Annotated in this window: 106 protein-coding genes and 2 pseudogenes (2 of these 108 running past the window's edge); 43 read left to right on the plus strand and 65 right to left on the minus strand. The window is 72.6% G+C overall.

The genetic code is table 11. From position 1 onward, the window contains the following. From ACWCO8_RS05055 to ACWCO8_RS05065, 3 genes and pseudogenes are all read left to right on the plus strand, one after another. On the plus strand, positions 1-393 hold the final stretch of the coding sequence (locus ACWCO8_RS05055; protein WP_451030976.1) for an AI-2E family transporter. The gene continues 744 nt to the left of window position 1, outside the view; the window shows 393 of its 1,137 coding nt (coding positions 745-1,137); its start codon lies beyond the left edge, outside the window; its stop codon occupies positions 391-393. 18 nt (positions 394-411) lie between these two features. Then, positions 412-998, plus strand: a pseudogene (locus ACWCO8_RS05060) (fibronectin type III domain-containing protein); the annotation flags it as partial. An 898-nt stretch (positions 999-1,896) separates the two neighbouring features. Beyond that, the gene (locus ACWCO8_RS05065; protein WP_451030977.1) at positions 1,897-2,382 is read left to right on the plus strand and encodes a hypothetical protein; all 486 of its coding nucleotides are present in this window, start codon (positions 1,897-1,899) and stop codon (positions 2,380-2,382) included. Here the strand turns inward: ACWCO8_RS05065 and ACWCO8_RS05070 are convergent. Together ACWCO8_RS05070 and ACWCO8_RS05075 are read right to left on the minus strand one after the other, a co-directional pair. Further along, a complete protein-coding gene (locus ACWCO8_RS05070; RefSeq protein ID WP_451030978.1) occupies positions 2,372-3,229 on the minus strand; it encodes an SMP-30/gluconolactonase/LRE family protein in 858 nt (285 codons plus the stop codon). The genes ACWCO8_RS05065 and ACWCO8_RS05070 overlap by 11 nt on opposite strands. Further along, a complete protein-coding gene (locus tag ACWCO8_RS05075; protein ID WP_451030979.1) occupies positions 3,226-3,996 on the minus strand; it encodes an IclR family transcriptional regulator in 771 nt (256 codons plus the stop codon). Before ACWCO8_RS05075 ends, ACWCO8_RS05070 begins: the two co-directional genes overlap by 4 nt. A gap of 266 nt (positions 3,997-4,262) precedes the next feature. On the opposite strand from ACWCO8_RS05075, the gene ACWCO8_RS05080 reads away from it, so the two are divergent. The 6 genes from ACWCO8_RS05080 to mmsB all read left to right on the plus strand — a co-directional run bounded on the left by ACWCO8_RS05080 (position 4,263) and on the right by mmsB (position 11,443). Continuing rightward, entirely contained in the window at positions 4,263-5,429 is a 1,167-nt protein-coding gene (locus tag ACWCO8_RS05080) for a mandelate racemase/muconate lactonizing enzyme family protein (protein WP_451030980.1), read from the plus strand. Further along, on the plus strand, positions 5,426-6,451 hold the full coding sequence (locus tag ACWCO8_RS05085; protein ID WP_451030981.1) for a zinc-dependent alcohol dehydrogenase: 1,026 nt from the start codon (positions 5,426-5,428) through the stop codon (positions 6,449-6,451). The genes ACWCO8_RS05080 and ACWCO8_RS05085 overlap by 4 nt, the downstream gene beginning before the upstream one ends. A 76-nt stretch (positions 6,452-6,527) precedes the next feature. Beyond that, entirely contained in the window at positions 6,528-7,514 is a 987-nt protein-coding gene (locus ACWCO8_RS05090) for a hypothetical protein (protein WP_451030982.1), read from the plus strand. A gap of 5 nt (positions 7,515-7,519) precedes the next feature. After that, entirely contained in the window at positions 7,520-8,629 is a 1,110-nt protein-coding gene (gene chvE / locus ACWCO8_RS05095; protein ID WP_451031428.1) for a multiple monosaccharide ABC transporter substrate-binding protein, read from the plus strand. A gap of 28 nt (positions 8,630-8,657) precedes the next feature. Then, a complete protein-coding gene (gene mmsA / locus ACWCO8_RS05100) occupies positions 8,658-10,208 on the plus strand; it encodes a multiple monosaccharide ABC transporter ATP-binding protein (protein ID WP_451030983.1) in 1,551 nt (516 codons plus the stop codon). Further along, entirely contained in the window at positions 10,205-11,443 is a 1,239-nt protein-coding gene (mmsB, locus tag ACWCO8_RS05105; RefSeq protein WP_451030984.1) for a multiple monosaccharide ABC transporter permease, read from the plus strand. The genes mmsA and mmsB overlap by 4 nt, the downstream gene beginning before the upstream one ends. On the opposite strand, the gene ACWCO8_RS05110 is transcribed toward mmsB, so the two are convergent. Beyond that, positions 11,438-12,427, minus strand: a complete 990-nt coding sequence (locus tag ACWCO8_RS05110) for a hypothetical protein (RefSeq protein WP_451030985.1) — start codon at positions 12,425-12,427, stop codon at positions 11,438-11,440. The two genes, mmsB and ACWCO8_RS05110, sit on opposite strands and share 6 nt — an antisense overlap. 131 nt (positions 12,428-12,558) lie before the next feature. Between ACWCO8_RS05110 and ACWCO8_RS05115 the strand changes: the two genes are divergently transcribed. Beyond that, the gene (locus ACWCO8_RS05115; RefSeq protein WP_451030986.1) at positions 12,559-13,230 is read left to right on the plus strand and encodes an RNA polymerase sigma factor; all 672 of its coding nucleotides are present in this window, start codon (positions 12,559-12,561) and stop codon (positions 13,228-13,230) included. Continuing rightward, a complete protein-coding gene (locus ACWCO8_RS05120; RefSeq protein WP_451030987.1) occupies positions 13,227-14,228 on the plus strand; it encodes a CU044_5270 family protein in 1,002 nt (333 codons plus the stop codon). The genes ACWCO8_RS05115 and ACWCO8_RS05120 overlap by 4 nt, the downstream gene beginning before the upstream one ends. A 64-nt stretch (positions 14,229-14,292) precedes the next feature. Here ACWCO8_RS05120 and ACWCO8_RS05125 read toward each other — a convergent pair whose 3' ends face one another. The 3 genes from ACWCO8_RS05125 to ACWCO8_RS05135 all read right to left on the minus strand — a co-directional run bounded on the left by ACWCO8_RS05125 (position 14,293) and on the right by ACWCO8_RS05135 (position 18,297). Next, the gene (locus ACWCO8_RS05125; RefSeq protein WP_451030988.1) at positions 14,293-15,738 is read right to left on the minus strand and encodes a glyceraldehyde-3-phosphate dehydrogenase; all 1,446 of its coding nucleotides are present in this window, start codon (positions 15,736-15,738) and stop codon (positions 14,293-14,295) included. 103 nt (positions 15,739-15,841) lie between these two features. Continuing rightward, positions 15,842-17,434, minus strand: a complete 1,593-nt coding sequence (locus ACWCO8_RS05130; RefSeq protein ID WP_451030989.1) for a molybdopterin-dependent oxidoreductase — start codon at positions 17,432-17,434, stop codon at positions 15,842-15,844. Between the two features lie 41 nt (positions 17,435-17,475). Continuing rightward, complete coding sequence (locus ACWCO8_RS05135) at positions 17,476-18,297, minus strand: N-formylglutamate amidohydrolase (RefSeq protein WP_451030990.1); 822 nt, start codon at positions 18,295-18,297, stop codon at positions 17,476-17,478. 230 nt (positions 18,298-18,527) lie between these two features. Here ACWCO8_RS05135 and ACWCO8_RS05140 point away from each other — a divergent pair, with 230 nt between their 5' ends. Together ACWCO8_RS05140 and ACWCO8_RS05145 are read left to right on the plus strand one after the other, a co-directional pair. Continuing rightward, complete coding sequence (locus ACWCO8_RS05140; RefSeq protein ID WP_451030991.1) at positions 18,528-19,016, plus strand: effector-associated constant component EACC1; 489 nt, start codon at positions 18,528-18,530, stop codon at positions 19,014-19,016. Between the two features lie 2 nt (positions 19,017-19,018). Beyond that, positions 19,019-21,769: a caspase, EACC1-associated type gene (locus tag ACWCO8_RS05145; RefSeq protein WP_451030992.1), complete on the plus strand. Its 2,751-nt coding sequence runs from the start codon at positions 19,019-19,021 to the stop codon at positions 21,767-21,769. Positions 21,770-21,829: 60 nt separating this feature from the next. Here ACWCO8_RS05145 and ACWCO8_RS05150 read toward each other — a convergent pair whose 3' ends face one another. Next, positions 21,830-24,667: a hypothetical protein gene (locus ACWCO8_RS05150; RefSeq protein WP_451030993.1), complete on the minus strand. Its 2,838-nt coding sequence runs from the start codon at positions 24,665-24,667 to the stop codon at positions 21,830-21,832. A gap of 286 nt (positions 24,668-24,953) precedes the next feature. Here ACWCO8_RS05150 and ACWCO8_RS05155 point away from each other — a divergent pair, with 286 nt between their 5' ends. Next, complete coding sequence (locus tag ACWCO8_RS05155) at positions 24,954-25,868, plus strand: AurF N-oxygenase family protein (protein WP_362010648.1); 915 nt, start codon at positions 24,954-24,956, stop codon at positions 25,866-25,868. Between the two features lie 91 nt (positions 25,869-25,959). Beyond that, on the plus strand, positions 25,960-27,612 hold the full coding sequence (locus tag ACWCO8_RS05160) for an FAD-dependent oxidoreductase (RefSeq protein WP_451030994.1): 1,653 nt from the start codon (positions 25,960-25,962) through the stop codon (positions 27,610-27,612). A 20-nt stretch (positions 27,613-27,632) separates the two neighbouring features. Here ACWCO8_RS05160 and ACWCO8_RS05165 read toward each other — a convergent pair whose 3' ends face one another. From ACWCO8_RS05165 to ACWCO8_RS05175, 3 genes are all read right to left on the minus strand, one after another. Continuing rightward, positions 27,633-28,262: a DUF4232 domain-containing protein gene (locus ACWCO8_RS05165; protein WP_451030995.1), complete on the minus strand. Its 630-nt coding sequence runs from the start codon at positions 28,260-28,262 to the stop codon at positions 27,633-27,635. A gap of 41 nt (positions 28,263-28,303) precedes the next feature. Continuing rightward, the gene (locus ACWCO8_RS05170; RefSeq protein WP_362010641.1) at positions 28,304-28,924 is read right to left on the minus strand and encodes an L-threonylcarbamoyladenylate synthase; all 621 of its coding nucleotides are present in this window, start codon (positions 28,922-28,924) and stop codon (positions 28,304-28,306) included. 89 nt (positions 28,925-29,013) lie between these two features. Next, positions 29,014-29,592, minus strand: coding sequence for a Type-2Aa cytolytic delta-endotoxin (locus tag ACWCO8_RS05175; protein WP_451030996.1), 579 nt, complete (start codon positions 29,590-29,592; stop codon positions 29,014-29,016). A 100-nt stretch (positions 29,593-29,692) separates the two neighbouring features. Between ACWCO8_RS05175 and ACWCO8_RS05180 the strand changes: the two genes are divergently transcribed. Next, on the plus strand, positions 29,693-30,934 hold the full coding sequence (locus ACWCO8_RS05180; RefSeq protein ID WP_451030997.1) for a Tm-1-like ATP-binding domain-containing protein: 1,242 nt from the start codon (positions 29,693-29,695) through the stop codon (positions 30,932-30,934). On the opposite strand, the gene ACWCO8_RS05185 is transcribed toward ACWCO8_RS05180, so the two are convergent. Then, the gene (locus ACWCO8_RS05185) at positions 30,928-33,627 is read right to left on the minus strand and encodes an FAD/NAD(P)-binding protein (RefSeq protein WP_451030998.1); all 2,700 of its coding nucleotides are present in this window, start codon (positions 33,625-33,627) and stop codon (positions 30,928-30,930) included. The two genes, ACWCO8_RS05180 and ACWCO8_RS05185, sit on opposite strands and share 7 nt — an antisense overlap. A gap of 146 nt (positions 33,628-33,773) precedes the next feature. Here ACWCO8_RS05185 and ACWCO8_RS05190 point away from each other — a divergent pair, with 146 nt between their 5' ends. Continuing rightward, on the plus strand, positions 33,774-34,235 hold the full coding sequence (locus tag ACWCO8_RS05190; protein ID WP_451030999.1) for an RrF2 family transcriptional regulator: 462 nt from the start codon (positions 33,774-33,776) through the stop codon (positions 34,233-34,235). Between the two features lie 22 nt (positions 34,236-34,257). On the opposite strand, the gene ACWCO8_RS05195 is transcribed toward ACWCO8_RS05190, so the two are convergent. Next, positions 34,258-34,554: an antibiotic biosynthesis monooxygenase gene (locus ACWCO8_RS05195; RefSeq protein ID WP_362010628.1), complete on the minus strand. Its 297-nt coding sequence runs from the start codon at positions 34,552-34,554 to the stop codon at positions 34,258-34,260. Positions 34,555-34,621: 67 nt separating this feature from the next. Further along, complete coding sequence (locus tag ACWCO8_RS05200; RefSeq protein WP_451031000.1) at positions 34,622-35,665, minus strand: M28 family peptidase; 1,044 nt, start codon at positions 35,663-35,665, stop codon at positions 34,622-34,624. 107 nt (positions 35,666-35,772) lie between these two features. Between ACWCO8_RS05200 and ACWCO8_RS05205 the strand changes: the two genes are divergently transcribed. Both ACWCO8_RS05205 and ACWCO8_RS05210 read left to right on the plus strand, forming a co-directional pair. After that, positions 35,773-36,318, plus strand: coding sequence for an EF-hand domain-containing protein (locus ACWCO8_RS05205; RefSeq protein ID WP_451031001.1), 546 nt, complete (start codon positions 35,773-35,775; stop codon positions 36,316-36,318). Between the two features lie 72 nt (positions 36,319-36,390). After that, on the plus strand, positions 36,391-36,612 hold the full coding sequence (locus ACWCO8_RS05210) for a hypothetical protein (protein WP_362010619.1): 222 nt from the start codon (positions 36,391-36,393) through the stop codon (positions 36,610-36,612). Positions 36,613-36,618: 6 nt separating this feature from the next. Here ACWCO8_RS05210 and ACWCO8_RS05215 read toward each other — a convergent pair whose 3' ends face one another. Then, complete coding sequence (locus tag ACWCO8_RS05215; protein WP_451031429.1) at positions 36,619-38,445, minus strand: S8 family peptidase; 1,827 nt, start codon at positions 38,443-38,445, stop codon at positions 36,619-36,621. A 230-nt stretch (positions 38,446-38,675) separates the two neighbouring features. Here ACWCO8_RS05215 and ACWCO8_RS05220 point away from each other — a divergent pair, with 230 nt between their 5' ends. From ACWCO8_RS05220 to ACWCO8_RS05230, 3 genes are all read left to right on the plus strand, one after another. Then, a complete protein-coding gene (locus ACWCO8_RS05220; protein ID WP_451031430.1) occupies positions 38,676-39,341 on the plus strand; it encodes a response regulator transcription factor in 666 nt (221 codons plus the stop codon). Then, positions 39,338-40,666, plus strand: coding sequence for a sensor histidine kinase (locus ACWCO8_RS05225; RefSeq protein WP_451031002.1), 1,329 nt, complete (start codon positions 39,338-39,340; stop codon positions 40,664-40,666). Before ACWCO8_RS05220 ends, ACWCO8_RS05225 begins: the two co-directional genes overlap by 4 nt. Positions 40,667-40,744: 78 nt before the next feature. After that, complete coding sequence (locus ACWCO8_RS05230) at positions 40,745-42,388, plus strand: alpha/beta hydrolase (RefSeq protein ID WP_451031003.1); 1,644 nt, start codon at positions 40,745-40,747, stop codon at positions 42,386-42,388. Positions 42,389-42,465: 77 nt separating this feature from the next. On the opposite strand, the gene ACWCO8_RS05235 is transcribed toward ACWCO8_RS05230, so the two are convergent. Then, entirely contained in the window at positions 42,466-42,744 is a 279-nt protein-coding gene (locus tag ACWCO8_RS05235) for a hypothetical protein (protein ID WP_362010609.1), read from the minus strand. 169 nt (positions 42,745-42,913) lie between these two features. On the opposite strand from ACWCO8_RS05235, the gene ACWCO8_RS05240 reads away from it, so the two are divergent. Then, on the plus strand, positions 42,914-43,105 hold the full coding sequence (locus ACWCO8_RS05240; RefSeq protein WP_315890115.1) for a hypothetical protein: 192 nt from the start codon (positions 42,914-42,916) through the stop codon (positions 43,103-43,105). 48 nt (positions 43,106-43,153) lie between these two features. Here ACWCO8_RS05240 and ACWCO8_RS05245 read toward each other — a convergent pair whose 3' ends face one another. After that, positions 43,154-44,368 (minus strand): FUSC family protein, encoded by a 1,215-nt coding sequence (locus ACWCO8_RS05245; protein WP_451031004.1) that lies wholly within the window; start codon positions 44,366-44,368, stop codon positions 43,154-43,156. A 201-nt stretch (positions 44,369-44,569) separates the two neighbouring features. On the opposite strand from ACWCO8_RS05245, the gene ACWCO8_RS05250 reads away from it, so the two are divergent. After that, the gene (locus ACWCO8_RS05250; RefSeq protein WP_362010603.1) at positions 44,570-45,298 is read left to right on the plus strand and encodes a VOC family protein; all 729 of its coding nucleotides are present in this window, start codon (positions 44,570-44,572) and stop codon (positions 45,296-45,298) included. A gap of 28 nt (positions 45,299-45,326) precedes the next feature. Here the strand turns inward: ACWCO8_RS05250 and ACWCO8_RS05255 are convergent, their stop codons facing one another. Continuing rightward, positions 45,327-45,965, minus strand: a complete 639-nt coding sequence (locus tag ACWCO8_RS05255) for a DUF6197 family protein (RefSeq protein WP_451031005.1) — start codon at positions 45,963-45,965, stop codon at positions 45,327-45,329. Between the two features lie 160 nt (positions 45,966-46,125). Between ACWCO8_RS05255 and ACWCO8_RS05260 the strand changes: the two genes are divergently transcribed. Next, positions 46,126-47,703 carry a GMC oxidoreductase gene (locus ACWCO8_RS05260; RefSeq protein WP_451031006.1) on the plus strand — a complete coding sequence of 526 codons (1,578 nt, stop codon included), beginning with the start codon at positions 46,126-46,128 and terminating at the stop codon, positions 47,701-47,703. A 24-nt stretch (positions 47,704-47,727) separates the two neighbouring features. Here the strand turns inward: ACWCO8_RS05260 and ACWCO8_RS05265 are convergent, their stop codons facing one another. Together ACWCO8_RS05265 and ACWCO8_RS05270 are read right to left on the minus strand one after the other, a co-directional pair. Then, positions 47,728-48,213 (minus strand): carboxymuconolactone decarboxylase family protein, encoded by a 486-nt coding sequence (locus tag ACWCO8_RS05265; protein ID WP_451031007.1) that lies wholly within the window; start codon positions 48,211-48,213, stop codon positions 47,728-47,730. Then, entirely contained in the window at positions 48,210-49,289 is a 1,080-nt protein-coding gene (locus tag ACWCO8_RS05270) for an NAD(P)H-dependent amine dehydrogenase family protein (protein WP_451031008.1), read from the minus strand. The genes ACWCO8_RS05265 and ACWCO8_RS05270 overlap by 4 nt, the downstream gene beginning before the upstream one ends. 167 nt (positions 49,290-49,456) lie before the next feature. Between ACWCO8_RS05270 and ACWCO8_RS05275 the strand changes: the two genes are divergently transcribed. Beyond that, positions 49,457-50,674 carry a phosphodiester glycosidase family protein gene (locus tag ACWCO8_RS05275; RefSeq protein WP_451031009.1) on the plus strand — a complete coding sequence of 406 codons (1,218 nt, stop codon included), beginning with the start codon at positions 49,457-49,459 and terminating at the stop codon, positions 50,672-50,674. Positions 50,675-50,812: 138 nt separating this feature from the next. Continuing rightward, positions 50,813-51,613 carry a VOC family protein gene (locus tag ACWCO8_RS05280; RefSeq protein ID WP_451031010.1) on the plus strand — a complete coding sequence of 267 codons (801 nt, stop codon included), beginning with the start codon at positions 50,813-50,815 and terminating at the stop codon, positions 51,611-51,613. Between the two features lie 88 nt (positions 51,614-51,701). Here the strand turns inward: ACWCO8_RS05280 and ACWCO8_RS05285 are convergent, their stop codons facing one another. The 12 genes from ACWCO8_RS05285 to ACWCO8_RS05340 all read right to left on the minus strand — a co-directional run bounded on the left by ACWCO8_RS05285 (position 51,702) and on the right by ACWCO8_RS05340 (position 63,976). Next, a complete protein-coding gene (locus ACWCO8_RS05285) occupies positions 51,702-53,285 on the minus strand; it encodes a hypothetical protein (protein ID WP_451031011.1) in 1,584 nt (527 codons plus the stop codon). Positions 53,286-53,423: 138 nt separating this feature from the next. Next, entirely contained in the window at positions 53,424-53,618 is a 195-nt protein-coding gene (locus tag ACWCO8_RS05290) for a hypothetical protein (RefSeq protein WP_352190023.1), read from the minus strand. Positions 53,619-53,731: 113 nt separating this feature from the next. Beyond that, complete coding sequence (locus ACWCO8_RS05295; protein WP_451031012.1) at positions 53,732-54,583, minus strand: phosphatidylinositol-specific phospholipase C/glycerophosphodiester phosphodiesterase family protein; 852 nt, start codon at positions 54,581-54,583, stop codon at positions 53,732-53,734. Between the two features lie 164 nt (positions 54,584-54,747). Next, positions 54,748-55,416 (minus strand): ABC transporter ATP-binding protein, encoded by a 669-nt coding sequence (locus tag ACWCO8_RS05300; protein ID WP_451031013.1) that lies wholly within the window; start codon positions 55,414-55,416, stop codon positions 54,748-54,750. Then, positions 55,409-56,434, minus strand: a complete 1,026-nt coding sequence (locus tag ACWCO8_RS05305) for an ABC transporter ATP-binding protein (protein ID WP_451031014.1) — start codon at positions 56,432-56,434, stop codon at positions 55,409-55,411. Before ACWCO8_RS05305 ends, ACWCO8_RS05300 begins: the two co-directional genes overlap by 8 nt. Continuing rightward, positions 56,431-57,267: an ABC transporter permease gene (locus ACWCO8_RS05310; protein ID WP_451031015.1), complete on the minus strand. Its 837-nt coding sequence runs from the start codon at positions 57,265-57,267 to the stop codon at positions 56,431-56,433. Before ACWCO8_RS05310 ends, ACWCO8_RS05305 begins: the two co-directional genes overlap by 4 nt. Further along, on the minus strand, positions 57,260-58,225 hold the full coding sequence (locus ACWCO8_RS05315) for an ABC transporter permease (RefSeq protein WP_362010576.1): 966 nt from the start codon (positions 58,223-58,225) through the stop codon (positions 57,260-57,262). The genes ACWCO8_RS05310 and ACWCO8_RS05315 overlap by 8 nt, the downstream gene beginning before the upstream one ends. 23 nt (positions 58,226-58,248) lie before the next feature. Further along, positions 58,249-59,856 (minus strand): ABC transporter substrate-binding protein, encoded by a 1,608-nt coding sequence (locus ACWCO8_RS05320; protein ID WP_451031016.1) that lies wholly within the window; start codon positions 59,854-59,856, stop codon positions 58,249-58,251. 121 nt (positions 59,857-59,977) lie between these two features. Next, positions 59,978-61,054, minus strand: a complete 1,077-nt coding sequence (locus ACWCO8_RS05325) for an acyl-CoA dehydrogenase family protein (RefSeq protein WP_451031017.1) — start codon at positions 61,052-61,054, stop codon at positions 59,978-59,980. Next, positions 61,051-62,247: an acyl-CoA dehydrogenase family protein gene (locus tag ACWCO8_RS05330; RefSeq protein WP_451031018.1), complete on the minus strand. Its 1,197-nt coding sequence runs from the start codon at positions 62,245-62,247 to the stop codon at positions 61,051-61,053. The genes ACWCO8_RS05325 and ACWCO8_RS05330 overlap by 4 nt, the downstream gene beginning before the upstream one ends. After that, a complete protein-coding gene (locus tag ACWCO8_RS05335; RefSeq protein ID WP_451031019.1) occupies positions 62,247-63,212 on the minus strand; it encodes an NADPH:quinone oxidoreductase family protein in 966 nt (321 codons plus the stop codon). Before ACWCO8_RS05335 ends, ACWCO8_RS05330 begins: the two co-directional genes overlap by 1 nt. 137 nt (positions 63,213-63,349) lie before the next feature. After that, positions 63,350-63,976 carry a helix-turn-helix domain-containing protein gene (locus ACWCO8_RS05340; RefSeq protein ID WP_451031020.1) on the minus strand — a complete coding sequence of 209 codons (627 nt, stop codon included), beginning with the start codon at positions 63,974-63,976 and terminating at the stop codon, positions 63,350-63,352. Positions 63,977-64,051: 75 nt separating this feature from the next. Here ACWCO8_RS05340 and ACWCO8_RS05345 point away from each other — a divergent pair, with 75 nt between their 5' ends. From ACWCO8_RS05345 to ACWCO8_RS05355, 3 genes are all read left to right on the plus strand, one after another. Continuing rightward, positions 64,052-65,032: an NAD(P)/FAD-dependent oxidoreductase gene (locus ACWCO8_RS05345; protein WP_451031021.1), complete on the plus strand. Its 981-nt coding sequence runs from the start codon at positions 64,052-64,054 to the stop codon at positions 65,030-65,032. Positions 65,033-65,078: 46 nt separating this feature from the next. Continuing rightward, complete coding sequence (locus tag ACWCO8_RS05350) at positions 65,079-65,990, plus strand: SDR family oxidoreductase (RefSeq protein WP_451031022.1); 912 nt, start codon at positions 65,079-65,081, stop codon at positions 65,988-65,990. 125 nt (positions 65,991-66,115) lie between these two features. Continuing rightward, complete coding sequence (locus ACWCO8_RS05355) at positions 66,116-66,895, plus strand: VOC family protein (RefSeq protein ID WP_451031023.1); 780 nt, start codon at positions 66,116-66,118, stop codon at positions 66,893-66,895. Position 66,896: 1 nt separating this feature from the next. Here the strand turns inward: ACWCO8_RS05355 and ACWCO8_RS05360 are convergent, their stop codons facing one another. The 6 genes from ACWCO8_RS05360 to ACWCO8_RS05385 form a co-directional block, all read right to left on the minus strand. Further along, positions 66,897-67,730, minus strand: coding sequence for an enoyl-CoA hydratase/isomerase family protein (locus ACWCO8_RS05360; RefSeq protein ID WP_451031024.1), 834 nt, complete (start codon positions 67,728-67,730; stop codon positions 66,897-66,899). Between the two features lie 52 nt (positions 67,731-67,782). Further along, on the minus strand, positions 67,783-68,355 hold the full coding sequence (locus ACWCO8_RS05365) for a hypothetical protein (protein WP_451031025.1): 573 nt from the start codon (positions 68,353-68,355) through the stop codon (positions 67,783-67,785). Positions 68,356-68,426: 71 nt separating this feature from the next. Then, positions 68,427-69,182 (minus strand): PIG-L deacetylase family protein, encoded by a 756-nt coding sequence (locus ACWCO8_RS05370; RefSeq protein ID WP_451031026.1) that lies wholly within the window; start codon positions 69,180-69,182, stop codon positions 68,427-68,429. 19 nt (positions 69,183-69,201) lie between these two features. Then, positions 69,202-70,101 (minus strand): SIS domain-containing protein, encoded by a 900-nt coding sequence (locus ACWCO8_RS05375; protein WP_451031027.1) that lies wholly within the window; start codon positions 70,099-70,101, stop codon positions 69,202-69,204. A gap of 124 nt (positions 70,102-70,225) precedes the next feature. Then, the gene (locus tag ACWCO8_RS05380) at positions 70,226-71,524 is read right to left on the minus strand and encodes an alpha/beta fold hydrolase (protein WP_451031028.1); all 1,299 of its coding nucleotides are present in this window, start codon (positions 71,522-71,524) and stop codon (positions 70,226-70,228) included. A gap of 74 nt (positions 71,525-71,598) precedes the next feature. Then, positions 71,599-73,056 (minus strand): cellulase family glycosylhydrolase, encoded by a 1,458-nt coding sequence (locus ACWCO8_RS05385; protein WP_451031029.1) that lies wholly within the window; start codon positions 73,054-73,056, stop codon positions 71,599-71,601. Between the two features lie 176 nt (positions 73,057-73,232). On the opposite strand from ACWCO8_RS05385, the gene ACWCO8_RS05390 reads away from it, so the two are divergent. After that, positions 73,233-74,396 carry an ABC transporter ATP-binding protein gene (locus tag ACWCO8_RS05390; RefSeq protein ID WP_451031030.1) on the plus strand — a complete coding sequence of 388 codons (1,164 nt, stop codon included), beginning with the start codon at positions 73,233-73,235 and terminating at the stop codon, positions 74,394-74,396. A 56-nt stretch (positions 74,397-74,452) separates the two neighbouring features. Here ACWCO8_RS05390 and ACWCO8_RS05395 read toward each other — a convergent pair whose 3' ends face one another. From ACWCO8_RS05395 to ACWCO8_RS05410, 4 genes are all read right to left on the minus strand, one after another. Next, a complete protein-coding gene (locus ACWCO8_RS05395; RefSeq protein ID WP_451031031.1) occupies positions 74,453-75,406 on the minus strand; it encodes an ABC transporter substrate-binding protein in 954 nt (317 codons plus the stop codon). Then, positions 75,403-76,077 carry an ABC transporter permease gene (locus ACWCO8_RS05400; RefSeq protein WP_451031032.1) on the minus strand — a complete coding sequence of 225 codons (675 nt, stop codon included), beginning with the start codon at positions 76,075-76,077 and terminating at the stop codon, positions 75,403-75,405. The genes ACWCO8_RS05395 and ACWCO8_RS05400 overlap by 4 nt, the downstream gene beginning before the upstream one ends. Further along, positions 76,074-76,754: an ABC transporter permease gene (locus tag ACWCO8_RS05405; protein ID WP_451031033.1), complete on the minus strand. Its 681-nt coding sequence runs from the start codon at positions 76,752-76,754 to the stop codon at positions 76,074-76,076. The genes ACWCO8_RS05400 and ACWCO8_RS05405 overlap by 4 nt, the downstream gene beginning before the upstream one ends. Positions 76,755-76,859: 105 nt before the next feature. Then, positions 76,860-77,099 carry a DUF6381 family protein gene (locus tag ACWCO8_RS05410; RefSeq protein WP_362010522.1) on the minus strand — a complete coding sequence of 80 codons (240 nt, stop codon included), beginning with the start codon at positions 77,097-77,099 and terminating at the stop codon, positions 76,860-76,862. 169 nt (positions 77,100-77,268) lie between these two features. On the opposite strand from ACWCO8_RS05410, the pseudogene ACWCO8_RS05415 reads away from it, so the two are divergent. Beyond that, a pseudogene (locus ACWCO8_RS05415) lies at positions 77,269-77,706 on the plus strand (hypothetical protein); the annotation flags it as partial. A gap of 13 nt (positions 77,707-77,719) precedes the next feature. Here ACWCO8_RS05415 and ACWCO8_RS05420 read toward each other — a convergent pair. The 13 genes from ACWCO8_RS05420 to ACWCO8_RS05480 all read right to left on the minus strand — a co-directional run bounded on the left by ACWCO8_RS05420 (position 77,720) and on the right by ACWCO8_RS05480 (position 88,449). Then, the gene (locus tag ACWCO8_RS05420; RefSeq protein ID WP_451031034.1) at positions 77,720-78,103 is read right to left on the minus strand and encodes a VOC family protein; all 384 of its coding nucleotides are present in this window, start codon (positions 78,101-78,103) and stop codon (positions 77,720-77,722) included. Between the two features lie 154 nt (positions 78,104-78,257). Next, positions 78,258-79,088, minus strand: a complete 831-nt coding sequence (gene nadE, locus ACWCO8_RS05425; RefSeq protein WP_451031035.1) for an ammonia-dependent NAD(+) synthetase — start codon at positions 79,086-79,088, stop codon at positions 78,258-78,260. Between the two features lie 121 nt (positions 79,089-79,209). Further along, on the minus strand, positions 79,210-80,172 hold the full coding sequence (locus tag ACWCO8_RS05430; protein ID WP_451031036.1) for an amino acid ABC transporter permease: 963 nt from the start codon (positions 80,170-80,172) through the stop codon (positions 79,210-79,212). Positions 80,173-80,191: 19 nt separating this feature from the next. Continuing rightward, complete coding sequence (locus tag ACWCO8_RS05435; protein ID WP_451031037.1) at positions 80,192-80,857, minus strand: amino acid ABC transporter permease; 666 nt, start codon at positions 80,855-80,857, stop codon at positions 80,192-80,194. 10 nt (positions 80,858-80,867) lie between these two features. Then, a complete protein-coding gene (locus ACWCO8_RS05440) occupies positions 80,868-81,710 on the minus strand; it encodes a glutamate ABC transporter substrate-binding protein (protein ID WP_451031038.1) in 843 nt (280 codons plus the stop codon). Positions 81,711-81,830: 120 nt separating this feature from the next. After that, positions 81,831-82,571, minus strand: coding sequence for an amino acid ABC transporter ATP-binding protein (locus ACWCO8_RS05445; RefSeq protein ID WP_451031039.1), 741 nt, complete (start codon positions 82,569-82,571; stop codon positions 81,831-81,833). A gap of 103 nt (positions 82,572-82,674) precedes the next feature. Then, positions 82,675-83,136: a type II 3-dehydroquinate dehydratase gene (aroQ, locus tag ACWCO8_RS05450; protein WP_451031040.1), complete on the minus strand. Its 462-nt coding sequence runs from the start codon at positions 83,134-83,136 to the stop codon at positions 82,675-82,677. 32 nt (positions 83,137-83,168) lie between these two features. Next, a complete protein-coding gene (gene pcaDC, locus ACWCO8_RS05455) occupies positions 83,169-84,314 on the minus strand; it encodes a bifunctional 3-oxoadipate enol-lactonase/4-carboxymuconolactone decarboxylase PcaDC (protein ID WP_451031041.1) in 1,146 nt (381 codons plus the stop codon). Continuing rightward, positions 84,311-85,651, minus strand: a complete 1,341-nt coding sequence (pcaB, locus tag ACWCO8_RS05460; RefSeq protein WP_451031042.1) for a 3-carboxy-cis,cis-muconate cycloisomerase — start codon at positions 85,649-85,651, stop codon at positions 84,311-84,313. The genes pcaDC and pcaB overlap by 4 nt, the downstream gene beginning before the upstream one ends. Continuing rightward, entirely contained in the window at positions 85,648-86,217 is a 570-nt protein-coding gene (gene pcaG, locus ACWCO8_RS05465) for a protocatechuate 3,4-dioxygenase subunit alpha (RefSeq protein ID WP_451031043.1), read from the minus strand. The genes pcaB and pcaG overlap by 4 nt, the downstream gene beginning before the upstream one ends. A 5-nt stretch (positions 86,218-86,222) precedes the next feature. Beyond that, positions 86,223-86,993, minus strand: a complete 771-nt coding sequence (gene pcaH / locus ACWCO8_RS05470) for a protocatechuate 3,4-dioxygenase subunit beta (protein WP_451031044.1) — start codon at positions 86,991-86,993, stop codon at positions 86,223-86,225. Between the two features lie 14 nt (positions 86,994-87,007). Beyond that, complete coding sequence (locus ACWCO8_RS05475) at positions 87,008-87,700, minus strand: CoA transferase subunit B (protein WP_451031045.1); 693 nt, start codon at positions 87,698-87,700, stop codon at positions 87,008-87,010. Next, the gene (locus ACWCO8_RS05480) at positions 87,697-88,449 is read right to left on the minus strand and encodes a CoA transferase subunit A (protein ID WP_451031046.1); all 753 of its coding nucleotides are present in this window, start codon (positions 88,447-88,449) and stop codon (positions 87,697-87,699) included. Before ACWCO8_RS05480 ends, ACWCO8_RS05475 begins: the two co-directional genes overlap by 4 nt. Before the next feature lie 147 nt (positions 88,450-88,596). On the opposite strand from ACWCO8_RS05480, the gene ACWCO8_RS05485 reads away from it, so the two are divergent. Both ACWCO8_RS05485 and ACWCO8_RS05490 read left to right on the plus strand, forming a co-directional pair. Continuing rightward, positions 88,597-89,055 (plus strand): MarR family winged helix-turn-helix transcriptional regulator, encoded by a 459-nt coding sequence (locus ACWCO8_RS05485; RefSeq protein WP_362010484.1) that lies wholly within the window; start codon positions 88,597-88,599, stop codon positions 89,053-89,055. Positions 89,056-89,095: 40 nt separating this feature from the next. Next, positions 89,096-89,437, plus strand: a complete 342-nt coding sequence (locus ACWCO8_RS05490) for a hypothetical protein (protein ID WP_451031047.1) — start codon at positions 89,096-89,098, stop codon at positions 89,435-89,437. Positions 89,438-89,460: 23 nt separating this feature from the next. Here ACWCO8_RS05490 and ACWCO8_RS05495 read toward each other — a convergent pair whose 3' ends face one another. Further along, a complete protein-coding gene (locus ACWCO8_RS05495) occupies positions 89,461-91,110 on the minus strand; it encodes an IclR family transcriptional regulator domain-containing protein (protein WP_451031048.1) in 1,650 nt (549 codons plus the stop codon). A gap of 157 nt (positions 91,111-91,267) precedes the next feature. On the opposite strand from ACWCO8_RS05495, the gene ACWCO8_RS05500 reads away from it, so the two are divergent. Next, positions 91,268-92,455, plus strand: coding sequence for a 4-hydroxybenzoate 3-monooxygenase (locus tag ACWCO8_RS05500; protein WP_451031049.1), 1,188 nt, complete (start codon positions 91,268-91,270; stop codon positions 92,453-92,455). Here the strand turns inward: ACWCO8_RS05500 and opcA are convergent. Next, positions 92,452-93,363 carry a glucose-6-phosphate dehydrogenase assembly protein OpcA gene (gene opcA / locus ACWCO8_RS05505; RefSeq protein ID WP_451031050.1) on the minus strand — a complete coding sequence of 304 codons (912 nt, stop codon included), beginning with the start codon at positions 93,361-93,363 and terminating at the stop codon, positions 92,452-92,454. The genes ACWCO8_RS05500 and opcA overlap by 4 nt on opposite strands. Before the next feature lie 57 nt (positions 93,364-93,420). After that, entirely contained in the window at positions 93,421-94,620 is a 1,200-nt protein-coding gene (locus ACWCO8_RS05510; protein ID WP_451031051.1) for an MFS transporter, read from the minus strand. A 53-nt stretch (positions 94,621-94,673) separates the two neighbouring features. Here ACWCO8_RS05510 and ACWCO8_RS05515 point away from each other — a divergent pair, with 53 nt between their 5' ends. Together ACWCO8_RS05515 and ACWCO8_RS05520 are read left to right on the plus strand one after the other, a co-directional pair. Continuing rightward, positions 94,674-95,513, plus strand: a complete 840-nt coding sequence (locus tag ACWCO8_RS05515) for an AraC family transcriptional regulator (RefSeq protein ID WP_451031052.1) — start codon at positions 94,674-94,676, stop codon at positions 95,511-95,513. Further along, positions 95,510-96,418: an oxidoreductase gene (locus ACWCO8_RS05520; RefSeq protein WP_451031053.1), complete on the plus strand. Its 909-nt coding sequence runs from the start codon at positions 95,510-95,512 to the stop codon at positions 96,416-96,418. The genes ACWCO8_RS05515 and ACWCO8_RS05520 overlap by 4 nt, the downstream gene beginning before the upstream one ends. Before the next feature lie 22 nt (positions 96,419-96,440). Here ACWCO8_RS05520 and ACWCO8_RS05525 read toward each other — a convergent pair whose 3' ends face one another. The 4 genes from ACWCO8_RS05525 to ACWCO8_RS05540 form a co-directional block, all read right to left on the minus strand. Next, entirely contained in the window at positions 96,441-97,760 is a 1,320-nt protein-coding gene (locus ACWCO8_RS05525) for a sugar ABC transporter permease (protein ID WP_451031054.1), read from the minus strand. Then, complete coding sequence (locus ACWCO8_RS05530) at positions 97,757-98,539, minus strand: ATP-binding cassette domain-containing protein (RefSeq protein ID WP_451031055.1); 783 nt, start codon at positions 98,537-98,539, stop codon at positions 97,757-97,759. The genes ACWCO8_RS05525 and ACWCO8_RS05530 overlap by 4 nt, the downstream gene beginning before the upstream one ends. 47 nt (positions 98,540-98,586) lie before the next feature. Beyond that, positions 98,587-99,678 carry an ABC transporter substrate-binding protein gene (locus ACWCO8_RS05535; protein WP_451031056.1) on the minus strand — a complete coding sequence of 364 codons (1,092 nt, stop codon included), beginning with the start codon at positions 99,676-99,678 and terminating at the stop codon, positions 98,587-98,589. A 151-nt stretch (positions 99,679-99,829) separates the two neighbouring features. Next, positions 99,830-100,711, minus strand: coding sequence for an EamA family transporter (locus ACWCO8_RS05540; RefSeq protein WP_451031057.1), 882 nt, complete (start codon positions 100,709-100,711; stop codon positions 99,830-99,832). A gap of 79 nt (positions 100,712-100,790) precedes the next feature. Here ACWCO8_RS05540 and ACWCO8_RS05545 point away from each other — a divergent pair, with 79 nt between their 5' ends. The 3 genes from ACWCO8_RS05545 to ACWCO8_RS05555 all read left to right on the plus strand — a co-directional run bounded on the left by ACWCO8_RS05545 (position 100,791) and on the right by ACWCO8_RS05555 (position 104,709). Further along, positions 100,791-101,735, plus strand: coding sequence for a LysR family transcriptional regulator (locus ACWCO8_RS05545; RefSeq protein WP_451031058.1), 945 nt, complete (start codon positions 100,791-100,793; stop codon positions 101,733-101,735). Between the two features lie 81 nt (positions 101,736-101,816). Next, positions 101,817-102,173, plus strand: coding sequence for a VOC family protein (locus ACWCO8_RS05550; protein WP_451031059.1), 357 nt, complete (start codon positions 101,817-101,819; stop codon positions 102,171-102,173). Positions 102,174-102,312: 139 nt separating this feature from the next. After that, positions 102,313-104,709 carry an ATP-binding cassette domain-containing protein gene (locus ACWCO8_RS05555; RefSeq protein ID WP_451031431.1) on the plus strand — a complete coding sequence of 799 codons (2,397 nt, stop codon included), beginning with the start codon at positions 102,313-102,315 and terminating at the stop codon, positions 104,707-104,709. Positions 104,710-104,777: 68 nt separating this feature from the next. Here the strand turns inward: ACWCO8_RS05555 and ACWCO8_RS05560 are convergent, their stop codons facing one another. Genes ACWCO8_RS05560 through ACWCO8_RS05570 form a run of 3 tightly spaced genes read right to left on the minus strand, consistent with a single transcriptional unit; the run spans position 104,778 to position 108,687 of the window. Next, positions 104,778-106,844: an iron ABC transporter permease gene (locus ACWCO8_RS05560; RefSeq protein ID WP_451031060.1), complete on the minus strand. Its 2,067-nt coding sequence runs from the start codon at positions 106,842-106,844 to the stop codon at positions 104,778-104,780. A 5-nt stretch (positions 106,845-106,849) separates the two neighbouring features. Then, positions 106,850-107,830, minus strand: coding sequence for an iron-siderophore ABC transporter substrate-binding protein (locus tag ACWCO8_RS05565; protein ID WP_451031061.1), 981 nt, complete (start codon positions 107,828-107,830; stop codon positions 106,850-106,852). Beyond that, positions 107,827-108,687 (minus strand): ABC transporter ATP-binding protein, encoded by an 861-nt coding sequence (locus ACWCO8_RS05570; RefSeq protein WP_451031062.1) that lies wholly within the window; start codon positions 108,685-108,687, stop codon positions 107,827-107,829. The genes ACWCO8_RS05565 and ACWCO8_RS05570 overlap by 4 nt, the downstream gene beginning before the upstream one ends. A 208-nt stretch (positions 108,688-108,895) precedes the next feature. On the opposite strand from ACWCO8_RS05570, the gene ACWCO8_RS05575 reads away from it, so the two are divergent. From ACWCO8_RS05575 to ACWCO8_RS05585, 3 genes are read left to right on the plus strand one after another with little or no spacing between them, the layout of a single operon-like run. Beyond that, entirely contained in the window at positions 108,896-109,174 is a 279-nt protein-coding gene (locus tag ACWCO8_RS05575; RefSeq protein WP_451031063.1) for a hypothetical protein, read from the plus strand. Beyond that, positions 109,168-109,764 (plus strand): RNA polymerase sigma factor, encoded by a 597-nt coding sequence (locus ACWCO8_RS05580; RefSeq protein ID WP_362010437.1) that lies wholly within the window; start codon positions 109,168-109,170, stop codon positions 109,762-109,764. Before ACWCO8_RS05575 ends, ACWCO8_RS05580 begins: the two co-directional genes overlap by 7 nt. Continuing rightward, the gene (locus tag ACWCO8_RS05585; protein ID WP_451031064.1) at positions 109,761-111,413 is read left to right on the plus strand and encodes an IclR family transcriptional regulator domain-containing protein; all 1,653 of its coding nucleotides are present in this window, start codon (positions 109,761-109,763) and stop codon (positions 111,411-111,413) included. The genes ACWCO8_RS05580 and ACWCO8_RS05585 overlap by 4 nt, the downstream gene beginning before the upstream one ends. Positions 111,414-111,518: 105 nt before the next feature. On the opposite strand, the gene ACWCO8_RS05590 is transcribed toward ACWCO8_RS05585, so the two are convergent. Then, positions 111,519-111,842 carry the end of an alpha/beta hydrolase gene (locus ACWCO8_RS05590; RefSeq protein ID WP_451031065.1) on the minus strand. The gene runs 648 nt beyond the window's last position, so the window shows 324 of its 972 coding nt (coding positions 649-972); its start codon lies off the right edge, out of view — the gene reads right to left on this strand; the stop codon is at positions 111,519-111,521.

Raw genomic sequence — 111,842 nt, forward strand, 5'->3', positions numbered from 1 at the left:
GTCGCCGCGTTCGTGCCGCTGATCGGTTCGCCGATCGCGCTCGCGGTCGCGGCGGTCGTGGCCCTGGCCTCGCAGGGCCCGTGGATCGCGGCGATCGTGGTCGGCCTGATCGTGATCATCGGTCAGATCGAGGGCCATCTGCTGCACCCGCTCGTCATGAGCTGGGCGGTACGGCTGCACCCGCTGGTGGTGGCGATCTCGGTGATCGCGGGCGCGATCGCCGCCGGCGTGGTGGGCGCCGTGGTGGCGGTGCCGCTGGTGTCGGTGATCTGGTCGGTACGGGTGGCGCTGCGGGAGACGGGCGGGGCGAAGGGTGAGGGTGACGGCGAGGGTGAGGGGGAGGCGGCGGACTCGGAGGCAGGGAAGGACGCAGGCGAGGCGACGGAGGGGTGAGCGCCGCGGACGCGGCGCGTGCTGCTCGGCGCGACCGGTGTGGTCGCGCTGCCCCAGTCGGCCCAGGCCGCGAACCTGCTCACCAACGCCGCTTTCGAGGCCGGCACGCTCTCCGGCTGGTCGTGCACCGGTGGGCTCGGCTCCGTCGTCTCCACCCCCACCGCACTCCGGTACGAAGGCCCTCGCCGGGGCGGCGAGCCCGAGCGACAACGTCGGCGTCACCGGGTACGACGTCTACCGGGGCGGCACCGTCGTCTCCACGGTCACCGGTACCTCGGCCGCCGTCGGCGGGCTCGCGCCGTCCACCGCGTACACCTTCACCGTGAGGGCGCGCGACGCGGCCGGGAGCAGCTCCGGCGCCTCCAACAGCGTCTCGGTCACCACCGACCCGGGCGGTGGCGGTGGCGGCTTCAAGCAGGCTTGCACCGTACCTCTACCTCGGCTGGGACAATCCCCCGGCCGTCTCGACGGTGATGAACGCGACCGGCATCAAGTGGTTCACCATGGCGTTCATCCTCTCCTCCGGCGTCTGCAATCCGGCCTGGGACGGCAGCCGGCCGCTGACCGGCGGCACCGACCAGTCCACGATCTCGCGGGGCCGTTCCCGGCTCGCGGCGGCGCGGTCGTGCACAGTGAGGTCCATGGACGTCGAGCAGGTCATCGATGAGCTGTACGGGGTGGCGCCGGGCGAGTTCGTCGCGGCCCGGGACGCACGGGCGGCCGAGGCCCGGAGCGCGGAGGACCCGGCCGGCGCGAAGCGGATCGCGGCGCTGCGCCGGCCCACCCTCGCCGCCTGGGCCTCGAACCGGTTCGTACGGGAACGGCCGGAGGACGTCCGGCGGCTGCTCGCGCTCGGCGAGACCCTCCAGGAGGCCCACCGGCTCCTGGACCCGAAGACGTTCCGCGAGGCGTCCGGGCAGCGGAACAAGGTCATCGCGGCGGAGGTCCGCGCGACGGCGGCGCTCGCCGAGGAGGCGGGGCACCCGCTGAGCGCCTCGGTGAAGGAGGAGGTGGAGCAGCTCCTGCGTGCGGTGCTCGCCGACCCGGACATCGCGGCGGAATGGTCGGCCGGCCGCCTCACGAAGCCCCCGGAGGCCCCGGTGGGCTTCGGCGGCATCACCCCGGAGAGCCTCCCGCCGCGACCACCCACCGAGCCCTCGAGGTCCGCCCCGCCCGCCAAGTCCGCCAAGCCCTCCAAAGCCGATACCCGCGCCCGCGAGGCGGCGGAGAAGGCGGCCGCGGAAGCCGCCCTGCGGGACGAGGACCTCCGGGCGGCGGAAGCCCGCGCGACGGAGGCGAACGCCCAGGTGGCCCGCCTCGAAGAAGAGCTGCGCCGGGCGCAGTCCGCCCGCCGCGAAGCCCGCGCTGCGGCGACCAAGGCGGCCGAGGCCTCCCGCAAGGCACACGCCAGAGCGGACAAGGCGCGCGAGGCGCTCGACTGACCGGCCGGGTGAGGTCGTCGCGCTCCTGGGTCGGAAGGCACCGGATGCCAGGATGGGTGTCATGGATCATGAAAACGGGTGGAGTGCGGGGCCGGTGGGCGCTGGGGACACCGGACGTGACGAGCTGGTGCGGATGGTGCGCGGGGCAGCGCGTGAACTGCCGGGCGGGCAGGTCGTGACGGCGTCGGTCGTGTGCGAGGCGTGCAGTGCGGGGGAGTTCGAGTCGGCCGTGTACGAGGTGTGGGCCGGCGAGTGCCACTGCTGGGGCTGTCTCCTGCCGATCGGGGTGCAGGACGGGGAGGTGACCCGCGTCTTCGGGCAAGCGAGCGCCTACCCGTGGAAGCTCACGCCCACCGAGGGCACCCCTGACCCCGCCGCCGAGCCGACGGACTACTTCTGGTGCCCCGAGGGACACAAGGTGTTCCAGGTAGCCGTCGGGCTGGTCCTCGACGAGAGCGCGTCGGTGCGCGCGCTATCCGTCGGCCTGCGCTGTCCGGAGGACGGCGGGCTGCACCTGTTCATCGACAACGCGCGGGTCACGGCGTAGTCGCCCCGAAGGCAACGCTCGGGAGACCCCGTCCCGCGTCGCGCAGGACCAGCAGGGAGCCGGCGAGCGGGTGCGGTCGCGCCTGGCCGGTGCGGGCGGTGGTGATGTAGAGGTCGCGGAGGTCCGGGCCGCCGAAGGCGCATGCCGTGGGGCGCCGGACCGGGAGGGGGACGACGCGGTCCAGGGCGCCGTCGGGGGTGTAGCGGCGGAGTTGGGCGCCGTCCCAGAGAGCGACCCATACACAGCCGTCCGCGTCCACGGTGAGTCCGTCGGGGTAGCCCGCGCCGGGTTCGATCGTCGCGAACGGGCGCCGGTGTGTGGCGATTTCGGCGTCAGCCGGGCAGACGTCTACGCGGCGGGTGGGGCTGTCCACGTAGTAGAGGAGGGAGCCGTCCGGGCTCCAGCCGATGCCGTTGCTGACGGTCACCGAGGGGAGCATCTCGCGGGCGGTGCCGTCGGGGGCGAGGCGGACCAGGGTGCCGCCGCCGGGCGCCTCGTCGTAGCGCATGGTGCCCGCATACAGAGAACCGTCCGGGGCGACGGCCGCGTCGTTGGCGCGCCGACCCGGGACCGGGTCGCGCAGCAGCCAGGTGAAGGAGCCGTCCGGCGCGTAACTCCCGATCCCGTCCCTGAGGTTGACGACCAGGCCACCGTCGGCGCGCGGTTTGGCCGCGCCCACGTGCTGCTCGGTGGCCATGACGGTGCGCCGGCCCGTCTCCGGCGTGTAGGTGTGGACACGCGAGCCGAGGATGTCGACCCAGATCAGCCTCCGCGCCGCCGCGTCCCAGGTGGGGCCCTCCCCCAGGGCCGCCTGTTCCCGTACGGCGACGGCCAGTTCGGCCGTCAACGGGCGCCCCGGTGACCGAGGCGTTCGGAGAGGTCGGCGGCGCCCTTGGCGGCCAGTTCAGCGAGGTCGCGCTCGCGGTCCTCGCTCCATCGGATCACCGGGACGGAGACGGAGAGCGCCGCCACCACGCGCCCGGAGCTGTCGCGCACGGGTGCGGCGACGCAGCTCACGTCGGGGTTGGACTCCCGGTGCTCGACGGCGATCCCGCGCTCGCGGATCTCGGCGAGGGCCGTGCGGAGCGCGTCGTGGGCAGTGATGCTGTGCGGAGTCATCGCGACGAGTTCGCGCCCGTCGATCCGGCTGTCCAGTTCGGCCGGCGGCAGGGAGGCGAGCAGCATCTTGCCGACGGCGGTGCAGTGGGCGGGGAGACGGCGGCCGGCGGCAGAGACCATGCGGACGGCGTGGGTGGAGTCGACCTTGGCGACGTAGATGACGTCGGTGTCCTCCAGGAGGGCGACGTGGACCGTCTCGTCGCAGATCTCGGCGACCTCGCGGGCGACCTGTCGGCCTTCGGCGGCGAGGTCGAGCTGTTCGGCGTACCGGCTGCCCAGCTGGTACGTGCGCACGCCGAGCCGGTAGCGGCCGGGGTGTTCGGGGGCGGGCACGAGGTAGTGCCGCGCGGTCAGGGTCGTGAGCAGTTCGTGGACGGTGGTGCGCGGCAGGCACAGCCTGCGGACGACGTCCGGGGCGGCGAGGGTCTCGTCGCCCGTCAGGAACAGCTCCAGTATGTCCAGCGCTCTCGCCACCGCGGGAACTTGGCGTCCCATCGCCACTCACCCACCTCTCGTGTCGCCGTCGTTCGGTATGCCGGTCAGTTGTCGATATCGCGAACACAGGCTAACCACAGCTGCGTTGAAGCGGCAATGGTCGCGCCACCCGCCGCACGTTCGCCGCGCGTCCGGTGTGCGTCCGCCTGCGTCCGCCTCGCGGTCGGCGTGCGCGAGGCGTTGACATGCCCCGGACCAGCCCCTACGGTCACGCCTACATTTCGAACGTGTGACGAAATTTCGAACGAGATCGAGGGGCAACTGCCGTGCGCATCACGGGAATCAGCACTCATGTCGTCGGAACTCCCTGGCGGAACCTCACCTATGTCCTCGTCCACACCGACGAGGGGCTGACCGGTGTGGGCGAGACGCGCATGCTCGGCCACACCGACGCGCTGCTCGGCTACCTCCGCGAGGCGGAGGCCAATCACATCGCCGGATCGGACCCCTTCGCGATCGAGGACCTGGTCCGCCGGATGAAGTACGGGGACTACGGCCGGGCCGGCGAGATCGTGATGTCGGGCATCGCGGTGGTCGAGATGGCCTGCTGGGACATCAAGGGCAAAGCGCTCGGCGTGCCGGTCTGGCAGCTGCTGGGCGGGGTGGTGACCGACAAGGTCAAGGCGTACGCCAACGGCTGGTACACCACGGAGCGGACCCCGGAGGGCTACCACAAGGCGGCCCGCGCGGTCGTCGAGCGGGGCTACCAGGCGCTCAAGATCGACCCGTTCGGCACCGGGCACCTCGAACTCTCCCACCGGGACTCGCTGTACGCGGTCTCCCTGATCGAGGCCGTACGGGACGCGATCGGGCCGGACGCGGAGCTGATGCTGGAGATGCACGGCCGGTTCGCCCCGGCGACGGCGATCCGGCTGGCCCACGAGTTGGCGCCGTTCCGACCGGCCTGGCTGGAGGAACCGGTCCCGCCGGAGAACCTGAAGGCGCTGGAGAAGGTGGCGGCGAAGGTGGACATCCCGATCGCGACGGGGGAACGCGTCCACGACCGCATCGAGTTCCGTGAGCTGTTCGAGAGCCAGGCCGTCGACATCCTCCAGCCGGACGTCGGTCATCTCGGCGGCATCTGGGAGACCCGGAAGCTGGCCGCGACCGCCGAGACGCACTACATGATGGTCGCCCCGCACAACGTCGGCGGCCCGGTGCTCACCGCCGCCACTCTCCAAGTCGGCTTCACCACACCCAACTTCAAGATTCTGGAGAACTTCAACGACTTCGCGGACGCGGAGATCAAGAAGGTGGTGAAGGGCGCCCCACAGGTGGTGGACGGCTACTTCCAGCTCTCGCACGCGCCCGGTCTCGGTGTCGAGCTCGACACCGACGCGGCGGCCGAATTCCCGCAGCGCCAGGCCCGTTTCGACCTGTGGGCGGACGGCTGGGAGCGCCGCGTCCCCACACCCCGCGGCGGCACCGCGTGAGCCGGCCGCCGGGCGGTCCGGGGCTCGCCGTCGTGATCGACGCGCCGGGGGCCCACCGGCTCGTCCCGCACGAGCCGGTCCCGCCGGGCCCCGGTGAGGCGCTGGTCCGGGTGCACGCGAGCGGGGTCTGCGGCAGCGACCGCGAGGTGTACGGCGGCACGCGTCCCGAGGGGTACGTGCGCTACCCGGTCGTCCCGGGCCACGAGTGGTCGGGCACGGTGGCCGAGGTCGGCGAGGGCGTCCCCGAGGGGCTCCTCGGCAGGAAGGTCGTCGGTGAGGGCTTCCGCAACTGCCAGTCGTGCGAACGTTGTCATACGGGTGACACCACGCTCTGCACGGCCGGGTACGACGAGACCGGCTTCACCCGGCCGGGCGCGATGGCGCCCACGCTGACGCTGCCGGCCCGGCTGCTGCACGTACTCCCGGACGACGCCGATCTGACGGCCGCCGCTCTCCTGGAACCGGCCGCCTGCGTGGCGGCGGCGACGCTCGCGGCGGCCCCGCGGCCCGGCGAGCGGGTGGCCGTGGTGGGCGCCGGGACCCTCGGCCTGATTGCCGTACAGCTCCTCGCCGCCTCCTCGCCCGCCGAGCTGCACGTCCTCGAACCCCGTCGCAAACGTGCCGAGCTGGCACGGGAGTTCGGGGCGACAGGTGTCGTCGAGTCGGCGGCCGGGCTCGAAGGACGGTGCGATCTGGTCGTGGAGGCCGCAGGGGCCACCGGCTCCGCCCGCACCGCCGTGAGCCTCGCTCGCCGAGGCGGCCGGGTCGTCCTCACCGGCATCCCCGCGCCCGGGGCGGCCGGCCTCGACCCGACGGCGCTCGTCACCGGCCGGCTGACCCTCCACACCGTCTTCGGCGCTCCGCCCACGGCCTGGGCCCACGCGGTCCGTGCCTTCGGCGCGGGGCTGCTCGACCTCGGCGCGCTCGTCACCCACGAGCTCCCGCTCGGCGCGTTCCCGCAGGCGATCGAGCTGGTGGGCGGCGGCGACCCCAAGGTCGGGAAGGTACTGCTCCGGCCATGACCCCCTGCGCCCCGTGGGACTCCTCTGCCTCCTCGCCCGAACCATGTCCGACCTGCCGAACACGGAGGACCCGTTCGTGACCGAAGCCGCTCCCTCCCCGCCCCGCCGCCCCGGCGAACCCGCGCTCGCCGTCCTCGGGCTCGACGCCCCCGCCCTCTCCCCCGCCGACACCTCCCCGCACTCCTTCCCGGACGGCGGCACCTGGCGCACCGAAGTGCCGTCCGTGGAGGGCCCCGAGGCCTTGGAGGCGGTCCTGACCGAGTCGGCCCGGCTCGACGTGCCGGTCCACCGGGTCAGCCAGGGCAGCGGCGCCTGGATGCTCACCGACGCCGAGATCACCGAAATGGTGAGGGCCTGCTCCGAACGGGGCGTCGAACTCTGCCTGTTCACCGGTCCGCGCGGCACCTGGGACATCGGCGGTTCGGTCCGCAGCGACTCGCGCGGCGGAGGTCTGCGTGCCCGGGGCCACGACGCGGTCGCCGGCTGCGTGGAGGACGCCGTCCGCGCCACCGAACTGGGCGTCCGCTGCCTGCTGGTGGCGGACGAGGGCGTGCTGTGGACGCTGCACCAGGCCCGGCGCCACGGCGTGATCCCCGTGGACACCACGCTGAAGGTCTCGGCGCTCATCGGCCCGGTCAACCCCGCCGCGTACGCCGTCCACGAACGGCTCGGCGCCGACTCGGTGAACGTGCCGAGCGACCTGACGCTCGCGCACCTCACCGAGATCCGCCGGGTCAGCGCCGCGCCGATGGACATGTACATCGAGGCACCCGACGACCTGGGCGGCTACGTCCGGATGTACGAGGTCGCCGAGCTGATCCGGCGCGGCGCCCCGCTGTACCTCAAGTTCGGCCTGGCGAAGGCGCCTTCGCTCTATCCCTCCGGTCTGCACCTGCGCGAGACGGTCCTCGCCACCGCCCGCGAGCGGGTACGGCGGGGCAGGCTCGCCCTCGATCTGCTGGGGCGGCACGGCGCGGACGGCGGGATGTCCCCGCTCGGAGCCCGGCTGCCAGGCCCCCTCCACCGCTTCCCCGACCCCCTCCACCTCACGGACAAGGACTGATGACCATGCGCGCACTGCGCCGAGCCGCCACCGCCACCGCCCTCGCGAGCTGTCTCGCCCTCGCTCTCTCCGCCTGCGGCCAGAGCGGGGCGGGCGGGGCGAAGGAGGAGAAGGGGGCGAAGGACCTGACAGTGGGCATCGCGATGCCGACCAAGTCGTCCGAGCGCTGGATCGCCGACGGCAAGAACATGGTGAGCAGCCTGGAGAAGTACGGGTACAGGACCACGCTCCAGTACGGCGAGGACGACCCGGACCAGCAGGTATCGCAGATCGAGAACATGATCACGCAAGGCGTGGACGCGCTGGTCATCGCCGCCATCGACGGCCGGGCGCTCGCCAACGTCCTCCAGCAGGCGGCGGACGCGAAGATCCCGGTGATCTCCTACGACCGGCTGATCCTCGGCTCGCCGAACGTCGACTACTACGCGTCCTTCGACAACGAGAAGGTCGGCGAACTCCAGGGCGGCTACCTCGTCGAGAAGCTCGGCCTGAAGGACGGCAGCAAGAAGGGCCCGTTCAACATCGAGCTGTTCGCCGGCTCCAACGACGACAACAACACCCGCTACTTCTTCCAGGGCGCGATGAACGTCCTGAAGCCGTACATCGACAAGAAGCAGCTGGTCGTCCGGTCGGGACAGACCAAGCTCAACCAGGTGACAACGTTGCGCTGGGACGGCGGCCAGGCCCAGAAGCGGATGGACGACCTGCTCACCTCCTCGTACGCCAAGGAGCGGGTGGACGCGGTCCTCTCGCCGTACGACGGCATCTCCATCGGCATCCTGTCCGCCCTGAAGTCCGACGACTACGGCAGCGCGAGCAAGCCACTCCCGCTCGTCACGGGGCAGGACGCCGAGGTCGCGTCCGTGAAGTCGATCATCGCGGGCGAGCAGACCCAGACCGTGTACAAGGACACCCGCGAACTGGCCAAGGTGGCCGGGCAGATGGTCAACGCGCTGCTCGACGGCAAGAAGCCCGAGGTCAACGACACCACGACGTACGACAACGAGAAGAAGGTCGTCCCGGCCTTCCTGCTCGACCCGGTGAACGTCGACAAGTCCAACTACCAGAGCGTGCTGGTCGATTCGGGCTACATCAAGGCGAGCGATCTCAACTAGGCGTCGACCGGAGAGGGGTGGGTGTGCCATGGCGGAAGCCGTCCTGGACATGCGCTCGATCAGCAAGACCTTTCCCGGCGTGACGGCCCTGTCGGACGTCTCCCTGACTGTCCGCGCGGGCGAGGTGCACGCGGTCTGCGGGGAGAACGGAGCGGGCAAGTCGACGCTGATGAAGATCCTCAGCGGGGTTCATCCGTACGGGAGTTACGAAGGGGAGGTCGTCTTCCAGGGCGAGCCCTGCCGGTTCAAGGACATCGGGGCGAGCGAGAAGCGCGGCATCGTGATCATCCACCAGGAGCTCGCCCTGGTGCCGTACCTCTCGCTCGCGGAGAACATCTTCCTCGGCAACGAGCACGCCACCCGTGGCGTGATCAGCTGGGACCGCACCCTGCGGCACGCCGCCGAGCTGCTGCGCCGGGTGGGTCTGGACGAGCATCCGCAGACCCGGGTCGCCGACATCGGCGTCGGCAAGCAGCAGCTCGTGGAGATCGCGAAGGCGCTCGCCAAGGAGGTGAAGCTGCTGATCCTGGACGAGCCGACGGCCGCGCTCAACGACGAGGACAGCACCCAACTCCTCGTTCTGATCGAGGAGTTGAAGGCGCAGGGCATCACCTCCATCATCATCTCGCACAAGCTGAACGAGATCGCCCGGATCGCCGACTCGGTGACCGTCCTGCGGGACGGCCGGTCGATCGAGACCCTCGACGTGAAGGCCCCGGAGACCACCGAGGAGCGGATCATCCGGGGCATGGTGGGCCGCGACCTGGACCACCGCTTCCCCGAGCGCACCCCGCACACGCCGGAGCGGGGAGCGGCTGCGGCCCTGGAGATCCGGGACTGGACCGTGCACCACCCCATCGACCATCACCGCAAGGTCGTCGACGGCGTCTCGCTGACCGTGCGCCGCGGGGAGATCGTCGGCATCGCCGGGCTGATGGGGGCGGGCCGCACCGAGCTGGCGATGAGCGTGTTCGGCCGCAGCTACGGGAGGTACGGCGGCGGCACGGTCCTCAAGGACGGTGTGGAGATCCGTACGCGTACGGTCCCCGAGGCGGTCGGGCACGGCATCGCGTACGTCACCGAAGACCGCAAGCACTACGGTCTCAACCTCATCGACACGATCAACCGCAATGTCTCGCTGAGCGCCCTGCCGAAGGTCGCCCGGCGCGGCATCGTCGACGAGCACGCGGAGGCCAGGGTCTCCGAGGGGTTCCGCCGGTCGATGAACATCAAGGCGCCGACGGTCTTCGAGCCGGTCGGCCGGCTCTCGGGCGGCAACCAGCAGAAGGTCGTGCTCAGCAAGTGGATCTTCGCAGGTCCCGACGTGCTGATCCTGGACGAGCCGACCCGCGGGATCGACGTGGGCGCCAAGTACGAGATCTACACCGTCATCGACCGGCTGGCCGCCGAGGGCAAGGCGGTCCTCTTCATCTCCTCGGAACTCCCCGAGCTGCTCGGCATGTGCGACCGCGTCTACACGATGGCGGCGGGCCGGCTGACGGGTGAGGTGTCCCGCGCCGAGGCCACCCAGGAGCTGCTGATGCGGCACATGACGAAGGACAGGACGGAACGCGCATGAGCACCGATCTCACGGCCGGCGACCGGGCCGCCGACGACGACGGACCGACGAAGACCGGGCCCGGCGTCGGCCGGCTGATCCTCGACGGACTGCGCGGCAACATGCGGCAGTACGGCATGCTGATCGCCCTCGGTCTGATCGTGGCCCTGTTCGCGGTCTGGACGGGCGGCGATCTGCTGCTGCCGCGCAATGTCTCCAACCTCGTCCTGCAGAACAGCTACATCCTGATCCTGGCGATCGGCATGATGATCGTCATCATCTCGGGCCACATCGACCTGTCGGTGGGCTCGCTCACCGCCTTCGTCGGCGCGGTCTCGGCCGTGCTGATGGTCGAGCACCGGATGGCCTGGCCCCTGGCGGTGGTGCTCGTCCTGCTGCTCGGCGCGGCGGCCGGGGCGATGCAGGGCTTCTTCATCGCGTATCTCGGCATACCGTCGTTCATCGTCACGCTCGCCGGCATGCTCCTGTTCCGCGGGCTCACCGAGATCTTCCTCAAGGGCCAGACCCTGGGCCCCTTCCCGGACGGGCTGCAGACCGTCTCCAACGGCTTCCTGCCCGAGGTCGGCCCGCACACCGACTACCACAATCTGACGCTGCTGCTCGGCCTGGCCCTCATGGTCTTCGTCGTGTGGCAAGAGGTGCGGGACCGCCGCCGCCAGCGGGAGTACGCGCTCCAGGTCGCGCCCGTCGGTCTGTTCGCGGTGAAGCTGGGCGCGCTGGTGGCGACGGTCCTGGTGTTCACCCTTCTGCTGGCCAGCTACAAGGGAGCGCCGGTCGTGCTCCTGATCCTCGCGGCGCTCCTCGTCGGCTTCGGCTACGTCATGCGGAACGCGATCGTCGGCCGCCATGTGTACGCGATCGGCGGCAACCTGCCCGCCGCCAAGCTCTCCGGTGTGCGGGACCGGAAGGTCACCTTCCTGGTCTTCCTCAACATGGGAGTGCTTGCGGCGCTCGCCGGTCTGGTCTTCGCCGCCCGGTTCAACGCCGCCTCGCCGAAGGCGGGCATCAACTTCGAACTGGAGGCGATCGCCGCCTCGTTCATCGGCGGTGCGTCGATGAGCGGAGGGGTCGGCACGGTCCTGGGCGCCATCGTCGGCGGCCTGGTCCTGGGTGTGCTCAACAATGGCATGAACCTGGTGGGGATCGGTACGGACTGGCAGCAGGTGATCAAGGGCCTGGTGCTGTTGGCGGCGGTCGGCTTCGACGTGTGGAACAAGCGCCGGGTCGGTTCATAGCCGGGCCGCGCCGAGCCGGGCCGCGCCGTCGAAGCTCCGGGTGGTCGTCTCGCCCGCGCGGACGCGGATGCCCTCGGCACGGTAGGACGTCGGCTGTCCGTCCGGCGTGCTCGGGCGGACCGTGTACATGACGTCCCAGGTGCCGCGTTCGGGGGTCACGAGGTACGTGGCGGTGCCGGGCGTCGCCAGGGGCTGCGACAGCCCGACGGTGGGTCCCTTGCTCGGGAGGAGGTCGACGGTCGCGGTGCCGGGGGCGCTCGACCGTGCTCCCCCGTGGACCAGGAGGGTCGCCAGCTGCCGGGCCGAGGGGCGCAGGGTGAGCCCGGTGAGGGCGCGCGAGCCGGTGACGGTGTGGCCGAGGGCGTAACTCACGCTCCCGGTGCCCCAGTACGCGTCGTACCACTGCTCCACCGAACCGGGTTCGGCGGCGGGGCCCAGGTGGGCGACGCGCAGCGTGGGCGCGTCGACGACCTGGTTGAGGAACCGCTCGGTCCCGTCGTGGGTGATCCGCAGGAACATCCCGGCGTGCAGGAGCGACGCGGAGCGGGCGGGCGGCCGGACGTCGACCGGCCTCGCGGTGCGGGCGTCGACGACGACGGTGGTGTCGCGGTCCAGGTCGAGGCGCGGTCGCACGATCCAGTCCGTGCCGCCCCCGTCGCCCGACGCGGTCAGGACGCTGTCCAGCACGTAACGGCCCCTGGGCAGGCGCACGGTGACCGTCCCGGAGGCGTCGTGCGGCTGGACGCTCTCCTCGGCGCCCGGCCCGGAGAGACCGGTGACGGTGGTGGCGTACGCCCCGGTCGGCCGCCCGGCGCGGTCGAGGTGAGTGAGCGTCAGGCTGTACGTGTCCGGTGTCCGCGACGCCCCGACGGCGCTCCGGGCGGGGGCGAGGCCCACCGCGGCCACGGCGGTGGCGAGGCCGGCGGACCGCAGGAAGGAACGTCGGGAAGACGCGGAAGGCTGGGAAGCTGCGGAAGTGTTCATGATCCGTACTGGCTCGCCGGGCACCGGCGTTCCCGTGAGCTGGGTCACACGCACCCTCGACGCCAAGGGATGTGGCGCAGGTCACCGGAACCCGTGCTCCGCGGCGACCAGTGCAGGATGTGGAAACAGTGATGAGAGAGCGCTTCCGCAGCGGCGACCGGGAGGCCCTGGGTGAGCTGTACGACGCACACGCCCAGGTGCTGTACCGCTATGCCCTGCGGGTGACGGGCGACTGGGCGGAGGCCGAGGACGTCGTCTCGGCGACCTTCCTGGAAGCCTGGCGGAGCCGGGAGCGGCTACGGCCCGAGGATGACGAACGGCCGCCCGAGGGCGACGGGCTGCGGCCGTGGCTCCTCGGCATCGCCACCAATCTGATGCGCCAGGGCGCGCGGGCCCGTCGGCGCCGTGACGTCGCGCTCGCCCGGCTTCCGGAACGCGGCTCGGTCCCGGACTTCGCCGACGAGGTCGTCTCGCACCTCGCGGACGCCGAGCAGGTACGCGCGGCGCATGCCGCGCTCGGCCGGCTGCGCCGCCGCGACCGCGAGGTCTTCACGCTCGTCGTCTGGGCGGGCCTGGACTACGCGGCCGCCGCCGAGGCGCTCGGCGTACCGGTCGGAACCGTACGGTCGCGGCTTTCCCGGGCGCGTACCCGCTTGCGCGCGCTCGCCGAGGCGGAGACGGCGCGTACCGCGCGGGCCGCACAGCCCGCACCGCCCGTACGCGACCGGAGCACCACCCCCGACCAGCCGGTGGCGGGCCGCTCCCGCGCGGTCCGGCCGAAGCCCCAGGAGAACCACGGATGAACATCGGCCCGCACCGCACCGGGGACCCCGAGGACACCGACCTGGCCGGGCTGCTGCCCCCGCCGGCCGTCCCCGACCTGACACCGGAGCGCGCACAACACCTCAAGGCGGCCCTGTTGAGCCGAGCGTCCACCGTCGACGACCGCACGGCGGCGGCCGTCCGGCGGCCCGTGCCACGCCCGCGCCTGGTCCGGTTCCTCGCACCGGCCGTCGCCTGCGCCCTGGCGATCGGCGGCGTGGTGACCTTCGGGACGGCGGATACCCGGCCCACCGGGAACGTCCCGGCCGTCGCCTCGCCCGAGGCGGCCCGGCTGCTCGACCGCATCGCCCTCGCCGCCGGCGAGGAGACACGACCGCCGCTCCGGGGCGACCAGTTCGTCTACGTCGAGAGCAAGGTCGCGTACGGCTCCCAGAGCGCCGGGGGCGGCCCGGTCACCCTGGCCCCCGTGCACACGCGCCAGGTGTGGCTGTCGGCCGACGGCACGCGACCGGGGCTGCTGCGCGAGGAGGGCGGGCCCGACTCCCCGCTCGGCGCCGACGCCGCCGCCCGGACGACGCCCCAGGAGCTCGCGGAGCTGCCGACCGACCCCGACGCCCTGCTCGCGCACATCCGGGCGGAGACCGGAGGGTCGGGCACGCAGGCGCCGGGGGCGGATCCCGACCAGCGGGCGTTCGCCGCGATCGGCGACCTGCTCATGGAGACCTGGGCGCCGGCGCAGGTCAGCGCCGCGCTCTACCGGGCCGCCGGGAAGATCCCCGGCGTGGTCGTCGTCCCGGCGGCCACCGATGCCGTCGGCCGGCCCGGGGTCGCGGTCGCCCGGACGTCCGAGGGGCGGCAGACCCAGTGGGTCTTCGACCCGGCCACCCACGCCTTCCTCGGGGAACGCACGGTCCTGACGGAGTCCGGCGAGGCCGGCCCGAAGGGCACGGTCGTCGGCACGTCCGCGATCCTCACCAGGGCGGCGGTCGACCGGGCGGGCGAGACGCCGCGCCGCTGAGTGCGCACATGAGTGAGGCCCTCACCGCATCCGGTGAGGGCCTTTCTCAGTGGTGCGCCGGGGGTCAGACCGCCGGGGCCGGGTACGTCGGGTACTCGACGCCGGAGACGTGCTGGACGACCCGGATGACCTGGCACGAGTAGCCGAACTCGTTGTCGTACCAGAGGTAGAGGATCGCGTTGTCGCCGTCGACCTTGGTGGCGCCCGCGTCGACGATCGAGGCGTGGCGGGAGCCCACGAAGTCCATGGAGACCGCGTCGGGGGCCGTGGTGAAGTCGATCTGGCGCTTCAGCGGCGAGTGCAGCGAGACGTCACGGAGGTAGTCGAGGACCTCCTCGCGGGTGGTCTCGCGGCCCAGGCGCAGGCTCAGGATGGCGATCGAGACGTCCGGGACGGGGACGCGGATCGAGCTGCCGGTGATCGGCGCCTTCAGGTCCGGCAGGGCCTTGGCGACGGCCGAGGCGGCGCCGGTCTCCGTGATGACCATGTTGAGCGGCGCGGAGCGGCCGCGGCGGTCGGCCTTGTGGTAGTTGTCCAGCAGGTTCTGGTCGTTCGTGAACGAGTGAACCGTCTCGACGTGGCCGCGCAGGACGCCGTACTCGTCGTCCATCGCCTTCAGCGGCGGCACGATCGCGTTCGTCGTGCAGGACGCGCAGGACAGGATCTGCTCGTCCGGCTTGATCGTGTCGTGGTTGACGCCGTGCACGATGTTCGGGACGTCGCCCTTGCCCGGGGCGGTCAGGACGACCTTGTCGATGCCGGGGCGCAGGTGCTTCGACAGGCCCTCGCGGTCCCGCCACTTGCCCGTGTTGTCGATGAGGATGGCGTCCTTGATGCCGTACGCCGTGTAGTCGACCTCGGAGGGGTCGTTGGCGTAGATCACCTTGATGGTGTTGCCGTTGGCGACGATGGTGCTGTTCGCCTCGTCGACGGTGATCGTGCCCTGGAACTGGCCGTGGATCGAGTCGCGCCGCAGCAGCGAGGCGCGCTTCACCAGGTCCTGCTCGCCGCCGCCGCGCACGACGATGGCGCGCAGCCGCAGGCCGTTGCCGGAGCCGGCCTTCTCGATGAGGAGGCGGGCGACGAGGCGGCCGATGCGGCCGAAGCCGTAGAGGACGACGTCGCGGCCGTCGCGGCGCTCGATCTTGTTCTCGCCGGTGGCACCGGAGACCGCGGAGGCGGTGAACTCCTCCACCGAGAGACCCTGGTCGTCGTTCTTGTAGGCCTCGGCGAGCAGCGCGATGTCGATCTGCGACGGGCCGAGGTCGAGCGTGGTGAGCGCCTGCAGGAACGGCAGGGTCTCGGTGACCGAGAGCTCCTCGCCGGCGATCTGGCGGGCGAACCGGTGGGTCTTGAGGATGCTGACAACCGACTTGTTCACCAAGGATCGGCTGTGGACCAGGACCGTGACGTCCCGCTCCCGGTGCAACTTCCCGATGATCGGGATCATCGACTCCGCGATCTCCTCGCGGTTCTTCCAGCTGGTGAACGAGTCGTCATTGACAGTCACGAGTTCATCTTTCGAGCTAGGCGGTGCTCATATGCTAACCCGTCGATGTTTTGATCTTGTCAGGGGCCCGCCTTCCGCCCCTCCTCCCCTCCCGTCCCCTCCCTCATGACTCGACCCTCACCACGACCGAGTGCCATCCTGCGGCCCCGTCGGGCATGGTGTCGGTGCGCCGCTCGGGCTGGGTGGCGCCGGTGCCGTCGGTGGCGCGGACCGTGAGGGTGTGGCGACCGGGCGCGGCCTGCCAGGGGTGGACCCACTGGCGCCAGGTGTCCTGGCTGTCCTCGGCGCCGAGCCTGGCCTCCTGCCAGGGGCCGTCGTCGACCCTGACCTCCACCCGCGAGATGCCCCGGTGCTGGGCCCAGGCGACTCCGGCGATCATGACCGTGCCGGCCGCCGGGCGGGCGAGGTCCCGGGGGGTGTCGATCCGGGACTGGGTCTTGACCGGGGCCTGGGCGGCCCAGCCGCGCGGGACCCAGTAGGCGTCGTAGGCGTCGAAGGTGGTCAGTTCGAGGGACTCGATCCACTTGCAGGCGGAGACGTATCCGTAGAGACCGGGGACGAGCATGCGGACCGGGAAGCCGTGGTCGAAGGGGAGCGGTTCGCCGTTCATGCCGAAGGCGAGCAGGGAGTCGCGGCCGTCCATGACGGTCTCGACGGGGGTGCCGAGCGTCATGCCGTCGACGGAGCGGGCGACGAGCTGGTCGGCGGGACCGCCTTCGGAGGGCGGGCGCACCCCGGCCTGGCGGAGCAGGTCCGCGAGGCGCACGCCAAGCCAGCGGGCGTTGCCGACGTAGGGCCCGCCGACCTCGTTCGAGACGCAGGCGAGGGTGATGTCCCGCTCGATCACCTGGCGGGCCATCAACTCGCGCAAGCTCAGGGAGAGTCCGCTGGTGACGCCCATGCCGTGGACGCGCAGCCGCCAGCCGTCGGCGTCGACCTTGGGGACGACGAGGGCGGTGTCGACCCGGTAGAAGTCCTTGTTCGGGGTGACGAAGGGGCTGATGCCGGGCACGTCGAGCTGGGCGCCCGGCGGCACGGCCGGGGCGGCGGAGACCGGCCGGGGCAGCCGCAGGGCCCTGCGGGAGGCGGTGGCGCCCTCCCCCGAGGACGGCCCGGCCGCCCGGCCGAGCGCGGCGGCGACGGTCGCCACCACGCCCGCGCCCGCGGTGACGATCAGGAAGCCCCGCCGGTCGGCGCGGGCGGCCGCCTGGGCCGGTTCGTCGGCGTCCGAGGCGAGCAGCCGACCGATGAGGACGTAGAGGAGGAGGGCACCCGCCACCGCCCCGATGAGCGAGGGCAGGGCGTCGAGCGCGGAGTCGGAGTCGGGCCGGGTGACGGCGGCGAGCGCGCCGACGACACCGAAGCCGAGGACGCCGACGGCCCCGGCCGTGCGGTGGCGCAGGGCGAGCAGACCGAGGGCGGCGGCGATCAGACCGAGGACGAGCACGATGCCCAGCAGGAGGACGACCTTGTCGCTCTCCCCGAACGTACGGATCGCCCACTGCTCGACGGCGGCCGGGGTCCGGTCGACCACGGCGTCGCCGACGGCCGTGACCGGGCCCGCCTCGTGCCGGATCAGGCCGGCGAGCACGTCGGCGACGGCCAGGGCGACATAGCCGGAGAGGACGCCGGCGACGACGGCGAGCAGCCGGTCGGTGCGGGTGGGCCCCCTGCGGGCGGAGCGTGTGGCGTTCATGGCTCCCAGCATCGGCACACGGAGGCCGATGTGGCGGGATTTCACCCGAGCGCCGCCGCCGCTTCCTCGACCAGGTCGGCCAGGGCCGCGCCCAGGGCGTCGAGTCCGGGCCCGGCGGGGCCGCCGGGCTCCGCCATGTAGACGTCGCGCCGGATCTCGATCATCAGCGCGGCGACGCGCGGGTCGCGGCCGTAGTGCGCGAGCGGCACGTACGTCCCGGCGAAGGGGCTGTCCGTCCCGATGCCGCCGAACGGTGCGAACGCCTTCCGTGCCGCGTCCAGCAGGGCGGGCGGCGTGTGGAAGGGATCGGTCCCGAGGCAGATCGGCGGCCGGGGGCCGGTGCCGTGCAGCTCGTAGGGCAGCGTCTCGGTCGGGTACGAGTGCACGTCGATGATCACCACACGTCCTGCCGCCGCGAGGCGGGCGTCGACGGCGGCCGTCATGGCCTGCGCGTACGGCGTGAAGTACCGCTCCAGGAGCGGCCGTTCGTCGAACTCCTCCGGGCGCAGTGCGGCGCGGTGCGTCGTCCGGGTGTAGACGGCGCCCATGCCGACCGCGCGCATCTCCTCCCGCTCGTCCGGGAAGCGCTCGGGGTCGACGACAAGCCGGGAGAGCAGGTTGACGAACCGCCAGGGCGTGACGGCCGCGGCCCGCGCGGCGGTGTCCGCGAGGGCGGCGGTGTGGGCGTCGGTGATGTGGTCCAGTTCGCGCGCGAGCTCCTCGTCCCCGAGCACGATGCCGTCGCGCACGTCCGCGGGAATCTCCCGGGAGGAGTGCGGCACGTGCAGGAGGACCGGGGAGGCGGGGTCTCCGGGGAGGAGTTCGTAGGAGGGTACCGCGGCGGGGTGCGGTGCGTCGGTCATGGGCGGTCCCGGGGTACGGAGCGGTGGCGTCACTCACCGGTGTCATCGGTCGGCGATCTTCAACTTACGCTGTTCGCGGCTGAATTCGACCACTCGGCCACCTCGCGATCCGAAGATCGCCCCGGTGTGCCGAACTCCCCTCCCTCGCGGTGCCATGTGTGCCAGTCTCTGATCCAGGACGCCGCGGGGCCCGCCGGGTTCCCCGCGAGGCGACGGAGGGGGACGGGGAGATGGAGCTGACGGTGGGGGTCGCGGACCCCGACGAGACGGCCGCCCTGCGGGACTTCTTCCGCTGGCTGCGGAACGAGGAGGAGCCACCGGGCGAGGTGCGGCTCGGCGCGGTACCCGTACCGGGCGCCATGAGCGGCGGGCTCGACGTCATCGACCTGGTGCTCACGCACTCCACCGGCCTGGCGAGCCTGGCCCTCGCGTTCGCGGGATGGCGCAGGGCCCGCCGCAGCCCTGCCGCCTTCACCGTCACCAGGGCATCCGACGGACTCTCCGTGACCGTCGAGGAAGGCTCGGAGGAAGCGGTACGGAGGCTGCTCCAGGCCCTGGCCCAAGAGCCGTCCGCCGAACCGGCCACCGAGCCGGCCGCCGCACCGGCCACCGAGCCGGTCACCGAGCCGCCGTCCGACCACGGGGCGGACCCGGCCCCGAACCCCCACGCCCCTCGAACGCCCCGGCCCGAAGACGGGGCGACGCCGGAGGCCCGATAGCCGTGGAACTGGCAGACCCGCACCGCTCCTTCGCCGTTCTTGTCGGCTCGACCCGGTACGACCACGGCGACCTGGAGGACCTCCCGGCAGTGGCCGCGAACCTCCGGGACCTCGGCCGGCTGCTCGAGGACCCGAACATCTGGGGGCTACCGCCGGAGCGCTGCGTCCGCCTGGTCGACCCCGCCTCGCCGCAGGTCTTCCTGGACGCCATCCACGAGGCGGCCCAGCAGGCCACGGACACCCTGCTCTTCTACTTCGCCGGGCACGGACTGACTCCTCTGGACGAGGACGGGCTGCTGCTCGCGCTGCCCTCCACCGACCCCGACCGCGCCTATTCGGCGGTCGACTACGCGCGCGTGCGCCGCGAGGTCCTGGGAACGGGACCGAGGGTCAACCGCGTGGTGATCCTCGACTGCTGCTACAGCGGCAAGGCCTTCGAGGGCGCCATGGGCGGGCCGGCGAGCGGCTCGGTGACGATGGCGGAGCAGGCCAGGATCGCCGGCACGTACCTGCTCACCGCATGTGCGGCCAACACGACCGCGCTGGCCGCCCCCGGGGAGACGCACACCGCCTTCACCGGCGAGCTGATCCGTCTCCTCGACCGGGGGCTGCCCGGCGGTGGCCCCCTCATCGGGGCCACGGACGTCTACGACCATCTGGTCGGCGAGCTGCGCGCCCAGGGCCGCCCGACACCGCAACAGCGCCTCAGCAACACCGGCCGCCTGCTCTCCTTCGCCCGCAACCGCCACGGCCGTCACGGCGCGGGCGACCTCTCCGCCGGCCGTCCCCTGTCCGCCGGAGCGGGGTCCGCGGGGTCGGCCGCCGCGTCCGTCCCCGTCATACCGGCCGGCCTGCACGAGCTTCTGCGCCGACCGCCCCGGGACATCGCCGCGCATGCGGTGGGCCTCCACGGGACGGACCCGGCCGGCCGCCACCGACTCCTGGAACTCGCCGCCCTCACCCGTCCCGCGCAGGAGACGGCCGCGCTCTTCTGTGTCCTGCGCGAGGAGGGCAGTTCGGGGGCCGTCATTGTCCTGGCCACGGTCGCCGCCGAACGATCGCCGCTCGACCTCGCCGCGATCGTGCCCACGCTCCACGCGCTGAACGACGACGAGGCCGTCGCAGAGCTGTTGTCCGCCATCGCCGAGCTACGCGGCCCCGAGGACATCGCGAGCACCATCCGGACCCTCCACGAGGACGCCGCGGGACACGGCAGCCGCCCCGACGCCGACGTACTCCTGACCGCGGCGATGGCCAGGCTCGCCACCACCGAGGCGGTGCTCGACCTGGCCGGCGCCCTGTGGTCGGCCCAGCTCGACGACTACGCCACCGCCGTCCTGCGCGCTCCCTCGGTCTCGTCCCCGCGGGAGACGTCCCGACTGGCGGACGCCCTGCACTCCATCGGGCGCACCAAGGAAGCACTCGCCCTCTACCGTCAGATCTACGGGTACATCGCCGACGACCCCGCCGAAGTAGTCCGGCTTCTGCGCATCCTGGAGGAGGCCGACGCGACGCCCGACGCGCAGCGGCTCATGCAGGACGCCACGTGTGCCATCGCGCCTCTCTCGCGGCTCATGGCGCTCTGCGAGGCCCTGTGGGCAGCCGGCCTGGGGGAACACGCCCAGGACGCCCTGGCCGGGTACGCGCGGGCGCTCACCGCCCAGGACGTCATCGGCTTCGCCACGCTGCTGCGGGAGCAGGGTCACGACGACGCGGTGTTCCATCTCCTCGGGCACGCCGCGCAACACCATCCGGTCTCCCGCACACCGGAGTTCGTCGAGGCCCTCCGCGCGATGGGACGCCCTCTGGACGCACGCGCCCTCCTCAACGACGCCGCAAGGCGCACACCCGAGGAGATCGGCGAACTCCTGGTGCTCCTCGATTCCCGCGGCGCCACGCGGGACGGGGGCCACGTGCGGGACGTGCTCCCGCAGGAACCGCTGCTGCTCGCAGAGGTGATCCGCGGCATGCAGGCGCTCGGCGCGTCGGCGACGCAGTTGGTCGAGCGGGTGTGCCGGCTCGCCGAACCCGAGTTCGCCGAGACACTCGTGACGCTCTACCAGCACGGCCTCGGCGACGTGGTGGACCTCCTGCTGCACCACCTGGTGCGGACCGATCCGGAGCAGGCGGCACGCTGCCTGAGCACGGTGGCGCAGGTCGGTACGCCCCTCCAACGGACCGTCCTGCAGGCGAAGCTCAGGGCCGCCGGGGCGTCGGTACCCCCGGTGGGCCTCGGCACGATCGCGACTCTCGTGGGAGCGCACAACCCGGACGGCTGGGGACGCCCCTTGGTCGTGAACACCTCTCCCACCGCCTCCGGCGAGCAAGCCGCCATCGTCGCGCTGTGCGAGGTGGGCCTCGCCGGTCCCGTCGGGCAGGTCCTGGCCAAGTCGGCCCGCAGCATGAGGACCCCGGAGGCCGTACTGCTCCTCGGCAGCCTGGAGGAGGCAGGGCTCACCCCCGTGGCGCGGGCCGTCGTCGACGGCGCCAACTGGATGTTCCCCGACCTGTACGAGGAGTTCCTCAGGGCCGTCGTCGGCAGCGGCCTGCGCGACCTGGCCTCGTACGCCCTCGCCTCGGCACCGTCCCGGCTGACCACCGCTGAGCGCCACGCCCTGGCCGAGGCCCTCGGGCTCCCTGCTCCTCCCGGGCCGGCGCCCGCCGTCCCGGCGCCCGCCGTCCTTGACACTCCGCGCGCCGAGCCGCCCCCACCGCCCCGCCCCAGGGGATTCGACCGCTGGCGCCGTCGCTGACGCATGACCGGGCGGCACGCCAAGGAACACGTGCCGCCCGGTCCGCATCGTCACATCCGGTTACGCGGCGTCCCGCACCGAGCCCGTGAACTCGGGGCCGTGGTGCGGCTCCCAGTTCTCGTCGTAGGTGGTCAGGCGGGCCCGCAGGGTCTCCGTGGGCTCGGCGACCGCGTCCGCGACGGTCGGGATCGACACCTCGACGCTCGTCTGTCCGGCGGGCACGTCCGCCCAGAGGCTCGCGGGCTCCCCGCCCCAGCCGAGTGCGGAGAGCGGCTTGGGCGGGTTCGGGACGGCGCCGAAGAACTCCTCCAGCCAGGCCGGTGCGACGTCCGCGCTGGAGAGCTCGGGGCCGCCGGTGACCGGCAGGAGTTCGAGGACGCCGCCGACCTCGACGTCGGCGGGCGTGGACAGGTTCACCCGCCAGGTCAGGGGCTTGCCCTCGGTGACGTCGTCGGCGACCGGGGTCACCGTGACCGTGGGCTTCGCGTCGTCGTTCTTCGCGGTGACCCCGCCTCGGTGGGAGCCGACGGCCACGCCCTTGACGGCCTTGACGGAGATGTCCCGCGAGAGGTCGTAGCCGAAGCGGGTGTTGCCCTTGACCTCGACCGGCACGTCGATGGACTGGCTGCCCGGGCTCACCGTCACGATCCGGGACGAGACCTCGTCCGAGTCCGGCTTCGGGGTGAACACCCGGACCTGGCCGCTGCCCTGGCCGGTGACGTGGACCGGAACGCGGTAGGTGCGCACGCCGGAGTCGCCCTCGTCCACGGTCAGCCGGCCGATGTCGATACGGGGCATCGCGCCGGGCTTGACGGCCGGGGTGCCGGGGCGCCAGCCCCAGGCGTCCATCAGCCAGGCCTGGCCCGAGCCGCCCCTCGGGGTCAGTTCGAGGCTCGTGATCCGCGTCAGGTCCAGCTTGGACCGGGAGGCCAGGGCCACCGGTACGCGGACCTCACGGCCCCAGTGGGAGGCGGTCCGGTCGCTGCCCGGGAGCCCGTCGATCTGCGCCCGGCCGAGCGGTGCGCGGCGGCCGTCGGCGTCGACGAGCGCGATGTCCAGGCGCGTACCGGTGGTGTTGGGCGGCACGATGACGCGGAGCGCCAGCGAGCCGGAGCCCTTGAGGGAGACCGGGCGCTCTGAGCGCAGGGTCGCCTTGGTCCCCGTACCCGTACCCGACCAGCGCAGGGCGACGGCGTCGCGGCCCGGTTCGGGCGAGGCCTCCCAGAACGCGAAGTGCGGCGACCGGCCGCCCGTGCCGTCCTGGTTCTCCGGCAGGCACGCGCGGGCCGGATCAGGATCGATCTGCGCGCAGAGCCGGCCGCCGCCGGTCACGGTGAGGCCGGGGCCGGGCAGGAAGCCGGGGGCGCGGTGCCCGCCGACGGCGTGGCTGAGGACGCGCGCGGGACCGGCCGAGAGGACACGGCGGCCGGTGCCGTCGAGCAGCGGACGGACCCGGTCGTCACCGCCGACGAACAGCTGGGCCGCGGCGGCGATGTAGGTCGCGCCCACGGTCTGCTGCTGTGTCGCGGTAAGCCGGGTCTTGGTGCCGGGCGAGCACACCGGGTCCTGCGCGTCTTCCGAGGAGAAGTCGTCGAAGGCGGGCGCCTCCGCCTGGCCCGGAGTCCACTCGCTGTTGAAGTAGTTGTGGTTGGCGCCGACCATGTACACCGCGCTCTGCAGCGCGGCGCCACGGCTCACACCACGGGTGCCGTCGACGTAGATCTGGCCCTGGAGGTCGGAGACGTCACCGTCGCAGCCGGGCAGCATGGTCATCGAGGGAACGTCCGGGGCCGGGTTCTGGCCGAAGATCGTGGGGCCGATCAGGACGTTGCCGCGGATCGTCCAGCGCGCTCGGCCCGGGGCTCCGTCCTGGTCGGCCGGGGGCCGGTGCAGGCTGTCGAGCGCAGCGCGGTTCACGCCCTCGCCGCCCCGGGAGTGGCCGACGAGCAGGACGCGGGAGAGGTCGGCGGGCGCGGTGGCGCGGACGGCCGCCGGGGCGCCGGCGGGCTTGGCGGCCCAGTCCGCCCATCGGCCCAGGTGCTGGCGCACGAGCGACGAGCGGGCCTGCGCGCCCGCGTCGTCCGCCGCGTGGTCCTGGGCGTTGATGCCGTTGGCGGAGATGGAGACCGTCACATAGCCCTGGGAGGCGAGGAGTTTCTGGGCGGCCAGGTAGCCCTTGTGGCTGGGGATCGGCTTGGTGCCGGGGCCGCAGGGCCAGGCGCCGGTCACCTCCTCCCCGGCGCCGTAGCAGGTGCCGTGGCGGCCGTGCAGGAAGAGCGCGAGCGGTCGCTTCCCGGGTGCGCCGGTCGGTCCGACGACGACGGCGCGCATCTCGATCGGCTCGGCGTATCCGGGCAACCGGACGGCCGGCAGGTCGTATTCGCCGCTGACGGTGCGGTACGCGCCGGGCTTGCCGGGGTCGACCGGGTTGAGCGGCAGGGGCGGTTCCACCCGCGCCGAAGGGGCGTCGGGCCTGCTCCGGGGGGCCTTGCTCGCGGCGTCCGCGTCGCCCGGGGTGCCGGCGTCCAGGCGGCGCCCGGCGGCCATGACCCGCAGGTCCTTCGCGGCGCCCAGCCGTACGCCGTCGGCCTTCAGCCGGAACGCGCGTCCGTCGGCGGTCGGTGCGGGGCTGCCGAGGAGCCTCTTGCCCGAATAGAACTCGACGCGGGCGTCGCCCATGGGCACGGGTTCGGCGGCCGTCCAGACGAGCTCCCGGTCGGCGCCCTCGCCGGTGACCCGCCAGCCGTCCGGCAGCGTCCCGTCGACGCCACCGGCTCTCTCGCCGCCCGCTCGGGACAGGGGGCCCGGGGACGGTTCCGCGTACGCCGGGAGTGGCGCCGCCGCGGCCAGGGCGACTAAGGCCACGGCCGTGGTCACCACACGTGTGACACGTATCAAAGCGGTCTTCCTCACGATCGGTTCTGTCGGGACACCTCGTGGCACCTCAGGACACCTCGGGGTTCCCTCTCGTGACCGGAGGACGGCAACCGGTGGGCGTGGGTTGCCTCGTGAGGCGGGAGAAGACCGGGCGCGTGGAGAGATCGGCGGGAAATCGCTGCACGGGGGTAGGCCCGCCGGGCCCGCTTGTTATACGTTCCGTCTAACAGCTTGCTAGACGCCACATCTAATAAGTCGTGCGGCGTCTCGATCCGATCGATCCGAGCCGAGAGCCAAGGAGCCGCACATGCCGCGCAGCACCGCCCCACGGGAGAGCGAGGACCGGCACGTCGAACAGGAGGTCGCCCGGCGGCTGCTCGACTCGGCCGCACAGCTCTCCTACGACCCGGCCACCGAGGTGGACTGGGACACCCCGCTGGACAAGGACTTCCACGGCGCGAGCCCCGAGTGGAGCACCCTCTACGGCACCGCGTACTGGGGCGAGTTGACCGACGCGCAGCGCAAGGAGCTGACGCGCCAGGAGGCCGCGTCGGTGGCCTCCACCGGCATCTGGTTCGAGATGATCCTGCAGCAGATGGTGCTGCGCGACATGTACGCCAAGGACCCGACCGACCCCCGCTTCCAGTGGGCGCTCACCGAGGTCGCCGACGAGTGCCGGCACTCGATCATGTTCGCGCGCGGCGCCGCGAAGCTCGGCGCCCCGGCCTACCGTCCGCACCGGCTCGCGATCGAACTCGGCCGCGCCTTCAAGACGGTCGCCTTCGGCGAGGCGGCGTACGCGGCGATCCTGGTCGCCGAAGAGGTCCTCGACGTGATGCAGCGCGACTGGATGCGCGACGAGCGGGTCGTGCCGTTCGTCCGCACGATCAACAACATCCATGTCGTGGAGGAGTCGCGGCACATGAAGTTCGCCCGCGAGGAGACCCGCCGACGGCTGCGGGGCGCGAGCGGGGCACGCCGCCGGTTCCACGCGCTGGTGATCGCCATCGCCTCGTACGTCATCGTCACCAGCATGGTGGGCCGGAAGGTCTACGAGAGCGCGGGCCTCGACGTCGAACGTGCCGTCGCCGAGGCGAAGGCGAACGAGCACCACAAGTCCCTGATGCGGTCGAGCTGCGCGGGCCTGATGGAGTTCCTGGCCTCCGCCGGGCTGCTCACCCGGCCGGCGCTCGCCTTCTACCGGCGCGCCCACCTGATCTGACCGCGGGCGGACCCACGCGACCCGCCCCAGGCCCGCCCCCGCCCGAAGCCGTAGCAATCCGAGCCGTAGCGACCCGAGCTGAGCCGACGACATGACCTACGCCATCACCCAGACCTGCTGCAACGACGCGACCTGCGTCGCCGTGTGCCCCGTCAACTGCATCCGTCCGACGCCCCAGGAGCGGGAGTTCGGCTCCACCGAGATGCTCCACATCGACCCGGCGACCTGCATCGACTGCGGCGCGTGCGCCGACGCCTGCCCGGTCGACGCGATCTTCCCGGTGGACAGCCTCTCCCCCGCCCAGGCCGGGTACGCGGCCGTCAACGCCGCGTACTTCGCCGACAAGGAGCCGCTCGAAGCGGTCGCGCCGGGCCCGAACTTCCACTCCTGGGGCGCTCCTGCCTTCGAGCGGAGCCTGCCGTCCGACTTCGCGCCGATCCGGGTCGCGATCGTCGGGACAGGCCCGGCCGGGATGTACGCGGCGGAGGACCTGCTGCTCCACACCAACGCCGAGGTGACCCTCGTCGACCGGCTGCCCGTGGCGGGCGGTCTCGTCCGGTACGGCGTGGCGCCCGACCACCCCGCGACCAAGAAGGTCGGCGACACCTTCGCCCGCTTCCACACCCACCCCCGGGTACGGCTGCGCCTCGGCGTCGAGGTCGGCAAGGACGTCACGGCGAAGGAACTCGCCGCGCACCACGACGCGGTGGTGTACGCCGTCGGCGCCTCCGCCGACCGCAGGCTCTCCGTCCCCGGCGAGGAGCTGCCCGGCAGCGTCCCGGCGACGGAGTTCGTGTCCTGGTACAACGCCCACCCGGAGACCGCCCCCGACGCCATCGACCTGACCGGCGCCGAACGGGTCGTGGTGGTCGGCAACGGAAACGTGGCGCTCGACGTCGCCCGGCTCCTCGTCATGGACCCCGAGGCGTTGGCCGGCACCGACATCGCCGACCACGCGCTCGCGGCCCTGCGCGGATCCCGGGTGCGCGAGGTCGTGCTGCTCGGGCGCCGGGGCCCGGAGGCCGCCGCGTACACGGCCTCCGAACTCCGCGCCCTCACCCACTTGTCCGGGGTACGCCTCGTCGTCGACGACCACGACCCGCGCACCGGCGCGGCGATCGACGGCGCGGCGCCGGGAGCTAAGGCGGCGCTGCTGCGGGACGTGGCGCGGGAGACCGTCGACTGGACGCGGCCGGCGGGCCCGGACCGGCGGATCGTCCTCCGGTTCCACTCGACGCCCGTGGCCCTGGTCGGGGAGCACACGGTGCGGGGCGCGCGGGTGACGGAGGGGCCGGGCGAGCGCGAGATCCCGGCGGGGCTCGTCCTGCGGGCGGTCGGCTACCGGGGCGTGCCGGTGCCGGGGCTGCCCTTCGACGAGGCGACCGGCACGGTGCCGCACGAGCGCGGCCGGGTGGCCGGGATGCCCGGGACGTACGTCGTCGGCTGGATCAAGCGCGGCCCCTCGGGCGGGATCGGGGCCAACCGGACCTGCGCCGCCGAGACGGTCGGCACGCTCCTCGCCGACGCCGTGGCGGGGGCCCTGCCCGCTCCGTCCCGTACGGCCCGGGCGTTCCGGCGCCTGGTGCGCGGACGCGCCGAGGTCGTCGACGCCCGCGGCCTGGCCGCGATCGACCGCGCCGAACGGGCCAAGGGCCGCGAGACCGGCCGCCCACGCGTCAAACTCGCCACGGTGGCCGCCCTGGTGGCGACGGCCCGCCGTCCCCGTCTGCGCCTCCTCGACTGACCTGCCAGTGCGCGAACCTGTCAGTCCGCGACCTTCTCCCAGGCCGTCGTGCCGAGCAGGCCGGTCTCGCCGACGTCGAGACCGCCCTCCGGCACCACGGTCTGGCGGGCCACGCCAGGGGCCGGGGCGATCTCGACGTACACCCCGCTGCCCCGCTGGGTCGCCGGGTCGACGGCCGAGTACCGCCAGGCGAAGACGGAGCGCGCGGACTCGCCGGGCTTCAGCGTCACGGGGTGCGGTCCCGGGTCCTCCATCTGCGCGATGGGGCCCGTCCCCTTGAGGACGGTGACGTCCATCGGCCGCCGGTTCATGTCCCGTACGCGTACGTCCGGATACCCGTTGACGAGCTGCTCCCCCGTACCGCAGTTGGTGATGGTCACCGGCATCGCGCGCAGTCCCATGGCCGCGTTGACCATGCCGGTCGTCACGTTCACCCCGGTGGCCGGGCAGCCCTCCGGGGCGGTGGCGGTGGGCGGTTCCAGCGGCGGGGCGACCGGCGGCTCGGCGGCCACGTCCGCCCCGTCGGTCGCGTGGGCCCCGGTCCGCTCGGGGTCGGCCTCGCGGTCGAGTTCGGCCCCGAGGCCGCACCCGGCGGTCAGGAGGGCGGCGGCCAGCAGGACCATGCCGTGCCGCGGAGATATGACGGTCATCCCGCGATCATCACACGGCGGCCGGCACGGGCGGGGCGGGGCTACTCGAACCGCGAGGTGTCGCCGGCTCCTCGGCGTACGATCTCCGGCTCGCCCTCCGAGAAGTCGATGACGGTCGTGGGCTCCGTACCGCAGTCGCCGGAGTCGAGGACGGCGTCCACCGCGTGGTCGAGCCGCTCCTTGATCTCCCAGCCCTGGGTCATCGGCTCGTCCTCGCCGGGCAGGAGGAGCGTGCTGGAGAGCAGCGGTTCGCCGAGCTCGTCCAGGAGGGCCTGGGTGACGACGTGGTCGGGGATGCGGACACCGACGGTCTTCTTCTTCGGGTGCAGCAGCTGCCGCGGGACTTCCTTCGTCGCCGGCAGGATGAAGGTGTAACTGCCGGGCGTCGCCGCCTTCACAGCGCGGAACACGTCGTTGTCGATGTGCACGAACTGGCCGAGCTGCGCGAAGTTCTGGCACACCAGCGTGAAGTGGTGGCGGTCGTCGAGCTCGCGGATCGCGCGGATCCTGTTGATGCCGTCGCGGCTCCCGATGCGGCATCCCAGCGCGTAGCAGGAATCCGTCGGGTACGCGATGAGCGCGTCGGAGCGGATGCTGTCCGCCACACTGCTGATGGTGCGCCGCTGGGGGTTCTCGGGGTGCACGTCGAAGTACTTCGCCATGCGGGGCAGTCTAGGTTCTTCGGCGGTTCCGGCCCGGGACGGCGGGCCGGTGCGGTTCCCCGCACGTTCGGGCGACGGGGAGGCGACCGTCAGGCCGCGAGGCGCAACTCCTGGCGCAGGACTATGGCGTTGAGCCGGATCGCGTACGGCGCGATGTCCATCAGCTCCAGGGCGGCGGCCCGCTCCTTCGCCAGATCGACGGTCACGTCGATGCAGAAGGCGATCGCGTACATGTGGTCCCCGGTCTCCTCGTCCTGGAGGGCGAAGAACAGGTCGCGGTAGTAACGCGTCCGGTCCGGGCCCTCCTCGTAGTACGAGAGTCCCGGCTCGCCCTCCTGCGCGGCGAGGCCGGTGAAGGCGTCGGCGAGCTCCCTCTCGACCGTGTCCCAGAACGAGGCCTCGGCGAACTCGCCGGGCAGCGCCTGGCGCACCGCCTCCTTGAGGGAGAGCACCATGACCATGACGGGGGCCTGCTCCTGGAGTCCCCAGCCGCGCACCATCTTCACGACGGCGCTGTCCGGGATCGCGGCGGCGGCCCGATGGATGTTCTCGAAGTCGAAGTTGACGGTGGCGGGCGCGATCGCCTGCTGGAACAGCCGGTCGATGGCCCGGGCCTGGTCGAGATGGTCCGGGCCCACCTCTATGACGGTCTTGAAACTTGCGGCCATGACATTCCTCCTTGTGGGTGATCAAGAGGGGTCAGTATGCCGTCTGGCGTCCCGCTGCCACAGTCTTGTCGTCATGTCGACTTGGACGGACAGTACGGGGATGGCGATCGTAGTGCTGGTGGGCACGCTGGACACCAAAGGTCTGGAGTACGGGTGGCTGCGCGAGCGGCTGGAGAGCCGCGGGGTCGAGGTCATCATGGTCGACACGGGGGTGATCGGGGCTCCGCGGATACCCGCGGACGTCCCCCGCGCCGAGGTGGCGCGGGCGGCGGGCGTGGAGCTCAACCGGTTACGTAGCGAGGGGGACCGGGGCGCGGCGGTGACCGCGATGGCGCGCGGGGCGGCCGAGGTCGTGCGGCGGCTGCACGCGGAGGGCAGGCTGCACGGGGTGCTCGCGCTCGGCGGCAGCGGCGGCACGTCGATCGCGACGCGGGCGATGCGGGCGCTGCCGCTCGGGGTGCCGAAGGTGATGGTCTCGTCGATGGCCTCGGGCGATGTCGCGCCGTACGTCGGTTCGTCCGACATCACCCTCATGTACAGCGTGGTGGACATCGCCGGGGTCAACCGGGTCTCGGCGCCGATACTGGCGAACGCCGTCGACGCGGTGGCCGGCATGGCGCGCGGGTACGCCGAGACGACGGCGCCCGCGGCCCGGGACGACCGGCCGCTCGTCGCCGCGAGCATGGCGGGCGTGACGACCCCCGGGGTGGACGCGGCCCGGGCGCGGCTGACCGAACTCGGCTACGAGGTGCTGGTCTTCCACGCGAGCGGGGCGGGGGGCCGGACGCTGGAGTCGCTCGCCGAGCAGGGGCTCTTCGCGGGCGTCCTGGACCTGACGCTCTGCGAGCTGGCGGACGACTTCTGCGGGGGCATCCTGACGGCAGGACCCGACCGGCTGCTCGCCGCCGGACGCGCCGGGATCCCGCAGGTGGTGAGCCCCGGCGCACTCGACATGGTGAAGTTCGGGCCGCTGGACACGGTCCCTGAGCGGGTGTTGGACCGGGACGTGCGGGTGCACAACCCGTCGATATCGGTGGTGCGGACGACGGCCGAGGAGTGCGCGGAGCTCGGCGCACGCGTCGCCGTGAAACTCCTCTCGGCGACCGGGCCCACGGCGGTGTGCCTGCCGCTGCGCGGCCTGTCCACGCTGGGCGCGCCGGGCGGGCCGTACCACGATCCGGTCCTGGACGAGGTCGTGTTCGACGCGGTCAGGGACGGGTTGCGGGGCAGCCCGGTCGACGTGGTCGAGTACGACACCCACCTGAACGACCCGACGTTCGGCCGCGCGGCGGCCGAGCTGCTGCACCGCCTGATCGAGGGGCACGAGCCTCCCCGTCAGTGAGGGAGGTCGGCCAGGCGGCGGCGGTCGAGCGGGGAGGAGCGGCGGTCGAGGCGCTCCTCCAGGAGGTGGCGGGCCGCGTCGCACTGGCCCGCCTCCAGGAGGGCGTGGAGCAGGGTCTCCTCGACGACCTCGCGCTGCGCGGCGCTGCCGCCCACCCGGCGCAGGGTGGGCAGCAGCCCGCGCAGTCCGTCGACCGCCGCCGTCCACCGTTCCTCCAGGACGGCTTCGAGCGCGTGGCAGAGCGGGGCGATGACCTCGCGCTGGACGGCGTCGGCCCCGGCGGCGTGGGTGCGCAGGCGCCGGAGCGCGGCCAGGTCGCCCGCGGCGGTGAGGGCGACCGCGCTGTGCAGGGCGGTGAACGCGGTGGCGGGCCGTTCGAGGAGATCGCGGGCGACGGCGTCGAGCACGCCGTCCACGGGGACGTCGCCGGTCCAGTTCCGGGTCATCCGGGCCCGCCACAGCAGCGAGCCGGAGTCGACGAGGGCGCGTACGCCGTTGACCTGGCGCGGCGCGAGCTGGGCGAACCAACGGCGGCGTACCGCCGCGGAGTCGTCCAGGGCGAGTTCGTGCAGGGCCACGTGCCAGGAGAAGTGGGCCCGGTGCACGGCGCCCCTGCCCTGGCCGCCGATCCAGCCGTCGAGCCAGTCGCGGCCCGCGCGGTGGGCGCCGGACTCGTAGTGGACGTGGGCGAGGGCGTGGGCGGCGTGCCCGGAGGCGGGTTCGGCGGCCAGGGCGGCGGTGGCGAGGAAGCCGGCCTCGTCGACACGCCCCTGCTCCTGGCGGAGGAAGGCGAGCAGCGAGGTGGGGAACCAGTGGCCGTCGTAGGCGGGCGCGGTGTGCTCCACCAGGCGCTGGGCGAGGGTGCCGTCGAGGTCGCCGACGCCGGAGAAGGCGATCGTGGGGACGGCGATGGACAGGGCGAAGGCGTCGACCGGGTGCCGGTCGAGGTGGTCGACGAGCGCCCGGTCCCCGTCGTCACCCGATGGCTCGATCCTGCGGGTCACGACGTCCACGAACGAGCGCTCCCGCTCGTCCCCGCGCTCGGCGACTCCACGCTGGGCGTCGGCGAGTTCGCGGTGGACGTCGACGTCGGCGCCGCACTCGTGGCCGAGGAGGGCGAGCGCGGCGTGGCCGAGGGCGAAGCCGGGGTCGAGCGCGGTGGCCCGGGCGAACGCCTCGGCCGCCTTCGCCCGTACGGTGACCACCCGGCCGAGACCGCTGCGGTAGGCGGCGGCAGCGGCGGCGTGGGTGGAGAGCGGCAGCCCGAACTGGTCGGTGGGCCGGCGGCGGGTGGGCTGCGGGGCGCGGGTGAGCGGGGCGAGCACGGCCTCGGCGACCTCCCGGGCCTGGGCCCTGATCTCGGGGATCGCGGTCGTCTCCCACAGCTCGCCGCGCCGGGACGCGCCGAGGGTGAACAGCGGCCGGTGGGTGCCGCCTCGGGCGTCGCGCAGGCGGCCGGCGTCGGTGGCGACGCCGATGCCGAGGGGCCCCGGCACGGCGAGTCCGCCGTCGACCAGGCTGCCCCAGAGCGGATCGGCGGCGGAGTCGAGCCGCAGCCCGGGCCCGGTGCAATCCACGACCCAGGCGACGTCGATCTCCCGCCCGTCGGCGAGCCCGACGCGAATCGTCCCGTCGTCCAGCGGCTGGGCGGAGGTGATCCGGCCGGCGTGGACGCGGAGCCGGTGGGCGGCGCGCGCCCGGGCGATCGCCTCGGCAGTGGCCGGGGCCATCCGGTGGCGGTGGACGTTCCAACGGGTCGCGTCCCGTTCGAGGAACTCGGCCCGCTCCTCGTCGGTGAGGCCCTGCCAGAGCGCGCCGATCACGGGCCGCAGCCCGTCGAGGGCGGGCCGCCAGTCGCCGTGGTCACGCATCGAGGCGGCGAAGTGGCGCCGGAGCGCGGTGCGCAGCCGGTGCAACGGGAGGGCGGTGAGGCCGGCCGGCGGGGGTACGGGCGGCAGCGGGGCGACGGCGTGCGGCCGGGGCAGGAGCCCGCTGCGGGAGAGGGCGTGCACGGTGCGCCCGGGCCGGTCGAGGACCAGCGCGAGGTCGACGGCGGTCAGCCCGGCGCCCACGAGCAGCACGTCCTCGTCCGCACCGACGACGTCGAGCGCGCCGGGCGCCCACGGGGCGGCGATGAACCGCGCGGAGCCGAGCAGTTCGGCGGGCGCCCAGCGGGCGGCCCCGGCGGTGGGCCCGGTGGCGAGGACGACGCTGTCGGCGGTGACGCTCGGGCCGTCGTCGACCCTCACCTCGAACCGTCCGTCGCCGGTCTGGGCGCATCCGGTCGCCCGGGCCCGCACCCGCCGTACGGAGACGGTGCCGTGGGCGGTGATGACGGCGCGGCCGAGGGTGTCGGCTAGGTAGGAGCCGAAGCGGTACCGGGAGGCGAAGTCCGCGGCGGTGACGGTGGATTCGCCGTGCCGGCAGAGCCAGCGCCGGAAGTGCCCGACGTCGTCGGGATAACAGCTCATACCTCCCACCGGCACGTTGAGCCGGTGCTCGGCGACCTCGGTGGCGTAGGCCGTACCGCGTCCGGCCTCGGCCGCGGGGTCGATCAGGACGAGATCGACCGGGGTCCGCCGCCGGGCGGCCGTCTCGCACAGCTGAACGGCGACCAGAGCCCCGGCCGCGCCGGCGCCGACGACGGCCACGGTCGGTCGCGGACGGGGGGACGCGGTGGGGGACGTGGGCACGAGGAACCTCCGGCCGGACGAGCACGCACACGTCGTGCGCACTACGTACTGCACTATGTCGATGAACAATATGAATCGACAAGAGCGCACCGTCCCTTCACCCGCCGGCCTGATCGGTTTCGCGCCAGCCGTGAGACATTGAGGCGGTGAGGATCTCAGCACGAACGGACTACGCGGTCAGGGCCATGGCGGAGCTGGCCTCCTCCCCCGACCGGCCGCTGAAGGCCGAGGAAGTCGCCGGACGCCAGGACATCCCGGTCCGCTTCCTCTTCGTCGTCCTCAGCGAACTGCGCCAGGCCCGCCTGGTCCGCAGCGTGCGCGGCCCGGACGGCGGCTACACCCTCGCCCGCCCGGCCACGGAGATCACCCTCGCCGACGTCCTCCGCGCGATGGACGGCCCCCTGGTGAGCGTCCGCGACCTGAAACTGACGGGCCTGGAGTACCGAGGCGCGGCGGCCCCCATGCCGGACGTCTGGCGCGCGGTACGAGCAAGCCTCCGCCACGTCCTGGAAGGCACCACCCTCGCGGACCTGGCCTCCGGCACCCTCCCGGAACTGGTCCAGGACAGGGCCCGCGAGTACACGGACGACGTACGGACGTATCCGTAGCGGCGCCGCGTGCGACCGGCGGCTACCGCCCGGGAAGGCCGAGTTCGCCGCCCTGGTAGAAGGCTTCCGTCTCCTCCACGACGTACGGAGCCATCGTCTCGCGGCGGGAGCGTTCGGCTTCTGAGGAGCGCCAGGCGTCGCAGGCCTCCTGGGAGTCCCAGAGGGAGACGCCGGTGATTTCGTGGCCGTCCTCGGTCCAGTAGGCGTAGGCCCGGTGCAGGCCGTCGGGGGCGAAGCCGGGGCGCCAGGCTCGTTCGAACTCGTGCAGGGTGCCCGGCTTGATGCGGCGCGTGGTCACCCAGACAAAGCGCTGCTCCATCGCGGCCTCCTTGTCGTGCTCCTTCGACCACGGTAGGTCGGGGGCGCCGGTTCCGCCTCCGAGGCGGCTACCGGTCGTGACCGGGTGGGCGCCAGAGGGCGGCGGTGACCGCCGTGGCGACGGCTACGGCCGTGAGGCGCGTGGGGTCGACCGTGTCGGGGGTGTCCGTGGGGCGGTGGTAGTGGGGGTTGCGGAAGTTCGCGGTGCCCGAGAGCAGGGCGGCCGGGATGCCGGCGCTCCAGTACGCGGCGTGGTCGCTGCGGCCCAGGTGGTTCAGCGGGGGTACCGCGAGGCCGGCGAGGGTGCCCAGGGGGCCGTCCGGGCGGGGGTCGCGGAGGGTGACGACCGGGAGTCGCGGGTCGGCGGCGCCGGCCGCCCGCCGCCAGAGGTCGGCCGCCGCGTCCGAGGAGCGGCGGTGGACGATCAGGGTGAAGTCGCCGCGGCTGTCGCGGGCTTCGACAGCTCCCGCCGCGCCCCGGAAGAGGGTGCCGAAGCCCGTCGGGATCGCCTGCGTGCCGGGCGCGTCGGCGAAGCAGCCGACGGCCTCCAGGCAGAGCATGCCCGAGACGCGTCGGCCGTGGCGCGCCGCGCGGGCGGCGACGTGGGCGCCGACGAAGCCCAGCTCCTCCATGTCGAAGAAGGCGAGCCGCACCCGGGGCGGCCGGGGCAGCCCGCCGAGCAGCCGGGCGACCTCCAGGAGGGCGGCGACGCCGGAGGCGTTGTCGTCGGCGCCGGGGCTGCCCACGACGGTGTCCAGGTGGGCTCCGACGAGCACGGCGGGGCCGTCGTCCGCGTCCGGCAGCTCGGCCAGCAGGTTGGCCCCGGTGAGCCGTCGGTGCAGGCGGAACCGGAGCGGTGACAGGTTGCCGCCGCCGGGGCGGTCGCTGCAGCCCGGACGCCACCGGACGTCGAACGGCTGCCGTTCGGTCGTCCAGCCCGCCTCCGCGAGTCGCTCCGCCACATGGGCCTCGGCCCTGAGCATGGCCTCGGGCGCGTGGATCCGGCCGCGCGGGCGGTCGGCGAGGAACGCGACATCGTCCCGGAGGCGCGAGGGATCCGCCCGCCGGGTCAGCTCCCGGACGAGGCCGGGCACGTCGGGGCCTGCCTCCATGCCGTCGATGGTCGCGCACGTGGCGCGCGGGTGCGCGTCCGGGCAACCACACTGGGGGTTATGCCGTCCCTCTCCATACGATCCCCTCCACCGGAAGGACCCCCGGCATGGCGACGCTCGATCCCATCACTCGTAGGCTCAGGCGCCTCTTCGCGGTCCTGGACACCGACGAGGACGGATTCGTCACCTGGTCCGACCACCGGCGCGTCGTCGAGGCGTACGCCACCGCGTACGGGCTGCCGACGGACGAGCCCCGGATCCAGGCCCTGGAACGGGCGTACTGGGCGCAGTGGCTCGGCCTGCTCACCCAGTCGGTGCCGGGCATCGAGCGCCTCGACCAGGACGCGTTCGTGGCGGCGCACCGCGCCGTGGGCTACGACGACGACCGGCCCGAGCTCCTGGAGAACCTCGCGACGGCCATCTTCCGCATCATGGACACCAAGGCCGACAAGCGGGTCAGCGGGGACGAGTTCGCCGCCTACCTCGCCGTCTGGGGCGTCTCCGGTGACGAGGGGTCCGTTGCCTTCGAACGGCTGGACCTGGACCGGGACGCGTACCTCTCGCAGCGGGAGATCGCGCGGTCGCTGCGCGCCTTCCATCTCCACAACGACAACCTGAACACCCCGGGCGGCATCTTCCTCGGCGTGTACTGACACACGGCGGTTACGGCACGCCCCGCGCGTGCTGGCCGTGCGCGCCGCCCTCGGGTGTGGTCGGATCGGCGCATGGACGTCACAGAGGCGAGCGACGGTTCGCCGGGGCCCGAGGGTTCCGGGGACCGGCGCCGTGCCGCGCGGCGGGCCGTCGCCGGCCGGACGGCCGACGCGGCCGAGCTGGCGGAGTTCCTGGACATACTCGATCTGCGGCCCGAGGTCGACCACCTCTACTCCGGCAAGGAGTCCGGGCGCCCCCGCCGCGACGGCGGAGGGCGCCCGGGGAAGGCCTAGAAGGTTCTAGAAGGTCAGGTTCCAGGCGTCGATCTTTCCGGTGTCCTGGCTGGCGTTGTCGTTCACACGGAGCTTCCAGACGCCGTTCGCCACCTCGGAGGAGGCGTTGACGGTGAAGGTCTGGACGATGTTGTCCGTGCCGCTACCGGTCCGGTTGTGCACGGTGTACACGGTGCCGTCGGGGGCGACCAGGTCGACCTTCAGGTCACCGATGTACGTGTGCTTGATGTCCACGCCGACCTTCAGGGTGGCCGGGGCGTTGCCCGTCACCCCGCTGACCGTGATCGAGCTCTCGACGGTCGCGTTGTCCGCGATGGTGACGTCGGCGAGGTTCTCGAAGTACTTGCCGGGCGGCGGGGTGGTGCCGCCGACGGCCTTCAGGGCGTCGACCCGGCCCTCGCCGAAGAAGCTGTTGTTGGCCGTGGTGCCGGTGCACCGGCTGTCCGACGGGCAGGCCAGGTCGGTGGCCTGGACGCCCAGCTTCGTACGGATGTCGGCGGGGGTGTCGCTCGGGTTCGCGCTCGCGAGGAGCGCGGCCACGCCCGCGACGTGCGGGGCGGCCATGGAGGTGCCGCTCAGCGAGGAGTACTTGCCGCCGGGGACGGTGCTGTAGACCGACTCACCGGGCGCCGACACCTCGATGACGTTCCGTCCGAAGTTGGAGAAGGACGCCTTGGACGAGCCGCTGGTGCCGTTCGCCGCGACCGTGACGACACCCGGAAGCTCCGCCGGGATGTCCAGGCAGTCGTTGGTGATGGTCCGGCTCACCGGGGTGGAGTCGTTGGGCGAGGAGGTGTCCGTGGTCTTGTTCGCCAGGTCGACGTTGGAGTTGCCGGCCGCCGCGACCTGCAGCGAGCCCTTGCCCTCCGCGTACTTCTGGGCGCGGCCCACACCCTCCAGGATGGCCGCCTGGTCCAGGTTGTTCGGGCAGTTGAACTGCCACGGGTCCGTGTAGTAGCTGTTGTTGGTGACCTTGAAGCCGTGATCACCGGACCAGACGAGGCCGCAGATGGTGTTCTCCGCGAAGAACAGGGTGCTGCCCGGCTCCGCGATGCGCACCGAGGAGATCTTCACGCCCGGCGCGACGCCGATGGCGCCCTTGCCGTTCTTGGCGGCGGCGACCGTACCGGCCACGTGCGTGCCGTGCTGGTCCACGTCGCGCCAGGCCCCGGCCCGGGTGTCCGCCTTGCCGTAGGCGCAGGAGACCGAGTCGGCGGCGTTGAAGTTCGGCGCCAGGTCCTGGTGCTGGTCGTCCACGCCGGTGTCCAGGATGCCGACCTTGACGGTGGGCGAGCCGGTGGTGACGGCCCAGGCCTGGTCGGCCTTGATCTGCGTCATGTCCGAGCGGACCGGCTCGGTGGCCGGCGGAGCCGACTGCGACGGGTTGCTCGGCAGCGTCGGGTTGTAGGCGTCGGCCGGGACGTCGGAGGTGCGGGTGGCGCCGACCTGCTGGACGCCGGAGACCGTACGCATCGTCGAGGCGAAGGTGCTCGACGTGGAGTGCGCCACGACGACGCCGATGGCGTCGAAGTACGAGAAGACCGAGCCGCCGTTGCTCGCGACCGCCGTGCGGACGGCCGTGGTGTCACCGGGAGCGGTGATGACCAGGTACGCGCGGGTGCCGGCCGCCCAGGCCGCCGTGGCGGCGGGAGCGGCGGCCGCGCGGGTCGCCGCGGCTGCTGCCGACGCGGCGGACGCTGCGGTGGTCAGGGGCGTCGCCGAGGCGGACCTGGGCTCCGGGATGCCGGCCGGAGCGGCCTGGGCGGCTCCGACGGGCGCGGCGAGCGCGACGACCGCTCCGAGGGCGGTGACGGCCGTGGCCGGGAGTCTCAGCCTGCTGGATATGTGGGAAAACAATGCGTCCTCCGATGGCCCGGTGACGCTGGTGGCGCCGGCCGGGCCCTGTGATGTGTGGGGTGGACGCAAGATCCCAGAGGGCGTGAGCGGAAGGAAGCCTTCAGTCCGACAAGCCTGTTGGCGTTACACAGTGTTGACCTGATGGAACATCAGGTGAGGTGGATTTCGGTGCCGTTGGGCGGTTCGTTAGGGTGGGCGCCGTGCGGGTGCTGCTGGTCGAGGACGACGGGGATCTGCGTTTCGGGGTGGCCGCCGCGCTGCGCGCCGCCGGGTTCGCCGTCGACGAGGTGGCGGACCTTCCGCAGGCGGACGAAGCGCTCTTCGTCACGCCCTACGACTGCGCGGTCTTCGACCGGATGCTGCCCTCCGGGGACGCGGCCGAGTACGTCGCGCGGCTGCGCCGCCGGGGCGGCGCCGTGCCCGTGCTCTTCCTCACCGCCCGGGACACCGTCGCCGACCGGGTCGGGGGCTTCGCGAGCGGCGGTGACGACTATCTGGTCAAGCCGTTCGCCGTGCCCGAACTCGTCGCCCGGGTGGGCAGTCTGTGCCGCCGGGCGGCCGTCCTCCGGCCGCCGGTCCACCACGTCGCCGACCTGGAGATCGACACCGCGCGCCGCCAGGTCCGGCGCGCCGGGGTCCTGCTGACCCTGACCGGGAGGGAGTTCGCCGTCCTGGAGGTCCTCGCGGCCCGCGGCGACCAGGCGGTGTCACGGGCCGAGCTGATCGAGAGCTGCTGGGACGAGATGGCGGAGCCGCGCTCCAACGTCCTGGAGGTCCTGGTCTCCCAGCTCCGCCGCAAGCTCGGCGACCCGCCCCTCATCCGTACCGTACGAGGCCTCGGCTACCGCCTTGCCCCGCCGGGGCCCGAGTGAGCGGGCGCCGGGCGCTCACGCCGACCGGGCGGGTCCGGCGACTGCGCCTGCGCATCACCGCCCTGTTCGCGCTCACCAGCGCGGCCGGCCTCGTCACGATGGCCGTCCTCGCCGTGCGCAGCGACGACGCGCGCTGGCGCGACCAGCTCGACCAGGGGATGAACCTCGACACCACGCAGGCGATCGGCCTGCTCAGGTACGACGAGGACGACCGCCTCGACACCACCGACCTCGTCGGGACGATGGACACCGGCTGCCCGCAGCTGACCGTGCTCTCCGTGCCCCGGGACAGGTCCTCCGGCGCCGTCGTCGACCACTCCGGGCCGCGGCCCTGTCTGGAGGCGCGCCCGGCCGACGTCCGGGGCCTCGCCGAGACCGCCGTGCGCCGGGAGGAGGCCGTCGCCGTCGACGGGCGGTCGGTGGACGGGCGGCGGGTCCGGCTCTTCGCAGAGCCGTTCTTCGCGCCCGACGCCGAGGGCCCGGAGGGCAGGGACGGCGCGGTCGTCACCCTCTACGAGGCCACGGAGGCGCTCTCCGACCACCGGCGCACGACGTGGCTGCTCACGGCCGGCTGCGCGGTCCTCGTGGTGCTGTCGGCGGCGGTCGGCCATGTGCTGTCCGGTCGGGCGATCCGCCCGGCACTGACGGCCCTTGGGCAGCAGGAGGCTTTCCTCGCCGACGCGGCCCACGACCTGCGGACCCCGGTCGCCTCGCTGCGGATGCTCGCCGAGACCGCGCTGCGCGGCGACACGGACAGGACGGAGGTGCTGCGCCGGACGATGCGGCTCGCGGACGGCATGGGCGGCCTCGTGGACGGGCTGCTCACCCGGGCCCGCCTGATGACCGGGGTGCAGACCCTCGCGCGGGAGCCGCTGCGGCTCGACCAGTTGGTGGAGGCGGTGGTCGAAGACGCCCCGACGGAGGGGCATCGCGTGACCGTACGGACCGAGAAGACGGTCGTCGTGGCCGACGCCGACCTCGTACGCCGGGCGGTGGCGAACCTGCTCGGCAACGCCCTCACCCACGGGCACGCTCCGGGCGAGGCCGCCGACGTACGGATCGAGGTCGCCCTGACGGGGAGGGAGCGTCGGGAGGCGACCGTGACGGTGGAGGACGCCGGTCCCGGTCTGCCGCCGGGGGTGGCGGACACGCTGTTCGAGCGGTTCCGCAGCAGGTCGGGGTCGACGGGGCTCGGCCTGTCCATCGCCACCTGGGTCGCCCACGCGCACGGCGGGAGCCTGACGGCCATGAGCGGAGAGGGCGGCAGTAGCAGTGGTGGTGGCGGGGCCCGGTTCGTGCTGCGGCTGCCGGTCGATGGCGGCTGAGGTCTCCTCACGAAAACCTCAGCATCGCCCCGCGAAGCTGAGGCGTACCGCACCGCCAGGTCTCCCAGGAGCACTCCCGTGAAGCGCGCAGCCCGTCCTCGTACCGCCCTCGCCCTGACCCTCGCCGTCCTCGGCGCCACCACGCTCTCCGCCTGCACGGCGGCGGGGCCGAAGACACCGGCGGCGCCGAACGACGGCAGCCCCACCGCCGCCGTCGACCCGGCCACACGACCGGAGTTGAGGCGCTTCTACACGCAGCATCTGAAGTGGACCGCCTGCGGCGACTTCCGGTGCGCGCGGCTCACCGTCCCCATGGACTACGACGACCCGACGAACGGGCGGACCTTCGTGCTGCCGGTCGCGAAGGCGACGACCGCCGATCCGAAGCGGCGCATCGGCTCCCTCGTGTTCAACCCCGGCGGTCCCGGCGGCTCCGGGGTCGACCACCTCAAGGACGGCGGCGCCGACTCCTTCGGCGCCCCGGTGCGCGAGCGCTTCGACATCGTCTCCTTCGACCCGCGCGGCGTGGGAGCCAGTACCCCGGCCCTGACCTGCGAGGACGGCAAGGAGGAGACCGAGCAGGCGCCGGAGGGCTCGGACGCCCCGAGCGCCGGGCACCCGCTGAGCCCCCGTACCGAAGCCGACCGGGCGGACGTCCTCGACGGAGCCCGAGCGGCGGCGGCCGCGTGCGTCGAGCGGAGCGGCTCCCTCCTGCGGCACGTCGGGACCCGCGACGCGGCCCGTGACCTGGACGTGCTCCGGGCGGCCCTCGGCGAGCCCCGGCTCACCTACCTCGGCTGGTCGTACGGGACGAGCCTGGGCACCTCGTACGCCGAACAATTCCCGCGCCGCGTACGGGCGTTGGTCCTCGACGGGGCGATCGACCCCGCGCTCGACTGGCGCGCCCGGGCGCAGGGCCAGGCCGTCGGGTTCCGCCGGGCCGTCGACGACTACGCCACGCACTGCGCCGAGATCGTCGGCGCCGACAGCTGCCCGGGGGCCACCCCGGACGAGATACGCGCGGTGATCGACGGACTGTTCACGCGGACCGCGCGCTCCCCGCTCCCCGTGGACGGAGCCGAGGCCGGCGTCGACGAGCGGATGCTGATCGACGTGCTGTCGATGGCGATGTACACGCCCGAGGAGCAGTGGAAGGGCCTTTCGGAGGCGCTGGCCGCGGCCGACGGCGGCGACGGTACGAAGTTGGCGGCGCTGGCGGAAGGAGAGGCCGATCCCGAAGGCGGGGCGGAGGACTCCGAAGGTGAGGCGGCCCCCGAAGGCGGGCCTGCTGCGCCCGCCGTGCCCGCCGACAACGAGGAGGCCGCCCTCCTCGCCGTGAACTGCGCCGACACCCCGCATCCCCGGGCGGCCCAGCCGTACTGGGACGCCCTCGCCCCGGCGGAGAAGGCCGCGGGCCGGTACGGCACCACCAGCGTGCTCGACTCCTTGACGTGCAAGGATCTGCCGGCCGGGACACAGCTGCCGCACCGCGTCCGCGCGGAGGGCGTGCCGCCGGTCCTCGTGGTGGGCACCACGGGCGACCCGGCGACCCCGTACGAGGAGTCGAAGAGCCTGGCGGCGCAGTTCCCCGGCGGCATGCTCCTGACGTACGAGGGCGTGGGCCACACCGCGTACGGTCGCGGCGGTTCCTGCGTGGGCGACGCCGTCGACGCGTATCTCGTCGACCTGAAGCCGGTCCGACCCGGCACGACCTGCCGGTAGACCTGTCGGTTGAGCTGTCGGTTGAGCTGCCTGTAGAGCTCTCGGTTGAGCTGCCCGTCGAGCTGAGGGTTGCGCGGTCAGAAGAGCCGCGGGGACATGACCTGAGCGTCGGCGCCCGGCACTTCCAGGACACAGCGGGGGATGCCGGGCCCGGCGGTGGCCCGGACCGACGCCGGAGTCGGCGGATCGGTCGGCAGTTCGATGTGCACGGTCACCGGGCGGTCCCCACTCGTCGTGGCGTAGCCGGTCTCCTTGCCGTCGACCAGGACCTCCACCACGGCCTTGTGGCCGGTCTGGACCGTGACGCTGACCGAGTGCCCCGCGTGGTCGATGTGGAAATGGTGGCGTCGTCTCATGGGGTCGCCTCCGACCGGGTCGCCGTCACGCCCCTCGCTCCAGGGTAGCCATCAGGCACTCGGGCGGCCTCACGTGCCGCGTCACCCGAACAGCCGCCCTCCGGGCGTGCAACCCACGGTCGGTCGGGTGCACTGGAGGGGCAACCGTCCGCCGAGCATGGAGACGACCATGTACGAAATGCACGTCGGCATAGCACCCCGGGACGGGGTCTTCGTCTGGCACGTGGCCGCCATCGGCAAGGCGACCGCCCTCTGCGGGCAGTCGCTCCACGAGGAGCCGCTCGAGGAGCGTGAGAGGACCGACCGTCACTGCACCCCCTGTATGAGTTCTTTTCAGGAGCTGATGAACGACCGGCGGTGACTGCCGGAATTTCCCTGTGCCCGATCCCCCACGACCCCTCACGCCCCCTCACACCCCCAGTCGGTCGTAGAACGCCGACAGCCTCGGCCGCCGCTCGGCGCGTTCGCGCGAGTGGCGGTCGAGTTCTTCCATGAGGCGGCGTCCTCGCTGGTCGAGGTCCAGTTCGTCGAGGATCCGGTCGATCTCGGCGAGCAGCGCTCCGTACAGCTGCCATTGGCGCGGGTCGCGCTGGACGACCCGGAGCAGCAGCTCCGCCGCGTGGTCGCGGACCGCGCGGGCGGCGCGGAGTTCACCGGCGAGCCGTTCCTCGGCCGCGTCGGCGTCCGCGCTGACGTGGGTCGAGACGAGGACGGCGAAGCTCACGAGGGTGTCGGCGATCCGGGCCAGGAGGTCTTCGAGGGCGACCGCGACGTCCCTCGGGAAGAGTTCGTCGTCCTCGCGTTCCCTGGCGAGGTCGGTGAGCGTCCTGGCGAGGACGCGCAGGACGACGGCGCAGATCTCCAGGGTGTCGAGGCCGGTGCGGAGCACGATGCGGTACAGGGCGCCTTCCTTCTCCTTGACCCGGGGGTTGAACCGGAGGCTGTCCTCGGCCTGGCGCAGCGCCGCGTCGACGTCGGCCACGTCGTTGTCGAGGCGGCGGGCTTCGTGCAGCCGGGCGGCGGCACGGGCGACGGGTGTGGGGGTGGTGAGGTCCTCGCCGATGCCGAGCAGGAGCCGGCGCATGCGCCGCGCCAGGTCCTCGATGGACTCCCCCGCCGTGTCGACCCAGACCGGCGGGACGAGGACGGTGTTGAACAGCAGGCCGACGACGGCGCCGATGAGGGTTTCGAGGACCCGGTCCCAGGCGGTGTTGGTGACCTGGGTGACGCCGAGGACGAGCATCGCGCTGATCGCGACCTCGGGGACGAACTCGTCGACGCGCACGAAACGGCCCACGACCAGCGACGCGAGGATGATCAGCCCGAGGCTCCACCAGGTCAGGCCGACCAGGGCGCTGAAGGCGATCGCGATGATGACGCCGACGACCACCGCGTTGACCCGTCGGATGCCGGTGGTGAGCGTGGAGTACAGGGTGACCTGCACGACGAGCAGCGCGGTGAGCGGCGCGGTCAGCGGGGCGGCCTCGCTGCTCAGCTGGAGGGCGACGACATAGGCGATGGTGGCCGCGGCGGTCGACCGGATGGTCTGGACGACCACGGGCTCCCGGCGGCGCGCCCACAGCTCGGTCCCGGCTCGTCGTAGCGCCGCGCGCACGTCCCTCACCCTGTCAGGCTTTCGCAAGGGGCGACTCTTCGCATGCCGTGCGCGGAGCGTACATCGGTCGGGCGCGGGGACGGGCGTGCCGGAATGGCGATCTCGCCGGGGTTACGGTGGGATGAGAGCGATCACGCGTCCACGACGGATGGATAGGTTGTGTCGACCTCGAGCCATGCGGTGTCCGGCGCCCCTTGTTGGGTCAGTCTCATGGCCCGCGACCTCGGCGCCGCCGAAGCCTTCTACGGGGGTGTCTTCGGCTGGGAGTTCCGGCCCACCCGACTGGGTGAGGAGTTCTCCGTCGCGCTGCATGACGGCGCCCCGGTCGCCGGGATCGGCGCCCTGGCGCCGCGCCTCGCGGTGGCCGTCGCCTGGACGCCGTACTTCGCCGTCGACGACGCCGACGTGACGGCGGCCCGGATCCGGGAGCGCAGCGCGACGGTGGCCGTGGGGCCGCTGCGGTTCGGGACGGGACGAGCGGCGCTCGCCTCGGACCGCGAAGGGGCCGTCTTCGGCATCTGGGAGGGCGAGATCATCCCCGACTGGAGCGTCGGCAAGGGCGGCGCCCCTGCCTGGCTGGAGCTGCGGACCAGGAACGCGTTCGACGCGGCGATCTTCTACGCGGAGGTGCTCGACTGGGCCGGTGAGCTGCCCGGCTGCTGTCAGGTGAGCTACGAGGACGACCACGTCGTCCTGAGCCACGCCGACATCACGGTCGCGCGGCTCTACGGGGGCGCGGTGGAGGACGCCCCCGACCCGCAGGTCAGACCCCGCTGGCACGTGCACTTCCGGGTCCCCGACATCGACGAGGCCGTCGAGGCGGCGATCCGTCTCGGCGGAACGACGGCCTCGCCGGCCCGGCCGTCGGGCAACGGCAGGTCCGTGGCGCTCCGCGACCCCGACGGCGCGCTCTTCACGGTGGCCGACAGCGTGGAGTGACGCCGGCCCCGCCCCCCGGCCCCCGGGTTCACTCCCCCGCGAGGGCGGCGCGCCTGATCGTCGCGTCGACGAGGGCGAGTGCCTGGTCGGCGGTACGTCCCGGGGCGCGGTTCCAGGGGCCGATGAGGTCGGTCCAGCCCTGGGCGCGGAGTTCGGTGACGATCCAGGCGGCGGAGCGGTTCATGGTGTCGGCGCTGCCGTGACCGAGGCGGTGTGCGGTGAGCAGCGCGCCGCAGAGGCAGCGTGCGCCCCGGGCGTCACGGAGCCGGTACGGCTGGTTCTGCCAGCCCCACTCCACCAGGACCCGGCGGGCGTGGGCCAGGTGGGTGGAGGGGCGTACGTCGGGCTGCCCGAGGCGGCGCCAGGCGTGCAGCCGGTCGGGCAGGATCGCGCCGAGCCTGCCGGGGAGGGGCCGCTCGGCGGGCGGGGCCGGCGGGATGTCCCGTAGCGCGGCGGCGACGAGCTGATCGACGGGCACGGAGAGCAACCGACGCCAGTCCCCCGCAACCGGCTCCGACTCGATCGGCGCAGCCTCCGGTGCCTTCGAGCCACCCGCGGGCGCCGGCGGGGCGTCCCAGTGACGGACGATTTCCTGCCACGCGGCGGTGTCGTGGAGCTCGACCGCGACACGGTCCAGATCGTCGGGGGCAAGGGTCGCGAGGGGCATGTGCGCTCCGGGATCGGCGGATCTTCGACTCATCGTTATGTCGGCTTTGTCCGGAACATTCTTGAGCGATCCAGCCAAAAGTTACCCATAGGTATGCCGTGACTTCCCAGGCAGGCGGCAGTAGAACTCGTTCCCATTCCACCGACAGTGAGGGCTCCTCATGGCTGTTACACGCCGTGGATTCATCACGGGAACAGGTTCTATTCTCGGCACTCTGGCACTCCCCGCCCACGCCTACGCCTCGGCCACCTCGTCCCGCATCCCCGTCCTGGTCATCGGCACCGGCTACGGCGGCTCCGTCGCCGCGCTGCGGCTGGCCCAGGCGGGGGTCGACGTGCGCATGGTCGAGATGGGCATGGCCTGGGACACCCCCGGCCCCGACGGAAAGATCTTCGCCAACACGACCACCCCGGACCACCGGTCCTTCTGGCTGCGCACCCGCACGAAGCAGCCACTCAGCCAGTTCCTGGGATTTCCGCTCGACAAGGACGTCCCCCGCCACACCGGGATCCTCGACGCCGAGGAGTTCGCCGGGATCACGGTCTACCAGGGCCGGGGCGTCGGCGGCGGCTCCCTGGTCAACGGCGGCATGGCGGTCACCCCGCGCCGGGAGAACTTCGGCGCGATCCTCCCGACCGTCGACGCCGGCGAGATGTACGACGTCTACTACCCGCGCGCCAACGCCGGGCTCGGCGTCAACCACGTCGACCCGAACTGGTGGGAGAGCACGGCCTGCTACCAGTACGCCCGGGTCGGCCGTAAGCACGCCGAGCGCTCCGGCTTCCCCTTCGTCTTCGTGCCCAACGTCTACGACTGGGAGTACATGAAGCAGGAGGCGGCCGGCGCCGTCCCCAAGTCGGCGCTCGCCGGCGAGGTCCTGTACGGCAACAACCACGGCAAGAAGTCGCTCCAGAAGACCTATCTGGCGCAGGCCCGGGCGACCGGGCGGGTCACCATCTCACCGCTGCACCGGGTCACGTCCGTGACGCCCGCGTCCGGCGGCGGCTACACCGTCGACATCGAGCGGCTCGACACGGCCGGCAACGCCACGTCCACCGAGACCGTCGTCGCGGACCGCGTCTTCTTCGCGTGCGGCAGCGTGGGCACCAGCAAGCTGCTGACCAAGCTGCGGGCCACCGGCGCGCTGCCGGGCCTCAACGGCGAGATCGGCAAGGGCTGGGGCGACAACGGCAACGTCATGTGCGGCCGGGCCAACCACATGTGGGACGCGACCGGCAAGCTCCAGTCGTCCATGCCCACCGCCGGCATCGACAACTGGGCGGCGGGCGGCGCGTTCGCCGAGGTGGCGCCGCTGCCGACCGGCATCGAGACGTACGCCTCGTTCTATCTCTCCATCACGAAGAACCCGAACCGCGCCGAGTTCGCCTGGAACCCCGCGACGGGCCGGGTCGAGCTGAACTGGCAGACGGCCTGGAAGCAGCCGTCGATCAACGCCGCCAAGACCATCTTCGACAAGATCAACGCGAAGGAGGGGACGATCTACCGCACCGACCTGTTCGGCGCCTACAAGATCTGGGGCGACCACCTCACGTACCACCCGCTCGGCGGCGCGGTGCTCGGCCGGGCCACCGACAACTACGGCCGCCTGCACGGGCATCCGGGGCTCTATGTGATCGACGGCGCGCTGATCCCGGGCAACACCAGCGTCAACCCGTTCGTCACGATCACCGCGCTCGCCGAACGCAACATCGAGAAGATCATCGCCACCGACCTCTGAGCCGCGGACCGCCTCGGCCTCGGCTCAGGACGTCGGCAGCACGCACGCCGCGTCGAGTCCGAGGACCCGGTTGAGGCGTCCGAACGACAACCAGGAACCGATGCTCATCGTCAGCTCCACGATCTCGGGCTGGCTGTAGTGCGCGGTCATACGAGTCCAGAAGTCCTCGTCCTCGTCGAGACCGTGGTGATCCAGGGCGTACCGCTCGGCGTACTCCGCGGCCAGCCGCGTCCGGTCGTCGAAGGCATCGGTGGTACGCCACTGGGTGACGGCGTCCGCGAACGACTCCTCGACCTTCTCGCCGTCGCGGTCGGTCCGCCAGTCGAGGCAGAACAGACAGCCGTTGATCTGCGCGACGCGCAGCCGGGCGGCCTCGAACTCGCGCAGGCCCAGGGTCGTATGGGCGTAGACGGAGAGGGAGAAGTTCGCGGCGGCCGTCCCGATCTCGGGGACGATCTCACCCCACACGTACTCGATCGGGTGCTTGCCCTCGGGGACGTCGATCCTCATGGTCGCTTCCTTCCCAGTCTGCCCACTGCGGGGCGCAGCGGGACGTCGAGCGCGTCGTAGAGGCCGGGCTTCGCGTCCACGAGCCAGTCGACGGCGTTGACGAGCCGGCCGACGGCCGTGGCGTTCCCGCCTGCGGAGCGGTTCGCGTCCTCGTCGGTGGCCTCGACCGTGACCTCGATGCGCGGGCGGCCCTCGATGACCACCCGGTGGGCGCCGACCCCGTCGGGCGGGGTGGGCCAGTCGGGGGCGCAGGAGGGGTGGATCCGGGTGACGTGCTCGATGACGATCCGGGGTTCGCCGGCGACGATGCCCTGGACCTCGAACCGTACGGCGCCCTGGGTGCCGGCCTCGAAGACGCCCATGGTGCGGGTGGTCACGGTGGTGTCGAGCGCGCGCCGCGCCATGGTCTCGCGGATCTCGTCGAGTTCGACGCCGAGGGCCCGGGCCATCAGCCGGATCTGGCCGCCCCACACCATGGTCGGTATGGACTCGGCGAGCATCAGCGGCTCGTACTCCATGGGGTGCCCCATGCCGATGAGATGGCGGACCGAGTCCTCCTGCTCGTACGTCGAGTAGTCGAAGATCTCCTGGCAGCGGACGACGTCGACGGTGGAGCCGAGGCCGCTGATCAGCAGGGGCAGCACGTCGTTGCCCCAGCCCGGGTCGACGCCCGAGACGAAGAGCGAGCCGCCGCCCTCGGCGACGGCGGCGAGGACCGGGTCGCGGAACTCGGGCGGGGCGCCGCGCTGGTCGTAGAGCGGGTAGAGCGCGGGCGTGACGACGACGGCGCCGCCCCGGACGGCCCGGACCACGTCGGCGAGGGCCTCGTCGGGGCGGATGTCCCCGGAGGCGGCGTACACCACCGCGCGGGGGCGGGCGGCGAGCACGGCGTCGATGTCGTCGGTCGCCGCGACCCCGAGGGGGCGGTCGAGTCCGGCGAGGGAGCCCGCGTCACGGCCGACCTTGGCGGGGTCGTGGACGAGGACGGCGGCGAGGGCGAGCCCCGGGTGGGCGTCGACGGCCCTGATGGCCGCGCGGCCGACATTTCCGGTACCCCAGACAACGGTCGGAATCATGCGGGGAAGAGTAACCTGACGGACCGTCAGTTCCTAGAGTCGGGAACGAGTTCGGTCCGTTTCCCCATCCGTTCCCCGACACTCGACTCCTGACCCCCTCGCTGTCATCTACGCCTGGTCAACTCCCTTGTGATTCCGACACAGTGACGGTACGTCAGGGGCAGACTGTGCGAGTTCCGGTTTCACGCGACCGAGCGCTGGCCACCGTCCTGCTGGCCTGGTGCGCGCTGCTCGCGGCCGCCACGCCCGGTACGGCCGACGCCGTCTGGACGGAGGTCGCCCGGGGCGTCGCGTACCGCACCTTCGACGTGACCGGTGTCGGCGGTCCGGCCCGGGTCCATCTGGTCTCGGTGGATCTGCGCGCGCCCGGGGTCGGCGTCGATCTCCTCACGCCCGGCGCGGTCGCGGCCCGCGCCCCGCTGTCGGAGCTCGCCGACGCGCGCGGGGCGGTCGCCGGGGTCAACGGGGACTTCTTCAACATCACCGAGACCCAGCACCCGGGTGTCGAGGCGACCGGCGCCCCCGTCGGCCCCGCGATCGCCGCCCGGCGGGGGCTGAAGTCGGCGGTGCCCACCGGCCAGCGGTTCGGGCCCGCGCTGCCGCCGGGCACCGACACCCGCGAGGTCCTGGGCGTGGGCGTGGACGGCCGGGCCCGGCTCGGCCGGCTCACCCTGGACGGCACGGTGTCGACGCCCGACGTCCTGTTCCCGCTCGGCGGGCTCAACGCGTACGCGCTGCCGGTCGGGACCGTCGGGGCGTTCACCGCCGACTGGGGCGCCGTCTCGCGCGTCCGCGCCACCTGCGGCACGGACACCGACCGGGCCGCCCCCTGCTCCACGGAGACGTACGAGGTGACGGTGCGCGACGGACGGGTCGTCGCGGTGGCCGACACGCCCGGGCGGGGACCGATCGCGGAGGGCTCCGAGGTCCTCGTGGGCCGCGAGGCGGGCGCCCGCAGCCTGCGGACACTGGAGGTGGGCGACCGGGTCGGCATCCGCCACCGTCTTGTCGCGGAGGGTTCCCGCGTCCCGTACGTCTTCGCGGTGGGCGGCTATCCGGTGCTGCGGGCGGGCGAGCCGCTGCCGGGCCTCGACGGCAGGACGTCCGCCGTCCGCACGGCGGCCGGCCTCGCGGACGGTGGACGGCGTCTGCTGCTGATGGCGCTGGACGGCGGCCCCGAGTTCCGGACCGGCCTGACGATCGCCGAAGTGGCGACGGTACTGGACCAGGTGGGTGCGGTCGACGGCTTCAGCCTCGACGGCGGAGGCTCCTCGACGCTCGTCACCCGGGATCGGGACGCCCCGTCGGTCACCGTGCGCAACCACCCCGCCGGAGGCGCCGAACGCCCGGTGCCGAACGGCGTCGGGATCTTCGCCCGCCGCTGACCCGCCGCCGCCTCTTCGCCGACCCCGCCCGGACACGCTCCGTCACCGAGCGGGGTGCGCGAGCCGTCGATAGCGTGGGACTCACCACCCCATCGAAACGTCTTCGAACCACCATCGATCGGAAGAGAGAGTCCCGTCATGGCCGCACGACCTGAAGGCACACCGGTCTGGACCGACGCGGCGTTCACCGACGTCGAAGGAGCCAAGACCTTCTACGGCGAGGTGCTGGGCTGGACCTTCGGTGAAGCCTCCTCGGAATTCGGCAACTACACCCAGGCGTACCGCGACGGCAAAGCGGTCGCGGCCGTCGTCCCGCCCATGCCGGGCCAGGACGGCGAGCCGCAGTCGGCCTGGTGTCTGTACTTCTCCTCGCCCGACGCCGCCGCCACGGCCGAGAAGATCAGGAGCAGCGGCGGCACCATCCTGATGGAGCCGATGGCCGTCGGCGACTTCGGCTCCATGTGCCTGGCCCAGGACCCGGCCGGGGTCGTGTTCGGCGTCTGGCAGCCCGGCACGCACGAGGGGTTCGAGCTCGAGGGCGAGACCGGCTCCTACGTGTGGGCGGAGGTCTTCACCCGGGAACCCGCGAAGTCCGACGACTTCCTCACCTCCGTCTTCGGCTACAACGCGCAGAAGATGGCCGACGACACCATGGACTACAAGGTCTTCGACCTGGGTTCCGAGATGCCGGTCCTGGGGCGGATGAAGATGACGGAGGAGGACTTCCCGGCCGAGGTCCCGTCGTACATCCAGGTCTACTTCGTCGTCGACAACTGCGACCAGGCGGCCGACCGGGCCGTGAAGCTCGGCGGACAGAAGGTCTTCGGGCCGATGGACAGCCCCTTCGGGCGGTACGCGGCGATCCTGGACCCGCAGGGCGCGGCGTTCGCGGTGATCGACACGAAGACCACCGTGGGTGACATGCCCGACATGGTCTGAGCGGTACGCGCGACGGTGCCCGGGGCCGTGGAGACCCCGGGCACCTTCATGCCGTGGCGCCGTCAGTCGCCGTCAGCCGTGGTCGTCGTCAGCCGCCGTCGCGGACGGCGACGATCCCGTTGAAGACGCCGACGTACGCCGTGCCGTCGGGCCCGATGGTGATCGGGGCCCAGTTGTTGTCGTAGGCCGGACCGGTGCCGGTGAGCCGGCTCCAGGCGCGCTTGCCGGTGCGGAAGTCGACGGCCGTCAGGTACCAGGCGTCCACGCCGAGGGGGTTCGGCTGCTTCTCGTAGAAGTACAGCAGTCCGTTGGCGGTGGAGAGCTTGGGGACGGTGGAGGGCGAGCGGACGTCGCTCTCCCACACTGTGTCGCAGCCGCTGCCGTCGGCCCGGACGTCGATCCGGGTGGCGCCGCCGACCACGCTGCGGCCGAAGGTGAGCGTGGTGGGGTTCTCGTAGCCGTAGTTGTTCTCGACGACGAGGCTGTTCCCCCAGCTGATCAGGGAGTTGTCGGTGGTGGAGGCGCCGGAACGGAAGACCGGCACCTTGCAGACCAGCCGTTCGGCGTCGGGGACGTCGGCGCCGCGCCGGTAGACGAGGACGTTCATCCGGTCGTCGGCGTTGTCGGTGATCGCGACGTACTGGTCACCGGTGCCGAAGAGGTCGGGCGTGGTGCCCGAACCCTGGTTCACCGAACCGGGTTTGGTGCCGGTCCCCCGGTCGTAGGTCTGCCGCCACTGGACGCGCGGGGTGCCGTCGGGGTCGGCGCGGAAGCTGTAGAGCGCGTGGTCGGAGACGATGGAGACGCCGTCCCTGGCGACCGAGAAGGAGTTCTGGATCTCCTCGCCGTCCAGACGGATCGAGCGGAGCGTGCCCGTGGCGGGGTCGACGGTGCCGACCCGTCCGAGCCGGGTGACCCACCAGACGCGGCCGTCGTAGTCCGGCATGACGGAGGTGATGGGGTCGCAGACGCCGCTCGGGAAGAGGTTGGTCCAGGTGACGCAGTCGTGCGGGACGAGCGGGGTGAGGTCCCAGTCGTTCTCGACGACGAACTCCCAAGCCCCGTCGGTCTTCTGACGGTGTGCGATCCGCAGCACGTGCTGCCGGGAGTCGGCGAGGACGACCCGGTCCTGGTTGTCGAGGTAGAAGTAGGCGCCGCCCGAGGTGTCCTTGAAGATCTTCTCGAAGTCGAGCCGGGTGATCGCCTCGACGGTCGAGGAGCGCTGCGGCAGCTTGTACTCGGCGAGGGTGTCCAGGGTGCGCGGGTCGAGCAGCTTGAGCAGGAAGCCGGAGAACGTACCGCAGACGGTGACGAGACGGCCGCCCGCGTCGAAGGTGGCCGTGGCGCACTCTCCGCCGACGGCGGCGATCTTCTCGCTGGAGACCCGCGGGTCACGCCCGAGCGGGCCGGAGAACGGGTGCGTACCGCTGCCGGCGCCGTCGGCGTGCATACCGCTGCGCCCGTTCGGCGCGAGGTACGGATGCTGGTCGGGCGCGTCGCCCGGCACGGGCCGGGCGGGCGCGGGGGCGCCCTGGTACTGGTCGACGAGCCGGTGGCCGGGGGCCTTCGGTATGTCGTCGGCGAGGGCGGCGGGCGTGGCGAACGCGAGGGCGATGGCGCTCGCCACGGCGATCAGGGCGAGCGCGCGGGCTCGTCCGGTGGGGGTGGTCAATGCGGCTCCTCGGATGCGTACGTCGGTCGCGCCGGCGGCCGACGTTAGGCCCGAGTGCGTGAGATGTACATGGAACTGCCGCTGGTTTCATACCCACTTCATGATCGCGCAACGAACCGACCGAGGAGTCGCGAAACGTTACGGCTTGAGGCTGCTGACGACGTTGGCGGTGGCGGCGACCCCGTTCTGGATGGTCGGCGCCATGCTCGTGCCGGCGAGGAAGAAGCCGAGCAGGGCGCAGACCAGCGCGTGGGAGAACTTGAGGCCACCGTTGCGGAGGAAGATCACCGCCAGGACGAGCAGCAGAAGTACGACAGAAACGGACACGGCCATCGCCCACACCCTCCTTGCGCCGCGCCGGAATCGCGGCGTTCGGCGGCCAGTGTGGCGCAGCGGGAGCGCCGTCCGGCCGTACGGCATGTCCGCCGAACGGGTGGGATTCCGTGTCAGCGGTTCAGGAAGGCGCGGAGCCCGGCGAGGTCGTCGGTGTTGATGTGGTCCACCCGGGCGGCCCGCAGTTCGCCCCAGAGGGCGTCGCGCGCGGGTCCGGGGGCGTCGGGAGTGGCCCAGAAGCGGACCCGCTGTCCGCGCGCGTGGGCGGTGCGGACGATCGAGCGGAGCCGGGCGCGCTCCTCGGCGGGGAAGGGGCCGACGCCGGTCCAGCCGAAGGACTGGGTCCAGTTGGAGCTGATGAGCGGGATGAAGGAGGCGGGCGCGGGGGCCGGGGCGGCGAGGTCGTCGAGCCGGCCGTCGTAGAAGGCGTGGCGGAAGTCCTGCGCCTCCATCGGGGCACGGGCGGCGCGGTCGCCCGAGATGACGGGGGTCACGGCGCCGAGCCGGACGTGACCGGCGGCGTAGGTGGACAGCATCCGCCGGTACGAGCGGAGTTGGCGGTGGAGTTCCTGGTACGCGGCGACGCCGTCGGCCTTGATGTCGATGAGGAGCTGCACGGGGTGGCGGTAACCCGGGTACACGGCCCCGTGGTTGGCGCGCACGCGGGCGAACAGCGGGTCGAGGTAGAGCGAACGGAGCGTACGGCTCGGGTCGAGCTCGGCGGGCTCGTGCGCGACGAGCAACTCCCCGTCGACCAGGAAGACATCGGCCTCGACGCTGGTGAACCCATGGGCGAGGGCGTCGTGCAGGGGCCGCGCGTGCAGATAGTCGTTGTGCGCGTGCGCCTGCGGCAGGGGCCTGACGCGATGGGCGGCGACGGCGGTGCCGGGCAGCACGAGGCCGGCGACTCCGGCGGCTCCGGCTGCGAGGGCGGCGACGGTGGAACGCCGGGACAGGGGCGCCATGGGGAGACTCCTGGGGGTACGGGTCGACGCGGACCCGACCGAGTATGACCGGAGTCAGACACCAACTTGCCCGCCCTCCAGAGGAGTTGGCCGACCGGACGCCGGCCGTCCGCCGATGGTTCGCATCCCCCTGAACGGGCGGCTTCCTACGACGCGTTGCGCTGTCAGGACTTGTCGGCGGCCACGCAGTCCGCCCACTCGACCGTGCGGTCGCACCAGCGGGTCAGCAGGACGCGGTCGTGGGCGACGGCGAGAAGGCCCGCGCCGGACTCCGTACGGTAGGCCTCCACCGCCGCGACCAGCGCCGCCGTCGTGGACGCGTCGAGCATCGCCGTCATCTCGTCGCAGATGAGCCAGCGCGGGCGCAGCACCAACGCCCGGGCCAGGCAGGCGCGTTGGAGCTGGCCGTCGCTGACCTCGTGGGGGCGGCGGGCCAGCAGGTCGGCCGTGAGGCCCACCGTCGGGGCGAGTTCGGCGAGGCGCGGCTCGACCTCCGCGCGGCGGCCGGTGGCGCGCAGCGGTTCGGCGATGAGGTCGTACAGCGGCAGCCGCGGGTCGGCGGACATCCGGGGCTGCTGGAACACCACGCCGACGGCCGTCCGCAGCGGCCGGGGTGCCCGGTGGCGCCAGCCCCGTACGGACTCCCCGTCGATCGTGACGCGCCCCGCCTCCGGGCGGTGCAGCAGCGCGGCGACCCGGGCGAGTGTGGACTTGCCGCAGCCGCTGGGGCCGAGGAGGCCGACGGACTCGCCGGGCGCGACCGTGAGCGAGGCGCCCCTGACGACCGGGTTGCGGCGTTCGTATCCGGCGGTGATGGAGTCGAGTTCAAGCACGGGGCGCTCCGGGTGCGTCGGTCGGCCGTGCCTCCGGGTGGTGGCAGGCGACGCCCGCCAGGAGGGCCGGTGGCGTGTCGCACGCCTCCGTCGCTCGGGGGCAGCGCGGGGCGAACGCGCAGCCGGGCGGGAGGGCGGTCAGCTCGGGCGGCATGCCGGGGATGGGGGTGAACGCGCGGTCGGGCAGGGCGTTCAGGAGGCCACGGGCGTACGGGTGGCTCGGGCCCGGCTCGCCGAAGAAGCGGTGCGCGGGGGTCGACTCGACGATCCGGCCCGCGTACATCACCGCGACCCGGTCGGCGATCCGCTCCGCGGCCGCCAGGTCGTGGGTGATGAGCAGCAGCGCCCGGCCCTCGTCGGCGTGGCGGCGCAGTTCGTCGACGGTCCGGTCGACCAGGTCGCGGTCGAGCCCGGTGGTCGGCTCGTCGGCGAGGAGGAGCGGGGCGTCGCCGATCAGGGCGAGCGCGGTGGCGGCGCGCTGGGCGAGGCCGCCGGAGAGTTCGTGCGGGTACCGGTCGAGGTGCCCGGCCGGGAACGCGGCCCGTTCCGCCGCCTTCTCGGCCGCCGCGCGGCGCTCCCGCCATGCGGTGCCCGTCAGCTCGCGGACGGTCTCCTCCAGCTGGGCGCGCACGGTCCGTACGGGCGTGAGGTGGGCGGCCGGGCTCTGCGGCACGAGACCGACGCGCCGTCCTCGTACCGTACGGGCCAGGGTCTTCTCGTCGGCGGCGAGCAGGTCGACGCCGTCGAGCAGGGCCGTTCCGGAGGTCTCGGCGTTGCCCGGCAGGAGGCCGAGGAGCGCGGAGGCGAGAACGGACTTGCCGCAGCCGCTCTCGCCGACGAGGGCGAGGCACTCCCCCGCCGCGAGGTCGAAGTCGGCGTCGCTGACGGCGGCGACGTGGCGGCCGCCGCGCATCCGGAAGCGGACGGAGAGGCCGCGCACGCTGAGCACGGCGCCGTCGGCGCGCTCGGCGGTGACCGCCTCCAGGGCACGTACGACACGCGAGTCCGGGGCGGTCACAGCATCAGCTCCGATCGGCGGCGCGGGTTGAGCCGGTCCCGCCACGCGCCGGCGAGCCCGGCGATGGCCAGGGTCGGCACGATGAGGAGCAGTCCGGGAAAGAGCGTCGGCCACCAGTCGCCGGCGAGCAGCGAGGAGCGCGCGGACTGGACCAGGTTGCCGAGGCTGGCCTGGTGGCTGGGCAGGCCCAGGCCGAGGAAGGAGAGCGCGGACTCGTGCCACATGGCGTGCGGCACCATCAGGACGGCGGCGAGTCCGGCCTGCGGCAGGACGGCGGGCAGCAGATGGCGCACGGTCACCCGCCACCGCGAGGCGCCGCCGGAGATCGCCGCGTCCACGAACGGACGGGAGCGCAGCGAGAGGACCTCGGAGCGGACGATCCGGGCGGTCGACAGCCAGTGGGTCAGGGCGACGGAGACGATGACCGGCCAGACGCCCGGCCGGAACATGGCGACGATGAAGATGCCGAGCAGCAGGTGCGGTACGGAGGAGAAGGCGTCGACGATCCGCATCACGACCCGGTCGGTCCAGCCGCCCAGGGAGGCGGCGGCCGCGCCGACGGCGGTGCCGATGACGGTCGCGACGAGGGCGGCGACCACGCCGACGAGGAGCGAGATCCGCAGCCCGTAGACGCAGCGCAGGAGCAGGTCGCGGCCTACGTCGTCGGTGCCGAAGGGGTGTTCCCAGGACGGCGGCAGCAGCTTCAGGGAGAGGTCGACGGCCTGCTCGTCGAGCTGGACGATCGGCGGCACGAGGAGGACGGCGAGAAGGACGGTGCCGGTGATCCCGGCGGAGGACCACAGGCGCAGGCGCCGGGTGCGCTGTTCAGCCATCGAATCCCACCCTCGGGTCGGCGAGCCCGTACAGCAGGTCGGAGAGAAGGTTGCCGAGGAGGACGGCGGCCGTCGCGAGCACGGTGAGCGCGGCGAGCAGCGGGAAGTCCACGGAGGTGGCGGCCTGGACGGTGGCGGCGGCGATGCCGGGCCAGCTGAAGACGGTCTCCACGAGCAGCGCCCCGGTGATGAGTTCGGGGACGCGGGAGCCGACGAGGGTGAGCATCGGGAGCATTCCGGAGCGCAGGGCGTGGCCGAGGAGGACGGTCCGGTCGCGCAGGCCACGCGCGCGTGCCCCGCGCACGGGGTCCTCTTCGAGGGCGTCGCCGACGCCCTGGCGGACGTACAGGAAGAACCAGGGCAGCTGGGAGACGCCGAGGACGAGGGCGGGCAGCACGAGGTGGGTGGCGACCTGGTCGAAGGTGACGGTGTCGCTGGCGGTGTCGGTGAGTCCGCCGGCAGGCAGGGCGCCGAGCTTGAGCGCGAAGAACCAGATGGCGAGCAGCCCGAGCCAGAAGGCGGGGGCGGCTTCCAGGGTGTACGCGGCGGAGCTGACGGCCCGGTCGAGCAGTCCGCCCCTGCGGCGCCCGGCGAGGACACCGAGGCCGGTGCCGAGCGCGATGGCGACGAGGAAGGCGGTGGTGGCGAGCAGCGCCGACCAGCCGATCCGCTCGGCGATGACGTCGGCGACGGGCTGGCGCATGACGCTGGAGTCGCCGAGGTCGCCCTGGAGCGCGGAGGTCAGCCACTCCCACCAGCGGGTGGTGAGGGGCTGGTCGACGCCGAGGTTGGCGCGGAGCTGGTCCAGGTTCTCCTGCGAGGAGGTGAGCCCGGCGGTGCCCGCGTAGGCCTTGACGGGGTCGAAGGGGGAGGCTTCGGCGACGGCGAAGACCGCGAAGGTGACGCCGAGGAGGACGGGGACGGCGAACAGGGCCCGCCGTCCCGTCATCCTCGCCATGGCCCCCCAGGGGAGGCGCCGGCTCACTTCTGGGCGTCCTTGGGCTTCCAGCTCTCGACGTTCCACCAGGGGCCGGACGCGAGGCCGTGGTCGTGCGGCTCGGTCTGGGTGGACAGGCCGTCCCAGTTGTCGTTCACCACGTAGAGGTGGTCGATGTGGGTGAGGAAGGTGTAGCCGGGGTGCTTCACCAGTTCGCGCTGCACGGTGTCGTAGGCGGCGTGCCGCTTGACCGGGTCGTTGGTCCGGCGGCCGTCGACGAGGGCCTTGTCGACGGTCTTGTTGTCGTACCAGGCCATGTTGTTGAAGCCGTCGCCGCCGAGGCTGGACGTCAGCAGCAGGTACTGGTCGAAGTCGGGGTCGCCGGGCGAACCGCCGCCGGCGAGGACCGCGTCGGTCTTCATCCGGGGCTCGATGACCTCCCAGGTGCCGCCCTGGGTCTTGATGTCGATGCCGGCCTTCTTGGCGTCGGAGGCGTAGGCGAGGGCGTGGTCCTGGCGGAGCTTGTCGCCGGAGAGGTACCAGAGCGGGAACTCGGCCCGTACGCCGTCCTTCACCCGGACCCCGTCGGCGCCGGGCTTCCAGCCGGCCTCGTCGAGGATCTCCTTGGCGGCGTCGAGGTCGTGGCGGCGCTCGGTGCCCTTGGCGAACCACTCGCTGCCGGTGGGGACGGGCCCGTAGGCGGGCTTGCCCGCGCCTTCGAGGATCTTGTCGACCATGGCCTGCCGGTCGACGGCGACGTCGAGCGCGCGGCGGACGGCGACGTCGCCGCTGACCTTGTTGTGCGTGGGGAGCGTGACGGTCCGGTAGTCGTACGTCTTCGCGGCGTACGTCTTCTTCGCCTTGTCGCCCTTGAACCCGGCGGCCAGGTTCGGCGGCAGGATGGCGCCGTCGAGGTCACCGGAGCGAAGTCGGGTGGCGCGGACGTCGTCGTCCTTGATGATGGCCATGGTGAACTTCTTCACCTTCGGCGAGCCGTCCCAGTAGGTGGGGTTGGCCTTGAAGCTGAGCTTCTCGCCCTTGGACCAGTCGCTGAGGACGTACGGCCCGGTGCCGATCGGCTTCGTGGTGAAGGCCCCGGTGTTGACGTCCTGCTTGCCCGCGACGTGCTCGGGCGCGATGCCGAGGACGGTGCGCTCGGCGAAGGGGGCGTAGGGGTACTTGAGCCGGAAGACGACGGTGTCGTCACCGACCGCCTCGACGCTCTTGAGGGCGTCGAGCTCGGTCTTGGACGGGTTGTTGGTCTTCGGGTCGAGAATCGTCCTGTACGTGAAGACGACGTCCTTCGCGGTGAACCGGGCGCCGTCGCTGAAGGCGACCTCCTCGCGGAGGGTGTACGTGTAGGTGAGGCCGCCGTCGCTGATGTGGGGCAGCTTGACGGCGAGGGCCGGCTTCAGCTTCATGTCCGCGTCGAAGGCGAGGAGCCCGTCGAAGATCTTGGAGTTGCCGTCCTTGCCGTAGCCGAGGAGCGGGCTCAGCGTCTCGGGCTCGTAGGCGATGCCGACGACCGCGGAGTCCTTCGCCCCGCCGGAGCCCGCGGCGCCGCCGCCCGGGTTCGAACAGGCGGCCGCGGTGAGGGCCAGTGCCCCGGCCAGCGCGACGGCGGCGGTGCCGCGTATGGATCGGGCGGTCATCGTGCCCACACCCCTCTTGAAGATCAACTGTTGTTGCGAACAACATGCAATTAAACAGTATGTAAAGGGGTGCGGGCACAGCGGGACCCTTACTTCGGCCTCCCGGGCCCCTGTCCTGCGGTCAGGCGGGGGCCGGAAGGTCGACCAGGGTGGCGATCGTGTTCTGGTGGTGTCCTGTCGAACCCAGGGCGATCTGGTCGGACTTGGCCCGCTTCAGGGCGAGGTGGGCGGGGTGTTCCCAGGTCATGCCGATGCCGCCGTGGAGTTGGACACACTCCTCGGCCGCGTGGACGGCGACCTTCGCGCAGTACGCCTGGGCGACGGCGACGGTCAGGGGGGCCTCCGGGCTGTTGGTCGCGAGGGCGTCGGCGGCGGCGCGGGCCGCAGCGCGGGCGTTCACGATCTCCAGCCAGAGCTGGGCCATGCGGTGCTTGAGCGCCTGGAAGGAGCCGACCGGCCGGTTGAACTGGTAGCGGGTGCGGGTGTGTCGGACGGTCTCCTCCAGGCACCACTCGGCGAGCCCGAGCTGCTCGGAGGCGAGGAGTCCGGCTCCGGCGAGGAGACCGCGTTCGACCGCCGCCTGCGATGTCGCCGCGTCGGCGAGGCGGGTGCCCGTGCCGACGGCCGTGGTCACCGTCGCCAGGGGGCGGGTCAGGTCGAGCGGGGTCTGCGGTACGAGCGTGGCCTCGTCGGCCGGGACCGCGTACAGGCCGTCCTCCCGCCGGACGAGGAGGACGTCGGCGGCGGACGCGTCGGCGACGCCGGTCGCGGTGTCCGCCGGGGAGGGCCGGGCGCCCGGGGCCGTGGACAGCGGCAGCGCGAGCACCGCGACCGTGCGGCCCGCGGCGAGACCGGCGAGCAGCTCGGCGACCGGGGCGCTCCCGGTGTCCAGGGCGAGCAGGGTCTCGGTCGCGACGACCGCGCTCGTCAGGTACGGAGCCGGGGTCACCGCGCGCCCGAGCTCCTCCAGGACCACGGCCGCCTCGCGGTGGCTCGCGCCCTGGCCGCCCAGTTCCTCGGGGACGAGGAGCCCGGCCGCGCCGATCTCGCCCGCGAGGGACTTCCAGAGCCCGGGGACGTACGGGTCGCCGGTCTCGATCCGGCCCAGGAGCACGCTCGGGTCGGCCCGGTCGGTGAGCAGGGAGCGGACCGCGGACCGCAGGTCGTCCTCGGTGTCGGAGTAGAGGAGGTCAGTCATCGCGCGAGGTCCTTCCAGGCGACGTCCTTGTCGTTGCGGGGCTCGGAGGGCAGGCCGAGGACGCGTTCGGCGACGATGTTGAGCAGGACCTCGGTCGTGCCGCCCTCGATCGAGTTGCCCTTGGAGCGCAGATAGCGGTACCCGGCGTCGCGGCCGGTGAAGTCGACGAGCTCGGGGCGGCGCATGGTCCAGTCCCCGTACAACAGCCCTTCTTCTCCGAGGAGTTCGACCTCCAGTCCGCTGATGGCCTGGTTGAGGCGGGCGAAGCCCAGCTTCATGGCGCTGCCCTCGGGGCCCGGCTGCCCGGCGACGAGCTGCTGGCGCAGCCGCTCGCCGGTGAGGCGGGCGACCTCGGAGTCCACCCAGAGGTCGAGGAGCCGCCGGTGGAGGTCGTGGGTGCGCAGCTCGGGACGCTCGCGCCAGGTCGTGGAGACCGGCCCGATCATGCCGCCCTCGCGCGGGATGCGGGCGCCGCCGATCGAGACCCGCTCGTTCATGAGCGTGGTCTGGGCGACCCGCCAGCCGTCGCCGATCTCACCGAGCCGGTGGGCGTCGGGGATGCGGACGTCGGTGAGGAACACCTCGTTGAACTCGGCCTCGCCGGTGATCTGGCGCAGCGGCCGCACCTCGACACCGGGGTCGGACATGTCGCAGATGAAGTACGTGATGCCCTTGTGCTTCGGCAGATCGGGGTCGGTGCGGGCGATGAGGATGGCCCACCGGGCGACGTGGGCGCTTGACGTCCACACCTTCTGGCCGTTGACGACCCACTCGCCGGTCGCCTCGTCGCGAACGGCGCGGGTGCCGAGCGCGGCGAGGTCGGAGCCGGCCCCGGGCTCGCTGAAGAGCTGGCACCACACCTCCTCGCCGACCCAGAGCGGCCTGAGGAAGCGCTCCTTGACCTCGTCGGAGCCGTACGCGAGGAGGGTCGGCGCGGCCATGCCGAGACCGATACCGATCCGGCGCGGGTCGTTGTCGGGGGCGTCGGCGGATGCGAGTTCGGCGTCCACGACGGCCTGCAGGGAGCGCGGGGCGTCGAGTCCGCCGAGGCCCTCGGGGTAGTGGACCCAGGCGAGCCCGGCGTCGAAGCGGGCGCGGAGGAAGTCGGTACGGTCCGTGGTGGCGGGCGGGTGCTCGGCGAGCAACCGGCGGGTACGGGAGCGCAGTTCGTCGGCGTCGATCGCGGCGGCCATCACGCGGCCCCTTCCGGGAGGACGACGAGCCTGCCGGTGGTGACGCCCTCGCTGACGCGCTGCACGGCGTCGGCGGCAGCCTCGAACGGGACGCGCTCGCTGACCAGGGGCTTGATCAGGCCCTTGGCGGCGTACTCGGTGAGCGTCTCGTGGCACCGCAGGATCGCCGCCGGGTCCTTGAGGTTGTACAGACCCCAATGAAGGCCGACGATCGAGTAGTTCTTGACGAGGGCGTGGTTGAGGGCGGGCGAGGGGATCGCCCCGCTCGCGAAGCCGACCACGACGATCCGGCCCTCGAAGGCGACGACCTTCGCCGACTGGGCGTACGCCTCGCCGCCGACGGGGTCGTAGATCACGTCGGCGCCCCGGCCGCCGGTGGCCTCCTTGACGGCGGCGATGACGTCCTCCGAGCGCCGGTCTACGACGACGTCGCAGCCGAGCGCCCGGGCGACCTCGGCCTTGTCCGACCCGCCGACGACGCCGATGACGGTGGCGCCGGCCGCCTTGCCGAGCTGGACGGCGGCGCTGCCGACGCCACCCGCGGCGGCGTGGACGAGCAGCGTCTCGCCCTCCTTCAGCGCGGCACGGCGGTGCAGCCCGAACCAGCCGGTCTGGTAGCCGATGTGGAGCGCGGCCGCCTCCGCGTCGTCAAGGGCTTCGGGGGCGGGCAGCACGGCCGCCGCGTCGGCCACCGCGTAGTCGGCGAAGCCGCCGTACGGGAGGGCGGGGGTGGCGATGACCCGCCGCCCGTCCTCGGTCTCGCCGCAGATCTCCACCCCCGGGGTGAACGGCAGCGGGGGCCGCACCTGGTACTGGCCCCGGCAGAGCAGCGCGTCGGGGAAGTTGACGTTGGCCGCGCGCACCTTGAGGAGGAGCTGCCCGGCGCCCGGTGTGGGCGTCTCCACCTCGTCGCGCTGCATCACCTCGCCCGGCTCGCCGTTCTCGTGCACTCGCCATGCCTGCATCGCGGTCCTCCACCAGCCGTCGTCCGTACTGCGCGGTCGGTCGCATACTAAGCGGTCGCTTGTGCCTGGTGGAACCATACGCGGCGGACTTCTTGGCCGCGGCTCCCGGCAGCGGGCCGGGGCGGCCCGGCCGGCCCTCAGGACTGCTTCGGCCGAGCCCTTACGTGCATCCGCTCGCCCTGCGGCCCGAAGAGGCTCAGGAACTCCACGGGACCGTCCGGCGTGGGCCCGAACCAGTGCGGCACGCGCGTGTCGAACTCGGCCGCCTCCCCCGCCCCCAGGACCACGTCGTGCTCACCGAGCACGAGCCGGAGCTTCCCGGAGAGCACGTAGAGCCATTCGTACCCCTCATGCACCCGCGGGTCCGGGTTCTCGTACGGCTTCTCCTGGAGCACCTTGTACGCCTGGAGGCCGCCCGGCTGGCGGGTGAGCGGATACATCGTGCGGCCGTGGCGCACGATCGGCTTGGCCCGGACCCGCGGGTCGCCCACCGGCGGCGCGCCGACGAGCTCGTCCAGCGGCACCTGGTGGGCGCGGGCGATGGGGAGCAGCAGCTCCAGGCTGGGCCTGCGCCGACCGGACTCGAGCCGGGAGAGCGTGCTCACGGAGATGCCCGTGGAGGCGGAGAGGTCCCCCAGGGTCGCGCCGCGCTCGCGCCGGATCCGGCGCAGCCGCGGGCCGACCTCGTTGAGCACGGCGTCGATGCGGTCGTCTCCGGTGTCGGCCGCCGCTTCGGTCCCTGGTTCGGTCGCTTGTTCCGTCATGCCTCCATCATGCCTCGGGTTGCCGAAACGGCAAGAATGTTTGTCGAGACCACCGCCCGGGGGCACGCTTCCCGTATGAGCGAATCCAGCGAGCACACGGACACACACGCACCCGAGCGGTACGACGTCGTGGTGGTCGGCGGCGGCGCGGCGGGCCTGAGCGCGGCCCTGATCCTCGGCCGGTCGCGGCGCCGGACCCTGGTCGTCGACGCGGGCGAGCCGCGCAACGCCCCGGCCGCCCACATGCAGGGCTACCTCTCCCGGGACGGCATGAGCCCGGCGGAGTTCCTGGAGAAGGGGCGGCACGAGATCGCCGCGTACGGCGTGGAGTGGACGGCCGGCCGGGTGACGGAGGCGGTACGGGACGGGGGGACCGAGGGCTTCACGGTGACCGTGGACGACGGCCGCCGGGTCCGGGCGCGCCGGCTCGTCGTCACGACCGGGCTCGTCGACGAGCTCCCCGCGATCGACGGGGTGGCCGAGCGGTGGGGGCGGGAGGTGCTGCACTGCCCGTACTGCCACGGCTGGGAGGTCCGCGACCGGGCCTTCGGCGTGCTCGCGCACCCCGTCGTCGGCGCCCACCAGGCGCTGATCGTCTCCCACTGGTCCCCCGACGTGACCCTCTTCCTCCACACGGCGGGCCCGCTCTCCGACGAGCAGAGCGCCCAGGTCGCGGCGGCGGGCATCCAGGTGGTGGAGGGTGAGGTGGCCGGTCTCGCCGTCGAGGACGACCGGTTCGTCGGCGTACGAATGGCCGACGGCCGGGTCGTGGAGCGTGACGTGCTCTTCGTCGGTACGCGCATGACGCCCCGGGACGGTCTGCTGACGGCCCTCGGCGCCGAGACCCGCGAGACGCCGCTCGGCGCGTTCGTGGCCGTGGACGAGACGGGCCGGACGAGCGTGCCGGGTGTGTGGGCGGCGGGCAACGCGATCGGCGCGCAGGAGCAGGTGATCAACGCGGCGAGCGGCGGCTACCGCGCGGGCGTGGCGATCAACATGGAGCTGATCATGGAGGACCTGGACCGCAAGGTCGGGGCCGCCGGACGTCCGGGATGAACTGACGGGTCTTCAGTTCTTGCCCCCGCCACGCTATCGATGCGGCATGGCGAACGAAACGACGAACGAAGCGACGGACGCACCCGGACTGCCCGCCCCTCCCCCGCTCGGCGCGAGCGCGCTGCCGCCGGGGACGTACGAGGGGCGGGTGGTCCTGGTGACGGGTGGCGGTACGGGGCTCGGGAAGGCGATCGGGGCCGAGTTCGCGCGGCTCGGGGCGGAGCTGATGATCGTGGGCCGGACGGCCGCCCGCCTGGAGGCCGCGCGGCGGGAGCTGACGGAGATCGCCGGGACGCGGGTGGCGGCGGCGGTCTGCGACATCCGCGAACCCGGTTCGGTCGCCGGCGCCTTCGACGCCTGCGAGAGCGCCCTCGGGGCCCGGCCGGACGTCCTGATCAACAACGCGGCGGCCAACTTCCCCGTACCGGCGGAGGAGTTGTCGCCGAACGGCTGGCGGGCGGTCGTCGACATCACGCTGACCGGGACCTGGTTCATGACCCGGGAGTTCGCCCGCCGCCATCTCGCCGCGCGGACGCCCGCCTCCGTCGTCAACGTGGGCGCCTCCTACGCCTGGACCGGCGGCCCCGGTTTCGCCCACTCGGCGGCCGCGAAGGCCGGGGTGAAGAACCTGGTGGAGACGCTGGCGGTGGAGTGGGGACCGTACGGGATCCAGGTGAACGGTCTTGTTCCGGGGCTGATGCCGCACGAGGACATGACGGCCGACATCCGGGGCGCGCTGGCGCGGGCGCCGCTCCAGGACGCCCGGCAGCCGGCGCTCCGCGTCGGGTACCCGCGCGAGCTGGGCTGGGCGGCGACGTTCCTGGCGTCTCCGTACGCCCGGTTCGTCTCCGGGCACACGCTGGTGGTGGACGGCGCGAACTGGCAGCGGCGGGTCCTGGTCAACGATCCCGTGGTGCCGGTCCGCGAGCAGCTGGGGCGGGGGCCGTTCGGGGAGTGACGCGGGTGGGTTGGTCCACGCGGATGAACCCGCGCGACTGCGGCTGCGAGGGCGGTGGAACGGGGCGAGGATCGGCGAGGGTGGCCGGACGGACCTCCTGAGACACCGAAAGGCAGGCACACCACATGCTCGGTACGGACTTCACGAAGGGTTCGCCCAACTGGGTCGACCTCGGCAGCCCCGACACGGTGGGCGCGGCCGCGTTCTACACCGCCGTCTTCGGCTGGGAGTTCGCCTCGGCCGGTCCGGACGCGGGCGGCTACGGGTTCTTCCAGCAGGACGGGCAGACGGTCGCCGCTCTCGGTCCGCTGACCGAGGAGGGGGCGAGCAGCGCGTGGACGCTGTACTTCCAGACGCCCGACGCCGACGCCACGGCGAAGGCCGCGGAGAGCGCGGGCGGGACGGTGCGCGCCGAACCCATGGACGTCATGGACGCCGGGCGGATGGCGCAGCTGTCGGACCCGGCGGGCGCGGACTTCGCGCTGTGGCAGCCGGGGACGACGAAGGGGCTGCAGCGGACCTCCGAGAACAACACGCTGTGCTGGGCGGAGCTGCACGTGCCCGAGCCACTGGCCGCGATCGACTTCTACGGGAAGCTGTTCGGCTGGCGCTCGCAGGAGATGGACGCGCCGGGCATGACGTACCGGGTGCTCTCCACGGCCGAGGGGGATCTGCAGGACACCTCCTTCGGCGGTGTCGCCGAGCTCCAGCAGGGCGGGGACCACGCCCGCTGGATCCCGTACTTCGCGGTCGCCGACGCGGACGACATCGTGGCCCGGGCGCAGGGGAACGGCGGCTCGGTCCTCATGCCGGCGGCGGACATCCCCGACGTGGGGCGCATCGCCTGGCTGGCCGACCCGTTCGGCGCCCCGTTCGCGGTCCTGAAGCCCGCCCCGCAGCAGTAGGTCAGCCGCCTTCGAAGCGCGGGGTCCGGCGTGCCGCCTTCGCCGCGTAGCCCTCGCGGGCGTCGGCGGAGGAGAGGGTCAGGGCGGCGGCGGAGGCCGTGCGGTCGAGGGCGGCGGCCAGGCCCTGGTCGGCGTAGGCGTCGATGTTCCGCTTGATCGCCCGGACCGCGAGCGGCGCGGCGGCCGCGATGGCGGCCGCCGTCGCGCGGGCGGTGGAGTCCAGCTCGTCGCGTTCGGTGACGAGCTGGACGAGGCCGAGCCGTTCGGCGGTGGCGGCGTCGATCCGGCGGCTGGTGAGGGCCAGGTACTTGGCCCAGCCCGCGCCGGCGTCGCGGGCGATCCGCAGATCGCCGCCCGCGTCGACGGCGACGCCCAGGCCGGCCTCGGGGAGGGCGAAGACGGCGTCGGCGGAGGCGATCCGGATGTCGGCCATGAGGGCCAGCTCGAAGCCGAAGCCCAGGCAGTAGCCCTGGACGGCGGCCACGACCGGCTGCGGCAGCCGGGCGAGGACGGCGAAGCGCTCGTGGACCCAGCGGATGCCCTCGTCGTACCGCTGGATCTTCTCGGGCGTCGTCCGGCCGGTGATCCCGCCGCCGGGCGCGCTGACGTCGATGCCGGCGCAGAACGCGCGCCCCTCGGCCCGCAGCAGCACGACGCGTACGCTCTCGTCGAACCGGATGCGGTCGGCCATGATCCCGAGCTGCCGACTGGCCTCCCAGCTCCACCCGTTGAGCTTCTCGGGCCGACAGAGCGTGAGCACACCGACGCCGTCCTCGACGACGAACGTGAACCGCTCCTCGCCCTCCGGGATCTCCCTGTCGAGCGTGTCGATCACCGCGCACCCCCTGACCGCTGACGATCCGTCAGACAGGGGTCAGGCTAGGGGCTCAGCACTGCCAGAGGAAGGCCGCTTCCGCGCACGCGTCGCAGGCGAAGGCATAGGCGTATCCCCCGCCGAAGTTGGCGACCTGGTCCAGCTGGGCGACGAACCCCATCTCCTTGCCGCAGCCGCCGCAGTCCGGGGTCTCGTCCCACTGGAGCCAGTACGGCTCCCCGCCCAGCTGCCCGAGGACGGCCATGCCGTCCACGGGTCCGAAGGTGTCCTCCTTGCCGTACGTCTCGGCCTCGACGGGCCGGGCCGTCAGCACGGAGACCTTGTCGAGCAGCGTCTCGCCCTCGGCCGGGGCGGCGAGCGGCGTGAGCCCCTCCGCCGGGAATATGTACGCCCGGTTGCCGCCGGCGGCCGCGTCCCACTCCTCGCAGAGGCCCGGTTCGTTCTGGCACATGAAGACGGCGACGACGTCCGTGCCGCGGTCCAGGTGGGCGATGAACTGCATCGCCCCCGCGCACTCGGCGCAGCGCGGCCAGCCGAAGCCCTCGGGGGCGAGGGGCAGGCCGCCGGCGCGGGAGACGGGTGCGGTGGGGTCGGTCGCGCCGCCGTGGAGGAGCAGTGTGGTCATGACGGCGAGATTAGGCCACGCCACTGACACCGCCCTTGGCCACGGACATCACCCACCCGGTGGACCGTCTCTCAGCGGGAGAACAGCTCGAAGGCGACCGTCGGGCGGTTGCCGTAGCGGGACGCGTAGCGCTGGTCGTTGGAGGCCTGGAACGTGCGGACGTACTCCTCCGGGGCCTGGTCCGTGAGGGCCTCGATGTAGGCGCGGTGGGCGAGCAGGGAGTGGACGGCGCGTTCGGCGCCCGGGGTGGCGTCGACGGCGTGGGTGGGGGTGCTGGAGCCGGCGACGGCCACCCAGCGGACGCCGTTCCAGGGCTCCAGGCCGCGCTCGGTCAGTTCGGGGAAGATCCAGCGGTTGCCCGCGTCGCCCGCCGCGTCGAGCGTGGCGCGGCCGACGGCCACGTGGTCGGGGGTGTTCCAGAACCCTCCGGCGCCCGGGCCCCAGGTGTCGCGGTGGTTGAGGGTGAGGACGAGTTCGGGGCGGTGGCGCCGGATCGCGCCCGCGATGTCGCGGCGCAGGCCGAGCCCGTACTCGATCACGCCGTCCCGGTGGTCGAGGAACTCCACCGTCGACACCCCGACCACCTCCGCGCTCGCCCGCTGCTCCTGCTCGCGCAGCGGGCCGCAGGTGGCGGGGTCGAGGGTGTCGATGCCGGCCTCGCCCCGGGTGGCGAGGACGTAGACGACCTCCTTGCCGCCGTCGGTCCAGCCCGCGATGGCGGCCGCGCAGCCGTACTCCAGGTCGTCCGGGTGGGCGACGACGGCGAGCGCACGCTGCCAGTCATCGGGCATGTCGGCCAGGTCCGTGGCGTTCGTGTCCTCGATCATGGGCGCAGGATACGACCACTCAACGCCCGAGCGCTCCGGAGAGGATCACCGAGCGCGAGGCGTGCCGGGGGCGGTCCGGGTTCAGTCCGCGCCGCGCGGCGAGCGTCACGGCGAGCCGCTGGGCGCGCACCAGGGCGGCCACCGGGTCGATCGCGTCGGCGGCGAACAGCGCCCCGGTGGCCTCCACTTCGTCCCGGAGTCCGGCCGGTTCGGGCCCGAGGCAGCACACGAGACTCGTGCGGTCGCTGATGACGATCGGCCCGTGCCGGTACTCCATCGCCGCGTACGACTCCGCCCAGGCGCGGGCCACCCCGCGCAGCTTGTGCGCGGCCTCGTCGGCGAGTCCGGCCGTCCAGCCCGCGCCGAGGAAGGTGAACTGGGCGCGCCGTTCCCAGACCGCCGGCAGCGGTTCGTAGAGGGCGAGTTCGGCGTCGGCGATCGAGGGGCCGAGATCCACGCCCAGGCCCGCGCGCAGCAGTTGGAGGGCGGTCGTGGCGAACCGGGTCTGGGCGACGGAGCGTTCGTCGGCGTACCCGAGGCCGATGACCCGGTCCGCGTGGTGGGCGGCCCTGCTGTCGGGGACGGCGGTCAGGACGAGCGTCGGGATCCGGCCGGAGGCGCGGGCGAGCAGGGTCACCACCTCGGTGGTCGAGCCCGAGCGGGTGAGCGCGACGATCCGGTCGTAGGCACGGCCCAGCGGGGTCTCGTCGGAGGCCGGGAAGGCGTCGGTCTCCCCCGCGCCGAGGGACTCGCGCAGGGCGGCGTACGCGCGGGCCATGAAGTACGAGGTCCCGCAGCCGACGACGGCGACCCGCTCGCCCGGCCGGGGCAGCAGCCGGGCGTGGTCGGCGGCCGTGTCACCGGCCCTGCGCCAGCAGTCGGGCTGGGCGGCGATCTCGGCACTGACGTGGGTGGTCATGTCCGGGTCCTCTCCTCGGTGCGCTTCGAGGAGTTCTACCGGCCGCACCACGCACCCGCCAATGAGCAATCAGGCCGCACCGCTTGGACTTTTCCACGCGGACACGGCCGAGAGCCACGAATCCTCAGACCTCGCCCCTGGTCAGCGACAGCAGCCGGTCCAGGACGCGCGGGCCGCCCGCCCGTACGCCGTCGTGCTCGAACTCGTCCGTCACCCAGGTTCGCAGGCCCCGGATCGCGCGGGCGGTCTCCAGGGAGTGGGCCGTGTCCACGTACATGTCGTCGTGGTAGACGGCCGCGGCGACGGGCACCTCGTTGACGGCGAGCCGCGCCGGGTCGTAGAGGGGCGCCCAGTCCGTCCGTTCGGCGAGCAGGTGGGCGGTCTCGCGCAGCGGGCGGAGCGCGGGGTCGGTCTCGAAGTGCCAGGGGTGCACGGTCTCGCCGGTGAAGAGCAGGGGCCCGTCTCCGGCCAGGGTCTTCTCCGCGTCGAACTCGGGGAACTCCGCGCGGACCCGTTCCGCCGCCCAGGCGGTCGGCCCCTGTCCCTGGGCGTAGATGGCCTCGTGGAGTACGGCGTAGAGCGGGTGCCCGGCGTACGAGAGCTGGGCCTGGACGTTCTCCAGGAAGGCGTCGGAGAGTGCGGGGCCCGCTGCGGTGGGGACGAAGGCGTCCTCCAGGAGCAGGTGCAGCTGGTGGGTGCCCTCGCCGCCGCCGAGCAGGATGCCGAGGGACTGGAAGGCCCGGGCGGTGAGGAGCCCGCCGTTCGGCAGGGCGGCCGGGCGGTCCAGGAGGTGGGCGGCGATTCGGCGGGCTCGGGCGACGTCCTGCGGGTAGCGGGCGTAGTGGGCCTCGACCTTGCGCCGGATCCGCGGGAAGGCGGCCCGGTAGACGTCGTCGGCGCCCGCGTGCAGGGAGGGCAGCCCGCCGGTGACGAGGACGGTGCTCAGGCCTTCGGGTGCGGCGGAGAGGTAGTGGGTGGCGCAGAAGCCGCCGAAGCTCTGGCCGAGGACGGTCCAGGGGGCGCCGCCGGTGAGGCGGCGGCGGATGGTCTCGCAGTCCTGGACGATCGCGTCGGACCGGAAGTGCGCGAGGTAGTCGGCCTGCTGCCGGGGCGTGCCGCGCAGCGGGAGGGTCTGGCGGTTGGCGGGGGTGGAGTGGCCGGTGCCGCGCTGGTCGAGGAGGAGGACGCGGTACTCCTGGACGGCCCGGCCGAGCCAGGCCTGCGGCCCGATGAAGCGGCGGGCCCCGAAGCCGGGCCCGCCCTCCAGGTACACCAGCCACGGCAGGTCCTCGCCCGCCCGGCCGCCCGCGACGACCTCGCGGCCGTACAGCTCGATCCGCTCGCCGTCGGGGACGGCGTGATCGAGCGGAACGGTGAAGCGGTGGTCGGTGAGGACGAGGCCGGGCTGGCGGTAGCTGGTCAACGGTGCTCCTGTTCGATACGCCCCCGCCCGTCCAGTCCATCACAGGGGGCCGGGCGGGGGCGCACCGAGGGGTGTCAGGAGGTCGGGAAGTTGTCCGCCGACCTGATCCGGTCCCGGATCCAGACGCCGGCCTCCTTCAGGGACGAGGTGCCGGTCCAGGGACCGTTGCTGTCGCAGGTGCCGATCTTGAAGACCGCGCCCGAGCGGTGGTCGTCGGAGAAGTTCCAGTTGGTCCAGCTGATCTTCTTGTTCGCCATCAGGTCGATGTACTTCTGCGTCATCGCGAAGTCGTTCGCGCCCTCACCCGCGTAGTTCTGGGTGCCGAACTCGGTGACGAACATCGGGATGCGGTCGGCGGCCCGGGACAGGGTGTTCAGGTACTCCTCGCGGTGCGAGTACGCGTAGAAGTGGAAGGTGTACATGATGTTGGAGGCGTTGACCGGGTTGTTCACGACCTCGGTCTCGTTGCCGCCCTCCGAGACGCCGAGGGAGGACCAGGCGCGGGTGCCGACCAGGACCGGGGCGTTGCCGTCGATGTTCCGGATGACCGGGATGATCTGCTCGGCGTAGCTCTTCACCGTGGACCAGCTGACGCCGCTGGGCTCGTTGGCGATCTCGTAGAAGACGTTGTTCTTGTTCTTGTGCCGGCCCGCGATGTCCGTGAAGAACTTCTTGGCGTTCGCCAGGTTGGCGTTCGGGTCGCCCGGGTCGAGCATGTGCCAGTCGACGATCACGTACATGCCGCGCGCGGTGGCCTGGTCGATCAGGGTGCTGGCGAGGTTGGTGAACTTGGTCGGGTCGGTCTCCCAGCCGTCCTCCTGGACGTAGGTGGAGACGCGCAGGATGTCGGCCTTCCAGTCCGTGGCAAGGGCGTCGAGCGAGCCGTTGGTGAGGCACTGCGGGTACCACTGGGTGCCGTGGCTGGACATGCCGCGCAGCTGGATCGGCTTGCCGTACTGGTTGCAGAGCTTGGTGCCGCAGACCGACAGCTGGCCGTTGATCTCGACGGGGGTGCCGGTGACGGGCGGGGTGGTGGCGGTGTCGACCTTGAGGTGGTCGACGTTCGGGCCGCCGTTGGCGGTGGTCGCGGTGGCCCGGACGGTGTTGGCGCCGGCCTTGAGGTTGGCCGTGAGGGTCGTGGTGGCCCAGCTGGTCCAGGCCCCGGTGCCGGCGAAGGACTTGCCGGCGGCGACGACGGTCCCGTTGACGGCGATGTCCATCGGCCGGTTGGTGGCGGTGCCGTTGGCGTAGCGGAGGGTCAGGGTCGCGGAGCCCGCCTGGGCGGCGTTGACGTTCCACTGCACGGAGCTGCCGGTGACGTTGTCGTAGTTGACGAAGCCGCTGCCGGTGAAGCCGGTGTGGTTGGACTCGACGACGCCCTGGGAGACGGTCGCGGTCTCCGCCTCGTGGGTGACGGGGGCCGCGACGGCCGCGGGTGGCGCGGTGGCCAGGCCGAGGAGGAGCGCGGCCGCGGCGGTGCCTGCGGCACCGAGGGAGCGCAGCCGGAGACGTGCTGATCGTGCCGAAGTCATGGGGACTCCCGGGACGGGGGGGTATTGGAAGGAAACTTTCCTAACGAAAGATGAATAGCAGCCTCGCCGAGTCGCTCGCAAGGGTCATGACAAGGGCGGTGCGGTGGGGCGTCCGGGCGGTCCCCGAGTGGCCCCGTCCCCGTGCGCCGGGCCCGCGCGGCTCCTAGCGTGGATCCATGATCCGGTTCGAGCAGGTCAGCAAGGTGTACCCGGACGGCACGACCGCGGTCGACGGACTGAGCTTCGAGGTCGCCGAGGGCGAACTGGTCACCCTGGTCGGCCCGTCCGGCTGCGGCAAGACGACCACGATGATGATGGTCAACCGGCTCATCGAGCCGACCTCCGGCCGGATCCTGGTCGACGGGAAGGACATCGCCTCGGTCGACCCGGTCAAACTGCGCAGGGGCATCGGCTACGTCATCCAGCAGGTCGGGCTCTTCCCACACCGGACGATCCTCGACAACACCGCGACCGTGCCCGCGCTGATCGGCTGGAAGAAGGCGAAGGCCCGCGCCCGCGCGGCCGAACTGCTCGACCTGGTCGGCCTCGACCCGAAGACGTACGGCTCCCGCTACCCCTCCCAGCTCTCCGGCGGGCAGCGCCAACGCGTCGGCGTGGCCCGCGCGCTCGCCGCCGACCCGCCCGTCCTCCTGATGGACGAGCCCTTCGGCGCGGTCGACCCCGTGGTCCGCGAGCGCCTCCAGAACGAGTTCCTGAACCTCCAGGCCACCGTGCGCAAGACCGTCCTCCTGGTGACCCACGACATCGAGGAGGCCGTCCGGATGGGCGACCGTATCGCCGTGTACGGACAGGGCCGCATCGAGCAGTTCGACACCCCGGCGGCCGTGCTCGGCACGCCCGCCACGCCGTACGTCGCCCAGTTCGTCGGCGCCGACCGGGGACTGAAGCGGCTCTCGGTGACCACGATCGAACCGGACGACCTGGAGCAGCCGCCGGTCGCCCGCCTCGACGAGCCGGCGGCGGACGCGGCGGCCCGGCTGCGCACCGACGCGGGCCGCTGGGCGGTCGTGCTCGGCGCCGACGGCGATCTGCACGGCTGGGTGGCCGCCGACGCCCTCGCGCTCGCCGGCCAGGAGGGCACGGTCGGCGACCTGGCCCGCCGCATGGAGGCCTGGGTGCCGGTCGGCGCCCCACTGAAGCACGCGTTCAGCGAGATGCTCCAGCACGACGCGGGCTGGGTGGCCGTCCTCGATGGGACGCGCTTCCTCGGCGTCCTCACCCCGGCCAAACTCCACGAGGCGCTCCGCCGCTCGGTGGACGCGGACGCGCAGGGCGTGGCGCGGGACGAGGTGGACTTCGACTCGGTCGCGGACGCGTGAGAGGCGTGGCCGCGTGAGGCGTGGGCGCCTGAGCAGGCCTGCACGCGCGCGAGAAGCTAACCGGCCGGGATCAGCTTCTTCTCCTGGAGGTAGCTCCGCGCGACGTCCTCGGGGAGCCGGCGCCAGCTGTCCACCTGCTCGTTCATGGCGGCCAGGTCTGCCGTGGTCAGGACCGTGTTCAGGCGGTCGAGTGCCTTCGTCACGCCCTCGCTCCCGGCGCGGGAGTGGTTGACGACCGGGACGATGTAGTCGGCGTTCTGGAGGTTCTTGTCGTCGGCGAGCAGCACCAGGCCGAACTCGTCGAGGGTGCCGTCGGTGCTCGTCGTCAGGACCATCTGGTCCTGCCCGCTCTGCACCGCCTGCTTGGCCGGTGTGGTGCCGACGCCCTTCGGGTCGACGCCGGTGACGTCGATCCCGTACGTCTCGCGCAGCCCCGGCGCGCAGTACGGCCGCTGGACGCACTCGTCACCCGCCGCGAGCCGTACGGGCAGCTTCGCCGCGCCCAGGTCGCTCAGCGTCTTGAGCCCGTGCTCCTCGGCGTACGCGCCCGTGACGGCGAAGGCGTTCTGGTCGACGGCCCGGCCCGGGTCGAGGACCCTGAGCCCCCGGGGTGTGGCGAGCCCGCGCAACGCGGTCATCGTCGTGGCCAGGTCGGGCGAGCCGACGGTCGGCGCGTCCGGCCCGTTGGCCTTGGCGTTCAGCCAGTCCGCGAAGGTGGCCGCGTACTCCGGTACGACGTCGATCTGGCCGTTCTCCAGGGCCGGTTCGTAGATCTCGCGGTTGGTGACCGAGATGATCTTCGTGCTGTAGCCGGCCTGCTCCAGGAGCAGCGCGTACATCTGGGCCAGCAGGTCGCTCTCGGTGAAGCCCGCCGAGCCGATGGTGAGATGGCGGCTGTCGCCGGGCGATGCGGTGACCTCGCCCTGGTTCTCCAGGGAGGGGCCCGTGGCGCAGCCGGCGAGGACGAGCAGCGCAAGCCCGGCCGCGACCCTCACGAGCCGCGCCCTCATCCCGCGGTCCCCCGCGCCCAGGCCGGGGCGAGCCGCTGGGCACCCTCGAAGACTGCTTCGACAAGCAGCGCGAAGAGGGCGACGAGCACGGCGCCCGCGACGACCTGCGGGGTGGAGGCGAGGTTGAACCCGGCCGTGATGATCCGGCCGAGTCCTCCGCCGCCCGCGAGCGCGGCGACGGTCGCGGTGGCCACGAGCTGCACGGCGGCGATGCGGACCCCGGTGAGGATCAGCGGCAGCGCGAGCGGCAGCTCCACCCCGAAGAGCATCTGCCGGCCGGTCATCCCCATGCCCCGCGCGGCCCGTACGACATCGGCGTCGACCCCGCGCATCCCGACGTACGCGTTGGTGAGCAGCGGGGGGATCGCGAAGAGGGTGAGCGCGATGATCGTCGGCCAGTCCCCGTACGTGCCGATGGGGCTGAGCAGCAGCAGGACGAGGACGGCGAAGGTGGGCACGGCGCGGCCCACGTTGGAGAGGTTGACGGCGAGCGCCCCGCCCTTGCCGAGGTGGCCGAGGACGAGCGCGACCGGGAGCGCGATCGCGCAGCTCAGCGCCAGGCAGACGACGGTCAGGTAGAGGTGCTGGGCGAGCCGGTTCCAGACCCCGTTGTCGCCGGACCAGTTGGCGGATGTGGTGAGCCAGTCCCAGGTGGCGGCGAGGGTGTTCACGCGGCCTGCCTGCGGGTCCAGGGGGTGAGCAGCCGCTGCAGGCCGAGCAGGAGCAGGTCGGCGGCGATCGCGATGATCACGCAGAGGACGGAGGCGGTGAGGACCTGTGCCTTGAAGTAGGTGTTCATCCCGGCGTAGATGAGGTTGCCGAGGCCGCCGTAGCCGACGATCGCGCCGATGGTGACGAGGGAGACGGCGGAGACGGTGGCGATGCGGAGCCCGGCCATCGCGGCGGGGAGCGCGAGCGGCAGCTCGACGGTGAGCAGCATCCGGACGGGGCCGTAGCCGAGGCCGCGCGCGGCCTGCCGGGTCTCCTCGGGGACGGCGCGGAGACCGGCCAGGATGTTCCGTACGAGCAGGGTGAGCGAGTACAGCACGAGCCCCGCGATGACGATGGAGGCGCTGAGCCCGTAGACGGGCAGGAGCAGCGAGAACATCGCGAGGGACGGGATCGTGTAGAGGATCGTGGTGATCCCGAGGACCGGTCCCGCGGCCCAGCGCCAACGGCGGGCGGCGACGGCGAGCGGGACGGCGAGGAGCAGTCCGAGGGCGACCGCGACGAAGGTCAGCTGGAGGTGCTGAAGGGTGGCGTCGCCGAGGATCTCGCTCCGGGAGGACAGATACTCGCCGCAGATCCACTCGTTGCGCGCGAGGCAGTCGTCGGGAGGCGCGGTCATCCCCCCATTCCAGGTCGCGGCCCCCTACGGCGCACGCCGGGCCGGGCCGTTCGGGGCCTCACCGGCGCCACCCGGATGCCCAGCGGCCGCGCGCCGTTCGCGTACTCAGCCGGGGTAGCGCTCGTGGAGGTCGTCGGGCCAGGGTGCGTGCTCCTCGCGCAGCGCGCGTTCGCTGCGTTCCTTGAGGCGCTCGCCCTGCTCACGCAGCCGGTCCGCCTCCTCGGGGTCGGCGCTCCGCCGGGCCCGCTGGAGGAGGTTCTCGGCCTTGTCGCGCTGGTACTGGGCGTGGGCGTGCGCCGCCTCGCCTTCGCGGCCCCTGCCGTCCCGTTCGCTGCCACTGTCCATGGCGCACCTCCTCGGCGGGCGGCTGCCCTCCGCGCGGGGACGGAAACCCGGCCTGCGGTGTGAGGGAAGCCCGGCCCGGGGCGACGGCGGAAACCCGGGCGCCCGCACGCCAGCACCATGGCGCCAAGCACCCCTTGCAGTGGCGCCACAATGATGCCACCATGGCGCCATGGACCTGATGCCGTACGTCGAGAACCTCCGCCACGAGCTCGCGGTCGCCGCGGCCACCGGCGGCGAGGAGGCCGGTGCGCTCGCCGAGCGGCTCGCCGCGCCGCTGGAGTCGGCCGCCCGGCTCACCCTGCTCAACGCCCTCTCCGCGGCCATGGACGAGGTCACCAGCGAGCTGGCGCCCGGCTCGGTCGACGTACGGCTGCGGGGGAACGACCCGGAGTTCGTCGTGACCCCGCCGCCCTTCGCCCCCTCCGAGGTAAGGAAGCCGGCCCCCGTACCCGTACCGGCTCCGCTGCCGGCGGACGGGGACGAGTCGGCCACGGCGCGCGTCAACTTCAGGCTTCCGGCCCACCTGAAGGCCCGGGCGGAGGAGGCCGCGGGACAGGAGGGTCTCTCGGTCAACGCCTGGCTGGTACGGGCCGTGGCCACCGCGCTCTGACCTGCGGGTCCTACTCCTTCAGGACGGCCAGCACGTTCCCGGCAGGGTCGGTGAACCAGGCGATGGACGGGCCGCCCGGGCCCCGCACGATGCCCTTGGCGTCGTGCTCGAACTCGGCGTAGCGCTCGAAGGAGACACCCCGCTTCGCCAGCTCGTCGACGGCCACGTCGATGTCGTCCACGGGGAAGTTCAGGATCGTGAAGGACGCGGGCGAGTGGTTGTCCTTGGGGTACACGAAGACGCTCGCGCCGCTCCCCAGCTTGATCGTCAGCATCCGCATGTCCGCGTCACCGGTCTCCTCCACCTGGAGGCCGAGGGTGTCGCCGTAGAACTGACGGGCCCGGTCGAGATCGTCGACCGAGAAGCCGCTGAACGCCTTCGACTGTCCGAACATGCCGTTGTCTCCTTCGCGTGTGCCGTTCGGGAATTCCGAGGGCACACCCACTCGACCACCATCCGGACGCCCGACACGCGCGCTCGCGTCCGGATGGTCGCCGCCTGTCACTCGCAGGGAGCTCAAGGCCGCAGGGCCATAAAGCCGGAGGGCCTCAGGGTGCGATCGGCAGTCGGCGCTTGTGATCGGTGAGTTCGTAGCGGCGCACGATCGAGGCGTACGCGGCCTCCCCGACCGGCTTGCCCTCCAGGAAGTCGTCGATCTCGTCGTACGTGACACCCAGCGCGTCCTCGTCGGGCTTGCCCGGGTCGAGGGTCTCCAGGTCGGCCGTCGGGGTCTTCCAGACCAGCTCGGAGGGGGCGCCGAGCGCGTCGGCGCAGGCCCGCACGCGGCGCTTGGTCAGGCCGGTCAGCGGGACGACGTCGGCGGCGCCGTCGCCGTACTTGGTGAAGAAGCCGGAGACCGCCTCCGCCGCGTGGTCGGTGCCGACGACCAGGCCGTCGTGGGCGCCCGCGACCGCGTACTGCGCGATCATGCGCTGCCTGGCCTTGATGTTGCCCTGGACGAAGTCCTGGTGGTGGGCGTCCCGGAAGGTCACCCCGCCGGCCACGGAGGCCTCCAGGGCGGCGTCGCTCGACGCCTTGACGTCCACGGTCAGGACCCGGTCGGCGGCGATGAAGCCCAGGGCGAGCTGGGCGTCCTTCTCGTCGGCCTGGACGCCGTAGGGCAGCCGCATGGCGTAGAAGGTGGCGTCGTGGCCGGCCGCCCTGGCCCGCTCCACGGCGAGCTGGCAGAGCCGGCCCGCGGTGGTGGAGTCCACGCCGCCGCTGATCCCGAGGACCAGGCTGCGCAGCCCCGTGGAGGTGAGGCGCTCGGTGAGGAAGGCCACCCGGCGTTCGATCTCGACCAGCGGGTCGAAGATCGGGGACACCTCGAGTTCCTCGGCGATCTGCTGCTGCAGGGCGGTGGACGCCGCGTCGGTCACGTCAAGCTCCTCGGGGAGGGTCGGCGGTACGGAAAGGCCGGTCGGAAGGCCAGGTCGACTCTATGCGGCCGGTCCCCCGACACCGAAACGCGGCCGCCGCGCGACACCTCCGACCAGGACCTCACTTCCCCGGGCTCGTCGGCCCCAGGTGCTCGCCCGGGCGGTTCAGGTCCTCCACCGCGTCGACGCCGACGACGGCGCCCGTCGACTTCCTGGCCCGCCGCAGCCGGCGCTCCAGCCAGCTCGCGAAGGTGGTGAGCGCGAAGTTGAGGATGACGAAGATGACGGCGACGACGGTGAAGCTCGCGATGGTGTTGGCGCCGTAGTTCGCGCTCATCGGGCGCACGGAGGCGAGCAGCTCGGAGAAGCCGAGCATGGCGCCGCCGAGCGCGGTGTCCTTGACGATCACGACGAGCTGGCTGACGAGCGCCGGGAGCATCGCGGTGACCGACTGGGGCAGCAGGACGTACGTCATGGTCTGGCCCTTGCGCATGCCGATCGCCTTCGCGGCGTCGGTCTGGCCGCTGGGCAGCGAGAGGATCCCGGCCCTGAACACCTCGGCGAGGACCGAGGCGTTGTAGAGGACGAGGCCGGTGACGACCGCGTACAGCGGCCGGTTCTCGGGGCTGACGTCGGTGAACTCGGAGTACGCGGCGTTGGCGAAGAGCATCAGGATGAGGACGGGGATCGCGCGGAAGAACTCCACCACCGTCCCTGCCGTGCCCCGGATCCAGCGGTGGTCGGAGAGCCGGCCGATGCCGAGGATGGCGCCGAGGGGCAGCGCGATGACCATGGAGAGCGCGGCGGCGATCAGGGTGTTCTCCAGGGCCGGGAGGAGGTACGTGGTCCAGACCCGGGAGTCGGTGAAGAAGGGCTCCCACTTGTTGGCCTCCAGCTGGTCCTTGTCGGCGAGGGCCAGGAGGACCCACCAGATCACCGCGGCGACGGCGATCAGGAACAGCAGCGTGTAGAGCACGTTCCGGCGCTTCGCGCGCGGTCCCGGGACGTCGTAGAGAACGGTGGGCCGCTCCTTCGCCGCCTTCACCGCCGGCTCCTTCGCCGCTTTCACCGTCGGCTTCTTCATCGCTTCACCGCCACGGGCTTCATCGCTTCACCGCCACCTTCTTGCTCAGCCAGCCGAGGAAGAGCCCGGTGGGGAGCGTGAGGCAGATGAAGCCGACGGCGAAGATCGCCGAGATGAGGATCAGCTGGGCTTCGTTCTCGATCATCTCCCGCATGAGCAGGGCCGCCTCGGCGACGCCGATGGCGGCGGCGACGGTGGTGTTCTTGGTGAGCGCGATCAGGACGTTGGCCAGCGGTCCCACCACGGAGCGGAACGCCTGCGGGAGCACGACGAGGCGCAGGACCTGCGGGAAGTTGAGCCCGATCGCGCGGGCGGCCTCGACCTGGCCGAGGGGGACGGTGTTGATGCCCGAGCGCAGCGCCTCGCAGACGAAGGCCGAGGTGTAGGCGATCAGTCCGAGGACGGCGAGCCGGAAGTTGATCGTGGTGAAGTCCTTGGCGCCCATGTTGACGCCGAGGGTCTGGAACAGGCCGAGCGAGGTGAAGACGATGATAACGGTCAGCGGGATGTTGCGGACGATGTTGACGTAGACGGTGCCGAAGCCCCGCATCAGGGGGACGGGGCTGACGCGCATGGCGGCCAGCAGCGTCCCCCAGATCAGGGAGCCGATCGCGGAGTAGACGGTGAGCTGCACCGTCACCCAGAACGCTCCCAGCAGGTCGTAGCCTTCGAGAAAGTCGAACACGGCGGCCCACTCACTTCACGACGACGCCGATCTCCGGTGCGGGTTCGTTCTGGTACTCCGCCGGGCCGAAGTTCTTCTTCACGGCCGCGTCCCAGGATCCGTCGGCGACCATCTGCTCCAGGGCGTCGTTGATCTGTTCCTTCAGTTCGCTGCCCTTCTGCACGCCGATGCCGTAGTTCTCGTTGCTCATGTCGAAGCCGCCGAGCTTGAACTTGCCCTCGAACTCGGGCTGCGAGGCGTAGCCGGCGAGGATCGCGTCGTCCGTGGTCAGGGCGTCGATGACGCCGTTCTCGAGCCCGGTCAGGCACTCCGAGTACCCGCCGTACTCCTGGAGCTGGGCCTGCGGCGCGATCTTGGTCTTGACGTTCTGCGCGGAGGTCGAGCCGGTGACCGAGCAGAGCTTCTTGTTGTTGAGGTCCTCGGGCTTGGTGATCGAGTTGTCGTCCGCGCGGATCAGGACGTCCTGGTGGGCCAGTAGGTACGGTCCGGCGAAGTCGACCTTCTGCGCCCGCTCGTCGTTGATCGAGTACGAGGCCGCGATGAAGTCGACGTCACCACGCTGCAGCAGGGTCTCCCGGTCGGCGCTCTTGGCCTCCTTCCACTCGATGTCGCCGGGATCGTGGCCGAGCTGCTTGGCGACGTAGGTCGCCACGTCGACGTCGAAGCCGGTGTACGTGCCGTCCGGCGTCTTCAGGCCCACGCCGGGCTGGTCGAACTTGATGCCGACGGTGATCTTCTCGTCGCCGCTCCCGGAGCTGCTGCCTCCGTCGTCGCCGCAGGCGGCCAGGGAGAAGGAGAGGGCGAGCGCGGCGGCCGCGGCGACGCCGGCCTTGGTGAGCTTGCGAGGGTTCATGGGGTCACCCCTGGGGCTGCTGGGCGGTCGTGGGGCCGCCGCGGTCGGTGGTGCGTTCGGTTCTCCGGTGAGTGGTGCGAGATCGTCTCTCCGGTCAGTGGTGCGAAATCGTCTCTTCAGTCAGTGGTGCAGGATCTTCGAGAGGAAGTCCTTGGCGCGGTCGCTGCTGGGGTTGCTGAAGAACTGCTCGGGGGTCGTCTCCTCCACGATCCGGCCGTCCGCCATGAAGACCACGCGGTTGGCGGCGGAGCGGGCGAATCCCATCTCGTGGGTCACGACGACCATGGTCATTCCGTCCCGGGCCAGCTGCTGCATGACCTCCAGGACCTCGTTGATCATCTCGGGGTCGAGAGCCGAGGTCGGCTCGTCGAAGAGCATCACCTTCGGGTCCATGGCCAGCGCCCGGGCGATCGCGACGCGCTGCTGCTGGCCGCCGGAGAGCTGGGCGGGGTACTTGTCGGCCTGGGTCGCGACCCCGACCCGGTCGAGCAGCTGCCGGGCCCGCTGCTCGGCGGTCTTCTTGTCCTTCTTGCGGACCTTGACCTGCCCGAGGGTGACGTTCTCGAGCACGGTCTTGTGCGCGAAGAGGTTGAAGGACTGGAACACCATGCCGACGTCGGCGCGGAGCGCGGCAAGCTCGCGGCCCTCGGCGGGCAGCGGCTTGCCGTCGATGACGATCTCGCCGGAGTCGATGGTCTCCAGCCGGTTGATGGCGCGGCAGAGCGTCGACTTGCCGCCACCGGACGGGCCGATCACGACGACGACCTCGCCCCGGCCGACGGTCAGGTCGATGGACTGGAGCACGTGCAGCGCGCCGAAGTGCTTGTCGACGTTCTTCAGCACGACGAGCGCGTCGGACATGGCAGCCTCCTGTCGCCGCCCCGCGGCACCCTCCTCACGTTCATGCTCCGCCCTCGGAGGTTCCCCCGCACGCCGGACGCCCGGCGCGCGGGCGCCGCAGGGGTCATTCCGTGGTGGTCAGCCGGGCGAGGTGCGTCAGGGCGAGGGCGTAGCCGTGGGCGCCCGCTCCGCAGATCACGGCGTCGGCGACACCGGAGACGTAACTGTGGTGCCGGAACTCCTCGCGCTTGTGGATGTTCGACAGGTGCACCTCGACGACGGGCAGTCCGACGGCGGCGAGGGCGTCGCGCAGCGCGACGGAGGTGTGGCTGTAGCCGGCCGGGTTGATCACGATGCCCCGGTGGGCGGTACGGGCCTCCTGGATGGCGTCGATGAGGACGCCCTCGTGGTTGGACTGCCGGAAGTCGACGCGGAGGCCGAGCCCCTCGCCGGTGTCGTGGCAGAGCCGCTCGATCGTGTCGAGGGTGTCCGTGCCGTAGATCGCGGGCTCGCGCAGGCCCAGGAGGTTGAGATTGGGCCCGTTGAGGACGAGGACGGCGGTGGCGGCGCGGGCGGGGGTTCCCATGGGTGTGGCTCCTCTTGTACGAACTGGTGGGCTCAGTACACCGGATCCGCGAGGACGCGTTGTGCCACGGCGAAGGCCGCGTTGGCCGCGGGTACGCCGCAGTAGACGGCGGTCTGGAGGAGGACGGCCCCGATCTCCTCGGGCGTGAGGCCGTTCCGGCGGGCGGCACGGACGTGTATGGCCAGTTCGTCCAGGTGGCCGTGGGCCACGAGCGCGGTGAGGGTGACCATGCTCCGCTCGCGCCGGGACAGGGTGGGGTCGGTCCAGATCTCGCCCCAGGCGTAGCGGGAGATGAAGTCCTGGAACGGGGCCGTGAAGGCCGTCTGCCCGGCCTGGGCGCGGTCCACGTGGGCGTCGCCGAGGACCTCTCGGCGGACCTCCATGCCCCGCTTCCCCGCGGCGCCGTCCGTGAGGTGGCCGCGGAGCGCGGCGAGGACGGCCTCGGGGCGTTCGGCCGGTGCGAGGTGGGAGGCGCCGGGGATCTCGGTGAGCGCCGCACCGGGGATCGCGTCCGCGATCTCCCGGGCGTGGGCGGGCGGGGTCGCCGGGTCCTCCCGTCCGGCGAGGACGAGCGTGGGCGCGGTGATCGTCGCCAGGCGGTCCCGCAGGTCGAAGGCGGCGAGGGCATCGCAGCAGGCCGCGTACGCCTGGGGGTCGGCGCGGCGGTGGTCGGCCACGAGCTCCGGCACGGTGAAGCCGGGGGTGAACCAGCGGGCGGGGGCGCCCGCCGCCAGCGCGTCGAGCCCCTCACGGCGCACGGTCGCCGCGCGCTCCCGCCAGGGCGCGGAGCCGCCGAAGTGGGCGGAAGAGCAGACGACGGCGAGCCGTTCCACCCGGTCGGGGTGGTGGGCGGCGAGGTGCAGACCGACGGCGCCGCCGAGCGAGACTCCCACGTAGGAGAAGCGGTCGACGCCGAGCGCGTCGGCGAGGTCGAGAACGAGCCGGGCCAGGTCGGCGACGGTCGCCCCGGGGCCGATGAGCGAGGCCGGGGAGCCGCCGTGCCCGGGCAGGTCCCAGCGGACGACCCGGTGCGTGGCCGACAGCTCGGGCGCGACCGCGTCCCAGAGGGCGGCGGACGTTCCGAGCGAGGGGCCGAGGATCAGGACGGGCGCGGTGCCCGGCCCTTCGACGCGATGGTGCAGCCCTGCGTGCGGCGGCGGGGTGGTGGCGGTGGTCACGGTCGCTCCAGGGCGCGGTCGGTGAGGGCTCCGGCGGAGCCGGTGTAGCGGGTGGGGTCGGTCAGCTCGCGGAGGTCGACGTCCTTCAACTCGGTTACCTCGGCGAGCAGGTCGTCCAGCGGGCGCGCCTCCACGCGGGCGCGCCCGGCGAGTTCGGTGAGGATCTCCTTCGCGCGGGCGCGGCCGACGAGCGGCGCGAGGGCGGCGGACAGCCGCTCGGAGACGATCAACCCGCCGGTCAGGTCGAGGTGGTGGCGCATCACGCCGGCATGGGCCCGGAGCCCCTCGGCCAGTTCGGCGGCGTCCCGGGCGGCGCCGCCGACGAGTCGGAGCAGCTCGCGCAGCGGCTCCCACTCGGCGTGCCAGGCCCCGGCCGGCCGTTCGTCCTCGGCGACCAGAGAGCCGTACAGCGTGGCGGCGAGGTGCGGGGTGCGGCGCGCGGCCGCGGCGACGAGCGTGGCGCGTACGGGGTTCGCCTTGTGCGGCATGGCGGAGGAGCCGCCGCCCGCCCCTTCGGTGACCTCGCCGATCTCGGTGCGGGAGAGCGTGAGGACGTCGGCCGCGGTCTTGCCGAGCGCCCCGGCCGTGAGGGCGAGGGCGCCCGCGAGGTCGGCGATCGGCGTACGCAGGGTGTGCCAGGGCAGTACGGGCGCGGCGAGACCGGTCTCCCGCGCGTAGGCGGCCACGAGCCGCTCGGCGCCGCACTCCGCACCGCCGCCGTACGCGTCGAAGGCGGCCAAGGTCCCTGCGGCGCCGCCGAGTTGGGCGGGCAGCGAGTCTCGTACCGTACGGATCCGGTCGCGCGCGTCGAGGGCGAGCGCGCGCCAGCCGGCCGCCTTGAGGCCGAAGGTGGTGGGCACGGCGTGCTGGGTGAGGGTGCGGCCGGGCATGGCCGTGTCCCGGTGGGCGGCGGCGAGGGCGGCAAGGGCCCGCTCGGTACGGTCGAGGTCGGCCAGGATCAGGTCGAGCGTGCGCCGCGCGACCAGCATCGCCGCGGTGTCCAGGATGTCCTGGCTCGTCGCGCCCCGGTGGACGTACGCGCGCCACTCCCCCGGCACGGCGGCCGTCAGGTCGGCGACGAGCGGGATGACGGGGTTGCCGCCGGACCGGGCGCGCAGGGCGATGTCCCGCGCGCCGAAGCGGGCCGGGTCCGCCGCGGCCGTGACGGCCTCGGCCGCTTCGGCCGGCGCCTGCCCCACGGCGGCCTGGGCGCGCGTGAGGGCCGCCTCCGCGTCGAGCAGCGCCCGCAGGAACGCGGTGTCGCCGGTCGCGGCCTCGGCCGGGGAGCCCGCGCGCCCCGGGGCGAGGAGGCCCACGTCGGTGAGGTCGGAGCTCATGTGAACTCCAGGAAGACCGTCTCGCCCGCGCCCTGGAGCCGTATGTCGAAGCGGTACGTCCGGGGCGGCGCCGCCCGCTCGTCGGGCCTGGCCAGCAGCGTGGCCCGGCGCGCGGCCGGCAGCGCGTCGAGCAGCGGGTCGGCGCCGTCGCGCAGATACGCGCGGGTGAAGAGGTGGTGGAGCAGCCCGCGCGCGAAGACGCAGACGCTGATGTACGGCAGGCCCGCGTTGCCCGGGGGCAGCGTCGTGAGCGCGTAGTGGCCGTCGGCGTCGGTGGGGGCGCGCCCGAAGCCGGTGAAGTCGGTCGCGCTGCGCCCCAGATGGCCACCGGTGACCGGGTCGCGGCGCAGCGATCCGGGCGCGCCCGTGAGGGAACCGTCGGGGGCGGCCTGCCAGAAGTCGAGGAGCGCGTCGGGGACCGGGGCACCCTCGCCGTCGTACACATGGCCGTGCAGGACGATCCGGTCCGGGTGGCCCTCGGGTGCGATCCGGTCGCCGTCGGGGAAGGGCAGGGCGTAGCCGTAGAACGGGCCGACGGTGTGGGAGGGGGTCGGGAGCGGCGACATGGCGGTCAGCGTCCTTCCTCGATCCAGGTGGCGGAGGGTCCGTCGAGGACGATGTCCCAGGCGTAGCCGAGGGAGAACTCGGGCCGGGACAGGGCGTGTTCGTAGCGCGCGACGAGCCGTTCGCGGGCCGCCGGGTCGGTGACCGAGCGGAGGATCGGGTCGTGGGCGAAGAGCGGGTCGCCCGGGAAGTACATCTGTGTCACGAGCCGTTGGGTGAAGGCCGTGCCGAAGACGGAGAAGTGGATGTGGGCCGGGCGCCAGGCGTTGGTGTGGTTGCGCCACGGGTAGGCACCAGGCTTGACGGTGGTGAAGGTGTAGCGGCCGTCGTCGTCGGTGAGGGTGCGGCCGACGCCGGTGAAGTTCGGGTCGAGCGGCGCCGGGTGCTGGTCGCGCAGATGGGCGTACCGGCCGGAGGCGTTGGCCTGCCACACCTCGACGAGCTGGCCGCGCACCGGGCGGCCGGCGCGGTCGAGCAGGCGTCCCGAGACGGTGATGCGCTCGCCGAGGGGCTCGCCCGCGTGCTGCCGGGTGAGGTCGTTGTCGATCTCGGTGACGTCGGTGGGGCCGAAGACGGGTCCGGCGAGTTCCACCGTCTCGGGGTCGCCGCCGTTGACGGCCACGAGCGGCTGCTGGGGGTGGCGGAGCAGCGAGCTGCGGTACGGGGCGTAGTCGCGGGCCGGGTGGCTGCGGGGCGCCGCCCCGGCGGCCAGCTCCTTGTCGTACGCGGCCTGGTGCCGGCCGATCTCGGTGTCGATGTCCGACTGGGTGAGGGCCATGGGGGCTCCGGGGGTCAGTGGGCGGGGGCGTCGAGCGGGCGGCCTTCGGGAGCGCTGAGCCCGGGGGCGAGGCGGACCGGCGCTGCCGTCCTGGCGAGGACGTCGGCGGGGTCGACGCCCGGGGCGGTCTCGGTGAGCACGAGGCCGTCGTCGGTGACGTCGAGGACGGCGAGGTCGGTGACGATCCGGTCGACGCAGGCCCGGCCGGTCAGTGGCAGGGTGCACTCGTCGACGATCTTCGGGGTGCCGTCCTTGGCTGTGTGGGTCATGACGACGATGACGGTCCTGGCGCCGTGGACGAGGTCCATGGCGCCGCCGATGCCGGTGACGAGCTTGCCCGGGACGGCCCAGTTGGCGAGGTCGCCGCGGGCGGAGACCTGCATGGCGCCGAGGACGGCGACGTCGATGTGGCCGCCGCGGATCATCCCGAAGGAGAGCGCGGAGTCGAAGAAGGAGGCTCCCGGCAGGACGGTGACGGTCTCCTTGCCGGCGTTGATGAGGTCGGGGTCGACCTCGTCCTCGCCGGGGAACGGGCCGGTGCCGAGGATGCCGTTCTCGGATTCGAGGACCACCTCGACCCCTTCGGGGAGGTGGTTGGGGATCAGCGTCGGAAGTCCGATGCCCAGATTGACGTACTGACCATCCGTCAGCTCGCGTGCGGCGCGGGCGGCCATCTGCTCGCGGGTCCAGCCCGTCACCGGCCTCATCGTGTGGTCCTCTTCTCTATCCGCTTGTGCGCGGCCTGTTCGGGCGTCAGGGCCACGACCCGCTGGACGAAGACCCCGGGGAGGTGGACGGCGTCGGGGTCGATGTCGCCGGGTTCCACCAGCTCCTCGACCTCGGCGATCGTGATCTTCCCGGCCATCGCCGCCAGGGGGTTGAAGTTCCGGGCGGCCTTGTTGAAGACCAGGTTCCCGTGGCGGTCGCCGCGCGCGGCGCGGACGAGGGCGAAGTCGGTACGGATGCCGTGCTCCAGGACGTACGCGCGGCCGTCGAACTCCCGCACCTCCTTGGGCGGCGAGGCGAGGGCGACGCCTCCGTCGCCGTCGTAGCGCCAGGGCAGTCCGCCGTCGGCGACCTGGGTGCCGACGCCGGCCGGGGTGTAGAAGGCGGGGATCCCGCAGCCCCCGGCCCGCAGCCGCTCGGCGAGCGTCCCCTGCGGGATGAGCTCGACCTCCAGCTCGCCCGCCAGGTATTGCCGCGCGAACTCCTTGTTGGCGCCGATGTACGAGCCGGTGACGCGCGCGATCCGCCCGGCGGCGAGCAGGACGGCGAGGCCGGTGTCCAGCGCGCCGCAGTTGTTCGACACGACCCGCAGGCCGCCGACGCCACGCCGGTGGATCGCGTCGATCAGGACGTTCGGCACACCGCTGAGGCCGAAGCCGCCCACGGCGAGCGACACCCCGTCCCCGACGTCGGCCACCGCCTCGGCGGCGCCGGCGACCACCTTGTCCATGGCCAGCCTCCCATTTAGTCAGTGCACTGAGTATCTGGTGCGGGTCCGGCGAGCGTCAAGAGCACGCGGGCGCGGGCCGGGGTGGCCGGAGTGAGCGCGTATCGTTCCGTACACCGACGAATACGGACCGGACACAGGAGGCCGACGATGACCGCGGTGGATCTCACCACCCATCCCGGGCACCTGGCCCGGCGGCTCCAGCAGGCGCACCACCTGCTGTGGACCACGATGGTCTCCGAGGAGATCACCTCCCCGCAGTTCGGTGTCCTGAACGCCCTGACGGCCGAACCCGGCCTCGATCAGCGGACGGTGGGCGAGCGCGTGGGCCTCGACCGCTCCACCATCGCCGAAGTCGTCAGTCGGCTGACCCGCCGGGGGCTGCTCGACAAGGTGCGGGATCCCGAGGACGGTCGCCGCTTCCTCCTGCGGCTGACCGAGGACGGCGAACGGACGCACCGCAAGCTGACGGTACGGACGGCACGGATGAACCAGGTGTTCCTCGCCCCGCTCTCCGCCGAGGAACAGGCTCAGTTCATGAGCCTGCTGCTACGCGTGTCGGACGCGGCGGAGCGCCTGCGCGACCCAGCGGAGCCGGTCGCGTCCTGAGCCACGCCGGTCGGGGGCAGGGCTCTGGGAGACTTCCGGCATGGCACACGATGACGCGACAGCGGTGACGATGGCCTCTCTCTTCGATCCGGAGCCGGAGAGGTGGGGCCTGCGGGGCGACCCCCATGTCTGGCGGGCCCTTCGCGACCGGCTGTCCGGTACGGACGTGCCGCCCACGCTCGGCGAAGCGGTCGCACTCCTGCGGGTGACGTTCAGCGAGCTCGTCGGGGTCGACCTCGCCGGTGACCCGGCGTCGTCCGTGTACCGGGAGTCGTTCGCCCACGGCGGCATGTCCAGCGGCATGGTCTCGCTCGACACTTGGCGAGAGAGCTTGATGCCTCTGCTCGCGTCGCGTGTGCGGACGCTGATGACGTCCTCCTGATCACAGCCGATCCTCGGCGGCGCTCACGTCTCCGACACACGGGCGAAGCGCCCCGCCGTGCGCAGGTCGTCCTCGATGCGGGCGACCGCCGCGCGCAGCTCGGGCAGGACCTCCCCGACGCACTCCTCGACGGTACGGCGGCTGCTGTGCATGGCCACGTTGACGGCGGCCACGACAGCCCCCGTCCGGTCGCGCACGGGCGCGGCGATCGAGCGGAGCCCCTGCTCCAGCTCCTCGTCGACGAGGGCGTACCCCTGCTCCCGTACCCGTTCCAGTACGGCGGCGAGTTCCGGGCCCGAGGTGACGGTGTGCGGGGTGAGGGCGCGCGGCTCGATGTCCGCGAGCCAGGCGGCGCGGCTCTCGGGCGGGAGGTCGGCGAGCATGACGCGGCCGAGCGAGGTGGCGTGCGCGGGGAAGCGGGTGCCGACGGTGATGTGGACGCTCATGATCCGTCGGGTGGCGACGCGGGCGGTGTAGCGGACGTCGTGCCCGGCGAGGACCGCGAGGGACGCGGAGTCGTGGACGCGCCGGGAGAGTTCGGCCAGGTGCGGCGCGGCGATCTGCGGGAGCGGCAGCCGGGAGAGGTACGGGAAACCGAGCGCGAGCACCCGGGGGGTGAGCCGGAAGAGCCGCCCCTCGACGGTGACGTACCCGAGGTGCTCCAGGGTGATCAGCGCCCGCCGCGCGGTGGCCCGCGCGAGCCCGGTGGCCTCGGCGACGGCGCTCAGGGGCAGCGCGGCCCGGCCCTCGCCGAACGCGGTGAGGACGGTCAGTCCGCGGGCGAGCGACTCGACGAAGCCCCGGCCGAGCTCCTGCTTCGAGGCATGGGTCCAGTCGGCGAGACCGACGGCGGGGTACGCACGCGGGGTCTCGGGCGCCTCGCGCGCCAGCAGCTTCTCCCACTCCGCGGTCGCGGCGCGCAGGCGCGGCAGGAGCGCCTCGCGGAGAGAGTCGGCGGTGTGCCGGCTGGTGTGGCTGACCACGCTCGCCACACAGGCGACGGCGCCGTCGGCGTCCCGTACGGGGAGGGCGAGGGCGACCAGGCCGGGTTCGATGAGCTGGTCGTCCAGGGCCCAGCCGCGCTCGGCGGCCCGGGCCACGCGCGCGGCGAACTCCGCCTCGTCCGGCCGGGCTCCGACAGGCACTGCGGGGAACCCGGTGTCGTGCGGGTCGACGGCCCGGCGGGCCCGCCGGCGCTCCCACTCCGCCGCCGTCCAGTCGGCGGCGAACAGCGCGCCCGGAGCGGTCCGTTCGGCCGGGAGCGGATCGCCGATCCGGAAGCTGAGGGACATCGCGCGCCGCCGGGTCGCCTGGTGGACGAAGCGGATGCCGTCGCCGTCGGCGACCGCGAGCGACACCGACTCGTCCAGCTCGTCGGCGAGCGCGTCCGCGGGCCCGCCGAGAACCCCGGGAATCCCGAGGGCGCCCAGATAGGCGTTGCCCAGCTCCATCAGGCGCGGGGCCAGGAAGACGTCACGGCCGTCGAGGCGTACGTATCCCATGCGGGCGAGCGTGCCCGTGATCCGGTCGACGGTGGACCGGGCCAGGCCGGTGGTGCGCTCCAGGTCGCTCAGGCTGAGGACCCCGTCGGCGTCGGTGAGCCGGCGCAGCAGCATGAGCCCGCGCATCAGCGGCGCGACGGCCTCGGGCGGCGCGTTCTCGATCGATGACATGGACTCTCCCTGACGGATGGGATCCGACGGTCGTCGCTGGCGCGTCTCGCCGACGGGTCTTGCCGACGGATCCCACCGTTGACAGCCCGACACGGCGGGCGCAGACTCACCCCACTCTGAGGTGAAGTTTTCTTCACTATACGAACATGGAGGGCAGATGCACACCACCGTCGGCATCGTCGGCGGCGGCCCCGCCGGGCTGCTGCTCGCGCGCCTGCTGCACCGCGCGGGTATCGACAGCGTGGTCCTGGAGTCCCGCGACCGCGCCTACGTCGAGCGGCGGCAGCGCGCCGGGATCCTGGAGCAGGCCACGGCCGACGCGCTCCGCGAGGCGGGCGTGGGCGCCCGCCTCGACAAGGAGGGGATCCCTCACGACGGCATCGAGCTGCGCTTCGACGGCCGGGCCCACCGGGTCGACTTCCCCGCGCTGGCCGACGGCCGCCGGGTCTGGGTCTACGCCCAGACCGAGGTGGTGAAGGATCTGATCGCCCTTCAACTCGCCGACGGTGGACCGCTGTTGTTCGGTGCGGAGGTGCGCGCGGTGGAGGGCGTGGACACGGACCGCCCGGTGATCCGGTACGTGCACGAGGGCCGCGAGCAGACCCTGACCTGTGACTACGTGGTCGGCTGCGACGGCTTCCACGGCGTCGCCCGGACGGCGGGCCCGGAGCGCGAGCGGACGACGTACGAGCGGACGTACCCGTACTCCTGGCTCGGGATCCTCGCCGAGGCACCGCCCGTGTACGAGGAGTTGATCTACGCCCACTCCGAGCGGGGCTTCGCGCTGGCCAGCATGCGCTCCCCCGCCGTGAGCCGGCTCTACCTCCAGGTGGAGAACGGCGCCGACCCCGCGGACTGGTCCGACGAGCGGATCTGGGACGAGCTCGACGCGCGCTTCGCGCTCGCGGACGCGCCCGAGTGGCGGCTGAAGCGCGGCCCGATCACGCAGAAGTCGGTGCTGCCGATGCGGAGTTCGGTGACCGAGCCGATGCGGTACGGCCGGCTCTTCCTCGCCGGGGACGCGGCGCACATCGTGCCGCCGACCGGCGCGAAGGGGCTCAACCTCGCCGCCGCCGACGTGATCGTCCTGGCGCGAGCTTTCGCTCAGCGCGCGGCCACGGGCTCCACGGAGCTGCTCGACGCGTACTCCGACACGTGCCTGCGCCGGGTCTGGCGCGCCGAGCACTTCTCGTACTTCATGACGACGACCCTGCACACCGACCCCGACCAGTCCGGCTTCGACACCCGGCTCCAGCTCTCCCAGCTGGACCGGATCGCGAACTCACGCCATGCGGCGGCCGAACTGGCCCAGAACTACGTGGGTTTGCCGATCGACAGGCCCTAGACGACCGTCCGCAGCGCGGAGGCGTAGATCTCGTCGGGGTCGAGCCTGCGCAGTTCCTCGGCGATCAGCTCGGCCGTCGTACGGACCTTCAGGGCGAGGACCCGGCTGGGCTGGCCGGGGATGGACAGACGCGCGACCGGGCCCTCGGGGCGGTCGATGCGGATCTCGCCGTCCGGGGTGCCGAGGCGGACGGCGGTGACGACCGGTCCGTCCGTGGTGACCCGCTCGACCGGGACGCGCAGCCGGTCCTCGAACCAGCGGGCCAGCAGTTCGGCGCTCGGGTTGTCCGACTCGCTCTCGACGGCGGCCGAGACGATCGTCGCCCGGGCCTGGTCGAGCGCGGCGGCGAGCATCGAGCGCCACGGGGTGAGCCGGGTCCAGGCGAGGTCGGTGTCGCCGGGGGCGTAGGACGCGGCGCGGACGTCGAGCGCGGCGAGCGGGTCCTCGACCGCGTACGCGTCGGTGATCCGGCGCTGGGCGAGCGAGCCGAGCGGGTCCGTGGACGGCACCTCGGGTGCGTCGACCGGCCACCAGACGACGACGGGGGCGTCGGGAAGCAGCAGCGGGAGGACCACGGAGTCGGCGCGGGCGCTGAGTTCGCCGTGCATGCGGAGCAGGACGGTCTCCCCCGACCCGGCGTCGCTGCCGACGCGGACCTCGGCGTCGAGGCGGGCCTCGTGCCGCCGCCGGGGCGAGCGGTCGTGGCGCTTGATGACGACGAGCGTGCGGGACGGGTGCTCGCGGGAGGCTTCGGTGGCGGCCTTCAGGGAGTCGTAGGCGTTCTCCTCGTCGGTGACGATGACGAGGGTGAGCACCATGCCGACGGCGGGGGTGCCGACGGCCCGGCGGCCTTCGACGATCGCCTTGTTGATCTTGCTGGATGTGGTGTCCGTGAGATCGATCTTCATGGCCCGCGCCCGTTTCCCTCCGTCGCGCCGCGATCACCCTGGCCCTGCCCCACGAGCCTACGCGGACGGCGGCGTTCCCGCTGGCGCGGCCGGCTCCCGCAGGCCGCGCAGCAGCCACCAGCCCAGGGCGGGCAGGGCGATCAGCGGGGCGAGGGCGGTGCCCAGGGAGGTGGCGTCGGCGAGGGCTCCGACGACCGGGGTCGCGATGCCGCCGACGCTGACGGTCAGGCCCAGCGTCACCCCGCTCGCCGTGCCGACGCGCCCGGGCAGGTAGTCCTGCCCGAGGGTGACGTGCAGGGAGAAGGGCACGTACAGGCCGGCCGAGGTGAGCGCGACGAAGACGTACAGGAGCGGGCCGGGGACGAGGACCACACCGGCCACGGCGAGGACGCTCAGGGCGTAGGACCACCGGACGACGGTCACGCGGGGGTGGCGGCCTGCCAGCTTCCCGCCGGCCACGGTGCCGACGGCGCCGCCGAGGTAGAGCACGAACAGTGCGGCCGTACCGGCGAGTTCGCCGCCGCCCGTGCGCTGGCGGGCGTACAGGGAGAGGAAGGCGCTGAGCCCGACGAAGACGATCGAGCGGCAGACGACCGCCCCGGACAGGCGCGCGAACGAGGCCCAGTCGTTCGGGCGTACGGTCGTCCCGGCGGCGTGGGTCGGTGTCCCGGCGGTCGGCGCGTCCATCGCCCGCAGCGCGGCCGCGCACAGGGCGGCGCCCGCGAGGGCCGGGACGACGAGCAGGGGGGTGGCGGCCAGGCCGCCGACGGCGCCGACGACGGCGACCAGGACGGGGGCGGTGGCGAAGCCGAGGTTGCCGCCGAGGGAGAACCAGCCCATCCCGGTGTGGCTGCCGCGGCTCGCCCGGCGTGCGACCCGCGCCGCCTCCGGGTGATAGGCGGCGACGCCGATCCCGGACACGGCGACCGCGGCCAGGGTGATCGCGTACGAGCCGCCGACGCCGCTGAGGGCGACCCCGGCGCCGGCGAGCAGGGCGCTCACGGGCAGCAGCCAGGGCAGCGGCCGCCGGTCGGTGAGCGCTCCGAACAACGGCTGGACCACCGACGAGAGCAGCGAGGCGGCGAGGACGACGGCCGAGGCGGCGGCGTAGCCGTATGCGCGCTCGGCGACGAAGTACGGCACCAGGGCCGCGACGGCTCCCTGGTAGACATCCACGCAGGCGTGTCCCCACGACAGCAGGGCGAGGGGTCGGCGAGGAGGGGAGCTGATGGGCTTCGTGTACGTGTTCGTCGGCACCCTTCGATCCTGGCGAGACGGCGGCTGTCGCGCTTTCGATAATCTGCCTACTTGTGTCGAACTTCCGCCGATCACGACGTCCTCCTGCACCTGACCCGTCCGTCCGCCACACCCCGCAGGCCCCGACCCGTGCCCAGCTCCTCACGGCGGGCGAGCGCATCGACGCCCACCGGCACGACGAGCATCAGATCGTCTACGCGGGCTCGGGCGTGCTCGCCGTCACCACCGACGCCGGTACGTGGTTCGCGCCCGGCACCCGCGCCATCTGGGTCCCGGCCGGCACCGTCCACGCCCACCGGGCGCACGGACGCCTCGATCTGCACCTGATCGGGCTGCCCGCCGACGACAACCCGCTCGGTCTGGACACGCCCACCGTGCTCGCCGTCAGTCCCCTGATGCGCGAGCTGATCCTGGCGTACACCCGCTCGCCCGAGGACACCGGTCCCGCGCGCGGCCGGCTCCTCGCGGTCCTCCGCGACGAGCTGCGGAGCTCGCCCCAGCAGCCCCTACGACTGCCGGCCCCGACCGACCCCCGCCTCGTCGCCGTCTGCACGATCCTCCGCGCCGACCCGGCCGACCCCCGGACGCTCGCCGAGCTGGGCGCGGCGACCGGGGCGGGCGAACGGACCCTCAGCCGGCTCTTCCGCTCGGACCTCGGCATGACGTTCCCTCAGTGGCGCACCCAGGCCCGGCTCTACCACGCGCTACGGCTCCTCGCGGACGGCATCCCGGTCACCACCGTCGCCCACCGCTGCGGCTGGTCGTCCCCCAGCGCCTTCATCGAGGTCTTCCGCCACGCCTTCGGCTACACCCCGGGCGCGCACCGTCACGAGGGGAGCCTGCCGGACGCACTGGCGTTTGGTGCCCCCGCCGGGAGATCATCCCGGGCATGACCACGGAAACGATCAACGCCGCCGCCTCGGGCACCTGGACTCTCGGAGACCTCACGGTCCGCCGGATCGGTTTCGGCGCGATGCGCCTGCCGCAGACGGGCGAGGCCCTCGTCGAGGACGCCGTGAGCCGCGACCGGGACCAGGCCGTCGCCGTACTGCGCCGGGCGGTCGAGCTGGGCGTGAACCACATCGACACCGCCGCGTTCTACTTCTCTCCCCTGCGCTCCGCCAACGAGCTGATCAACCGCGCCCTCGCCCCCTACGGGGACGACCTGGTCATCGCCACCAAGGTCGGGCCCGGCCGCGACCCGTCGGGCCGTTGGGTGCCGCACGCGACGGCGGGGCAGCTACGCGGGCAGGTCGAGGAGAACCTGCGTCAGCTCGGCCGCGACCACCTCGACGTCGTCAATCTGCGCGTCGTCGGCACCGACTCGGTCGCCGAGCGGTTCGGGGCGCTGGCCGAACTCCGCGAGGCGGGTCTCATCCGCCACCTGGGCCTCTCCAACGTCCATCCGCACCAGCTGGCGGAGGCCCGCGCGATCGCTCCGGTGGTCTGCGTGCAGAACCGGTACGGGATCGGGATCCGGCCCGACCACGACGCCTTCGTCCGTGAGTGCGGCGAGCAGGGCATCGCGTACGTGCCCTTCTACGCCATCGCCGGCACGGGCGGCGAGAGCGGTGCGAGCGGTGGCGCCAACGACGAGGTGCTCGCCGTGGCCCGGGCGCACGGGGCAAGCCCCGCCCAGGTCCGGATCGCATGGACGCTGCACCGGGGTCCGCACGTGCTCGCCATCCCCGGCACCGGCGACCCGGACCACCTGGCCGCCAATGTCGCGGCGGGCGCGCTGCGCCTCACCGAGGACGAACTGGCCTCCCTGGACGCCCTGCACGCGCGCGGGGCGTAGGCACGCCGGGCACGGGCGGAGTTCACGCGCGTCCGGCCGCCTTCTGGCTGCGCCGGGACAGGGAGTCGACGACCACGGCGGCCAGCAGGACCGCTCCGGTGATCATGAACTGGACGGCGTTGCTGACGCCCATGATGTTCATGCCCGACTGGATCGAGCCGATCACCAGCGCGCCGAGCAGGGCGGACCAGACCGAGCCGCGTCCGCCGAAGAGGCTGGTGCCGCCGATGACGGCGGCGGCGATGACGTTCATCAGCAGGTTGCCGCCGCCGGACGTCTGGCTCGCGGACTGGATCTGACCGGCGAGGAAGAGTCCGCCGACCGCCGCCATGGTGCCGGCGATGGAGAAGACGCTCATCCGGATGAACGCCACGCTGATGCCGGCCCTGCGGGCGCCCTCGATGTTGCCGCCGACGGCGAAGATCTGCCGCCCGTACGAGGTGCGGCGCAGCACGAAGTCGACGATGACCAGGAGGATCAGGAAGACCAGGAGCGCCAGCGGCAGCCCCTGGTACTGGTTCAGGATGTACGCGGAGACGAAGGCGATCGCGGCGATGACGACCGTTCGGATCACGATCTCGGCGATCGGCCGGAACGGCACCCTGGCGCGCTGGCGCCGCCGGGCGTCGAGGAGCGAGGCGGCCAGGAAGAGCCCCACGCCGACGGCCGCCGTGATGTAGGCGGCGGCCGGGCTGTGGAAGATCGTCGAGTACAGCTCCGAGACGATGCTCTCGCTCGGGATGTTGACCGTGCCGCTGGTGCCGAGCACCTGCAGCATGAGGCCGTTCCAGGCGAGGTTGCCCGCCAGGGTGACGACGAACGCGGGCACGCCGACCTTGGCGAAGAAGAAGCCCTGGATGAGTCCGACGGCGGCTCCGCCGGCGATGGCGACAAGCAGGGCCAGCCACTCGTTCATGCCGTTCAGCACGTTGAGGACGGCGAAGATCGCGGCGCAAAGGCCGCTGACCGAGCCGACGGAGAGGTCGATCTCGCCGAGCAGCAGGACGAAGACGATGCCGATCGCGATCATCCCGGTGCCGACGATCTGCTGGCTGAGGTCGGAGAGGTTCTGCGCGGAGAGGAACGCGCTGTCCAGCGTGCCGAAGACCGTCCAGATGATGATGACGGCGATGACGACGGGCAGCGAGCCCAGTTCGCCGCTGCGCAGCTTCCGCCCGAACTCCCCGAGGTACCCCTTGAAGCCCTCCTCCCGGACGATCAGCCGGGTGTCGACGGCGGGTACGGCGTCGTGCGCCGGCTCCTGGCCGAAGCCGTTGCCGGATCCGTCGCCGGGTCCGGGGTAGGGGTCGGAGGGGTCGTGGCGGCCTCGGTCACGCCTCATCGCTCCTCCTCTTCCCGCTTACGTGCCTGGCGGCGCGTGACCGCGCTGTCGCTGGCCCCGGTGATGGCGGAGATGATCTCCTCGGTGGTCGTGGAGCGCTTGTCGAAGAAGCCGTTGTTCCGGCCGAGGCGCAGCACGGCGATGCGGTCGGCGACCGCCATCACGTCCACCATGTTGTGGCTGATCAGGATGGTGCCCAGACGTTGTTCCCGGAGCCGTTCGACGAGGTCGAGGACCTCGGCGGTCTGCTCGACGCCGAGCGCGGCGGTCGGCTCGTCCAGGATGACGACCTTTGGGTCGCCGATCAGGGAACGGGCGATCGCCACGGTCTGGCGCTGGCCGCCGGAGAGGGAGGCGACCGGGATACGGACGCTGGGGATGCGGATGGAGAGGGTGTCGAGGAGTTGGCGCGAGCGCCGCTCCATGCCGACCTCGTCGAGCACGCCCCAGCGCTTCATCTCGCGGCCGAGGAAGAGATTGCCGACGACGTCCAGGTTGTCGCAGAGCGCCAGGTCCTGGTAGACGGTGGCGATGCCGAGGTTCTGGGCGTCGTGCGGCCGGTGGACGGTGACCGGGCGGCCCTCCCAGGTGATCACGCCCTCGTCCGGCGGGTTGACCCCGGCGATCGCCTTGACGGCGGTCGACTTGCCGGCGCCGTTGTCGCCGACGAGCGCGACGACCTCACCGGCGTGGACCTCCAGGTCGAAGTCCGACAGAGCCTGCACGGCGCCGAACCGCTTGGAGATCCCCCGCAGACTGAGCACAGGTGTTTCGGGCATGGTCAACCGCCTCCTACCCGGCCCCCGTCACGTCGCAGCCGCCGCGGCTACTCCAGTCCGGCCTCCTTGCAGGCGGCCTCGTAGGTGGGTGTGCAGATCTCGTCGACCGTGTACAGACCGTCCTTGACGACCGTGTCGCCGATGTTGTTCTTGTCGACCACGATCGGGGTCAGCAGGTTGGCCGGGACCTTCTCGCCGCTGCCGCTGGTGACCGTGAGGGGCACCAGGTCCTTCGGGAGCTCCTTGCCCTCGGCGAGATCGACGGCCATCGTCGCGGCGATGTCCGCCTCCGGCTTGTACGGCTTCATGATGGTGATGGTCTGCGTGCCCAGCAGGATCCGCTGGATGGCGTCGAGTTGGGCGTCCTGACCGGTCAACGGCACGTTGATACCGGCCGACTTGAGGGCGGTGGCGATACCGGCGGCGAGACCGTCGTTGGCCGAGTACACGCCGACGATGTTGTCCTTGCCCAGTGCGCTGATGGCACCCGACATCTGCTGGTTGGCGTTGTTCGGGTCCCAGTTGGGAGTGTCGTACTCCTTGCCGATCTTCACCTTGCCGTCGAGGACGGAGTGCGCACCGGCCTTGAACTCGGCCGCGTTGGGGTCGGTGGGCGAGCCGTTGTGCATCACGATCTGGCCGGTCTCGGCCTTGTCGCCGAGCGCGTCGAGCAGCGCCTTGCCCTGCAACTCGCCGACCTTGCGGTTGTCGTACGAGACGTAGGCGTCGACGGGGCCTTGCGCGAGGCGGTCGTACGCGACGACCTTCACGCCCGCGTCACGGGCCTTCTGCACGGAGGACTGGATGGACTTGGAGTCCACCGCGTCCAGGATCAGCACCTGGTTGCCCTTGGTGAGCGCGGTGTTGACCTGCTGCTGCTGGGTGGTGGCGCTCTCGGCCGCGTTGTAGTAGTCGATCTGCGCGTCGGGCGCGAGTTCCTTGATCTTCTGCTCGATGTACGGCCGGTCGAACTTCTCGTAGCGCGTGGTCTTGCTCTCGGGGAGCAGCAGGCCGATCTTCACCTCGTCCTGCGCCGCGGTGGCCGCGCCCGGCTGGGCCGCGCCGCTCATCGAGACCGCGCCCAGGGACAGGGCCGCGGCTCCGGCCAGGGCGATCGCGCCACGCAATGTGCGGGTCATGGGGGGCTCCTTCCGTACGCCCCCTTCCCCTTTCCGCGTGAGCGCGGGAGACGAGGGGGTGCACATGTGGCCTTAATACGACATTAGCCGCAACTCGATGACCGGCAAGCGGGTGAATCCCCCTGGCCGGGAGGCGCGGCGTTTACGCAGTTCAGGCGACCGCTCTCCGGGCCGCGGGGGCGGGCAGTTGTGCCGCGACGATCGCCGTGAGGCAGAGCCCGAACCCGAGGAGTTGGACCGGGCCCAGGGTCTGGCCGAGCAGAGCGGCGCCGAGGACGGCGGCGACCAGCGGCGAGAGCAGGACGAGCACCGCGACGGAGGTGACGGGGAGCGCGCCGACCCCGCGGAACCAGAGGACGAAGGCGAGCAGGCCGCCCACCAGGCCGAGCCAGAGGTAGCCGGCGGCGGCGCGCCCGTCGATCGCCGGCGGCGCGCCCTCCGCGAGGAGGGTGAGGGGCAGCAGGAACAGTCCGCCCGCCGTGAGTTGCCAGCCGGCGAACGCGGTGGGGCCCACTCCGGCGGGACGTCCCCAGCGCTTGGTGAGCGTCACGCCGAGCGCCATCGTGACCGCGCTGCCGAGGCCGGCGAGGATCCCGACGAGGTCGAAGGCGGCGCTCGGTCCGATCACGACCAGGCCGACGCCGACCACGCCGACAAGGCCCCAGACCAGGCGCCGGACCGAGAACCGCTCATGGAGGACCGCCACGGCCAGGACGGCGACGGCGAGCGGCTGGGCCGCCGCGAGGGTGGCGGCCACACCTCCGGGGAGGCGTTCGGCGGCGACGGTCAGGAGCGGGAAGAGCAGCCCGACGTTCAGGACGCCGAGCACGGCGGCCTTGCCCCACCACGCGCCGCGCGGCAGGGTCCGGCCGATCGCGAGGGCGATGAGCCCGGCGGGCAACGCCCGCAGGAGCCCCGCGAAGAGGGGGTGCGCGGGCGGGAGGAGTTCGGTGGTGACGACGTAGAAGGTGCCCCAGGAGACGGGCGCGAGCGCCGTCAGGAGGGTGCGCGACAGGACTGCCGGACTGGTCATGCTCGCAGTCTGCGGCGACGGCGATCGATGAGTCCAACACATGCTTGTCACGCTATCCATCATGATTCACGATGGATCGATGGACCTGCAGCAGATGCGGTACGTCGTCGCCGTCGCCGAGACGAACAGCTTCACCCGGGCCGCCGAGCGGTGCTTGGTCGTCCAGTCCGCCCTCAGCCATCAGATCGCCCGTCTCGAACGGGAGCTGGGCGCGCGGCTCTTCGAGCGGACGAGCCGCAGGGTGCGGCTGACGCCGGCGGGAGCGGCGTTCCTGCCGGCCGCCCGGCAGTGCCTGGAGGCCGCCGAGCGGGCGTCGGCCGAGGTCGCCGCGGCAGTCGGTGAGGTACGCGGACGGCTCGCCGTGGGGCTGATCCCCACCGTCGCGGCGGTCGACGTCCCCGGGGCGCTGCGCACGTTCCGCGGGCGGTATCCGCGGGTGCGGATCGGTCTGAGGGTGGGTGCGAGCGAGGAGCTCGCCGAGCAGGTCCGCGAGGGCGCCCTGGACGTGGCGTTCCTGGGCCTGCCCACGGCGGCAGACCCGCCGCGCGGGGTGGCCTCGCACGTGCTCGCCGACGACTGGCTGGTCGCCGTGGTCGCCCCGGACCACCCCCTCGCGGGCGAAGCGGCGGTCGACCTGCGCCGGCTCTCCGCGGAGGTCTTCGTGGACCTGCCCGCCGGGACGGCCGGACGCGTCCAGTCCGACCTGGCCTTCGCGGCCGCCGGGCTCACCCGTGACGTGGCCTTCGAGGTGACGACGGCGGACCTCTTCATGGCCCGCCTGGTCGGCCAGGGCCTGGCGATCGCCCTGCTCCCCTCTCTGTACGTGCACCAGCTCACCGGTGTCTCCACGATCGAGGTGACGGACGCGCCGACGCGTGTCGAGTACGCCGTGTGGAACGCGGCGGGGCGCACCCCGGCGGCGACGGCCTTCCTTTCCGCCCTCGGACTCGATCCGAGCGATGTCGACCAGGACGCCGACGAACCGGTCAGGAATCGAGAAGCGCCGTCCCCGGGCCGCACGTAGCGTGGCTGGCGTGCGGGTCGGAGGGCCGATGTCCGCACGAAACGGACCGGGTCCCGGGGACCCACGACTTCAGGAGCGATCATGACCGGCACCCCCACCCAGGGCATCAAGACCGTGCTGCACCCCGTCACCGACCTGGCCAAGGCCACCGAGGTGTACGCCGCGCTGCTCGGCGTCCGGCCGCAGACCGAGAGCGAGTACTACGTCGGCTTCGACGTCGAGGGCCAGCACATCGGGCTCGTCCCGGGCGGCGGCCCGCAGGGCATGACCTCGCCCGTGGCCTACTGGCACGTGACGGACATCGAGGCGAAGCTCGCCGAGGTCACGGCCGCCGGCGGGACCGTGCGGGACTCCGCCAAGGATGTCGGCGGCGGCCGTCTCGTGGCCACGTTCACGGACTCCGACGGCAATGTGCTGGGTCTCGTCCAGGACCAGTGAGCCCGCGCGACGCGCCGGTGGAGCGTTGCCTCGGGCCGTCCCGGAGACGTAGAACCGGGAAGTGACGTAGAACCGGAAGCAGAGACGGAACGACGGCGGTCGCGTGCCCGCGGCCCCGGCCCACGGACAGAGAGACACGATCAGCATGGCCACGAGGAAGGGCGCGCAGCCGCCCGCGCCGCACGGTGCCGACAGCCACGACGTGATCCGCGTGCACGGAGCGCGCGAGAACAACCTCAAGGACGTCAGCATCCAGATCCCGAAGCGCCGGCTGACGGTGTTCACCGGAGTCTCCGGTTCGGGCAAGAGCTCGCTGGTGTTCAACACGATCGCGGCGGAGTCGCAGCGGCTGATCAACGAGACGTACAGCACCTTCGTCCAGGGCTTCATGCCGACCCTCGCCCGGCCCGAGGTCGACGTCCTGGAGGGCCTGACGACGGTGATCACCGTCGACCAGCAGCGGATGGGCGCCGACCCGCGCTCCACGGTCGGCACCGCCACCGACGCCAACGCGATGCTGCGCATCCTGTTCAGCCGGCTCGGGAAGCCGCACATCGGCCCGCCCAGCGCGTACTCCTTCAACACGGCGTCGGTCCGGGCGAGCGGCGGGATCACCGTCGAGCGCGGTGCCGCGAAGACGAAGACGGTGAAGGCGACCTTCCAGCGCACTGGTGGCATGTGCACGCGCTGCGAGGGCCGGGGCTCGGTCACCGACATCGACCTCACGCAGCTCTACGACGACTCCAAGTCGCTGTCCGAGGGCGCGTTCACGATCCCCGGCTGGAAGTCGGACAGCCAGTGGACCGTGCAGCTCTACGCGCAGTCCGGCTTCGTCGACCCGGACAAGCCGATCCGCAAGTACACCAAGAAGGAGCTCCAGGCCTTCCTCTACGGGGAGCCGACCAAGATCAAGGTCAACGGCATCAACCTCACCTACGAGGGCCTGATCCCGAAGATCCAGAAGTCGTTCCTGTCCAAGGACAAGGAGTCGATGCAGCCGCACATCCGGGCGTTCGTGGAGCGGGCGGTCACCTTCACCACCTGTCCCGAGTGCGACGGGACGCGGCTCAGCGAAGGGGCCAGGTCCTCGAAGATCAAGCGGATCTCCATCGCCGACGCCTGCACGATGGAGATCCGGGACCTGGCCGAGTGGGTCCGCGGCCTCAAGGAGCCGTCGGTGGCGCCGCTGCTGGAAGCGCTCCAGCGGACGCTGGACTCCTTCGTGGAGATCGGGCTCGGCTATCTCTCCCTTGACCGGCCGGCGGGCACGCTGTCGGGCGGCGAGGCGCAGCGCGTCAAGATGATCCGGCACCTCGGCTCCTCGCTCACGGACGTCACGTACGTCTTCGACGAGCCGACGATCGGCCTGCACCCGCATGACATCCAGCGGATGAACGACCTGCTGCTCCGGCTGCGGGACAAGGGCAACACGGTGCTCGTGGTGGAGCACAAGCCGGAGGCGATCGCGATCGCCGACCACGTCGTCGACCTCGGCCCCGGCGCCGGTACGGGCGGCGGCACCGTCTGCTTCGAGGGCACCGTCGAGGGGCTGCGGGCCGGGGACACGATCACCGGGCGGCACCTGGACGACCGGGCCTCGCTCAAGGAGACGGTGCGCACGGCCAACGGCGCGCTGGAGATCCGCGGCGCGACGGCGAACAACCTGCGGAACGTCGACGTCGACATCCCGCTGGGGGCGCTGGTCGTCATCACCGGGGTCGCGGGCTCCGGCAAGAGCTCCCTCGTGCACGGGTCGATCCCGGCCGGCGAGACCGTGGTGTCGGTGGACCAGACCCCGATCCGCGGCTCGCGCCGGAGCAACCCGGCGACGTACACCGGTCTGCTCGACCCGATCCGCAAGGCGTTCGCCAAGGAGAACGGCGTCAAGCCGGCGCTCTTCAGCGCCAACTCCGAGGGCGCCTGCCCCACCTGCAACGGCGCCGGGGTCATCTACACGGACCTGGCGATGATGGCGGGCGTGGCCACTCCCTGCGAGGACTGCGAGGGCAAGCGGTTCCAGGCGGAGGTGCTCGAATACCGGCTCGGCGGGCGGGACATCAGCGAGGTGCTCGCGATGTCGGTGGCGGAGGCGGAGGAGTTCTTCGGCGAGGGCGAGGCGAAGACGCCCGCCGCGCACAAGATCCTCGAACGGCTCTCCGACGTCGGGCTCGGCTACCTCACCCTCGGCCAGCCGCTCACCACCCTTTCGGGCGGCGAGCGCCAGCGGCTCAAGCTCGCCACCCACATGGGCGACAAGGGCGGTGTGTACATCCTCGACGAGCCGACCACCGGGCTCCATCTCGCGGACGTGGAGCAGTTGCTCGGGCTGCTCGACCGGCTGGTCGACTCGGGCAAGTCGGTGATCGTCATCGAGCACCACCAGGCCGTGATGGCGCACGCCGACTGGATCATCGACCTCGGTCCGGGTGCGGGCCACGACGGCGGCAAGGTCGTCTTCGAGGGCACGCCGGCCAAGCTCGTCGCCGGCCGCTCGACCCTCACCGGCGAGCACCTCGCGGCGTACGTCGGAGGCTGATCCGGCCTTTTGTACGCGAGAGCCCCGCCCTGGGTGGTCCCGGGGCGGGGCTCTCGTACGGGTTGTCCTTATCGGCGGCTGCGGACCAGCAGGTAGAGGAAGTACGGCGTGCCGATGACCGCCGTCATCAGGCCGGCGCCGAGTTGGCCGGGCGCGATGACCGTACGGCCCAACAGGTCGGCCGTGCAGACGAGTACGGCTCCGAGGAGGACCGCGACCGGGACCACGCGCGCGTGCTGCCGGCCCACGAGGGCGCGGGCCGCGTGCGGGGCGACCAGGCCCACGAAGCCGATCGTGCCCGCGGCGGCGACGGCCGTGGCGCTGAGCACGACGCTCAGCGCGAGGAAGCCCAGACGGCCCCGGCCGAGGCTGAGACCCAGGAGCCGGGGGGTGTCCTCGTCGAGGGAGACGAGGTCGAGCTCCGTGCGCCGCGCGAACCCGGCCACCACGCCCACGGCGAGCACGACCGCGAGCGGCACGATGTCCGGCATGGTCCGCCCGTACGTCGAACCGGACAGCCAGGTGAGGGCCTTGGTCGCGTTGAACGGGTCGGTGAGCACGATGAGCAGGCTGATCAGCGCGGCCGAGCCGGTGGCGACGCCGAAGCCGACGAGCACCAGCCGGTTCTGCTGGAACCCGCCCCGCGCGGCGAGGCCGAAGACGATGACGGAGCTGACGGCGGCGCCCGCGAACGCGGCACCCGCCACGCTCCACGACGCGGCCAGCGGCACCGACGTGACGAGGAGGACGGCGCCGAGCGCGGCGCCGCCGGAGACGCCGAGTGTCGCGGGTTCGGCGAGCGGGTTACGGGTCACGGCCTGGACGAGCGTGCCGGCCAGGGCGAGGGCGGCGCCCGCGAGGAGCGCCGCGAGGACCCGGGGCACGCGCGTGTCGAGGACGAAGGAGACGGTCCTGCCGGCGTTGCCCTGCGCCCAGTTGACGACGTCGCCGAGGAGCAGCTTGCTGTCGCCGAGCAGGACGGCGGCGATCGTCACGCCGACGAGTGCCGCGACGAGGACGGCCGTGGTGGTCAGGAAGACGGCGCGGCTGCGGATGCGCAGCCGCTCGACCGCGGCCGCTCCCGCGGTGTCGCGGACCCGGGTCGCCATGACGATCAGGAAGACGGCGCCGACGAGGCTGGTGACCACGCCCGTCGGCACGGCGACCGCCGTGTCCGCCGGGATGACGGCGCGCAACAGCACGTCCGAGCCGAGCACGAGGGCGGCACCGGCGAGACCGGCGATCGGAAGCGCGGCACGCGCGCGGGAGAAGGCGCGGAACCGGCGTACGAGGGGCCGGACGAGGGCGGGGGCGCACAGGCCGACGAAGCCGATCGGGCCGGCGAGCGTGACCGCCGCGGCCGAGAGCAGCGCGGCGAGCACGACGGCGGTGACACGGGTGGCGCGGACCGGGACGCCGAGGCCGCGGGCCGCGTCGTCGCCGAGGGCGAGGGCGTCGACCTTGCGGGAGACGAGCAGCAGGCCGACGAGGCCGAGGAGTCCGATGGGCGCCATCTGCAGGACGCCGTCGAAGCCGTTCTGGGAGATGCTGCCCTGGTTCCAGGTGAACAGGCCTTCCGTCTCCTGCGGGAAGAGCAGCATCAGGCCCTCGGTGACGGCGGTGAGGCCGAGGGTGAGGGCGCTGCCGGCGAGGACGAGCCGGACGGTGCCGGCGCCGAGGCCGGAGAGTCCGAGGACGACGGCCGCCGCCGCGAGGCCGCCGACGAAGGCGATGCCGGAGGAGGCGAGCAGCGGGAGCGAGAGCCCGCTCGCGGAGACGAGACCGAGGGCCAGGTAGGAGCCCGCGTTCACGCTGAGCGTGTCGGGCGAGGCGAGGACGTTGCGGCTGACGGCCTGGAGGGCGGCGCCCGCCATGCCGAGGACGGCGCCGACGAGCAGTCCGGCGGCCATCCTCGGCAGGCGGGAGGCGATGACGACGGACGCGTCGGCCGGATCGGCCTGGCCCGTGAACGCCTTCCACACCTCGGAGGCGCCGACGGCGGCGGTGCCCTGGGTGATGTCGACGAGGGCGAGGCCCCCGACGAGGAGGAGCAGGAGGGCCGTCACCGCGGCCGCGCCCGACCGGGACGCGACAGCCGACGGAAGGGTGGCGGAGGAAGGTGCGGTGACGGCCATCGTGGTTACTTCGTCAGCGCCTTGACGACGGAGTCGACGTACTGGTTCATCGACTCGGGGCCGCCGAACATCCAGATGCCGTCGGGCAGCCGGTGCACGTCGCCCTTCTTGACGAACGGCAGCGAGGTCCACACCTTGTCCTTGGCGAGGGCGCCCTGGAACGGGTTGCTGCTCTCGTCGCCGTCGTTGCTGATGTGCGCGAAGTGCACGCCCTCACCGAGCTTGGTGAGGCCCTCGACGTCGGTGGTGCCGAGGCCGTAGGCCGGGTCGCCCTTGACCGTCCAGGCGTTCTTCAGGCCGAGCTTCTCGTTGACGGCGCCGATCAGCGAACCGCTGGTGAACGGCCGGATCTGGACCTGGTTGGAGACCAGGTAGCCGTCCGCGAAGGCGTACTTGGCGCCGCCGAGACCGGCGTCGGCCAGGGCCTTCTTGCCCTCGGCGAGCTTCGCCTCGAAGCCCTTCTTGAGCTTGTCGGCCTGGGCCGTGGTGCCGGTGGCCTTCGCGATGGCGTCGAGGTTCTTCGTCATCCGGCCGATCGGGTCGGCGGCGTCGGCGGCCGTGAGGTTCAGGACCGGGGCGATCCCGCGCAGCTGCTTGACGGCGGCCGGCGGCAGGTCGCTGGTGGCGACGATGAGGTCGGGCTTGAGAGCGGCGATGGTCTCCACGCTCGGCTCGCCGCGCGTGCCGATGTCCTTGGCGTCGTTCTTCAGCGGGACGGCGGAGTCCCAGGTCTTGTAGCCCTTGACGTCGGCGACGCCCACCGGGTCGACACCGAGGGAGATCAGGGTCTCGACCACGTTCCACTCGGTGCCGACGACCTTCTTGGCGGGTCCGTCGAGCTCGACCTTGGCGCCGGTGTCGTCGGTGAGCGTGATCGGCTCGGCGGACTTCTTCGCGTCGTCCTTGGCGGGCTCGGTCGTGCCGCAGGCGGTCAGGGTGAGCGCCGCCGCGGTGGCGACCGCGGCGGTGAGGAGGAGGCGTCTCATGAGGTGGGGCTGAGCCTTTCGCTTCGCGTGTGGTGGCGGCCGATCGCGCGGGTGCGCAGGCGGCCCGTGGAGGGGTCGGTGTCGACTTCGATGCGGATGCCGTACGTGTCCGTCAGGCGGGGCGCGGTCAGGACGTCTTCGGGGCGGCCTTCGGCGATGATCCGTCCGGCCTGGAGCAGCACGACCCGGTCGGCGACGGCGGCCGCCTGGTCCAGGTCGTGGAGGACGACGCCGACGGCGATGCCGTGGTCGTCGGCCAGGTCGCGGATGAGGTCGAGGAGTTCGATCTGGTAGCGCAGGTCGAGGTAGGTGGTGGGTTCGTCGAGGAGGAGCACGCCGGTCTCCTGGGCGAGGCAGCCCGCGAGCCAGACGCGCTGGAGCTGCCCTCCGGAGAGGTGCTCGGCGCCGCGCTCGGCGAACTCCTGGACGCCCGTCATGCGCAGCGCGCGGTCCACGGCGTCCTTGCCGCCCGGGTCCGCCTTGCCCCAGCGGCCCCGGTAGGGGTAGCGGCCGAACTCGACCACGTCCCGTACGGTCAGCCCGCTGGGCGTGGGGCGACCCTGCGTCAGCAGGGCGACGTACCGCGAGAACTCGCGGGGTGTCAGGGCGAGGCCGTCCGTGTCCTCGTCGAGGGTCAGGGCGGCGCTCCGGGGGCGCTGCAGGCGGGCGATCGTCCGCAGGAGCGTGGACTTGCCACTGCCGTTCGGGCCGACCAGGACGGTCACGTCGCCGGGCCGCAGCGTCAGGGACGCGCCGTGCACGACATCGACGCCGTCGTAGGCGACGGTGACGTCCGTGGCCGACAGCGCATGGCCGCGTACGGGCGTGACCTGCGGGCTTTCTTCACCAACTCTCACGCCGCACAGGTTAGCCTAACCTAATTCCGGTGTGGACCAGGGGGCAGAACCTTGGGCCGAGGGCCAGAGCAAGGTCGGTCAATTCCGCTCAGCCGTCCGATCAGTTTCGGAGCATTGCGGTCCTGGGGGGAGAACCGGCCGTCGTCGGCCGTCTGTGGGGCAAGGGCGCTTTCCGCGTCCCCTTCGGAGCAGATGGAGAACGACTCAGATGACGCCGCCCTTCGAGTGGACCGGGCTCGCCCCGGCTTTGACGAGCGTGGTGATCCCCGGACTCGCCGCCGCCGTGCACCTGTACGTGGACCGGCGGCGGTCCCGGGGAGGCGCCGAGCGGCCCGCCGACGACCAGCGGGACGCACCGGGATCCTCGGCGCGCCCAGCCGGGCAGACCGGGGCGGTCACGCACGTCACCGTCGAGGTCGTGCTGATGCCGGACGCGGCGGACCGGCGTGCCTCGGCGTCCTCGGCGAAGGAGCGCGCCCCGTGGTAGACGGTGAGACGAGGCAGGCACCGCGCGCGGTGGACGGCGGGGTCGGACAGCGGCTGTACGACCACTACACCGTGTTCATGAGCCGGGAACCGCTCTTCCTGCGGAGGCGGAGCGACGAGAAGCTCTCCCTCCAGGCCTGCCAGGACGTGGCGCAGGAGGCGTTCCTGCGGGTGGCGCGCAAGGCCGCGAAAGGCGAGCTCGACGAGAAGGTGAACGTCCCGGCGTATCTGCGGGCCGCCGCCTGGAACCTCGCCAAGGACCGGCTCCGCAGCGAGGGCAGGCTGGAGCTCGCGGGCGACGCCCTGACGGTCGCCCTGCCCGAACAGCGGCAGGCAGTGGGCGAGTTCGACCCCTTGCGGGATCTCGTCCTGCCCGCCATCGACGCCATGCCGCAGAGCCGGCGGCGCCAGGTCGTACGGCTCCAGAGCCAGGGGCTCAGCGACGTGCAGATCGCGGCCTCGCTGGGCATGCGCACGGACCGACTCCACAAGGAGCGGCACAAGGCGGTGACCGAACTGCGGGACGCGCTCGGCGCGTTCATCCGCGACGAGCACCGAAGGACGACACGATGCTTGAAGAAGGACAGGTGACGGTTGTGAGCCGCTTCAACGAGGTCAGCGGCGGCCGCCCCGCGCCGGACGTCCCGGCCGGGCTCGTGGAACTGATGAGCCGGCTCGCCGGGCCCCCGGACTTCTGGGACCGGCCCGACGGAGAGTTCGGCCCGCTCGCCGAGACGTACGAGACGGGCCGCGAGGAGCGCCAACGGGCCAACTCGCTGTACCGGCTCGGGTCGAAGGCCCTCGGCCGGGACGAACTGACGAGCGCGGCGCAGTGGCTGGGCGAGGCGGCGGCCGTCGGCCACCCGGGTGCCCTGTTCCGGCTCGCCGTGGTCGCGCTGCGGGCCGGTGGCGAATGGGCCGACGACGCGAGCTATCTCGTCGCCGAGGCGGCCAGGCACGGACACGGGGACGCGGCCCGGCTGATCGCCGCGCTCGGGAACCGACGCCCATCGCCAGGCACGGCGACTCCCCTGGACGAGGACACCGAGTTCTACGAGGAGGTCCGCACCGGGCTGGGCGTGCCCGAGTACCTGCTCTCCACCACTCCCCACACCGAGCCCGAGCCTCCCCTTCCCGGGGCGGCCGACGGGGAAGCGGGCGCGCAGCCCCAGCTCTTCCTCGTACCGGCGCCGCACGTGCCGAGCGAGTACCGGCACCCGCCCGCGGACGCGGCGGGGGCGGAGAGCGGGCGGCCGCGGCTGACCGCGCTGACGGGCGGACAGGAATCCGGGCCGGCGCTCGCCCTGCCCGAACTCCCCGCCGAGAGCTCGCCCCTGTTCACGCCGCTCCCCGCGGCCGGACCGGGCCGGCGCCCCGAGGAGCCGTGGTGGTCGGCGAACGCCCTGCGGCCCGCCGTCCTCAACGACATGGCCAGGCGGCACCACTCCCCCGCCGTGATCCCCGCCCGCTGGCAGGCCACCCAACGGGCCCGGGACCTCCTCCACCTCATCGTGGGCGAGGGCGGCACCGACACCCGCACCCTCGCGCAGCGCGGAGGCATGTCCCTGAACGCGACCGCGCTGCTCCTGGAGTGGCTCCGCGCCCAGGGTCTGGTCGTCACCGTCGCGGGCGTCCACCACCCCGGACCGGTCATGGAGCTGGTCACCGCACCCGACCCCGACCGGCTGCTGCTCAAGCAGACCCTGGCCGGGCTGCGCGACGAACTCGACGCCGCCGTCTACCTCAGCAGCTACACGGACGGCGAGATCCGCATCCACGAGGCCGCGCACAGCGCGACCGCCCCACCGGTCGACGAGTGGGCCCCGTTCACCGACACCGGCCACGCCAGCGCCGTCGGCAAGAGCCTCCTGGCCCAGCTCGACTTCGACTCCCGCATGGACCACCTCACCCGCTACCCCTCCATCCCGCTCACCGACCGCACGATCACCAACCCGCGCGCCCTGATCGAGACCCTCGACGGACACGGCCCGCACGCCGCCCAGTTCGACCTGCTCGAATACTCCCGGTCGGAGGTGTGCGTCGCGTACTCCCTGGGGCTGCCCGGCCGTGCCACGAGCGTCGCCCTCTCCCTCCCCGCCCACCAGCACCCCCGCCTCCTCACCGCCGCCCACTCCCTGAGCCACCGCGCCACCGGCCTCCTCCTCGCCCAACTCCTCAACGACGACACCCCTCCGACGGCCGCCACCACGACCCCGGAGCCACGCCGTGCCCTGCCCTGACGTGCGGCCCCTCCGGGCGCGGGGGAAGGACCCGCCGACCGGAGGGGCCGGACCCGGACGTCGCAGTTGACGCGGCGGGCCGCGGCGGCTGAAGCCGACGGTGGGTCAGACGGTACGGAGGGCCTTGCGGAGCGCGTCCACGGCCAGGGTGATCGCGGCCTCGGCGCCCTGGGTGCCGCGCAGCGCGTTGAGCATGACGAAGTCGTGGATGACGCCCTGGACGCGGACGGCCGTGACCGGGACCCCGGCCTCGCGGAGCTTGGCCGCGTACGCCTCGCCCTCGTCGCGCAGCACATCGGCCTCGGCGGTGATGACGACCGCCGGCGGCAGCCCGGTGAGCTGCTCGGTGGTGGCGCGGAGCGGGGACGCGGTGATCTGCGCGCGGTCCGCCTCGTCCGTCGTGTACTGGTCCCAGAACCACTTCATGCC

Source organism: Streptomyces sp. NPDC001927, assembly GCF_053594455.1.

Coding starts and splice junctions, on each gene's coding strand:
- ACWCO8_RS05485 (WP_362010484.1), top strand. CDS start 88,597: ATGACCGCGGTGGATCTCACCACCCATCCCGGGCACCTGGCCCGGCGG.
- ACWCO8_RS05065 (WP_451030977.1), top strand. CDS start 1,897: ATGGATCATGAAAACGGGTGGAGTGCGGGGCCGGTGGGCGCTGGGGAC.
- ACWCO8_RS05545 (WP_451031058.1), top strand. CDS start 100,791: ATGGACCTGCAGCAGATGCGGTACGTCGTCGCCGTCGCCGAGACGAAC.
- ACWCO8_RS05350 (WP_451031022.1), top strand. CDS start 65,079: ATGGCGAACGAAACGACGAACGAAGCGACGGACGCACCCGGACTGCCC.
- ACWCO8_RS05160 (WP_451030994.1), top strand. CDS start 25,960: ATGACCTACGCCATCACCCAGACCTGCTGCAACGACGCGACCTGCGTC.
- pcaH (WP_451031044.1), bottom strand. CDS start 86,993: ATGGCCCTCACCCAGTCGGACATCGACACCGAGATCGGCCGGCACCAG.
- ACWCO8_RS05420 (WP_451031034.1), bottom strand. CDS start 78,103: ATGTTCGGACAGTCGAAGGCGTTCAGCGGCTTCTCGGTCGACGATCTC.
- ACWCO8_RS05330 (WP_451031018.1), bottom strand. CDS start 62,247: ATGGCCGCCGCGATCGACGCCGACGAACTGCGCTCCCGTACCCGCCGG.
- ACWCO8_RS05295 (WP_451031012.1), bottom strand. CDS start 54,583: ATGGCGCCCCTGTCCCGGCGTTCCACCGTCGCCGCCCTCGCAGCCGGA.
- ACWCO8_RS05165 (WP_451030995.1), bottom strand. CDS start 28,262: ATGACCGTCATATCTCCGCGGCACGGCATGGTCCTGCTGGCCGCCGCC.
- ACWCO8_RS05120 (WP_451030987.1), top strand. CDS start 13,227: ATGAACATCGGCCCGCACCGCACCGGGGACCCCGAGGACACCGACCTG.
- pcaG (WP_451031043.1), bottom strand. CDS start 86,217: ATGTCGCCGCTCCCGACCCCCTCCCACACCGTCGGCCCGTTCTACGGC.
- ACWCO8_RS05310 (WP_451031015.1), bottom strand. CDS start 57,267: ATGGCTGAACAGCGCACCCGGCGCCTGCGCCTGTGGTCCTCCGCCGGG.
- ACWCO8_RS05430 (WP_451031036.1), bottom strand. CDS start 80,172: ATGAAGAAGCCGACGGTGAAAGCGGCGAAGGAGCCGGCGGTGAAGGCG.
- ACWCO8_RS05155 (WP_362010648.1), top strand. CDS start 24,954: ATGCCGCGCAGCACCGCCCCACGGGAGAGCGAGGACCGGCACGTCGAA.
- mmsB (WP_451030984.1), top strand. CDS start 10,205: ATGAGCACCGATCTCACGGCCGGCGACCGGGCCGCCGACGACGACGGA.
- ACWCO8_RS05110 (WP_451030985.1), bottom strand. CDS start 12,427: ATGAACACTTCCGCAGCTTCCCAGCCTTCCGCGTCTTCCCGACGTTCC.
- ACWCO8_RS05175 (WP_451030996.1), bottom strand. CDS start 29,592: ATGGCCGCAAGTTTCAAGACCGTCATAGAGGTGGGCCCGGACCATCTC.
- ACWCO8_RS05170 (WP_362010641.1), bottom strand. CDS start 28,924: ATGGCGAAGTACTTCGACGTGCACCCCGAGAACCCCCAGCGGCGCACC.
- ACWCO8_RS05210 (WP_362010619.1), top strand. CDS start 36,391: ATGGACGTCACAGAGGCGAGCGACGGTTCGCCGGGGCCCGAGGGTTCC.
- pcaB (WP_451031042.1), bottom strand. CDS start 85,651: ATGAGCTCCGACCTCACCGACGTGGGCCTCCTCGCCCCGGGGCGCGCG.
- mmsA (WP_451030983.1), top strand. CDS start 8,658: ATGGCGGAAGCCGTCCTGGACATGCGCTCGATCAGCAAGACCTTTCCC.
- ACWCO8_RS05235 (WP_362010609.1), bottom strand. CDS start 42,744: ATGAGACGACGCCACCATTTCCACATCGACCACGCGGGGCACTCGGTC.
- ACWCO8_RS05410 (WP_362010522.1), bottom strand. CDS start 77,099: ATGGACAGTGGCAGCGAACGGGACGGCAGGGGCCGCGAAGGCGAGGCG.
- ACWCO8_RS05205 (WP_451031001.1), top strand. CDS start 35,773: ATGGCGACGCTCGATCCCATCACTCGTAGGCTCAGGCGCCTCTTCGCG.
- ACWCO8_RS05315 (WP_362010576.1), bottom strand. CDS start 58,225: ATGGCGAGGATGACGGGACGGCGGGCCCTGTTCGCCGTCCCCGTCCTC.
- opcA (WP_451031050.1), bottom strand. CDS start 93,363: ATGAAGATCGATCTCACGGACACCACATCCAGCAAGATCAACAAGGCG.
- ACWCO8_RS05260 (WP_451031006.1), top strand. CDS start 46,126: ATGGCTGTTACACGCCGTGGATTCATCACGGGAACAGGTTCTATTCTC.
- aroQ (WP_451031040.1), bottom strand. CDS start 83,136: ATGGGAACCCCCGCCCGCGCCGCCACCGCCGTCCTCGTCCTCAACGGG.
- ACWCO8_RS05280 (WP_451031010.1), top strand. CDS start 50,813: ATGGCCGCACGACCTGAAGGCACACCGGTCTGGACCGACGCGGCGTTC.
- ACWCO8_RS05525 (WP_451031054.1), bottom strand. CDS start 97,760: ATGAGGCGTGACCGAGGCCGCCACGACCCCTCCGACCCCTACCCCGGA.
- ACWCO8_RS05355 (WP_451031023.1), top strand. CDS start 66,116: ATGCTCGGTACGGACTTCACGAAGGGTTCGCCCAACTGGGTCGACCTC.
- ACWCO8_RS05540 (WP_451031057.1), bottom strand. CDS start 100,711: ATGACCAGTCCGGCAGTCCTGTCGCGCACCCTCCTGACGGCGCTCGCG.
- ACWCO8_RS05130 (WP_451030989.1), bottom strand. CDS start 17,434: ATGAACGCCACACGCTCCGCCCGCAGGGGGCCCACCCGCACCGACCGG.
- ACWCO8_RS05440 (WP_451031038.1), bottom strand. CDS start 81,710: ATGAACCCTCGCAAGCTCACCAAGGCCGGCGTCGCCGCGGCCGCCGCG.
- ACWCO8_RS05195 (WP_362010628.1), bottom strand. CDS start 34,554: ATGGAGCAGCGCTTTGTCTGGGTGACCACGCGCCGCATCAAGCCGGGC.
- ACWCO8_RS05325 (WP_451031017.1), bottom strand. CDS start 61,054: ATGACTGACCTCCTCTACTCCGACACCGAGGACGACCTGCGGTCCGCG.
- ACWCO8_RS05240 (WP_315890115.1), top strand. CDS start 42,914: ATGTACGAAATGCACGTCGGCATAGCACCCCGGGACGGGGTCTTCGTC.
- ACWCO8_RS05575 (WP_451031063.1), top strand. CDS start 108,896: ATGACGCCGCCCTTCGAGTGGACCGGGCTCGCCCCGGCTTTGACGAGC.
- ACWCO8_RS05565 (WP_451031061.1), bottom strand. CDS start 107,830: ATGAGACGCCTCCTCCTCACCGCCGCGGTCGCCACCGCGGCGGCGCTC.
- ACWCO8_RS05270 (WP_451031008.1), bottom strand. CDS start 49,289: ATGATTCCGACCGTTGTCTGGGGTACCGGAAATGTCGGCCGCGCGGCC.
- ACWCO8_RS05180 (WP_451030997.1), top strand. CDS start 29,693: ATGGCGATCGTAGTGCTGGTGGGCACGCTGGACACCAAAGGTCTGGAG.
- ACWCO8_RS05255 (WP_451031005.1), bottom strand. CDS start 45,965: ATGCCCCTCGCGACCCTTGCCCCCGACGATCTGGACCGTGTCGCGGTC.
- ACWCO8_RS05375 (WP_451031027.1), bottom strand. CDS start 70,101: ATGACCACCCACGTCAGTGCCGAGATCGCCGCCCAGCCCGACTGCTGG.
- ACWCO8_RS05445 (WP_451031039.1), bottom strand. CDS start 82,571: ATGTCCGACGCGCTCGTCGTGCTGAAGAACGTCGACAAGCACTTCGGC.
- ACWCO8_RS05200 (WP_451031000.1), bottom strand. CDS start 35,665: ATGGAGGCAGGCCCCGACGTGCCCGGCCTCGTCCGGGAGCTGACCCGG.
- ACWCO8_RS05390 (WP_451031030.1), top strand. CDS start 73,233: ATGATCCGGTTCGAGCAGGTCAGCAAGGTGTACCCGGACGGCACGACC.
- ACWCO8_RS05550 (WP_451031059.1), top strand. CDS start 101,817: ATGACCGGCACCCCCACCCAGGGCATCAAGACCGTGCTGCACCCCGTC.
- ACWCO8_RS05290 (WP_352190023.1), bottom strand. CDS start 53,618: ATGGCCGTGTCCGTTTCTGTCGTACTTCTGCTGCTCGTCCTGGCGGTG.
- ACWCO8_RS05560 (WP_451031060.1), bottom strand. CDS start 106,844: ATGGCCGTCACCGCACCTTCCTCCGCCACCCTTCCGTCGGCTGTCGCG.
- ACWCO8_RS05250 (WP_362010603.1), top strand. CDS start 44,570: ATGGCCCGCGACCTCGGCGCCGCCGAAGCCTTCTACGGGGGTGTCTTC.
- ACWCO8_RS05340 (WP_451031020.1), bottom strand. CDS start 63,976: ATGACGGAACAAGCGACCGAACCAGGGACCGAAGCGGCGGCCGACACC.
- ACWCO8_RS05520 (WP_451031053.1), top strand. CDS start 95,510: ATGACCACGGAAACGATCAACGCCGCCGCCTCGGGCACCTGGACTCTC.
- ACWCO8_RS05365 (WP_451031025.1), bottom strand. CDS start 68,355: ATGACCACACTGCTCCTCCACGGCGGCGCGACCGACCCCACCGCACCC.
- ACWCO8_RS05475 (WP_451031045.1), bottom strand. CDS start 87,700: ATGAGGCCGGTGACGGGCTGGACCCGCGAGCAGATGGCCGCCCGCGCC.
- ACWCO8_RS05530 (WP_451031055.1), bottom strand. CDS start 98,539: ATGCCCGAAACACCTGTGCTCAGTCTGCGGGGGATCTCCAAGCGGTTC.
- ACWCO8_RS05480 (WP_451031046.1), bottom strand. CDS start 88,449: ATGGACAAGGTGGTCGCCGGCGCCGCCGAGGCGGTGGCCGACGTCGGG.
- ACWCO8_RS05265 (WP_451031007.1), bottom strand. CDS start 48,213: ATGAGGATCGACGTCCCCGAGGGCAAGCACCCGATCGAGTACGTGTGG.
- ACWCO8_RS05320 (WP_451031016.1), bottom strand. CDS start 59,856: ATGACCGCCCGATCCATACGCGGCACCGCCGCCGTCGCGCTGGCCGGG.
- ACWCO8_RS05140 (WP_451030991.1), top strand. CDS start 18,528: ATGGAGCTGACGGTGGGGGTCGCGGACCCCGACGAGACGGCCGCCCTG.
- ACWCO8_RS05535 (WP_451031056.1), bottom strand. CDS start 99,678: ATGACCCGCACATTGCGTGGCGCGATCGCCCTGGCCGGAGCCGCGGCC.
- ACWCO8_RS05395 (WP_451031031.1), bottom strand. CDS start 75,406: ATGAGGGCGCGGCTCGTGAGGGTCGCGGCCGGGCTTGCGCTGCTCGTC.
- ACWCO8_RS05335 (WP_451031019.1), bottom strand. CDS start 63,212: ATGCAGGCATGGCGAGTGCACGAGAACGGCGAGCCGGGCGAGGTGATG.
- ACWCO8_RS05500 (WP_451031049.1), top strand. CDS start 91,268: ATGCACACCACCGTCGGCATCGTCGGCGGCGGCCCCGCCGGGCTGCTG.
- ACWCO8_RS05495 (WP_451031048.1), bottom strand. CDS start 91,110: ATGTCATCGATCGAGAACGCGCCGCCCGAGGCCGTCGCGCCGCTGATG.
- ACWCO8_RS05405 (WP_451031033.1), bottom strand. CDS start 76,754: ATGACCGCGCCTCCCGACGACTGCCTCGCGCGCAACGAGTGGATCTGC.
- ACWCO8_RS05345 (WP_451031021.1), top strand. CDS start 64,052: ATGAGCGAATCCAGCGAGCACACGGACACACACGCACCCGAGCGGTAC.
- ACWCO8_RS05490 (WP_451031047.1), top strand. CDS start 89,096: ATGGCACACGATGACGCGACAGCGGTGACGATGGCCTCTCTCTTCGAT.
- ACWCO8_RS05135 (WP_451030990.1), bottom strand. CDS start 18,297: ATGACCGACGCACCGCACCCCGCCGCGGTACCCTCCTACGAACTCCTC.
- ACWCO8_RS05370 (WP_451031026.1), bottom strand. CDS start 69,182: ATGATCGAGGACACGAACGCCACGGACCTGGCCGACATGCCCGATGAC.
- chvE (WP_451031428.1), top strand. CDS start 7,520: ATGCGCGCACTGCGCCGAGCCGCCACCGCCACCGCCCTCGCGAGCTGT.
- ACWCO8_RS05075 (WP_451030979.1), bottom strand. CDS start 3,996: ATGGGACGCCAAGTTCCCGCGGTGGCGAGAGCGCTGGACATACTGGAG.
- ACWCO8_RS05385 (WP_451031029.1), bottom strand. CDS start 73,056: ATGACTTCGGCACGATCAGCACGTCTCCGGCTGCGCTCCCTCGGTGCC.
- ACWCO8_RS05115 (WP_451030986.1), top strand. CDS start 12,559: ATGAGAGAGCGCTTCCGCAGCGGCGACCGGGAGGCCCTGGGTGAGCTG.